This window comes from Rhodococcoides kyotonense (genome assembly GCF_001645385.1).
Lineage (GTDB): Bacteria > Actinomycetota > Actinomycetes > Mycobacteriales > Mycobacteriaceae > Rhodococcoides > Rhodococcoides kyotonensis_B.
In genome coordinates this window covers 1-114,352 of the sequence record NZ_LVHI01000006.1, presented here as the reverse complement: position 1 = coordinate 114,352, position 114,352 = coordinate 1, and the positions used below count along the sequence as shown (strand labels likewise).

The 114,352-nt window shown below is 65.0% G+C and carries 114 protein-coding genes and 1 tRNA gene (1 of these 115 cut by a window edge); 70 read left to right on the top strand and 45 right to left on the bottom strand.

Going from position 1 to position 114,352, the window contains the following annotated elements; genetic code table 11:
• On the bottom strand, positions 1 to 123 hold the 5' portion of the coding sequence (locus A3K89_RS05365; protein WP_068422953.1) for a hypothetical protein. 354 nt of this gene lie to the left of the window's left edge; the window shows 123 of its 477 coding nt (coding positions 1–123); the start codon lies at positions 121 to 123; its stop codon lies beyond the left edge, outside the window.
• 113 nt (positions 124 to 236) lie between these two features.
• Between A3K89_RS05365 and A3K89_RS05360 the strand changes: the two genes are divergently transcribed.
• The 5 genes from A3K89_RS05360 (at position 237) to A3K89_RS05340 (ending at position 4,346) form a co-directional block, all read left to right on the top strand.
• Positions 237 to 524 carry a type II toxin-antitoxin system Phd/YefM family antitoxin gene (locus tag A3K89_RS05360; protein WP_240931003.1) on the top strand — a complete coding sequence of 96 codons (288 nt, stop codon included), beginning with the start codon at positions 237 to 239 and terminating at the stop codon, positions 522 to 524.
• Positions 521 to 799, top strand: coding sequence for a type II toxin-antitoxin system RelE family toxin (locus tag A3K89_RS05355; RefSeq protein WP_068422943.1), 279 nt, complete (start codon positions 521 to 523; stop codon positions 797 to 799). The genes A3K89_RS05360 and A3K89_RS05355 overlap by 4 nt, the downstream gene beginning before the upstream one ends.
• Before the next feature lie 587 nt (positions 800 to 1,386).
• Positions 1,387 to 3,540, top strand: a complete 2,154-nt coding sequence (locus A3K89_RS05350; protein WP_084423597.1) for an MMPL family transporter — start codon at positions 1,387 to 1,389, stop codon at positions 3,538 to 3,540.
• A 62-nt stretch (positions 3,541 to 3,602) separates the two neighbouring features.
• Complete coding sequence (locus tag A3K89_RS05345) at positions 3,603 to 4,004, top strand: DUF302 domain-containing protein (protein ID WP_068423011.1); 402 nt, start codon at positions 3,603 to 3,605, stop codon at positions 4,002 to 4,004.
• Positions 4,005 to 4,076: 72 nt separating this feature from the next.
• Complete coding sequence (locus tag A3K89_RS05340) at positions 4,077 to 4,346, top strand: metal-sensitive transcriptional regulator (RefSeq protein ID WP_068422936.1); 270 nt, start codon at positions 4,077 to 4,079, stop codon at positions 4,344 to 4,346.
• A 48-nt stretch (positions 4,347 to 4,394) separates the two neighbouring features.
• On the opposite strand, the gene A3K89_RS05335 is transcribed toward A3K89_RS05340, so the two are convergent.
• Complete coding sequence (locus A3K89_RS05335; RefSeq protein WP_254303435.1) at positions 4,395 to 4,670, bottom strand: hypothetical protein; 276 nt, start codon at positions 4,668 to 4,670, stop codon at positions 4,395 to 4,397.
• 176 nt (positions 4,671 to 4,846) lie between these two features.
• Here A3K89_RS05335 and A3K89_RS05330 point away from each other — a divergent pair, with 176 nt between their 5' ends.
• The 3 genes from A3K89_RS05330 to A3K89_RS05320 all read left to right on the top strand — a co-directional run bounded on the left by A3K89_RS05330 (position 4,847) and on the right by A3K89_RS05320 (position 6,812).
• Positions 4,847 to 5,266 (top strand): hypothetical protein, encoded by a 420-nt coding sequence (locus tag A3K89_RS05330; protein WP_068422933.1) that lies wholly within the window; start codon positions 4,847 to 4,849, stop codon positions 5,264 to 5,266.
• A 67-nt stretch (positions 5,267 to 5,333) separates the two neighbouring features.
• Complete coding sequence (locus A3K89_RS05325) at positions 5,334 to 6,383, top strand: zinc-dependent alcohol dehydrogenase (RefSeq protein WP_068422930.1); 1,050 nt, start codon at positions 5,334 to 5,336, stop codon at positions 6,381 to 6,383.
• A gap of 18 nt (positions 6,384 to 6,401) precedes the next feature.
• A complete protein-coding gene (locus A3K89_RS05320) occupies positions 6,402 to 6,812 on the top strand; it encodes a hypothetical protein (protein WP_254303434.1) in 411 nt (136 codons plus the stop codon).
• Here the strand turns inward: A3K89_RS05320 and A3K89_RS05315 are convergent.
• Positions 6,794 to 7,249, bottom strand: a complete 456-nt coding sequence (locus A3K89_RS05315) for a hypothetical protein (protein ID WP_068422925.1) — start codon at positions 7,247 to 7,249, stop codon at positions 6,794 to 6,796. The genes A3K89_RS05320 and A3K89_RS05315 overlap by 19 nt on opposite strands.
• A gap of 315 nt (positions 7,250 to 7,564) precedes the next feature.
• On the opposite strand from A3K89_RS05315, the gene A3K89_RS05310 reads away from it, so the two are divergent.
• Positions 7,565 to 8,053 carry a DUF2975 domain-containing protein gene (locus A3K89_RS05310; protein ID WP_068422921.1) on the top strand — a complete coding sequence of 163 codons (489 nt, stop codon included), beginning with the start codon at positions 7,565 to 7,567 and terminating at the stop codon, positions 8,051 to 8,053.
• Entirely contained in the window at positions 8,053 to 8,283 is a 231-nt protein-coding gene (locus tag A3K89_RS05305; protein ID WP_068422918.1) for a helix-turn-helix domain-containing protein, read from the top strand. The genes A3K89_RS05310 and A3K89_RS05305 overlap by 1 nt, the downstream gene beginning before the upstream one ends.
• Here the strand turns inward: A3K89_RS05305 and A3K89_RS05300 are convergent.
• Positions 8,263 to 8,865 carry a hypothetical protein gene (locus tag A3K89_RS05300; protein WP_068422915.1) on the bottom strand — a complete coding sequence of 201 codons (603 nt, stop codon included), beginning with the start codon at positions 8,863 to 8,865 and terminating at the stop codon, positions 8,263 to 8,265. The genes A3K89_RS05305 and A3K89_RS05300 overlap by 21 nt on opposite strands.
• Positions 8,866 to 8,980: 115 nt before the next feature.
• Here A3K89_RS05300 and A3K89_RS05295 point away from each other — a divergent pair, with 115 nt between their 5' ends.
• The 6 genes from A3K89_RS05295 (at position 8,981) to A3K89_RS26775 (ending at position 13,014) form a co-directional block, all read left to right on the top strand.
• Positions 8,981 to 9,565 (top strand): isochorismatase family protein, encoded by a 585-nt coding sequence (locus A3K89_RS05295; protein WP_068422912.1) that lies wholly within the window; start codon positions 8,981 to 8,983, stop codon positions 9,563 to 9,565.
• Positions 9,566 to 9,614: 49 nt separating this feature from the next.
• Positions 9,615 to 9,938 (top strand): CHY zinc finger protein, encoded by a 324-nt coding sequence (locus A3K89_RS05290; protein WP_068422909.1) that lies wholly within the window; start codon positions 9,615 to 9,617, stop codon positions 9,936 to 9,938.
• A 12-nt stretch (positions 9,939 to 9,950) separates the two neighbouring features.
• Complete coding sequence (locus A3K89_RS05285; protein ID WP_068422906.1) at positions 9,951 to 10,664, top strand: M24 family metallopeptidase; 714 nt, start codon at positions 9,951 to 9,953, stop codon at positions 10,662 to 10,664.
• Positions 10,665 to 10,870: 206 nt separating this feature from the next.
• A complete protein-coding gene (locus A3K89_RS05280) occupies positions 10,871 to 11,206 on the top strand; it encodes a hypothetical protein (protein WP_254303433.1) in 336 nt (111 codons plus the stop codon).
• Between the two features lie 45 nt (positions 11,207 to 11,251).
• Positions 11,252 to 12,601 (top strand): HNH endonuclease signature motif containing protein, encoded by a 1,350-nt coding sequence (locus A3K89_RS05275; RefSeq protein WP_068422901.1) that lies wholly within the window; start codon positions 11,252 to 11,254, stop codon positions 12,599 to 12,601.
• 101 nt (positions 12,602 to 12,702) lie between these two features.
• Positions 12,703 to 13,014, top strand: a complete 312-nt coding sequence (locus A3K89_RS26775) for a hypothetical protein (protein ID WP_157105243.1) — start codon at positions 12,703 to 12,705, stop codon at positions 13,012 to 13,014.
• 22 nt (positions 13,015 to 13,036) lie between these two features.
• Here the strand turns inward: A3K89_RS26775 and A3K89_RS05265 are convergent, their stop codons facing one another.
• The 5 genes from A3K89_RS05265 to A3K89_RS05245 form a co-directional block, all read right to left on the bottom strand.
• Complete coding sequence (locus A3K89_RS05265; RefSeq protein ID WP_068422897.1) at positions 13,037 to 13,285, bottom strand: hypothetical protein; 249 nt, start codon at positions 13,283 to 13,285, stop codon at positions 13,037 to 13,039.
• Positions 13,286 to 13,344: 59 nt separating this feature from the next.
• Positions 13,345 to 13,866, bottom strand: coding sequence for a hypothetical protein (locus A3K89_RS05260; protein ID WP_068422893.1), 522 nt, complete (start codon positions 13,864 to 13,866; stop codon positions 13,345 to 13,347).
• A 120-nt stretch (positions 13,867 to 13,986) separates the two neighbouring features.
• The gene (locus A3K89_RS05255) at positions 13,987 to 15,282 is read right to left on the bottom strand and encodes an MFS transporter (protein WP_068422890.1); all 1,296 of its coding nucleotides are present in this window, start codon (positions 15,280 to 15,282) and stop codon (positions 13,987 to 13,989) included.
• Positions 15,279 to 16,874 (bottom strand): class I adenylate-forming enzyme family protein, encoded by a 1,596-nt coding sequence (locus tag A3K89_RS05250; protein WP_068422887.1) that lies wholly within the window; start codon positions 16,872 to 16,874, stop codon positions 15,279 to 15,281. Before A3K89_RS05250 ends, A3K89_RS05255 begins: the two co-directional genes overlap by 4 nt.
• A gap of 96 nt (positions 16,875 to 16,970) precedes the next feature.
• A complete protein-coding gene (locus tag A3K89_RS05245) occupies positions 16,971 to 17,543 on the bottom strand; it encodes a TetR/AcrR family transcriptional regulator (protein WP_068422884.1) in 573 nt (190 codons plus the stop codon).
• A 78-nt stretch (positions 17,544 to 17,621) separates the two neighbouring features.
• On the opposite strand from A3K89_RS05245, the gene A3K89_RS05240 reads away from it, so the two are divergent.
• Positions 17,622 to 18,347, top strand: a complete 726-nt coding sequence (locus A3K89_RS05240; RefSeq protein WP_068422881.1) for an SDR family oxidoreductase — start codon at positions 17,622 to 17,624, stop codon at positions 18,345 to 18,347.
• A 188-nt stretch (positions 18,348 to 18,535) separates the two neighbouring features.
• Here the strand turns inward: A3K89_RS05240 and A3K89_RS05235 are convergent, their stop codons facing one another.
• The gene (locus A3K89_RS05235; protein WP_174551367.1) at positions 18,536 to 19,327 is read right to left on the bottom strand and encodes an SDR family NAD(P)-dependent oxidoreductase; all 792 of its coding nucleotides are present in this window, start codon (positions 19,325 to 19,327) and stop codon (positions 18,536 to 18,538) included.
• Between the two features lie 113 nt (positions 19,328 to 19,440).
• Here A3K89_RS05235 and A3K89_RS05230 point away from each other — a divergent pair, with 113 nt between their 5' ends.
• Positions 19,441 to 20,394: an arsenic resistance protein gene (locus A3K89_RS05230; RefSeq protein ID WP_068422878.1), complete on the top strand. Its 954-nt coding sequence runs from the start codon at positions 19,441 to 19,443 to the stop codon at positions 20,392 to 20,394.
• Between the two features lie 13 nt (positions 20,395 to 20,407).
• Positions 20,408 to 21,817 carry an FAD-dependent monooxygenase gene (locus tag A3K89_RS05225; protein WP_068422875.1) on the top strand — a complete coding sequence of 470 codons (1,410 nt, stop codon included), beginning with the start codon at positions 20,408 to 20,410 and terminating at the stop codon, positions 21,815 to 21,817.
• Positions 21,818 to 21,911: 94 nt separating this feature from the next.
• On the opposite strand, the gene A3K89_RS05220 is transcribed toward A3K89_RS05225, so the two are convergent.
• Positions 21,912 to 22,838, bottom strand: coding sequence for a LysR family transcriptional regulator (locus A3K89_RS05220; protein WP_068422873.1), 927 nt, complete (start codon positions 22,836 to 22,838; stop codon positions 21,912 to 21,914).
• Between the two features lie 142 nt (positions 22,839 to 22,980).
• Between A3K89_RS05220 and A3K89_RS05215 the strand changes: the two genes are divergently transcribed.
• The 3 genes from A3K89_RS05215 to A3K89_RS05205 all read left to right on the top strand — a co-directional run bounded on the left by A3K89_RS05215 (position 22,981) and on the right by A3K89_RS05205 (position 27,264).
• The gene (locus A3K89_RS05215) at positions 22,981 to 24,354 is read left to right on the top strand and encodes an SLC13 family permease (RefSeq protein ID WP_068422870.1); all 1,374 of its coding nucleotides are present in this window, start codon (positions 22,981 to 22,983) and stop codon (positions 24,352 to 24,354) included.
• 104 nt (positions 24,355 to 24,458) lie between these two features.
• Positions 24,459 to 25,577: a PrpF domain-containing protein gene (locus A3K89_RS05210; RefSeq protein ID WP_068422867.1), complete on the top strand. Its 1,119-nt coding sequence runs from the start codon at positions 24,459 to 24,461 to the stop codon at positions 25,575 to 25,577.
• Between the two features lie 73 nt (positions 25,578 to 25,650).
• Entirely contained in the window at positions 25,651 to 27,264 is a 1,614-nt protein-coding gene (locus tag A3K89_RS05205; protein ID WP_068422856.1) for a Na+/H+ antiporter, read from the top strand.
• Here A3K89_RS05205 and A3K89_RS05200 read toward each other — a convergent pair whose 3' ends face one another.
• Positions 27,265 to 29,163: a flavin-containing monooxygenase gene (locus tag A3K89_RS05200; protein WP_068422853.1), complete on the bottom strand. Its 1,899-nt coding sequence runs from the start codon at positions 29,161 to 29,163 to the stop codon at positions 27,265 to 27,267.
• A gap of 158 nt (positions 29,164 to 29,321) precedes the next feature.
• On the opposite strand from A3K89_RS05200, the gene A3K89_RS05195 reads away from it, so the two are divergent.
• Genes A3K89_RS05195 through A3K89_RS05180 form a run of 4 tightly spaced genes read left to right on the top strand, consistent with a single transcriptional unit; the run spans position 29,322 to position 33,293 of the window.
• A complete protein-coding gene (locus A3K89_RS05195) occupies positions 29,322 to 29,975 on the top strand; it encodes a nitroreductase family protein (RefSeq protein ID WP_068422850.1) in 654 nt (217 codons plus the stop codon).
• A 17-nt stretch (positions 29,976 to 29,992) separates the two neighbouring features.
• The gene (locus A3K89_RS05190; RefSeq protein WP_068422847.1) at positions 29,993 to 31,564 is read left to right on the top strand and encodes a class I adenylate-forming enzyme family protein; all 1,572 of its coding nucleotides are present in this window, start codon (positions 29,993 to 29,995) and stop codon (positions 31,562 to 31,564) included.
• Positions 31,561 to 32,181: a TetR/AcrR family transcriptional regulator gene (locus A3K89_RS05185; RefSeq protein ID WP_068422845.1), complete on the top strand. Its 621-nt coding sequence runs from the start codon at positions 31,561 to 31,563 to the stop codon at positions 32,179 to 32,181. The genes A3K89_RS05190 and A3K89_RS05185 overlap by 4 nt, the downstream gene beginning before the upstream one ends.
• Entirely contained in the window at positions 32,178 to 33,293 is a 1,116-nt protein-coding gene (locus A3K89_RS05180; protein ID WP_068422842.1) for a serine hydrolase domain-containing protein, read from the top strand. Before A3K89_RS05185 ends, A3K89_RS05180 begins: the two co-directional genes overlap by 4 nt.
• A 39-nt stretch (positions 33,294 to 33,332) precedes the next feature.
• On the opposite strand, the gene A3K89_RS05175 is transcribed toward A3K89_RS05180, so the two are convergent.
• Positions 33,333 to 34,754 carry a protein adenylyltransferase SelO gene (locus A3K89_RS05175; RefSeq protein ID WP_068422839.1) on the bottom strand — a complete coding sequence of 474 codons (1,422 nt, stop codon included), beginning with the start codon at positions 34,752 to 34,754 and terminating at the stop codon, positions 33,333 to 33,335.
• 47 nt (positions 34,755 to 34,801) lie between these two features.
• Between A3K89_RS05175 and A3K89_RS26100 the strand changes: the two genes are divergently transcribed.
• Genes A3K89_RS26100 through A3K89_RS05160 form a run of 3 tightly spaced genes read left to right on the top strand, consistent with a single transcriptional unit; the run spans position 34,802 to position 36,549 of the window.
• The gene (locus tag A3K89_RS26100) at positions 34,802 to 35,812 is read left to right on the top strand and encodes an MSMEG_6728 family protein (protein WP_254303432.1); all 1,011 of its coding nucleotides are present in this window, start codon (positions 34,802 to 34,804) and stop codon (positions 35,810 to 35,812) included.
• Between the two features lie 10 nt (positions 35,813 to 35,822).
• Positions 35,823 to 36,368 carry a DUF2231 domain-containing protein gene (locus A3K89_RS05165; protein WP_068422832.1) on the top strand — a complete coding sequence of 182 codons (546 nt, stop codon included), beginning with the start codon at positions 35,823 to 35,825 and terminating at the stop codon, positions 36,366 to 36,368.
• Between the two features lies 1 nt (position 36,369).
• Positions 36,370 to 36,549: a hypothetical protein gene (locus A3K89_RS05160; protein WP_068422829.1), complete on the top strand. Its 180-nt coding sequence runs from the start codon at positions 36,370 to 36,372 to the stop codon at positions 36,547 to 36,549.
• 12 nt (positions 36,550 to 36,561) lie between these two features.
• On the opposite strand, the gene A3K89_RS26570 is transcribed toward A3K89_RS05160, so the two are convergent.
• Both A3K89_RS26570 and A3K89_RS05155 read right to left on the bottom strand, forming a co-directional pair.
• Positions 36,562 to 36,693: a hypothetical protein gene (locus A3K89_RS26570; RefSeq protein WP_261768936.1), complete on the bottom strand. Its 132-nt coding sequence runs from the start codon at positions 36,691 to 36,693 to the stop codon at positions 36,562 to 36,564.
• A gap of 97 nt (positions 36,694 to 36,790) precedes the next feature.
• Entirely contained in the window at positions 36,791 to 37,165 is a 375-nt protein-coding gene (locus A3K89_RS05155) for a histone-like nucleoid-structuring protein Lsr2 (RefSeq protein WP_068422826.1), read from the bottom strand.
• A gap of 251 nt (positions 37,166 to 37,416) precedes the next feature.
• Here A3K89_RS05155 and A3K89_RS05150 point away from each other — a divergent pair, with 251 nt between their 5' ends.
• Positions 37,417 to 38,136 (top strand): GAF and ANTAR domain-containing protein, encoded by a 720-nt coding sequence (locus A3K89_RS05150; RefSeq protein WP_068422823.1) that lies wholly within the window; start codon positions 37,417 to 37,419, stop codon positions 38,134 to 38,136.
• A 3-nt stretch (positions 38,137 to 38,139) separates the two neighbouring features.
• Here the strand turns inward: A3K89_RS05150 and A3K89_RS05145 are convergent, their stop codons facing one another.
• Entirely contained in the window at positions 38,140 to 38,556 is a 417-nt protein-coding gene (locus A3K89_RS05145) for a hypothetical protein (protein WP_157105242.1), read from the bottom strand.
• A 199-nt stretch (positions 38,557 to 38,755) separates the two neighbouring features.
• On the opposite strand from A3K89_RS05145, the gene A3K89_RS05140 reads away from it, so the two are divergent.
• A complete protein-coding gene (locus A3K89_RS05140) occupies positions 38,756 to 39,526 on the top strand; it encodes a hypothetical protein (RefSeq protein ID WP_068422817.1) in 771 nt (256 codons plus the stop codon).
• On the opposite strand, the gene A3K89_RS05135 is transcribed toward A3K89_RS05140, so the two are convergent.
• On the bottom strand, positions 39,523 to 41,382 hold the full coding sequence (locus A3K89_RS05135) for a CheR family methyltransferase (RefSeq protein ID WP_068422811.1): 1,860 nt from the start codon (positions 41,380 to 41,382) through the stop codon (positions 39,523 to 39,525). The genes A3K89_RS05140 and A3K89_RS05135 overlap by 4 nt on opposite strands.
• Before the next feature lie 135 nt (positions 41,383 to 41,517).
• On the opposite strand from A3K89_RS05135, the gene A3K89_RS05130 reads away from it, so the two are divergent.
• Positions 41,518 to 42,537, top strand: coding sequence for a chemotaxis protein CheB (locus tag A3K89_RS05130; protein ID WP_068422809.1), 1,020 nt, complete (start codon positions 41,518 to 41,520; stop codon positions 42,535 to 42,537).
• A 28-nt stretch (positions 42,538 to 42,565) separates the two neighbouring features.
• Here A3K89_RS05130 and A3K89_RS05125 read toward each other — a convergent pair whose 3' ends face one another.
• The 9 genes from A3K89_RS05125 to A3K89_RS05090 are packed head-to-tail and all read right to left on the bottom strand — an operon-like array spanning position 42,566 to position 51,922.
• Positions 42,566 to 43,384, bottom strand: coding sequence for a sialate O-acetylesterase (locus A3K89_RS05125; protein ID WP_068423007.1), 819 nt, complete (start codon positions 43,382 to 43,384; stop codon positions 42,566 to 42,568).
• 11 nt (positions 43,385 to 43,395) lie between these two features.
• On the bottom strand, positions 43,396 to 44,589 hold the full coding sequence (locus tag A3K89_RS05120; RefSeq protein WP_157105241.1) for a lipase family protein: 1,194 nt from the start codon (positions 44,587 to 44,589) through the stop codon (positions 43,396 to 43,398).
• On the bottom strand, positions 44,586 to 44,963 hold the full coding sequence (locus tag A3K89_RS26245; protein ID WP_254303439.1) for an LGFP repeat-containing protein: 378 nt from the start codon (positions 44,961 to 44,963) through the stop codon (positions 44,586 to 44,588). The genes A3K89_RS05120 and A3K89_RS26245 overlap by 4 nt, the downstream gene beginning before the upstream one ends.
• A 24-nt stretch (positions 44,964 to 44,987) precedes the next feature.
• A complete protein-coding gene (locus A3K89_RS05115; protein ID WP_254303431.1) occupies positions 44,988 to 46,130 on the bottom strand; it encodes a cellulase family glycosylhydrolase in 1,143 nt (380 codons plus the stop codon).
• The gene (locus A3K89_RS05110; RefSeq protein WP_068422802.1) at positions 46,127 to 47,383 is read right to left on the bottom strand and encodes an acyltransferase family protein; all 1,257 of its coding nucleotides are present in this window, start codon (positions 47,381 to 47,383) and stop codon (positions 46,127 to 46,129) included. Before A3K89_RS05110 ends, A3K89_RS05115 begins: the two co-directional genes overlap by 4 nt.
• Before the next feature lie 10 nt (positions 47,384 to 47,393).
• The gene (locus A3K89_RS05105; protein ID WP_068422798.1) at positions 47,394 to 48,611 is read right to left on the bottom strand and encodes a lipase family protein; all 1,218 of its coding nucleotides are present in this window, start codon (positions 48,609 to 48,611) and stop codon (positions 47,394 to 47,396) included.
• On the bottom strand, positions 48,608 to 49,294 hold the full coding sequence (locus tag A3K89_RS05100) for a YveK family protein (RefSeq protein WP_254303430.1): 687 nt from the start codon (positions 49,292 to 49,294) through the stop codon (positions 48,608 to 48,610). Before A3K89_RS05100 ends, A3K89_RS05105 begins: the two co-directional genes overlap by 4 nt.
• Positions 49,276 to 50,526 (bottom strand): lipase family protein, encoded by a 1,251-nt coding sequence (locus A3K89_RS05095; RefSeq protein ID WP_254303429.1) that lies wholly within the window; start codon positions 50,524 to 50,526, stop codon positions 49,276 to 49,278. The genes A3K89_RS05100 and A3K89_RS05095 overlap by 19 nt, the downstream gene beginning before the upstream one ends.
• Positions 50,527 to 50,530: 4 nt before the next feature.
• Positions 50,531 to 51,922, bottom strand: coding sequence for a polysaccharide biosynthesis tyrosine autokinase (locus tag A3K89_RS05090; RefSeq protein WP_254303438.1), 1,392 nt, complete (start codon positions 51,920 to 51,922; stop codon positions 50,531 to 50,533).
• Between the two features lie 116 nt (positions 51,923 to 52,038).
• On the opposite strand from A3K89_RS05090, the gene A3K89_RS05085 reads away from it, so the two are divergent.
• From A3K89_RS05085 to A3K89_RS05040, 10 genes are all read left to right on the top strand, one after another.
• Positions 52,039 to 53,442, top strand: a complete 1,404-nt coding sequence (locus tag A3K89_RS05085; protein ID WP_068422790.1) for an O-antigen ligase family protein — start codon at positions 52,039 to 52,041, stop codon at positions 53,440 to 53,442.
• Positions 53,443 to 53,554: 112 nt separating this feature from the next.
• Positions 53,555 to 55,066, top strand: coding sequence for a cellulase family glycosylhydrolase (locus tag A3K89_RS05080; protein ID WP_068423004.1), 1,512 nt, complete (start codon positions 53,555 to 53,557; stop codon positions 55,064 to 55,066).
• 529 nt (positions 55,067 to 55,595) lie between these two features.
• A complete protein-coding gene (locus tag A3K89_RS05075; RefSeq protein ID WP_068422787.1) occupies positions 55,596 to 56,741 on the top strand; it encodes a glycosyltransferase in 1,146 nt (381 codons plus the stop codon).
• The gene (locus tag A3K89_RS05070; protein WP_068422784.1) at positions 56,738 to 57,733 is read left to right on the top strand and encodes a GDP-mannose 4,6-dehydratase; all 996 of its coding nucleotides are present in this window, start codon (positions 56,738 to 56,740) and stop codon (positions 57,731 to 57,733) included. Before A3K89_RS05075 ends, A3K89_RS05070 begins: the two co-directional genes overlap by 4 nt.
• Positions 57,730 to 58,701 carry a GDP-mannose 4,6-dehydratase gene (locus A3K89_RS05065; RefSeq protein ID WP_068422782.1) on the top strand — a complete coding sequence of 324 codons (972 nt, stop codon included), beginning with the start codon at positions 57,730 to 57,732 and terminating at the stop codon, positions 58,699 to 58,701. The genes A3K89_RS05070 and A3K89_RS05065 overlap by 4 nt, the downstream gene beginning before the upstream one ends.
• Complete coding sequence (locus A3K89_RS05060) at positions 58,698 to 59,309, top strand: acyltransferase (RefSeq protein ID WP_068422779.1); 612 nt, start codon at positions 58,698 to 58,700, stop codon at positions 59,307 to 59,309. The genes A3K89_RS05065 and A3K89_RS05060 overlap by 4 nt, the downstream gene beginning before the upstream one ends.
• Positions 59,310 to 59,379: 70 nt before the next feature.
• Positions 59,380 to 60,441 (top strand): glycosyltransferase, encoded by a 1,062-nt coding sequence (locus tag A3K89_RS05055; RefSeq protein WP_254303428.1) that lies wholly within the window; start codon positions 59,380 to 59,382, stop codon positions 60,439 to 60,441.
• On the top strand, positions 60,438 to 61,583 hold the full coding sequence (locus A3K89_RS05050) for a lipopolysaccharide biosynthesis protein (protein WP_068422999.1): 1,146 nt from the start codon (positions 60,438 to 60,440) through the stop codon (positions 61,581 to 61,583). The genes A3K89_RS05055 and A3K89_RS05050 overlap by 4 nt, the downstream gene beginning before the upstream one ends.
• Positions 61,580 to 62,689: a glycosyltransferase gene (locus A3K89_RS05045; RefSeq protein ID WP_068422775.1), complete on the top strand. Its 1,110-nt coding sequence runs from the start codon at positions 61,580 to 61,582 to the stop codon at positions 62,687 to 62,689. Before A3K89_RS05050 ends, A3K89_RS05045 begins: the two co-directional genes overlap by 4 nt.
• A gap of 16 nt (positions 62,690 to 62,705) precedes the next feature.
• Positions 62,706 to 63,731, top strand: a complete 1,026-nt coding sequence (locus A3K89_RS05040; RefSeq protein ID WP_068422773.1) for a beta-galactosidase — start codon at positions 62,706 to 62,708, stop codon at positions 63,729 to 63,731.
• Positions 63,732 to 63,841: 110 nt separating this feature from the next.
• Here the strand turns inward: A3K89_RS05040 and A3K89_RS05035 are convergent, their stop codons facing one another.
• The 6 genes from A3K89_RS05035 to dcd all read right to left on the bottom strand — a co-directional run bounded on the left by A3K89_RS05035 (position 63,842) and on the right by dcd (position 70,226).
• Positions 63,842 to 64,894 carry a fused (3R)-hydroxyacyl-ACP dehydratase subunits HadA/HadB gene (locus tag A3K89_RS05035; protein WP_068422770.1) on the bottom strand — a complete coding sequence of 351 codons (1,053 nt, stop codon included), beginning with the start codon at positions 64,892 to 64,894 and terminating at the stop codon, positions 63,842 to 63,844.
• 102 nt (positions 64,895 to 64,996) lie between these two features.
• The gene (locus tag A3K89_RS05030) at positions 64,997 to 65,935 is read right to left on the bottom strand and encodes an Hsp70 family protein (protein WP_157105240.1); all 939 of its coding nucleotides are present in this window, start codon (positions 65,933 to 65,935) and stop codon (positions 64,997 to 64,999) included.
• 111 nt (positions 65,936 to 66,046) lie between these two features.
• Positions 66,047 to 66,904, bottom strand: coding sequence for a hypothetical protein (locus A3K89_RS05025; RefSeq protein WP_254303427.1), 858 nt, complete (start codon positions 66,902 to 66,904; stop codon positions 66,047 to 66,049).
• A gap of 84 nt (positions 66,905 to 66,988) precedes the next feature.
• The gene (locus tag A3K89_RS05020) at positions 66,989 to 68,437 is read right to left on the bottom strand and encodes a CYTH and CHAD domain-containing protein (RefSeq protein WP_068422765.1); all 1,449 of its coding nucleotides are present in this window, start codon (positions 68,435 to 68,437) and stop codon (positions 66,989 to 66,991) included.
• A gap of 38 nt (positions 68,438 to 68,475) precedes the next feature.
• On the bottom strand, positions 68,476 to 69,537 hold the full coding sequence (locus A3K89_RS05015; RefSeq protein ID WP_167674235.1) for an Hsp70 family protein: 1,062 nt from the start codon (positions 69,535 to 69,537) through the stop codon (positions 68,476 to 68,478).
• A 110-nt stretch (positions 69,538 to 69,647) separates the two neighbouring features.
• Positions 69,648 to 70,226: a dCTP deaminase gene (dcd, locus tag A3K89_RS05010; RefSeq protein ID WP_068422760.1), complete on the bottom strand. Its 579-nt coding sequence runs from the start codon at positions 70,224 to 70,226 to the stop codon at positions 69,648 to 69,650.
• A gap of 226 nt (positions 70,227 to 70,452) precedes the next feature.
• Here dcd and A3K89_RS05005 point away from each other — a divergent pair, with 226 nt between their 5' ends.
• The 6 genes from A3K89_RS05005 (at position 70,453) to A3K89_RS04980 (ending at position 78,309) form a co-directional block, all read left to right on the top strand.
• On the top strand, positions 70,453 to 71,208 hold the full coding sequence (locus A3K89_RS05005; protein WP_157105238.1) for a hypothetical protein: 756 nt from the start codon (positions 70,453 to 70,455) through the stop codon (positions 71,206 to 71,208).
• Entirely contained in the window at positions 71,205 to 73,355 is a 2,151-nt protein-coding gene (locus A3K89_RS05000) for an Rv1355c family protein (protein ID WP_068422754.1), read from the top strand. The genes A3K89_RS05005 and A3K89_RS05000 overlap by 4 nt, the downstream gene beginning before the upstream one ends.
• A gap of 43 nt (positions 73,356 to 73,398) precedes the next feature.
• Positions 73,399 to 75,243 carry a putative bifunctional diguanylate cyclase/phosphodiesterase gene (locus A3K89_RS04995; RefSeq protein WP_068422751.1) on the top strand — a complete coding sequence of 615 codons (1,845 nt, stop codon included), beginning with the start codon at positions 73,399 to 73,401 and terminating at the stop codon, positions 75,241 to 75,243.
• 59 nt (positions 75,244 to 75,302) lie between these two features.
• Positions 75,303 to 77,102, top strand: coding sequence for a putative bifunctional diguanylate cyclase/phosphodiesterase (locus A3K89_RS04990; RefSeq protein WP_254303426.1), 1,800 nt, complete (start codon positions 75,303 to 75,305; stop codon positions 77,100 to 77,102).
• A 51-nt stretch (positions 77,103 to 77,153) separates the two neighbouring features.
• Positions 77,154 to 77,224, top strand: a tRNA-Gly gene (locus tag A3K89_RS04985).
• 137 nt (positions 77,225 to 77,361) lie between these two features.
• The gene (locus tag A3K89_RS04980; protein ID WP_068422749.1) at positions 77,362 to 78,309 is read left to right on the top strand and encodes an esterase/lipase family protein; all 948 of its coding nucleotides are present in this window, start codon (positions 77,362 to 77,364) and stop codon (positions 78,307 to 78,309) included.
• Here A3K89_RS04980 and aac(3) read toward each other — a convergent pair.
• Both aac(3) and A3K89_RS04970 read right to left on the bottom strand, forming a co-directional pair.
• Positions 78,249 to 79,100, bottom strand: coding sequence for an aminoglycoside 3-N-acetyltransferase (aac(3), locus tag A3K89_RS04975; RefSeq protein ID WP_068422746.1), 852 nt, complete (start codon positions 79,098 to 79,100; stop codon positions 78,249 to 78,251). The two genes, A3K89_RS04980 and aac(3), sit on opposite strands and share 61 nt — an antisense overlap.
• Positions 79,097 to 80,257, bottom strand: coding sequence for a PucR family transcriptional regulator (locus A3K89_RS04970; protein ID WP_068422743.1), 1,161 nt, complete (start codon positions 80,255 to 80,257; stop codon positions 79,097 to 79,099). The genes aac(3) and A3K89_RS04970 overlap by 4 nt, the downstream gene beginning before the upstream one ends.
• Positions 80,258 to 80,434: 177 nt before the next feature.
• Between A3K89_RS04970 and A3K89_RS04965 the strand changes: the two genes are divergently transcribed.
• The 6 genes from A3K89_RS04965 (at position 80,435) to A3K89_RS04940 (ending at position 87,081) form a co-directional block, all read left to right on the top strand.
• On the top strand, positions 80,435 to 82,153 hold the full coding sequence (locus A3K89_RS04965; protein WP_068422994.1) for an aldehyde dehydrogenase family protein: 1,719 nt from the start codon (positions 80,435 to 80,437) through the stop codon (positions 82,151 to 82,153).
• Between the two features lie 9 nt (positions 82,154 to 82,162).
• Positions 82,163 to 83,746, top strand: coding sequence for a GMC family oxidoreductase (locus tag A3K89_RS04960; RefSeq protein ID WP_068422740.1), 1,584 nt, complete (start codon positions 82,163 to 82,165; stop codon positions 83,744 to 83,746).
• A gap of 273 nt (positions 83,747 to 84,019) precedes the next feature.
• Complete coding sequence (locus A3K89_RS04955; RefSeq protein WP_068422737.1) at positions 84,020 to 84,709, top strand: hypothetical protein; 690 nt, start codon at positions 84,020 to 84,022, stop codon at positions 84,707 to 84,709.
• A 7-nt stretch (positions 84,710 to 84,716) separates the two neighbouring features.
• Positions 84,717 to 85,925 carry a molybdopterin-dependent oxidoreductase gene (locus tag A3K89_RS04950; protein ID WP_068422734.1) on the top strand — a complete coding sequence of 403 codons (1,209 nt, stop codon included), beginning with the start codon at positions 84,717 to 84,719 and terminating at the stop codon, positions 85,923 to 85,925.
• A complete protein-coding gene (locus tag A3K89_RS04945) occupies positions 85,889 to 86,416 on the top strand; it encodes a hypothetical protein (protein ID WP_068422731.1) in 528 nt (175 codons plus the stop codon). The genes A3K89_RS04950 and A3K89_RS04945 overlap by 37 nt, the downstream gene beginning before the upstream one ends.
• Positions 86,413 to 87,081: a methyltransferase domain-containing protein gene (locus tag A3K89_RS04940; RefSeq protein WP_068422728.1), complete on the top strand. Its 669-nt coding sequence runs from the start codon at positions 86,413 to 86,415 to the stop codon at positions 87,079 to 87,081. The genes A3K89_RS04945 and A3K89_RS04940 overlap by 4 nt, the downstream gene beginning before the upstream one ends.
• 44 nt (positions 87,082 to 87,125) lie before the next feature.
• Here A3K89_RS04940 and A3K89_RS04935 read toward each other — a convergent pair whose 3' ends face one another.
• Positions 87,126 to 88,445, bottom strand: coding sequence for a hypothetical protein (locus A3K89_RS04935; protein WP_157105248.1), 1,320 nt, complete (start codon positions 88,443 to 88,445; stop codon positions 87,126 to 87,128).
• 65 nt (positions 88,446 to 88,510) lie between these two features.
• Between A3K89_RS04935 and A3K89_RS04930 the strand changes: the two genes are divergently transcribed.
• The 7 genes from A3K89_RS04930 to A3K89_RS25940 are packed head-to-tail and all read left to right on the top strand — an operon-like array spanning position 88,511 to position 92,641.
• Positions 88,511 to 89,302 carry an S-methyl-5'-thioadenosine phosphorylase gene (locus tag A3K89_RS04930; protein ID WP_068422986.1) on the top strand — a complete coding sequence of 264 codons (792 nt, stop codon included), beginning with the start codon at positions 88,511 to 88,513 and terminating at the stop codon, positions 89,300 to 89,302.
• A complete protein-coding gene (locus tag A3K89_RS04925) occupies positions 89,299 to 90,354 on the top strand; it encodes an NAD-dependent epimerase/dehydratase family protein (protein WP_068422722.1) in 1,056 nt (351 codons plus the stop codon). The genes A3K89_RS04930 and A3K89_RS04925 overlap by 4 nt, the downstream gene beginning before the upstream one ends.
• Positions 90,347 to 90,988 carry a glycosyltransferase family 2 protein gene (locus A3K89_RS04920; RefSeq protein WP_217266251.1) on the top strand — a complete coding sequence of 214 codons (642 nt, stop codon included), beginning with the start codon at positions 90,347 to 90,349 and terminating at the stop codon, positions 90,986 to 90,988. Before A3K89_RS04925 ends, A3K89_RS04920 begins: the two co-directional genes overlap by 8 nt.
• On the top strand, positions 90,985 to 91,632 hold the full coding sequence (locus tag A3K89_RS04915; RefSeq protein WP_068422719.1) for a TIGR04282 family arsenosugar biosynthesis glycosyltransferase: 648 nt from the start codon (positions 90,985 to 90,987) through the stop codon (positions 91,630 to 91,632). The genes A3K89_RS04920 and A3K89_RS04915 overlap by 4 nt, the downstream gene beginning before the upstream one ends.
• Positions 91,633 to 91,682: 50 nt before the next feature.
• A complete protein-coding gene (locus A3K89_RS04910; RefSeq protein ID WP_068422716.1) occupies positions 91,683 to 92,099 on the top strand; it encodes a helix-turn-helix domain-containing protein in 417 nt (138 codons plus the stop codon).
• Positions 92,096 to 92,437 carry a DUF4180 domain-containing protein gene (locus tag A3K89_RS04905; RefSeq protein ID WP_068422714.1) on the top strand — a complete coding sequence of 114 codons (342 nt, stop codon included), beginning with the start codon at positions 92,096 to 92,098 and terminating at the stop codon, positions 92,435 to 92,437. Before A3K89_RS04910 ends, A3K89_RS04905 begins: the two co-directional genes overlap by 4 nt.
• A 45-nt stretch (positions 92,438 to 92,482) precedes the next feature.
• Positions 92,483 to 92,641 carry a hypothetical protein gene (locus tag A3K89_RS25940; RefSeq protein WP_165839641.1) on the top strand — a complete coding sequence of 53 codons (159 nt, stop codon included), beginning with the start codon at positions 92,483 to 92,485 and terminating at the stop codon, positions 92,639 to 92,641.
• A gap of 3 nt (positions 92,642 to 92,644) precedes the next feature.
• On the opposite strand, the gene A3K89_RS04900 is transcribed toward A3K89_RS25940, so the two are convergent.
• Positions 92,645 to 93,073 carry a MarR family winged helix-turn-helix transcriptional regulator gene (locus A3K89_RS04900; protein ID WP_254303425.1) on the bottom strand — a complete coding sequence of 143 codons (429 nt, stop codon included), beginning with the start codon at positions 93,071 to 93,073 and terminating at the stop codon, positions 92,645 to 92,647.
• Between the two features lie 118 nt (positions 93,074 to 93,191).
• On the opposite strand from A3K89_RS04900, the gene A3K89_RS04895 reads away from it, so the two are divergent.
• The 3 genes from A3K89_RS04895 to A3K89_RS04885 all read left to right on the top strand — a co-directional run bounded on the left by A3K89_RS04895 (position 93,192) and on the right by A3K89_RS04885 (position 96,879).
• Positions 93,192 to 94,286 carry a DUF4185 domain-containing protein gene (locus tag A3K89_RS04895; RefSeq protein WP_068422712.1) on the top strand — a complete coding sequence of 365 codons (1,095 nt, stop codon included), beginning with the start codon at positions 93,192 to 93,194 and terminating at the stop codon, positions 94,284 to 94,286.
• A 56-nt stretch (positions 94,287 to 94,342) separates the two neighbouring features.
• Positions 94,343 to 94,966, top strand: coding sequence for a class I SAM-dependent methyltransferase (locus A3K89_RS04890; protein WP_068422709.1), 624 nt, complete (start codon positions 94,343 to 94,345; stop codon positions 94,964 to 94,966).
• Between the two features lie 77 nt (positions 94,967 to 95,043).
• Positions 95,044 to 96,879 carry an acyl-CoA dehydrogenase gene (locus A3K89_RS04885; protein ID WP_068422706.1) on the top strand — a complete coding sequence of 612 codons (1,836 nt, stop codon included), beginning with the start codon at positions 95,044 to 95,046 and terminating at the stop codon, positions 96,877 to 96,879.
• Positions 96,880 to 97,019: 140 nt separating this feature from the next.
• On the opposite strand, the gene A3K89_RS04880 is transcribed toward A3K89_RS04885, so the two are convergent.
• The 3 genes from A3K89_RS04880 to A3K89_RS04870 all read right to left on the bottom strand — a co-directional run bounded on the left by A3K89_RS04880 (position 97,020) and on the right by A3K89_RS04870 (position 99,203).
• Positions 97,020 to 97,976 carry a hypothetical protein gene (locus tag A3K89_RS04880; RefSeq protein ID WP_068422703.1) on the bottom strand — a complete coding sequence of 319 codons (957 nt, stop codon included), beginning with the start codon at positions 97,974 to 97,976 and terminating at the stop codon, positions 97,020 to 97,022.
• A 226-nt stretch (positions 97,977 to 98,202) separates the two neighbouring features.
• Complete coding sequence (locus A3K89_RS04875) at positions 98,203 to 98,694, bottom strand: flavin reductase family protein (protein WP_068422701.1); 492 nt, start codon at positions 98,692 to 98,694, stop codon at positions 98,203 to 98,205.
• On the bottom strand, positions 98,691 to 99,203 hold the full coding sequence (locus tag A3K89_RS04870) for an NADPH-dependent FMN reductase (RefSeq protein WP_068422698.1): 513 nt from the start codon (positions 99,201 to 99,203) through the stop codon (positions 98,691 to 98,693). Before A3K89_RS04870 ends, A3K89_RS04875 begins: the two co-directional genes overlap by 4 nt.
• A gap of 165 nt (positions 99,204 to 99,368) precedes the next feature.
• Between A3K89_RS04870 and A3K89_RS04865 the strand changes: the two genes are divergently transcribed.
• Entirely contained in the window at positions 99,369 to 100,130 is a 762-nt protein-coding gene (locus tag A3K89_RS04865) for an SGNH/GDSL hydrolase family protein (RefSeq protein WP_068422695.1), read from the top strand.
• On the opposite strand, the gene A3K89_RS04860 is transcribed toward A3K89_RS04865, so the two are convergent.
• From A3K89_RS04860 to A3K89_RS04850, 3 genes are all read right to left on the bottom strand, one after another.
• Entirely contained in the window at positions 100,131 to 102,437 is a 2,307-nt protein-coding gene (locus A3K89_RS04860; RefSeq protein WP_084423592.1) for a VanW family protein, read from the bottom strand. It lies immediately after the preceding gene.
• 216 nt (positions 102,438 to 102,653) lie between these two features.
• Entirely contained in the window at positions 102,654 to 103,133 is a 480-nt protein-coding gene (locus A3K89_RS04855; RefSeq protein ID WP_068422689.1) for a hypothetical protein, read from the bottom strand.
• 86 nt (positions 103,134 to 103,219) lie between these two features.
• A complete protein-coding gene (locus tag A3K89_RS04850; protein ID WP_068422686.1) occupies positions 103,220 to 104,533 on the bottom strand; it encodes an acetyl-CoA C-acetyltransferase in 1,314 nt (437 codons plus the stop codon).
• Between the two features lie 97 nt (positions 104,534 to 104,630).
• Here A3K89_RS04850 and A3K89_RS04845 point away from each other — a divergent pair, with 97 nt between their 5' ends.
• Both A3K89_RS04845 and A3K89_RS04840 read left to right on the top strand, forming a co-directional pair.
• Entirely contained in the window at positions 104,631 to 105,977 is a 1,347-nt protein-coding gene (locus A3K89_RS04845) for a 3-oxoacyl-ACP reductase (protein ID WP_068422682.1), read from the top strand.
• On the top strand, positions 105,974 to 106,831 hold the full coding sequence (locus A3K89_RS04840) for a MaoC/PaaZ C-terminal domain-containing protein (protein ID WP_068422678.1): 858 nt from the start codon (positions 105,974 to 105,976) through the stop codon (positions 106,829 to 106,831). Before A3K89_RS04845 ends, A3K89_RS04840 begins: the two co-directional genes overlap by 4 nt.
• A gap of 213 nt (positions 106,832 to 107,044) precedes the next feature.
• On the opposite strand, the gene A3K89_RS04835 is transcribed toward A3K89_RS04840, so the two are convergent.
• Together A3K89_RS04835 and A3K89_RS04830 are read right to left on the bottom strand one after the other, a co-directional pair.
• A complete protein-coding gene (locus A3K89_RS04835; RefSeq protein ID WP_068422675.1) occupies positions 107,045 to 107,650 on the bottom strand; it encodes a TetR/AcrR family transcriptional regulator in 606 nt (201 codons plus the stop codon).
• Positions 107,651 to 107,738: 88 nt separating this feature from the next.
• Complete coding sequence (locus A3K89_RS04830) at positions 107,739 to 108,908, bottom strand: glycoside hydrolase family 3 N-terminal domain-containing protein (protein WP_068422982.1); 1,170 nt, start codon at positions 108,906 to 108,908, stop codon at positions 107,739 to 107,741.
• 93 nt (positions 108,909 to 109,001) lie between these two features.
• Between A3K89_RS04830 and A3K89_RS04825 the strand changes: the two genes are divergently transcribed.
• From A3K89_RS04825 to A3K89_RS04820, 3 genes are all read left to right on the top strand, one after another.
• Positions 109,002 to 109,469: a universal stress protein gene (locus A3K89_RS04825; RefSeq protein WP_068422672.1), complete on the top strand. Its 468-nt coding sequence runs from the start codon at positions 109,002 to 109,004 to the stop codon at positions 109,467 to 109,469.
• A gap of 119 nt (positions 109,470 to 109,588) precedes the next feature.
• On the top strand, positions 109,589 to 109,759 hold the full coding sequence (locus A3K89_RS25295; RefSeq protein ID WP_084423591.1) for a DUF2613 domain-containing protein: 171 nt from the start codon (positions 109,589 to 109,591) through the stop codon (positions 109,757 to 109,759).
• Positions 109,740 to 114,062: an alpha-(1->3)-arabinofuranosyltransferase gene (locus tag A3K89_RS04820; protein WP_084423590.1), complete on the top strand. Its 4,323-nt coding sequence runs from the start codon at positions 109,740 to 109,742 to the stop codon at positions 114,060 to 114,062. The genes A3K89_RS25295 and A3K89_RS04820 overlap by 20 nt, the downstream gene beginning before the upstream one ends.
• Before the next feature lie 124 nt (positions 114,063 to 114,186).
• Here the strand turns inward: A3K89_RS04820 and A3K89_RS25290 are convergent.
• Positions 114,187 to 114,352, bottom strand: a 166-nt coding sequence (locus A3K89_RS25290; RefSeq protein ID WP_174551365.1) for a transposase, incomplete at its 5' end; no start/stop codon positions are given.

The window sequence follows — 114,352 nt, the reverse complement described above, 5'->3', positions numbered from 1 at the left end:
GTACGCCACCGGAAGCGGAGTCACGTCCTGGTGATGCGCGTGCGCCAATGCAGGCGCACCGATAGCCGACACCACCACTGCACCGGCAATTGCCGCCAACCTCGCCACCGCTGTCTTGATCATGGGAACGGACCTTACAGACCAGGCAAATCGGGCATTCCGCTCGTCAAGTGTCGTCGTTCCCCAGAAGGCGGCGTTCTAGCACACCTTACGGAAGTTGCGCTTTAATTATGTACATGACTACATTGCCGGTCGCAGATGCACGGGCTCGTCTGTCCAATATCGTCGACGACGCGGAACGTACCCACGCCCGCTACGAGATCACCCGCAACGGCCACCGCGTCGCAGTGCTGCTCGGAGCCGACGATTTCGACGCGCTGCAAGAGACCATTGCCGTCCTGTCGGACCAGGAACTGCTGGCCTCGCACGTCCAGGGACAGACCGAGCTGACCAAGGGTGACAGTCTCGACGCTGAACAGTTGGCAGCGGCCATGAAGGCTGCTGGCCGGTCCGGTCGAGCGTGAGCGAACCCGGCGAACCGTACCGGCTTGTTATCGCGCGGTCCGCGTCCCGCGCCCTCGGGCATAGTCTTCCAGAAAAGGTCGCCGCAGCTGTCTACGAGTTCATCACCGGCGCGCTGCTGGACAATCCCCAGCGGGTGGGCAAACCCCTCGCCCCGCCGCTCGCCCCTGCCTACAGTGCTCGGAGGGGCACCTACCGCGTTCTCTACCTGATCGACACAGAGCAACGCACAGTGCAGGTCACCGCAATTTGGCACCGATCGGATGCCTACCGCTGAAGTGAGTTCGTCCGTCGCTGTGGGCTCCGGATCTGATCGTGTGACGAGATGGACTTCGGCTCTCCGATTGCTGCCGAGAAGCACGAAATACCCGCGGCAGGTCCTCTCGACGCGGAAAACAGACCGCTTTACAGGATCGCGGCTGCGTCGACACAGACCGACCACCCGGTTACGGAGTCGTTCTTGGAACCGAAACAACGAATGTTTGCCGAATCGGGGTCCGGGTAGCCCCGACTCAACTCTTCGGTTGAGACAACAGCTGGGAGCCAGCACCGGCTAGCTCCTGGCTGTCGGCGCGGATGCCCGCAGTACTGTTCGCTGTTGCCTCGCTTACAGTACTGCTGGTGTTCGAGCGTAGTTGCGCCACAACACTTTCGATGCGTGTACACCCAAGTGCACTGCGACACGTGATCACCAGCCTGCCGAATACTTCCAGACCTCCCGTTCTGAGCCTTCAACCGTCCAAACCCTTGTATACCCCCCAGGGTACTTGCATACCCCCCTAGGTATATGGCACAGTCGGCACAGACCTACTTCCACCACCCGACTAGAGCCAGACAGATACCCCCACCCGTATAATGATCCTTATGCCTCAGCCAGAGATCGCGCCGCCCCACGACACCGAAACGAACGGCGGCCCTACGCCCGGACCCCTCGGCCGAATGGGGTACGCGATGGTCACCCTCCGCAGGTGGGTGTTCGGTTTCTGGCTGATCGCACTCGTCGCTCTGGGATCCGCCGCGCCCTCGGTGTTCGGGTCTCTCGCGGGCGCGGGTTGGCAGGCCAACGGGTCCGAGTCCGTCCAGGTTCGTGAGCTGGCCCAACAACACTTCGGCGGGAACTCGTCGGCCGCAGTACAGGTCGTCATGCACTCCGACAACTCGTCGATCGACTCCCCTGCGATGCAACAGACCCTCACCGAGGTAAGTGACGTTTTTGCCGGCGACAGCCGATTCGGCGAGGTCGTCCCACCACAACCCGGCATGACGATCAGCCCCGACGGGCACACCGGGATAGTCGTCGCAGGCGCGAACGCGAGCACCGACGACATGGTCAAAGCCGTGGACGACGTCAAAGGCGACCTCACCGCACTGTCCGGTGACGGCATCGAGGTGTATCCCACCGGGTCGTCCGCGTTGTGGTCGGACTTCAACAAGGCCAATCACGACGCGATGATCAAAGCCGAATTGTTCTCGTGGCCAGTCACATTGGCGATCATGGTGCTCGCGTTCGGTTCGCTCGTAGCAGCAGGCCTTCCTCTCCTACTGACCGTTGCCGGGCTCGTCGCATCGGCGGGCGGATTGGTCCTACTCAATCAGGTGACACCGATTTCGGTGTGGGCGATGAACTTCGCGATGATGTTCGCGCTCGCGCTGGGCATCGATTACGCCCTGTTCATCGTCTCGCGCTTCCGCGACGCCCTTCGACAGGGCGATCCGCGGGCTGCAGTTGCCGAAACCATGGATACCGCAGGCAAAGCCGTCGTCCTGTCCGGCCTGACCGTCTTGGTCAGCCTGTCCGCGGTCCTGCTCGTTCCGGCGCCTGCGGTGCGGACGATGGCCGTCGGCATCATGCTGGCTGTCGCATTCGTGTTGATCGCCACCATGACGTTGCTTCCTGCAACGCTGGGCGCACTCGGCCCGAAGGTCAACGCCGCGTCACTTCCCTACGCCAAGCGTCAACAGCACCGCTCGCCCAAATTCGCTGCGTGGGGAAACCTCCTGCACAAGCATCCGTGGCCGTTCGCGATCGTCTCCGTCGGCGTTCTCGTCGCGCTGGCGCTGCCGGTTCTCGGACTGAAAGTGGCGATGCCGTCGATCGCCGTCGTCCCGCAGGACGCACCGGTACGCCAGGGCTATGAGCTGGTTCAGGCACAATTGGGCGACGGCGCACCCGGCGCCCTGCAGATAGTCGTCCCGACGTCCGATGCCGGCGTGACCGCGTCGTCGGCCGCCTCGGTCGACGGGATCGCCATGGTCACGCCTCCGCAACCGGCCTCCGATGGGTCCGATTATGCTCTGCTGCAAGCACTTCCGACCGTCGGCCCGTCGGATGCTTCCATGTCCACGATTCTCGCCGATCTACGTGGAGAACTTCCAGAGTCTGCCCTCGTCGGCGGCGCCCCGGCGGAGAATGTAGACCTGCAGCAGGCATTGAACGATTACCTCCCGCTGGTCGTCGGCATCATCCTTGCTCTCGGCTTCGTTCTACTGCTCGTCGCTTTGCAGGCGCCCGTCATCGCGATTCTAGGAACCGTGGTCAGCCTGCTGTCGACGGCTGCAGCGTTCGGTACCGCGAAACTGATCTTCCAGGACGGCCACGGCGCGTCGCTCCTGGGCTTCACACCCCAGGGATTTCTCGACGGCTGGGGCCCGGTCTTCTTCTTCGCGATGATCTTCGCCATCGCCATGGACTACACCGTCTTCTTGCTTGCTACGGCGAAAGAGCATTACGAACGATCCGGCGATCCGAAAACCGCCCAGGTCGACGGCCTCGCGCATTCCGGGCGGGTCATCTTCGCAGCCGCAGCGGTCATGGTGGCGGTGTTCTTCACGTTCGCCTTGTCGGATCCGCTCCCACCCAAGGAAATGGGGATTATTCTCGGTGTCGCCGTCCTGCTCGACGCAGTCCTCATCCGACTGATCCTGCTTCCGGTCCTTCTACGGGTGACCGGCCACGGAGCGTGGTGGTCGCCGCGCTGGCTCCGCAGGATTCTGCCGTCCATACGGTTCTCGCACTGACAAAAGCTCCATCAGACAACGAGTTTCAGTTTTCCGAATCGAACGACGAAAGGACGATGACCATGAACATTGCACTCTCCACCACCGTGACCGACACCGACTTCGACGCCGCCGTCGAGAAGACCAAAGCGGCACTGGCCGAGCAGGGATTCGGAATCCTTACCGAAATCGACATGCAGGCGACGCTGAAAGCCAAACTCGGCGAGGACATGGAGCCGTATCTGATCCTCGGAGCATGCAACCCTCCCCTAGCGCACCGTGCCGTCGGCGTGATGCGACAGATCGGACTACTGCTGCCGTGCAATGTCGTCGTTCGAGCCGACACGTCCACACCCGGATCGGTGATCGTCGAGGCCATGAATCCGGCAGTCATGGTCGAGGTGACGAGCGAGCCAGGTCTGTCCGACGTCGCCGACGAGGCCACCACGAGACTGAAGGCCGCTATCGCCGCCCTGACGGACTAGACGGCCGGGCGATGTTCCTCTATGCCCCCGGGGGTACCCTGGAGCTCATCAACACCCCCTGAGGAGACGGACATGATCGGCGACGAAGACAGCATCGCTTTGGTACTCAACCGCTTGCGACGAGCGCACGGCCAACTCGCCGGAGTCATCGGAATGATCGAGAACGGGCGGGACTGCAAAGACGTCGTCACCCAACTTGCCGCCGTATCCCGAGCCCTGGATCGGGCGGGGTTCAAGATCGTCGCCACCGGTCTGCGCGAATGCATGACCGGCGACACGGCGGACAACAAGGAGCCCATGACCGAAGCGGAGCTGGAGAAACTGTTCCTCGCCCTGGCCTGATCGTCACGGTGCTACACCGGCGACTGAGTCAGCTCCGCGGAACGGCAGTCAGGCGACCGTGAACCTGACCGTGTTCGCCAACGGATCCAAGTACGTCGTGCTCACCCCGTTGGTCGTCACAGTCATCGATCCCCCGCCCGATGCCATGGGGAACGTGATCTGCCCGGTCAGCGGCTGGAAAGCCCGCGACTCGAACGGCAGCAGGATCAGGCGCGTTCCACTACCCTCGCCGTTTTCGCCCACTGCGGACCAGTAGTTCACGAATATCGCGTTGTGGCTGCTCCAGCTCTCCGCAACGAAATGTCCCGACGCGCCCACCTCCACGCCGGGATGCGCCTTGGGTGATTGTGCGGGAGCGACGGAGCCGGACCAGGCTCGGTGTCGCGGTAGCTCTGCTTTCGATCTACGCCCGAGAACACGATCCGATCACTTCGATCCCACGGAGGACGCGCGCGGGTCAGACTGAGGCTTCGTGACCGTAGCCGACGATCGGAGACCGGATGAAGCCTCTCGCCAGGTCCGCGTCTGCGATTGCGGCGGCCGTGATTGCGATCCTGGTCGGTTTCGGCCTCGGCTCGGTCGCGCACGCGAACCCAGCCGTCGACCCGGTCAGCGCCCTGCAGGAAGCCGGCGTCCCCACTGAAGTCGCCGTGTTGGCAGCGCAGCCGACGCTCGTGGCGGGCGGCGTCGACACCGTGAGCTTCGAGTCTCGAGGCGACGCGGTCGTCGATCACGCGGCCCAGCGCGTGACGGTGACGCTCGGCGGGCCGTCCGTACACATCGGTTGGGCCAACCTGCGTACGGGAGATGCGGGGATCAGCGATCGGGCAGGTGTGCTGCCCACCGGCGCCGGGCCGGTGGTGATCGTGGTCTACGGGGACGGCGGTCCTGGTCCGACGGCTGCACTGATTCGGGTGTAATTCACTTACTTGACAAACTGAAGAGTAAGCTGGCCTCGCCGAACCCCGTCGAGAAAGTGGCCACGTCATGCCCGAAACGAACGCCAATCGCTACGTCCACATCGTCGCTCCGAAGCAAGCCGAGACCGTCGAAGAGACGCGCATGCCGGAGCCGTCCGAATTCGGCGTCGTCGTCGCGATCACCTACTGCGGAATCTGCGCGACGGATACACACGGCTACTCGTCGGCTGCGCTGCCGCCGGCGGTGTTCGGGCACGAGTGGACCGGAAAGGTGCTGGCCATCGGATCGGGCGTGACGACGGTGACGGTCGGGCAGCGGGTCGTGGCAGGCGTCGGGCCTGCGTGCGGCAAGTGCGCCATGTGCACCGCCGGTCATGCGGCGCACTGCGATCTCGCCTTCGCCGAGGCCAACGGAATCACCGACGACGCACCCGTCCACGGCGGCTTCGGCACGGTCCTCGCGGTCTCCGAGCGTCGTGTCGTCCCCGTCCCCGACGCGCTGTCCGACGAAGAGGCAGCCCTCGTCGAACCCGCCACAGTCACGTTCCACGCCGTCAAGCGCACGGCGATGAAGGTGGGATCGACGGTGGTCGTGCAGGGCGCAGGCCCGATCGGACTCCTCACGGCACAGCACGCACGCAACAGCGGCGCGGGACGTGTCATCGTGTCGGAGCCGTCGCAGGCGCGTCGTGACGCGGCCGTGAAGCTGGGGTTCCGCGATGTGGTCGAGCCGTCGGAACTCGCGGATGTCTTGAAGGCCGCCACCAACGGGCTCGGTGCCGACGTGCTGTTCGAATGCACCGGCGTCGCACAGCTTTTCCAGCCGTCGGCCGAGTTGGTGCGCCGCGGCGGAATCCTGTCGCTGCTCGGCTACCCGGGCACGGACTCGCAGGTCAGCTACGGCGACTGGCAGAGTCGCGAACTGACGGTCATCGGATCGCTGGCCTATTCGCACGAGGACTTCGTCGGATCGATGACGGCGATCGCCGAGGGCCGCGTCGACGTGCTGTCACTGCACACCGGAACCATCGGCTTGGGTGAGTTGACCGCAATGTTCGACGAGTTGGATTCGGGACAGAGCGTGCACGCGAAGGTTCTGGTGGATCCGCGGCGGTAGGTCGTTCACACTGTGGTCGTGAGGAAACTGTCGACCGCAGCGATCTTGGCCGTGCTCGGCGCCGCAGGACTGTTCAACGGAGTGTCCTTGGTGACCGATTCCTCGGGCCGTTCGCTGGGATTGCGCGTCGACATGCTCCCGTCGTGGCACACGTGGGACTACCGCTACTCGGGCCTGTTCGTGCTGGTGTTCCTCGGGATGTTGCCGCTCCTCTGCGCGACGGCGTTGCTCGTCGACATCACCGGGGCATCCACTGCGGCAGGACTGATCGGGGCTTTGGCCATCGGGTGGGTGCTGTGGCAGATCGTCGTGCTCGACCTGTGGGTCCCGAGGGCGCACCTCGCGTTGATCGTCGCCGGTGCGGCATTGGTTCTGCTGTCGGGAATCTCGTTGCGCCGCAGGCGCTCAGCTCAGGAGACGTTCAAGTAGGGCGTCCACGCCACGAACGAGCGGCCCATGGATGTGCACGTGAGTTGACCCTTGACGCCGACTTCGCACGTCGCACCGCCGTAGCTGAGTGTGCCCTGCAGCGGCGTGCTTCCGGCCCGGCCGCGAGGACCACCGATGCCGAACGTCGGGTGCGCAGGGAACCACGGAACATCGATCTGTACGTCGTAGACGCGAGGTGTGAACGGGACCTGGCTCATGATCATGCCGTTCGGAAGATCGCAGCCCACGATTCCGCCCGGATACATCGCGCAGTTCGCAGCTGGCCCGTACGAGAAGTACGCGGTATCGCCCTGCAGATAGTTGGCTGGGTTCTGCGGCGCGGGAGCATATTCGTCCGCGGACGCGGTGCCTGCGGAAAGAACCATGGCTGCAGCGCCGGCGGCTGCCACAGCGACGAGCTTCTTGATCGAGAGCATCTGACGTCTCCTTGCCGTTGATTCCCGGACACGGGGTGTGTCGACGGTCGGGTGGGGGGTGTTACGTGGTCGCCTGCTGCGGAATCCTCACGCCGATTCCTGATTCTCATCCAATGCATCGCGTGAGGATTGGAGGTGCGGGTGAGGATTTTTACGGCCGGCGCCGCGGTGGTCCCCGCACATCCCGAGCCGCGGACAGTTCACCGCGTCCTGACCGAGGCCCCTGAACCACCCACTTCCCTTTCCGCCGCACCGATGGCATTATCTATCGATATTCGATAGCTTTGTATCGGATCTCGATAGAAAGGACTCGTCATGGGACGGATCGTCGTCGCAGCTCTTCGAGTCGTCATCGCGCTCGCGCTTGCGGGTTCGGTGTTCGTACAAGCCGTCATGGTGCCGTTGACGTGGATCGATCTCGACGACGCGCCCGCCTCGGTGCGTGTACCGCTGGTCGTGATCGTCGTGCTCGGGATCGTCACCCTCCAAATAGTCGCGATCTGCGTGTGGAGGCTACTGACGCTGGTCCGCAAGGGAACCGTGTTCTCCACCAGATCTTTTCGGTTCGTCGACGTCATCATCGGCGCCGTGACGGCAGCTGCCGTTCTCGCGTTCGCCCTCGCGGTGGTGTTGGCTCCGGGAGAAGCGGTGCCGCCGGGAATCGTTGGGTTGATCTGCGGCGCATCGTTGGTGATCGGAGGAGTGGCTCTACTGGTCCTCGTACTGAGAATGCTTTTGTCACAAGCGGTTGCGCGCGATACCGAAGCCACCAAGCTGCAGTCCGAACTCGACGAAGTCATCTGATGCCCATCGTCATCGACATCGACGTCATGCTCGCGCGTCGGAAAATGTCCGTCGGCACTCTCGCCGAACTCGTCGGCGTGACGCCTGCCAACATCGCCGTGCTGAAGAACGGGCGCGCGAAGGCCGTTCGCTTCACGACACTCGAAGCGCTCTGCGAAGCACTGGACTGCCAGCCCGGCGACCTACTTCGGTGGGAGCCCGCTTCCGACCTACGAATCGCCGACGCGTAAGCCCGGATCTGTTGCGACGGTGATCATCTGGTCTCGTGTGAGGACATCACTCGACACATCGATCTTGCTGCCGTCCGGCACGTAAGCGATAACGCGGCGATCGGAGATGTCCAGAACGATTCCATCGTCGTCGGTACGTCGTTCGTCGACGGTTCCGGCGAAACAAGGGCCGGGCCCGTCGTCGGAGTGCAGCACCCGCACGGCCAGCTGTCCGGCGCGGCCGTCGACGGACACCTTTCCGATCGCGGTTACTTCCTCCCCGCCGGTCGTTGACTCGAAAGCGAACGGAGGCCACGACGGATCCGGTTCGACGACGACGTCCTCCGGCACCGACTGCACCAACGCGTCGGACAGTGCTTTCATCTCTGGTTCGGACAGCCAGGAAGCGTCGCCGCCACCAACAATCGCAAAATTGATGCGCTCCATCTCCTCCGGTTGGATGACCTCGTCGCATCCGGGGATCGAGATTGCGTCGGACTGCGGCTCGTTCGACAGACCCGCGACGACGGTGCCCGCCGCGACGATTCCGACGATCACTGCCGCCGTCGACCATGCAGATCCGCGTGCGCTTTCGGTGCTCATGGAGGTAATCGTATGGGTGCCGCTGTAGCTGCAACTCGCATGCAACCAAAGCCTGGATACGCTCGAGCCGGGCGAGAGTGGAGCCTGCAGGAACGAACCAATTCAGGAGGCAGACATGACCGAACCCGTGACCCTGCGCCAGCTCACCGGCCTACCCGATGCTCCGGCTGCGCTGAGCGACTCCACCCTTGTGATGATCGACTGCCAGAACACGTACACCGAGGGTGTGCTCGAACTCGAGAACGTTCAGCCCGCTTTGGATGCTGCGGCAGCGCTGCTCGATCGTGCGCGACGCGCAGGCACCCCGATCGTGCACATCATGCACGACGCGGGCGTCGGAACCCCGTACGACGTCACGGCCGACATCGGCCGAATCGTCGACCGCGTCGCACCCCAGGGCGACGAGAAGGTCATCGTCAAGAACTTCCCGAATTCGTTCGTCGGCACCGACCTCGACGACACGTTGAAGGCGCTCGGCCACGAGAAATTGTTGTTGGCGGGCTTCATGACTCACATGTGCATCAACTCCAGCGCGCGTGGGGCGTTCAGTCTCGGATATCAGCCGACCGTCGTCGCAAGTGCAACCGCAACACGACGCCTTCCCGACGCGGCCGCCTCGGCTCTGCAGGTAGCCAGCCTCGCCGCGATTTCCGATCTGTTCGGCGTCGTGGCTCCCGACGTCGCGTCCATACCCGACTGATCTGTAAGGTGCGTCGAGACCCGCGCACACCCGATGGGAGGGCACCGACATGGTCACCGTGCACGGACCCACCGTCGACGATCAGACGAGATGCATCCATTACGCGACGGCCCTCGACATCGTCGCGATGGAGTTCCACTGCTGCGGCAAGTTCTATCCGTGCTACCTGTGCCATGACGAGACCGAGGATCATGCGCGGACCGTCTGGCCTGCGTATACCTTCGACTCCCCCGCGATTCTGTGCGGCGTTTGTCGTACTCGCATCAGCATCGAGAGCTACCTGAACGTTACCGAATGCCCGCACTGCTCTTCGGCATTCAATCCGGGGTGCAGGCTCCACAGTCACCTCTACTTCGACGCGCAGACCGGTTGATAGATTCGGGGCATGGCCGCCCCCGTCGAGGACGAACAGACCCGAGTCGCGAAGCTGATCGACGCCCAGGCAAAAGCCGTCGCACTGTTCGACGCCATCACCGACCGCGGCTTGATCCGCGCCGGCGCGCAGGAGAAGCAGGTCAGCGACCAGATCCGCGACCTCGCGTCGGACATGTTCGGAACGACCAAGTTCTGGCACAAGCGCATCGTCCGCAGCGGCGTCAACACGCTCGAGCCCTATCGCCAGAACCCGCCGAACAGGACGATCGCCGACGACGACATCGTCTTCTGCGACTTCGGCCCGATCTTCGAGCAGTGGGAAGCCGACTTCGGCCGCACCTACGTCTTGGGTGACGACCCGATCAAACACCGATTGCGCGACGCCCTCCCAACGGTGTTCGATGCCGGCCGCGCCCACTTCGAGGCCCATCCCGACATCACCGGAGAGCAGCTGTATGCCCGAGTCGTCGAACTCGCCGAAGAGTCCGGGTGGGAGTTCGGAGGCTCCATCGCAGGGCATCTCGTCGGTGAGTTCCCCCACGAGAAGATCGCCGGCGAGGAGATCGGTTCCTACATCGCGCCCGGGAGCGATCGGCCGATGCGCCGCGACGACCGATCCGGGCGCCGATGCCACTGGATCCTCGAGATTCACCTCGTCGACCGCGAGCGCGGAATCGGCGGGTTCTACGAGGAGCTGCTCGACCTGGGGCATGGGTCGGTTTGATCGGAGGGAGTCGGCACCGGTCCCGACTCACGAAAGCCGTTGTGGCCTTGGCACTTGACCTCGAGTCCGCTTCAGGTTCTACCGTTGCGTGCATGAATTCGACGCGCCCGATGCAACCACCCGAACGTCAGCCTCTCGGATTTTGGACCGTCCGCGCAGGCGAGGCTATTCGTCGACGCACGCAGGGCGCATTACGCGACATTGGTATGACACAACCCGAATGGTGGCTGCTACACCAGATTTCGCTCCATCCCGGCGGTGTCGCCCGCAACGCGACGGTCGAGAAGATCGGACACAACGACACACCCCGGGCGATCGTCGACGCCATCGAATCGGCCATGTCGAAAGGGTGGATTTCCGCATCGACTTCGATGTTGACGTTCACCATTGCTGGTGCGGAGCAGTTCACTCGCGCGGAAACGTTGCAGCGCGAACTGCAGACCGAGCGCATGCAGGGCATCACCGAAGACGAATTCGCAACGACAATTCTGGTCCTGCAGCGCACGATCGAGAACGTCGGAGGCGACGCCTGGCACTGGTGATGCCGTCGGCCGTACTTGTCGGAGGGTCGTTGTATCTTCCCCGCCATGCACGAGTTGGGGGACTTGTACGGTGCCGCGGAGGCGTTGTCCGACCAGGAGATCATCGACAGCGTCGTTGCGATCCATGCTGCAGAAAACCTCCTCGCAGCACGCAAACTCGCGGCACTTGCAGAGTTTTCGAAGCGGGGTCTGAGCGAGATGGTCGGGCACACGAAACCCGGACCGTGGCTCGCTCTGGCGACACGCGTCGCACTGGGGAACGCATACCGGCAATTCGACACCGCGGTCTGGCTCGGTTCATTCCCGACGGTCACCGCTGCCCTCGCAGCCAGCGACATCCACGCCGGCCATTTCAAAGCAATCTACGACGGCCACAACCACATCAAGACAGCCGATCCCACCCTGACAGCAGAGAAGTTGGCCGACGTGGTTGCCGACCTTCTCACGTCCGCGACAGCCGGCACTCCAGAGGACGTCAAGGTCCGTGCACAGGAACTCGCTCACGCCGCCGCGGAGGATGCGCGCGCCCGATACGAGGAGAAGAAGCGCGAGCAGGACGAGAGGCGTGACGCCGAACCACCTGTCGACGACGAGGACCCTATCGGACCTCCACCGCCCGCTGTCTCGGAGAATACGGACCTCAACAAGCTCGACCTGTACGAGCAGGCCAACGGCCGCACCACCATTCAGGGAGACGTCGACAAAATTCTCGGGGAGAAACTGCGATCGGCCATCGCCGAGCATTCGCGGCCTGAACCTGGGCCCGACGGCACCCGCGACCCGCGAAGTGCGTCGAAACGGCAGGCCGACGGCCTTTCCCGCATCCTTGAACTCCAGGCTGGCCGTGGCGACGCAAGCGGACCTGCCACACGTGTCAACGCGACGGTCAAGCTTCGCGACCTGCTTGCCCCCGGCGCCGATTGCACTCCGTCGCCTTCGTCGAACAGAAGGGCCGAGTATCCGGGCTGGCCTTTTCACCTGGACTGGACCGGCCCGATCAGCCACAGCCTCGCCCGCATGCTCACGTGCGACGCCGAGTTCAACCCGATCATCGTCGACGACAACGGCGCCGTCCTCGCCATGGGACAGTCTGTCCGACTCGCCACACGCGAACAGCGCATAGCAGTCACCGTGCGCGACCGTTGCTGCATCAAATGCGGTTCGGTTGCCGATTGGTGCCAGGTGCACCACATCGTCTTCTGGCGCGACGACGGTAACACCGACATCACCAACCTGACGCTGCTCTGCACGAACTGCCACAACGACATTCACCACCGGGGCTGGGACGTCGTGATGGGCGACGACGGCCACCCGTTCCTCGTACCCCCGATATCGGTCGATCCGGAGCGAAAACCGATTCCCAGTTATCATCGGCGGCGAAAACCTGCTGCGTAGAAGCCACTGCGAAGTGACTTCCTCCCACCTCGCCGACGCCACCCGTCGGCGAGGCAGTGGCCGTTGCGGGGAGAACTCCAGTTCGCACATACTCTGAGTCAGTGCGCCCACTCGTGCTACTACTCATGGTTGTCGGACTCGCAGTCGGACTGCTGCCCATGGTCTTCGACTACGTGCAGCAGACGTTCTTCGAACCCGAGGTCATGTACAACGGCGTGTACGAACCACTACGAGGTGTCGAGATGAGCCGCGCCTACGAGACGTCGATGAACCACGACTTCGACGTCCGATCTGGGCTGTTCCTCCGTCGTTGGTTCGTAGCGCTGCCTGTCATCGGATCGATCATCGGTGCGGCGCTCGGAATCCTGTTGCATCGACGGGGTTTCCGCCTTACAAAGCAGACCGACGGATGATGGCCTGAGTGCGGCTACGCCCTCAAGCCCCGAGTTTCGCCGCGATGTCGTCGACCACCGGCGCGTAGTTCTCGAGATCCTGCACCGACGGGTGCTCGGTACCCAACTCCGCGAGTCGGTCGAGCAACCCGGCGCGGGTGATCACCTCGACGACATCGTTGTCGACATGCTGTTCGGGTACGTCGAGCACGAGTCGACCCTCTTCGAGAATCAGCCGCGCATTGGGTGCGCTGTCGTACAGGGCCTGCAAGCTCTCTGCGGTCTGCGACATGGTTCCTCCTCCGGTGACTGGACCTGAGTTCGAACTACCCAGATGCGCGGCCGTCAATCTCAGAAGGCGCTACCGCTGGGAAGAAGCGAACCCAGGTCCGGGATGAGGCTCGGCGGCCCGACCGTGACGACCGTCGATGCCTGCTGCACCGTGAACACCGTCCACGGGAACGTTCCCAGCTGATCCTGGATGCCGGGGTAGTCCGAGATCCAGGCGTACGCCGGGTCGCTGTCCTGCGTACCGCACGTCGCGAGCACGACGTAGTCACCCGCGGGGACGTCGGAGACCGTCTGCGTACTCACTCCTGGCTGTCCGGCAGGGTCGGTCGAGTACAGAGTTTGACCGTTGGCGAGCACCTCGGCCACCGGTGGGAGTACCCCGCCGGGCGCAGGGGCAAGCGACGTACCGCACTGCAACTGCACACCCGAATTGTTGGTGATGGTGTTGGTCACCGACGAACCGTTCACCGCGTACGAGTAGGTCACGTCGCCGGGCTCGGCGGCCGCCGCGGTGGAGGGCAGGGCCAGCATCAGCGGCGCACACGCGGCCGCTCCGGTCAGAACTCGTGCAAGTGGGCGCATAGGAATCCTTTTCGGTGAGTAGGACGTCGAAAATGTAGTGTGCACCACACCGAAGCACTCGAAACCCCAACCGACCGGGCGGCCGCATGGCCTGTCGCTACCGGGCGGAGGACCCAGGAATCATGCGTCCTCCAAGCGAATTCCCTTGGTCTCGCGCATGAAGACACAGGCCAGGCCGGTCAGGACGCACAGCACCATGATGTAGACCCCGAACGCCCAACCGATCTCGAGGTTGATCAACAGCTGGTTCAGGTACGGCGCGGTACCACCGAAGATGGCCACCGACAGCGAGTACGCGAACCCGATCGACTGCGTCCGCAACGCGGTCGGGAAGCTCTCCGACAGCGTCGCCGACAACACCGACGCGGGAATCGACACGATGAGAAGCGCGACCGTCGTCGACACCAACAAGGTCCAGCCGGCGTCGGTGATCATCATCGTCAGCGGCACCTGCAGCGCGAACAACAACACCGCGAACGTGAACAACATCGGACGACGGCCGATGTTGTCGGACAGTCTGCCCCAGAACGGAAGCGACACAAGCGCGATCAACTGCGCGATGACGAGCATCCAGTACGCGACGTCCGGGTCCATGCCCTTCTGCGTGATCGCGAAGGTCGAGATGTACGACGTCCACGTGTAGTGCGCGGCAGTGATTCCCGACGTCATGCAGATCATCAGCAGGACGGCACGAACGATGGTGCGACGCGGAATCTTCACCCGCTCGGGCGCGTCGGCCTGACCGTCGAACACCTCGCTCTCTTCCATGCTGCGTCGCAGGTAGAGCGCAACGAGCGCCAGCACCGCACCGATCAGGAACGGAATACGCCAACCCCATTGACCGACAGCGCTTTCCGACAGCGTCGAGGTGATCGCCCCACCGATCGTGTACGCGAGCACGGATCCGCCGAAGATCGCGATGAACGCAACACTGCCCCACATGCCGCGACGGTTCGGCGGCGCGATCTCGCTGACGTACGAGTACGCCGTCGCCGATTCACCGCCGTGCGCGAAGCCCTGCACCATCCGGGCACCGAGCAGGATGATCGACGCCCACACCCCGACCGCGTCGTACGTCGGCATGACGCCGATGACGAGGCTGCCGCCTGCCATCATCAGCATCGTGCAGATCAGGACGAACTTTCGGCCGCGCCGGTCGGCGATGCGTCCGACCACGATGCCGCCCAGTGGACGCATCAGGAAGCCGACCGCGAACACGGCCAGCGTCGACAGCAGCGCCGAGACCGGGTTGTCGCTGTTGAACACGACCGCTGCGATGAACGGCGCGAACACGGCGTAGACGCTCCACTCGTACCACTCGAGTACGTTGCCGACCGCACTTGCGAAGAGCGACTTACGTTTTGCACGCATCGTCAACGCAGGCGTTCCGTTCTGCTGGGTGACGTCTTGACTCATCGGGTGACCTTCGCTTCTGTGTTGCGCAGCTCCGTGCGGCGGATCTTGCCGGTCTGCGTCTTGGGTAGTTCGTCGACGATGTGAATGTGTTTGGGGCGCTTGTATGCTGCGAGCCTGTCGCCGACGAACGCTCGCAGCTCCTGTTCGGTGACCTCGGCGTCGCGGACGAGCGAGACGAAGGCGACGACGGATTCTCCTTGATAGTCGTCGGGCTGTCCGACGACGCCCGCCTCGCCCACAGCCGGGTGCGCGACCAACGCGTCCTCGACCTCGCGTGGCCACACCTTGTAGCCGGACACGTTGATCTGGTCCTTCAGGCGGTCGACGAGGTAGATCCAACCGTCGGCGTCGCGGATGGCGACGTCGCCGGTGCGGAGTCGGCCGTCGGGAAACGTCTTCGCGGTGGCTTCAGGCTTCTGCCAGTACCCGGAAACGACCTGCGGCCCAGCGATTTCGAGCTCGCCCTGCGTGCCGTCGGGCAGCGGCGTCCCGTCGAAGTCGACGACGCGAATTTCCACCTGCGGCAACGCCATACCGATGGACAACGCTCCGCTGGCGGGGTCGACGGGTGCGCGACGGTCCGGCGGGACGGCGATGACGCCCGACGACGTCTCGGTCATCCCGTAGGCGTTGTGGATGTAGTGGCCGAACTTGTTCTCGAACTTCTCGACAGCAGCCGGCGGTATGGGCGCACCACCGGAATACAGCGTCTTGATGGACGCGAAGTGAGCCGCCGTCGCTGCCGGTGAGTTGTAGAGCGCGTTGAAGACGGTGATGGAGCCGATCGTGTACGTGACCTCGTGCTCGGCGAATGCGTCGAGCGTGACGTCGGCGGCGAAGCGGTTCGCGAACACCAGGGTGCAGTCCTTCATCAACGCGATCGTGGCGTTGATGACCGCGCCGGTGATGTGGAACAGCGGCGCGACGGCGAGCACGACGTCGCCGTCGTCGACGCGGGCGAGCTCGGCGAACGTCGTCGCCACCGCGAGAATATTTGCGTGAGAGTTCAACGCGCCCTTGGGCGGTCCGGTGGTTCCCGACGTGTAGGCGAGGATGGCGGTGTCGGTAGGACTCACCTCTGCCGCCTCAGGCGTCGCGCCGCGGAAGCGCTCGACGAGCTCGACCAGATCGTCGACACCGTCGTGGCGCTCCCGAGTCCGGTCACCGAACACTCGTGGGTCGTTGCGCGTCTGGAAGTCGAAATCGCTGGTGCCGACTATCCACCGAACAGTGCTGTCCTTCATCGTTTCTGCATTCTCGGCGACGGCGGTGTCGGCGCAGATGATGCCGACGGCACCCGCGTCGTCGACGAGGTGGCGCAGTTCCGCCCTGCGGTACATGGGATTCAGCACCAGCGCCGCGGCACCGAGCTTCCACAGCGCAAGAAAGGCGATCGCGTACTGCGGAATGTTCTGCAGGTGGATGCCGACCCTGTCACCGTGTCCGACGCCTTTCTCGACGAGCGCGACGGCGAAGGCGTCGGACATCTCGTCGACCTCGCGTGCACTCAGGATGCCGTCGAAATACGCGATCGCAGGATGTTCGGGGTTCGCCGCCACCCGCGCTTTCCAGACGTCCACGAGCGTCGCCATGTAGATCCTCTCCGTCGCACCGACCGACCGATCGCTCGGTCACGGAGAGTGTTGCGCGTCACAGACGCGCGTGTCAACTCGGCCTTGCTCCCGCCGTCAGCCGCGGCGGGTGAAGACGCCCGCCGACGCCAATGCGACGCGTCGGCGCGCTCTCTGCTCGTCGTCCCCCAGACGGTCGACGCCCCACGACAGGGTCATGGCGAGCTCGTACACGTCGTCGGGACTGACGTCGTCGACGGCATCTCCCGACTGCTTGGCCGCGTCCAACAGCGTCGCAGTCTGCTGCACCAGCGGAGCGCACGCTTCGTAGACCGACGAGTCCGCATCGACGTAGGTCGCGGCGACGCGATCCGGTAGATCGTGCCAGATGCGCAACTGCCACGTCAGATGAAAGGTCCACTCCGCCAGCGCATCCCGAGGCGATCGCGCACTTCGAAGCTCCTCCGCCGCCTCGATCGCCTTCTCGATAGCGAGCTGGATGACTGCGGCCAACAGGTCGTCGCGCGTCGGAAAGTTTCGGTACAGGGTCGCATTACCGACCCCGGCACGGACAGCAATGGCATCCAGAGAGCACAGGACGCCGTCGGCCTCGAACACGTCACGCGCAGCGGACAGGATGGCGTCGCGGTTGCGTTGCGCGTCGGCACGCAACGGGCGGGCAGCGCTCATGAATCCTCCTTGACTAAGTGGGGGATGTCCCCACATACTTGCAATCGGGGACAGTCCCCACTTGAAACAGGAGTTTAGATGAACAACACCCTCGACGGTCGGACAGTTCTCGTGACCGGCGCCAACGGCGGCCTAGGCGGCGAATTCGTACGCCAGGCCCTGGAGCGCGGCGCCCGCAAGGTGTACGCCGCGGCCCGCTCTCCGAAGCACTGGGACGACCCGAGAGTCGACGCGCTGACACTCGACATCACCGACGCGGCCAGCGTTGCTCGTGCCGTCGAGGCCGCACCGGATGTCGACCTCGTCGTCAACAACGCGGGCATAGCACCTGCGGGAGACTTCATTTCGGGCCCCGAGGATCAACTGCGCCTCATCTTCGAGACCAACTTCTTCGGAAATCTCCGTGTCGCGAACGGATTTGCACCGGTGCTCGGCAAGAACGGCGGCGGCTCGCTGCTGAACGTGCTCTCGGTGGCAAGCTGGAGCAACATGCCGACCGGCTACGCCGTCTCCAAGGGCGCGATGTGGTCCGCCACCAACGCACTTCGATTCGCCCTGGGAAGCCAGAACACGCAGGTCACCGGTTTGCTCGTCGGCATGATCGACACGCAGATGACCGCAGACATCGACGCACCCAAGAGCAGTCCCGCCACAGTCGCCGCGCTGGCGTACGACGGGATCGCCGCCGGGCAGCTCGAAATCTTGGCCGACGACTTCACGCGCGCCGTGAAAGCGCAACTGTCCACTCCCGGCGACGAGCTGTACCCCTGGATGGACTCGCTGCTCGCCGGTATGAGCCTCTGAGTCGACGCCGATGACGAGCGCACCGTAGCGCTCATCCTGAGTGCCATGAGGCTCGACATCGACGAACAGCGGGTCACCGCAGCTCTGACGCTCCAGCCACCCGACCTTCACGTGGTGCTCACCGGCGCAGACAGCGTGGCATTCGCGTCGTCGATTCTTGCACGCGATCCGCGCAGTCCGATCTTCGACTACCTCGAGCCCGGTCGTGCCTGTTCGGCCATCTTCGCCGCCTTTTCGGGCTCAGGCGTCGTACGGTTGTCGACGGCTTCTTGTTTGGTCGCGTCGTCGCCACCGACCACATGGTCGACGCCGGAGATCAATGCGTCGTACCCCTGCTGTGCGACAACTGCTTTGTCGTTCTTCCAACTGTTGTCGCCGAATTTCGTATCACCCATACCTGCGTTGGCGTGAAAGTCGCTGTCGGTGGCGCCCGGCAGCAAGGCGGTAACACTGACACCACTGTCCCGCAGTTCTTCTCGCAACGATTCGGCGAACGAGAAGCCGAACGCCTTCGACGGTCCGTACACGGTTTCGTAGGGAGTCGGGGTAGTCGCCGACACCGACGACACGATCAGAATCTTCCCGCGACGGTTCGGAACCATGTGTTGCACAACCCTTTTTGCCATGTGCACAGTCCCGGCGACATTGATGGCGATGAGCCTGAGCTCGTCGTCGAGGTCGTTGTCGACGAACGCACCTCCGAGCCCGATCCCGACATTCAACGCCGCCGCCTCGACGGGTCTACCGAGATCGGCAACGAAAGTCCAAAAACTTTCGACTCCGTCGTACGTGGCAGCATCGGCGCGGTGCGGATACGCCTCGACACCCAGTCCACGTAACGCGTCGGCCGATGCGTAGACACGTTCACTCTGCCCTGAGATCGCGACGTCGTACCCGTGCTGTGCGAATTGTTTGGCGAGTTCGAATCCAATCCCCGATGATCCGCCGGTGACCAGCGCGAGGGGGCGGCTGTCTGACATGGTGATACTTCCTTCCGTAGACGCGGGGGTCTTACGACCGCATAACCCGCTCACCCATGCGGTAATCGGAAGGCGCCTATCCTGAGTGTCATGCCTGCGCCGAAGAGCACCACGTGAAGGTCGAGTGGCTCGAGAAGCATCAAATTCCGCTCTACCTGTCGGCGCTGCTCGCGGGTGCGGTCATCGGGCTGCTCGCGCCGAGCACGGCCCCTGCGTTCGGGCACGCGATCAATCCGGTTCTGCTCGTCCTGCTGTACGCCACGTTCCTCGCGGTCCCGTTCTCGGACATCGGTACTGCGTTGCGCGACAGCAGCTTTCTGACCAGCTCCGTCGTCCTCAACTTCCTTCTGGTACCGATCGTCGTCTTCGGTTTGACGCGGTTCGTCGCCGGCGATCATGCTCTGCTCGTCGGCATCCTGCTGGTTCTGCTCGCCCCCTGCATCGACTACGTCATCGTGTTCAGCGGCCTGGCAGGTGCGGCGTCGGAACGACTGCTCGCCGCCGCTCCGATCCTGATGCTGCTACAGATGGCGTTTCTCCCGCTGTACCTGTGGATCTTCGTCGGATCGGATCTGGTGTCGATCATCGACATCGCCCCGTTCGTCGAGGCTTTCGTCGTACTCATCGCCATCCCGTTGTCGCTGGCCGCGGTGACGCAGAAGGTTGCGCGACGCCACCGCGTCGGCGCGCGGGTGATGGATGCGATGGCGTCGGCGATGGTTCCGATCATGATGGCCACACTGTTGGTCGTCGTCGCGTCGCAGATCGAGGAGGTTCGGGCACACGGCACCGAACTGCTCTCGGCAGTACCGATTTTCGTGGCATTCCTGGTGATCATGGCGTTCGCTGGCCTCGCGGTGAGTCGCGTATCGCGTCAAGACGTCCGAGCGACAAGGGCTTTAGTGTTCTCGGGCGCGACGCGGAACTCACTGGTCGTCCTACCGTTGGCCCTGGCGCTTCCGGAGGAACTGTCGTTGGCAGCAGTCGTGGTGGTAACGCAGACACTCGTCGAACTTGTCGGTATGGTCGCGTACGTTCGCCTCGTTCCACTGCTCGTTCGCGACTGAGTGAGGAGAAGATATGCATGATGTGGTCGTCGTCGGCAGCGGTCCGACAGGATTGATGCTCGCCGCTGAATTACGGCTCGCCGGAGTGGATGTCGTCGTACTCGAACGGCGCGGGTCGCAGACTCCGGTCGGGTCACGCGGCGGCGGAATACACGCGCGCACGATCGAATTGCTCGATCAGCGCGGCATCGTCGATCGGTTTCTCACGGAGGGCACTACCATTCCTGCCGCGACGTTCGGCAGCACTCGGATCGACCTGAGCGCCCTGCCGACGCGCCACCCGTACACACTTGCGTTGTTCCAGAACCACATCGAACGCATCCTGCTCGGCTGGGCCGAGGAATCGGGCGTCACGATCCGCCGCGGTATCGAGGTCACCGGTATCTCGCAAGACCCTGACGGCGTCGCCGTCGAGACCTTGTCCGGCTCGGTGCGGGCACAGTATGTCGTAGGCGCCGACGGCGGTCGCAGCACCGTGCGCCGCGACGCAGGAATCGACTTCGTCGGTCCCGACGCGTCCCGCAGCAGTCTCATCGCCGAAGTGCAGGTCACGGAGAAGCTGCCGGACGCAGGCAAGGTCGACGAACGCGGCGTACACGGACTGCACCCGATGGGCGACGGCGTAGTTCGGGTGGTGGTCACCGAGTCGGACATTCGAAGGGCCGAGCCCACTCTCGACGATCTACGGGATGCATTGACCGACGTGTTCGGCACCGATTTCGGAGTGCACAGCCCAACCTGGTTGTCGCGCTTCACCGATGCGACGAAACAGGCGGCGTCGTATCGCGTCGGTCGTGTCCTCCTGGCGGGCGACGCTGCCCACGTGCACTCGCCCACCGGCGGCCAAGGCATCGGACTCGGGGTTCAGGACGCCGTCAACCTGGGCTGGAAGCTCGGGCAGGTCGTGCGGGGCGAATCAGACGAGTCTCTGCTCGACACCTATCACACCGAGCGGCACCCCGCCGGCGCTCGAGCGTTGAAATACACGATGGCGCAATCACTTTTTCAGAAAGCCGACCCGCGGCAGGAAGCGTTACGTGACCTGCTCGACGACGTTCTCCGCGTCGACGACGCTTCCCACCGCATCGCTTCACTGATCACCGGACTCGACGTCGCCTACGACCTCGGTCCTGGTCACCCACTGCTGGGTCGCCGGATGCCGGATCTCGACATCACTACGCCCGACGGGCCGACACGCGTGTTCGAGTTGTTGCGTGACGCCAGGCCGGTACTGCTGAGTTTCGACGGTTCCGGCCTCGGCATCTCTGCCACCGTCGCGGGCCGGTGGACTCTGCCGGTGGTCGGAGACGTCCCAGCGCCGTCAGCCGTCTTGATCCGCCCCGACGGTCACGTCGCCTGGGTCGGAGAGGGCACGTCCGACGGACTCGACGACGCGCTGCACCGCTGGGGCTTCACACGTTGACATCGAACCCCAGATCGACGTCTCACGCCGCCTGCCCCCGTCGCGCGAATTACCCGTCGTGAGTGCGAATGTAGAGCCTGCTCTACATTCGCACTCACGACCGGTGCCCGGCGATCCGATCTGCCGCCCCACGCAGCGCACTCGATACCGCATACATCGCAGGCGTGTACTGACGACGTGCCAGGGAGGCGATGTAGATGACGCGGGTGGGAACCCGGTCTGCCGAACGAAATGCGAGCGGCTGAACATCGGGCCGGTGATGTACCACTGCCAGACCCGGCACCATTGCTATGCCGACCCCCGCAGCAACCATCGCCTCGATCTCCTGATAATCGTGTGCCTCGTAGACCACCTCTGGCTCGAAGCCGACTGCTCGGCAACTGCGGTACAGAACCTCAGCGGCCGGATGGTCGTTGCTTCGCATGATCCACCGCGCCCCCTTCAGGTCCGGGAGCGCCATCTCGTCGGACGCACGGTGGTCGTCGACAGGCAGGAGCAGCATCGTCTCGTCTTCCATCAACGATTCGAGTGACAGCGATCTTTCCGCTTCTTCCGTCCACGCGTAGCTCCACAGCAACGCCAGATCGACCTCGCTGGAATGCAGCATCTCCAGCAGCTGCGGACGTACCGCAGAGCGAACGCGAACGTCGACGCCGGGCCACCGCGCGTGGTACTCCTTCAACGCATCCGACAGCAGCGACGAACTCACCGTCGGAAACGAGCCGAGCCGCACCGCACCCCGCTCCAGCCCACGTATTGCTTCGAGATCACCACTCGCGGCTCGCATTTCGCGCCTGAACAGCCGCGCGCGACTTGTCAGAATTTCACCGGCCTCGGTCAGCTGCACTCCCCGGGGCAGCCGCGTCAGCACGGGCTGTTTGATGCTGTTCTCGAGCTTGGCAATGCGCTGCGACGCGGCCGACGCGGTCATGTTGGCCCTTTCGGCGCCGGCCGTCAGCGACCCTGCTTCTGCGATGTCGAGAAGCAGGAAGAGCGTCACGACGTCGAACGAGTGCTGCATTCACTACCTGCCTTCAGTTGTACTAAACGAGACGGTAGCAAAACCGTATTGTTCTGAATCCGCGCGGTCAATAGTGTGACCTGTACGACGTTCAAGCGCTGAATGTGACCGCCCACGTTTCCCAGCCACCGAAAGACCCGCCATGACCTCCATCGAGATGCTCCCGCTCATCGCGCTCGTTGCGATGTTCGTGATCGCGACATTCTTCCCCATCAATATCGGCATCCTGGGCTTTGTCGGCGCCTTCGCAGTCGGCTACTTCGCACTCGGCTACGACGACAAAGAGATTCTCCAAGCCTTCCCGAGTTCGATCGTGCTCACCATTGTCGGGGTCACCTACTTCTTCGGTATGGCCAAACGCAACGGCACCATCGACCTGCTGGTCAATTCGTGTATCCGAGCTGTGCACGGGCGCGTGACAATCGTGCCGTGGGTGTTCTTCTTCTCTGCATCGGTGCTCACCGCGTTGGGAACCTTCAGCCCTGCTGCCGTCGCTCTGATCACCCCGGCCGCGATGGCGTTCGCCGCTCGCACCCGTATGAGTCCACTGGTCATGGGCATCATGACTATCAACGGAGCCCACGCGGGTGCGTTCTCACCCATCAGTGTCTCCGGCGTTCTGGTCCGCGACATCGTCGAAAACAACGGGCTGACCATCAGCCCATGGACGCTCTTCCTCGCCAGCTATGGAATCAACCTGTTGCTGTCGGTGCTCACCGTCGTCGGATACGGGGCTCTGGCGAAGATGCGCGGTCTCGAATTCACCGCAACCGGCACGAACAAGCCTGTCCCGACCAGCGGTTCGCGTGACGACGCACCGTCGTCGCTGGGAACACCGAGCACAGGCGGCGCCGCCGGAAGCACCCAAGTTCTGGCGCGACCGACGTCGACGACCCTGGTCGACGCTCCTGCCCCCGTCACCCGGGTCCAGAAACTCACGCTGTTCCTCATCGGCGCCCTGCTGGTGCTGGTTCTCGTACTGCACCTGCCCATCAGCTTCATCGCCATTGCAGCAGGCGCCGTCCTTGCCTTCACCGACCTGAAGAAACAGAACGAAGCTATCGCCGGGATCAGTTGGTCCACGGTTCTGCTCGTCGCCGGCATGGTCACCTACATCTCGATTCTCGAGGAGGTCGGCACCATCGACACGCTCGCGCACTTTGCAATCACGCTCGGTGCGCCGCTGCTCGTGGCCCTCGTGCTCTGCTACGTCATCGGACTCACGTCTGCGTTCGCGTCGTCGACGGCACTGCTGGCAGCCGTGATCCCGATGGCGATGCCCTTGCTCGGCAGCAGCACCCTGCCCGTGATCGGCGTGGTCGCAGCCCTCGCGATCTCCGCGACCGTCGTCGATGTGTCTCCGTTCTCGACCAACGGCGCCTTGGTGCTGGCAAACGCACAGAACATCGAACGGCCCCGCTTCTACCGTCAGCTGATAGTCAATGCCGGAATCGTCGTCGCCGTTGCGCCTGCGCTGTGCTGGTTGATCTTGGTTGTCGTACCAGGCTTCATCTGATGACTTAAGCGTTACTGAAGGACGACAACATTATTCGTAATTGTGCTTGAGCTCCGGCCCACCCAGGCTGGAACGGTACGACAATCTACGGCGGAAGGCACACCATGTTCACGCTTCGAGGCACGTGGATGCGAGGCGGCACCAGCAAATGTTGGCTGTTCAACGCCGTCGACATCGATCCATATATCGGCGACGCAGGCGGACTCGACAACATACTGACCTCGGCATTCGGTTCGGGCGATCCCCGTCAGCTCGACGGCGTGGGCGGCGGGAGTTCGACGACGTCAAAGGCAGCGATCGTTCGACGCTCCACCGCCCCAGGCATCGACGTCGACTACTTGTTCGCGCAGGTCGCCGTGGACAACCGCACCGTCGAGTGGGGCAGCAACTGCGGCAACTGCGCAACAGCAATCGGCCTCTACGCGCTACAGGCCGGTCTGGTTGCCGTCGACGACCGAGTGACGGTCGTCCGCATGCGCAATCAGAACACCGGCGCGGTGCTGTCCGCCGAGATCGCCACCCCTGGCGGACACGTACCCACTGACGGTGATGCCACGGTTCCCGGCACGACGGCCCGAGGCGTTCCGGTGGGTCTGACATTCACCGATCTCGCCACCGACCGCGTGTCTCTGTTGCCGACCGGCCAACCCGTCGACGAAATCACCCTGTGCGACAGATCCTTTCGTGGAACCTTCGTCACTGCGGGAGCACCTGCCGCCCTGTACGACGCGTCCGATCTCGGACTCACAGGAGCAGAGCCGAATGACGCTCTCTCCGAACATCTTTCCACTCTGTTCGCGCTTCGGCGCCAGGCGGCTCTCCGAATGGGACTCAGCACGCCCGACGAACCCATCACCCACGCGATCCCGAAAGTGGGAATCGTGGGGCCACCCCGGGACTACCGAAGTTCGGACGGTGCCCTTATCGGTGCGTCGGACTACGACATCTCGGTTCGAATGCTGTCCATGATGGCACCGCATCCTGCGATCGGCCTGACTTCCGCGGTGGCGGTGGCCGCCGCCGCAACGGTGTCCGGAGGAGTCGTCGCAGCCAACGCACGAATCGGGTGGCCCGGTTCGCTTCGGATCGGCACCGCGGCAGGCATTCTCGATGTCGACGTCGCCATCGATTCCCACGGGCTCCTGCAGTCGGTGACGCTGCACCGCGCGGTCCGCCGCATCGCCACCGCTGAACTGTTCGTCGCGGTTCCCGTTCTCACCTGAGCCGGATTCGTCACCAGGTTTGACGCCTCCACCTCGTGGAACCCATCTTCGTGAACTTCTGTTGTGACGAATCATGTTGAGCGGCCTCGGTCTGGTCCTGGCGGCGGTGGCGCTGATCGTCGCGGCCCAGGTGCTGTCCAAGAAGACCACCATCCCGTCCGCCGCGCTGCTGACGCTGGCCGGTCTCGGTGTGTCGGCGACGCCTCTGCCCGACATCGTCCTCGACCCCGACGTCGTCCTCACGCTGGTGATCCCGCCCCTGCTGTACAGCGCGGCGCTCAACTCGTCGCTTGTCGCCATTCGCAAGAACGCGTTGACGATTCTCAGCCTCTCGGTCGGTTTGGTGATCGCCACCGCGAGCGTCGTCGGAGTGGGTTTGTACCTGTTGATACCGACCGTCACGCTCGCCGCGGGCACGGCGCTGGGAGCGGCCGTCGCACCACCCGATCCCGTTGCCGCCCTGGCGGTGGGTCGACGCGCAGGCATCCCGCCGAGGCTGGTGACGCTGATCGAGGGCGAAGGACTGCTCAACGACGCGACGGCACTGACCATGCTGACGGTCGCGACGACGGCCATCGCCCTGCACGACATGTCGCCACCGGAAGCCGGGGGCCTGTTTCTCCTCGCCGCGGGCGGCGGCGTCGCAGTCGGTGTCGCCATCGCGTTCGTGATCCGGCTGGTTCAACGCGTCATCGACGATCCGCTGCTGCTGAACATCGTCTCGCTGGTGACACCGTTCATCGCCTACCTCGCGGCCGAGCACGTCCACGCGTCGGGAGTGCTGGCCGTCGTGGTGACGGCATTGATCGTCGGGCACGACACCCGCCATGCCGCGTCGAGCGCAAGCCGCCTGCAGACCGGCGCGGTGTGGCGCCTGATCGACGTCCTGCTGGAAGGTTTCGTCTTCCTGCTGATCGGCGAGCAGCTACCCACCGTCGTCGCAGGGCTGTCGGCCTATTCGCTACCCACGGTGGCGACGGCCGTCGGCGTCACCCTGGCAGGAGTTCTGCTTCTGCGCCCCGTGTGGCTGTACGTCACCGAGCGGCTACCGCGTCGCAAGAACCGCGAGGGCGCCGACATTCCACGTCTGAGCGGCCGTGAGATCGTCGTCATGAGCTGGGCAGGAACACGCGGCGTCATCACCGTCGCCGCTGCGTTCTCGCTGCCGTTGACGCTCGACAACGGGGATCCCTTCGTCGCGCGAGACCTGTTGCTGTTCTGCGCTTTTGTCGTCGTGCTGGTCACCGTGGTCGGCCAGGGCACGACGTTCGCACCACTCGTGCGTCGCCTGAACGTACGCGCCGACGCCGCGACCACGTCCCGGGTCCGCAACGAGGCGAGACAGGGAGCCGCGAAAGCAGCGCTCGCACAACTCGATCGAATCGCCAAGGACGAGAAGCTGAAGCCCGAGGCCACCACGGCCTTTCGAGAGGAACTGGAACACCGGATCGAGCGTTATCGCCGTCGACTCGATCACCTCGACAACGCCGACGAGACTTCCCTGGTCTCCCCGGCACAGCAGGCCTCGCTCGGCACCAGGCGCAAACTGATCGCGACGCAGCGCGACGAACTGCTGCGCTGGCGAGACGCAGGCCGACTACCCGACGAGGACATGCGAGTCCTCGAACACGAACTCGACCACGAGGAACACGCCATGCATCTGCCCGGCTCGGGTCCGGCCTCGTAGCTATCGACGCGCGGGTTCGACGACGAAATCGTCCAGATCGGCGTGGCGGGTCATCTCCCAGTAGTCGACGATCCGCCACGGAAGCGTCGACACCACTCGTCCGGCGTCGTTGCGGTACCAGTTGTTCATGCCCTCGTGCGTCCAGATCATCCGCGCATGCGCCTCGTCGTGGCGGCGCACGTAGTCCTCTTCGACGTCGGGCCTGCATTCGACGGCGCCGATTCCATTGTCCGCCATGGTCGTCAGCAGATCGACGATGTACCGGACCTGGAATTCGGCGATCGTGATGTAGCTGCCGCCGTGGCCGAGAACAGTGCCCGGCCCGCACGTGATGAACAGGTTGGGATAGTCCGGCACGGTGATGCCCAGATACGCGTGCGCGTCCTCCGGACCCCAGAAATCCTTGATGGACTTGCCTGATCGACCGCGAATGTCGATGGGGCTGAGCAGCTTGTGCGTCTCGAATCCGGTGGCGAGGATGACGACGTCGACCTCGGCTTCGGTACCTTCCGATCCCACAACGGAATTCGGTCCGATCGACGCGACTCTTTCCGCCACCAACGTCACGTTGTCTCGTTTGAGCGCGGCGAACCACCCGTTGTCGAGGAGCATCCGCTTGCCGAAGGGCGGGTAATCGGGCAACGACTTCTCGATCAGATCCGGCCTACCCTCCAATTCGCGCTCGAGGTACCGCGTGAACACCCGGCGATGCGCGTCGTTGATCGCGTTGATCGACCGCTCGGGCGTCTCCCACTCGGGATCGACCTGAAGCGACGGATGCACACGATCGTTGAAGTTCCACGCCAATCGCGTTCGGTACCACAGCCGATACAGCGGAACGACGTCCATCAGGTAACTGACGTCGTCGTGGATAGGCGCGAAATACACGTCACTCGACGTCACCCACTGTGGCGAGCGCTGGAACACCGTCGCATGTCCGACGGTCGACGCGATGGCGGGCAACACCTGCATCGCACTCGCACCCGTTCCGACGATAGCGACGCGTTTGCCGCTCAGATCGAGATCGGCCGGCCACTCGGCGGTGTGGAAGATCGGACCGGTGAACGTGTCGAGACCCGGAATGGACGGCACTTTCGGACGGTTCAACTGTCCGGTCGCGGTGATCACGGCGTCGGCCGTCAGCACGTCACCGGCGGTGGTGGTCACCGTCCACGACTGCCCGTCGGCGTCGTAGACCGCGTTCGCCACCTCGGTGTCGAACTGGATGCGTCGTCGTAGATCGTGTTGTGCCGCAACGTCACGGAGGTACTGCCACACCTCGTCACGCTTGCCGAAATGCGTGCTCCACGCGCGCGGCTGGAACGAATACGAGTACAGGTGACTGGGCGTGTCGACGCCCGCGCCCGGGTACGTGTTCTCGAACCACCCACCGCCGACGTCGGAATTCTTCTCCAGCACAACGTGTTCGATACCGGCCTCGCCGAGCTTGATCGACGCCAGCATGCCGGAGACCCCGGCGCCGATGACGATGACCGACAGGTCGCTTTTCACGGGCGTCCGCGCGGGTTCGTCGACGAAGCCCATGTCCTCGGCGACCATCGACGCGAACTCCGCAGGCACGTCTTCGCCGACTGCGGCGCTGATCATGTCGACCAGATGGGCGCCGCTCGGGGACGGCACCGCCATCGGGACGCCGTTCGCCCAGTCGGCGATGGCGTCGAGCGCGGCCACCCGGATGCGCGACGCCACCTCCGGTGCGAACCCGCCGCTGTCGTTGTCGTCCATGCCGCGGCTGCGGGTGGGCCGGTAGGGATCCTGCAGCCACGCGTCGTCGCCGGTCAACTGATAGAGGACAGCGACGAGGCTGGGCATGTTGGCCGCGTCGAGAGCACGTTCCAGCCGCGCTCGGTCGATCGCGGTCGCAGCAGTGACGGACACCGGACACCTCCTGGTAGCGGAACTGTTCCAAAACTAACCACAGTTAGGTATCTCGGCACAAGGGTGGTCTCGAAGTGCCGTTTTGGGTATTGACAATGTGTCGCGGACCACACAATGCTGTTGCACATACCTAACGATGGTCAGGCGAAGGGATCGACATGGAACTCACCGAAGCAATGCGCACCACCGGTACGTGCCGGCGCTACGCGGACACACCGGTCCCCGACGAGGTCTTTCGCAACGCCTTCGACGTCGCTCGCTTCGGCCCGCAGGGCGGCAATCGTCAGCCGGTCCGCTGGATCGTCGTCCGCGACGCCGCCCGCAAGCAGGCACTCGCCGACCTCTACCTGCCGATGTGGGACGCCTACTTCGCCGGTATCACCGGAGGCACCGTCGCCGTCGGCGCCCTGCCCAAGACGGTGCAGGACGCGGACTACTTCGCCCGCCACCTCGCGGAAGTACCGGCCATCGTCGTCGTGTGCGCCGCGCTCGACGGTCTGCACCCGACGGACCACGAACTCGGTCGCCTGTCCGTCGTCGGCGGCGCGTCGATCTACCCGACCGTGCAGAACCTCTGCCTCGCGCTGCGCGACCAGGGCGTCGCCACCGCGGTGACCACGCTGCTGTGCCATGAGGAACCGGCCATCCGCGAGTTGCTCGAGATTCCCGACGAGTACATCACCGCCGCGCACATCGCCGTCGGCTATCCCGAGAAGTCGTTCCCGAAGAAGCTGACGCGTAGCCCGGTGGAGGACATCGTCGCCCTCGAATCCTTCGGCCAGCCCATGTTCGCGCCCGCCGCAGCACTCTGATCTCCAGGAGACCACCGATGCCCGAGCTTGCCAGTCAGTTCAGAAACCGAATCGGTCGCGCCACGATCGGCGATCAACTCCGCCGCCACGCGCGCACCAACCCGGACAAGACCGCGTTCATCAGCTACAGCGCCGACGGCACCCGCCAGGTCACCACCTACGGTCAACTCGACACTCGCGCAAACCAATTCGCCAACCTGTTGATCGACCTCGGGGTCGGCCGCGGCGACCGCGTCGCATCGATGGCACGCAACAGCGTCGACGTCGTCGTCGCCTACTACGGCACGCTGAAGGTAGGGGCGGCGTTCACCGGCATCAACGTCATGTACCGCGAACCCGAGGTGCGTCATCAGCTCGAACACGCGGAGCCGACGGTCGTCGTCGCGGATTCCGCATTCGCCGACGTCATCACGGCCGTCAAGCCCGAAAGCACCACGCTCGTGGCCTTCGGCGACAACTACGACGAGCTGACGTCGAACACTCCGACGACCGAGCCCGAGGTCGACCTCGACGAGAACGACGTCGCCATGGTCATCTACACCTCCGGAACCGAAGCGGCGCCCAAGGGCGTCATGATTCCGCACCGCAACTTCCTCGTCTCGACGGCGCCGGCATGGAGCTGGGGGCTGCGCACCGGCCCCGAGGACACGTGGCTGTTCGTCATGCCGTTCCACACCATCGCCGGCCTCGGCTCGATGACCACGCTGACGCTGATGGGCGCAACCCTGGTGTTGCCTGCGACCGTGGATCCGGCACAGTCGCTGCGCATCATCGCCGACGAGAAGGTGTCCGTCATCGCGCAGACGCCGACGTTCTACATGGCGTTGGCGCGAGACCAGAGCTTCGGCCCGGCCGCGGTCGGACAGGTACGCCGGTGCATGACGTACGGCGGCCAGGTCGCGCCCCACACCATCTCGGCATGGGCATCGGCTGCACCCGACGCGATCTGGGGCACCTACTGGGGACAGTCCGAGCTGTCGCAACTCGGCTCGGTCGGCTGGTTCTCCACGCTCGACGACATCCCCGGCGGCGACGCGTCGTGGATCGGCAAGCCGGTCACACACCTCGAGATCAAGGTGGTCGACGCCGACGGCAACGACAGCGAGATCGGCGAATTGCTCTGCCGCACTCCGTCCGTCATGCTCGGCTACTTCAAGAACGAAGCCAAGACCGCCGAGGTGTTCGACGGCGGCTGGGTCCACACCGGCGACATGGTTCGCATCGACTCCGACGGAAATCTGTTCTTCTACGATCGAATGAAGGACATGATCAAGACCGGAGGTATGAACGTGTCGTCGCAGGAAGTGGAGCGGGCCATTCACGCTCATCCCGACGTGCTGCGTGCTGCCGTCGTCGGAATGCCCGATCCGTACTGGTCCGAGGCCGTCACCGCGTTCGTCATTCCCGCCGAGGGCGCCGCGCCCGATCCGCAGGCGATCATCGAACACTGCCGCGGGCAGTTGGCGTCGTACAAGACGCCGAAGGCGGTACATATCGTGACCGAACTGCCTGTCGATCCGCAGGGCAAGATTCTGAAGCGCGAACTGCGCTCGCTGGCGCCGACCGAACCCGTGCAGGAGACCGTGTGACACTGCCCGACGACGCCCAGGAGCTCCCCCGCCAGGTCCGGACGCGTCGACGTCGCGAGGACATCGTCGCCAAGGCAGCGGAGATCTTCGCGCGCGACGGGTACGCGGCCGTCGGCATGAGAGACATCGCCGACGCCGTCGGAATCAAAGGTGCCAGCCTGTACCACCACTTCTCGTCGAAAGAGGAGATCCTGTTCGCGGTGTGCCTTACCGTCACCCAGGAACCGGCGGAACAGACGCTGCCCCTGCTCGACGCACCCGGCACTCCGACCGAACGACTGTCGGCACTGGTGCGTGCCCATCTGATTCACCTGAACAGTCGGCGCGTGGAATACATTGTCGGGCTGCACGAATTGGCGGCGCTGACTCCCGAGCATCGGTCGGTGATCGAGGACTACCGCCGGCAGTACCAGCGACGCGTCCGCGATGTCGTCGCCGCGGGTATGCGCACGGGCGAATTCACCGTCGGGAACGCACGTTTGGCGTCGTTCGCGCTGACCGACATGCTCAACGGCATCAGCGCATGGTTCCACGGGGACGGTGCCATGAGCATCGAGGACGTCGCCGACGAGTACGTCGACCTGGCCGTCCACCGACTTCTCGGTGACCGGCGATGATCGTCGAGCCCGGTTTCGAACGGGTCCACGACGCGTTGACCGCGAATCTCGCTGCGGGAGAGGAGCTCGGCGCCTCGATCGTCGTCGACATCGACGGCAGGCGCGTCGTGGACGTGTGGGGTGGTCACCGCGATCTCGCCCGTTCCGAGCCGTGGGCCGAGGACACCATCGTCAACGTGTGGTCGACGTCGAAGCTGGTGACGAACCTCGCGGCGTTGATGCTCTTCGATCGCGGCCTGCTCGATCCGTATGCGCCGGTGTCGCAGTACTGGCCCGAATTCGCCGCCGCCGGAAAGGAGTCCGTCGAGGTACGGCACATCCTGTCGCACACGTCCGGGGTATCGGGCTGGGACCGGCCGTGCGTCGTCGAGGACCTGTACGACGCGGACAAGGCCGCTGCTCGTCTCGCCGCCCAGGAACCGTGGTGGGATTCGCGGACGACGTCGGGCTATCACGCCGTCAGCCAGGGCACCCTCGTCGGCGAGTTGGTTCGACGCGTGACCGGAAAGACGTTGCGGCACTTCGTCGACGAGGAGATCGCCCGGCCACTGGGCGCGGATTTCCAAATCGGCGCCCGCGAGCAGGACTGGCCACGCATCGCCGACGTCGTTCCGCCTCCGGTTCCGACGGACGTCGTGCCGGACCCGTTGAAGGTTCGTCGTCGCACGTTCCTCGGCCCTGCCGTCCGTGCAGAGTCGGCGAACACGCCCGAGTGGCGTCGAGCCGAGATCGGTGCGGCGAACGGGCACGGCAATGCTCGTTCGGTGGCGCGGATCATGTCGGCGCTCGCGCGTGGCGGAGTGGTCGACGGGGTGCGCCTGCTGAGTGACGATGCGGTCGCCCTTGCGTTCGACGAACAGACGAACGGCGTCGATCTGGCGCTCGGCGTTCCACTGCGCTTCAGCATGGGTTACGCACTGCCGCAGCCGGATACGATTCCGTACATCCCCGACGGCCGCATCTGCTTCTGGGGCGGCTGGGGCGGATCGTTGACCGTCATGCACCCCGATAGCCGAATGACCTTCTCGTACGTGATGAACAAGATGGGGCCGGGGATCGTCGGGTCGGATCGGGCGAAGCAGTATCTGACGGCGGTCTATTCCTCCATGTGAACGGAAATACATAACCGGCTATGTATTTTCGTGCACATGCTATGTGCCGCAGAAAGTCTGAAAACCCTCGGTGAACACCTGCGACGCAGGCTCGGCGTACTCGGACCGGTCGTCACGCCGCTCGAACGGGTGGGTGACGACGTCGAGCAACGTCTCGAACGGGCCGAGGTCGCCCGCCGTCGCCGAGCGCAGCGCCGCGTCGACGAGATGATTACGCGGGATGTAGATCGGATTGACGCGGTCCATGGCGTCGGCGACGGCCGTGACGTCGTCAGGCAGGTAGCCGCGCCAGCGCTCGACCCACGGCGCCAGGACGTCAGGAATCGTTGCAGCACCGCGTAGTTCGTCGGCGAGTGCACGGAAGGTGCCGGTCCAGTCGAGACCGTTGTCGCGCATGATGGTCAACAGATCGTCCGCCACGGCCGGGTCGAGTTGTGTGACACCGAGTTTCGACGCCAGACCGTCGGCGAAGTTGCGGCCGTACCGGTCCGCGTAGCTCTCGAGCACCTCGGTGACGGCGGGCACCGCGTCGTTCGGATCGGCAGCGACGAGCGGCAGCAGCGTCTCGCCGAAGCGCGCCAGATTCCACTGCATCACACCGGGCTGGTTGCCGAAGGCATAGCGCCCGCCGTGATCGATGGAGCTGAACACCGCATAGGGGTCGTACGCGTCGACGAACGCGCACGGGCCGTAATCGATCGTCTGCCCCGAGATGGTCGTGTTGTCGGTGTTCATGACCCCGTGCACGAATCCGGTGAGCATCCACTGCGCGACGAGCCGGGCTTGCGCGTCGACCACCGCCTCGTAGAACTCCAGGTAGCGACCCGTCAGATGCGGGTAATGCCGGGCGATCGCGTAATCGGCGAGCAGCTGCAGCTGACCTTCGCGCCGGGCGGCGAACTCGAAGGTTCCGACGCGCAAGTGGCTGGCCGCGACGCGCGCGAGAACGGCACCGGGCTCCGGCTCACTGCGCATGACGCTGCGGCCGGTGGCGGTGACGGCGAGCGAGCGCGTCGTCGGAATGCCGAGGGCATGCATGGCCTCGCTGACCACGTACTCCCGCAGCATCGGGCCCACGACGGCCAATCCGTCGCCTCGCCGCGCGAACGGCGTGCGGCCCGACCCCTTCAGATGCAGGTCGACGCGGCCGCCAGGGCCGTTCAGCTCGCCCAGCAGCAGCGCCCGTCCGTCACCCAGCATCGGCACGAACCCGCCGAACTGGTGCCCGGCGTACGCCATCGCGACCGTCTTCGCCCCGTCCGGAGGCGTCGCACCGGCAAGGACGTCCGGCGCGCCGCGAAGGGCGTCGGCGTCCAGACCGAGCGACGACGCGAGCGCGTCGTTGAACACCAGGATTCGCGGTTCCGGAGCTTCCGCGCCCTGCCACGGCACGACGAGGTCACTCAGCTCGTCGGCGTAGGTGCTTTCGAGTCCGTGGAGAACTGAGGTCGGTGCAGCCATGAATTCGAGAGTAACCGCGCCTCGTGCTTCCGGCCTCGTGCGTGCGAATGTATAGCGGGCTGTACATTCGCGCGCACGGGTTTGCGGGACCCACCATCCGGGCACGCGCCACCGTGCAGACATTTCTTCCCGATGCCGGCTTCGTCCGCTCGGCGCGGGCGCTCGACGACAAGCGCCTCGGCAAGCAACGCGTCGAAACCTTCCAGATTCTGCGCGCCCTGATCTGGCCGACCTACGGATGGAAACGACACCCCGCGGTGACGATGTGGCGCGGCTTCACGCCTGCGCTCGTTGCCTACGGCGTCGCGACGTGCCGGGAATGGGCAGCGCGCGGTCATGCCGACGCGCTCGAACCACAATTTCTCGACTACGGCACTGCGCGCACCTTCGCTGAATTGAGCCGCGAGGGCCGTCTGCCACCATGGCTCGGGGACGACGCCGTCCACGAGAGCCACCGACGGGCATTGGCGAACAAGGCTCCCGAGCTCTATCCGAAGGAATGGTCCGGCGAGCCGGGATACGTGTGGCCGACACCGCCGTACCCCGTGTGGCCGTTGCCCTTTCGCGTGGGACGCGACCCACTGACCTCGGAGACGCCGACGAAGACCGTCGGCCATCTTCTCGACGTCGGAGCACCCGGTGCCGCCATGCTCGAACCGGGGTATCCCGCGTGGGACGCGTTGCGAGAGTTGAAGAAAGGCGAGTCCGTCGACATCGAGTTCGACGAACCGTCGACGCTCACGATAGCTGCCAGTCGGGTGCGTGCCGGACTGACCGCATGCATTCTCGATCGCGACGAACCGACCGACGATCCGCTACCCGACGCGACGGCCGAGCAGGGAGGGACCGTGTCGACATCGGTCGCCCGTACGCCCGGCGAACTCGACCGCGAGGCGATGGCCGTCGAGAAGACCGATCCAGGACGAATCCGCTGGTTTCGACGCGGCCAGGCCATCGACCCCTCCGACTTCTCCCTCGTCGTGACCACCGGCGCAGAAATACCGCCCGAGCTGTCCGAATTGCCGACGCTGACGATTACGAGCTCCGAGCGCGGGTAACCGACCGGGTATGAACCTGACTCCGCTGTTCCTGCCGTTGGAAAAAGCGTCACTGCTCGACCCCGTCAGCGATACCGTGGCCACGAAGTTGCGGTCCGCATTGGACGGCTCACCCGTGGACGGGCTGCTCCGAGGGACCTTCGTCGGACACCCGATGCATCCGATCCTGGCGTACTCGGCCGTCGGAACGTGGAGCAGCGCTGTGCTTCTCGACCTGACCGGGGGTAACGCCGAAGCCTCGCGCCTGCTGATCGGCGCCGGACTCATCGCCGCCCCGACGGCCATCGCGACCGGCTGGGCGACCTGGTCGACTCTGACTCGCGAGCAGCGACGCGTGGGCCTCATCCACGCGGGCAGCAATGCGGTCGCGGCCGGGCTGTTCGCGGCGTCGTATCGCCGTCGATCGAAAGCAGTGAATTCGACGCCGGACAAGACCGCCAAAGCGTTGGCGCTCGCGGGATTCACCGTCGCCGGGGTCGCCGGAGCGCTCGGCGGACACCTCGGGTTCAACATGGGCGGCGGAGTCGCAGCCCGCGCAGTCGCCGCGGGGGTGTGACATGGCCGTCGACAACCGATTCGCTGCTGTGAAGGCCAGCGGAGTCACCGCCGACGGGGTGCGCCGATTCGCGGACGGCAGTTCGGAAAACCTGAATCCCGACGCGCTCGCAGCTCTGACCGAAGCGAACCTGACGGAGTCCGAACTGCACGACCTCGCCGAATGGCTCGAAACGGCCTAGCTCGAGAATGCTCTAGAAGGTTCCGCCGCCGAGAATGTGGGCGAGACCCAGCCCGATGAACGTGATGACGTAGAGGGGCCCACGAATCGGGTCGCCCGCGCTCGCTCCTTCGTGCAGCCAGGTGAGGAAATCTGCCGATCCCATGGGCCCTCTTCTCGTCGGTGTCCGTCCTGTGATCCGCTCCGATGGTAAGGCGTGAAACCTTCACGTCGGCAGCGAATCGCAGGCAATTGTCGACGCGTCAGTGCGCGTCCTCGTACGCCTCGACAATGTCGGCCGGAATACGGCCACGATCGTTGATTTCGTAGCCACTGTCGGCGGCCCACTGACGGATGGCCCGAGTCTGCGATGCATCGCGCTTCACGGGCGCGGCAGCCTTCGATGCGGCTTTCGTCGTCACTCCGGCCGAAGCGGCTTTTCTCTTGCGTCCGCCGACCCGCGTCGCGTAACCGACGTAGTAGTCGATTTTCTTGCGAAAGTCGTTGGCGTTTTTGTTCTTCAGATCGATCACGTAGTCGACTCCGTCGAGCGAGAACTCGATGGATTCACCTTGGCCCTCATCGATTGCAGTGCCGTCGATGTCGTCGATCAATTCGTAGATCACTTGCTTCGCCACGTTGCGATACCTTCCGAAGTTTCGATGAGTGAGCCTCAGGTTAACTACTGTAGGTCCAGAAACGTGAATCGGAGTGACAGACATCGCCGAAAAACGCGACGGATTCCACATATTTCGGAACTATTCCGACGCGGCGAACCTTTCGGTACGAATGCAGCGCGGTGCCGCGTTTCGTTTCCGAGACGCAATCGCCGACAGGCTCCTGGTGTGACAGGGTAGGAATCGGATCACTACTCGCAGAGGAGGCCCGGATGCAAACGAACACACATTCGGTGCGGCGCGCGATCGCGGATCTGGCACGGACGATGCACGCGTCCAGCGGCTCGGGTTCACACACAGCCGACGACGTCATCGCCGAGGTCACAGCCGGTGCCACGCGATTCGTTCCCGGTGTGGACCATGCTGGAATCAGCTTGCTGCAGCGCCACGGAAAGAAGCACACGTTCGAGGCGAAAGCGCCTACCGGCGCGGTTTCCGAGTTCATCGATCGTGTCCAGAACACCGTCGGCGACGGCCCGTGCCTGGATGCCATTCGCAACAGGTGCACCGTTCTCGTCGACGATTACTCGACCGAGTCCCGATGGCCCGAGCTGACCGCGGCCCTGCTGGACAGCACACCGGTCCGTTCCAGCGTGTCGATCCTGCTGTACACCGACCAGCACTCGATCGGAGCACTCAATCTGTACTCCGAAACGCCACACGCATTCGGGGAGACAGTCGTCGACGAAGCCGAAGCCCTCGCCGCGCACGCCGCAGTCGGTATCTCCGGGGCCCGTCGAGACGAGCAGTTCAGGTCCGCACTCGTGTCACGCGACATCATCGGACAAGCCAAGGGAATAGTCATGGAACGCTTCGGACTGGACGCGCTTCAAGCTTTCCGTCTACTGAGCAAGCTGTCCCAGGACCAGAACGTCCCCGTCGTCCAGCTTGCCGGACAACTCGTCGCCTCGGAACACCCGAAACGGCGATAGGGATCAGCGACCGCCCGAAAGCCGTTGTCGTGCACTACGTTCGGACGCGAAATCCGATTCGGCCTCCCGCTGACTGACCGCACCGGCGATGTTGTTCTCCCAGGCCGCCTTGCGGTGCTGGGCAGCAGCCTTCCGATGCTCGTCCGCGTCTCCGAAGCCCAGTTCGATGGCGCGCTCGTGCACTTCTGCTGCGCGCACGTGCGCCATCGACGCCCGGTAGTGACCATCGGAGGCGGCGAGATGCGCTCGCGCAGCACGTTCGTACGCCATGTCCGCGCGGGTCTGCGCAGACCGCGCGGTCTCGGGCGTGCACGGTTTACCGGACTTCAAGTCCAGACGCCGCTGCTGCAGCTCCCGCGCTCGGGCGGCTGCTGCATTCCCTCGTTCCACCGGACCGACCGGCGCTCTTTCGGCAGTCACGGAGCCACCCATCCAGACATCCGTTCCACCCAATTTCGTCGACGTCGGTGCCCCTACTGTATGCCTATCTCGGGCGCAATCGTATTGCGTGGAAGAGGAGTAGACTCACCCCTGACCGCGTTCAGTCGAGCACGAGCTGTCCCGCGTCCGAATCGATGCCAATTGTCATGGCTCAGAGGCACTTCCGTTAGGCAGACCGTTGTCCGAAGAAGTAGCAATCACGACCGAGTGGGTCAGCCAGATCCCTGTCGTGCATTTTTGCGGCGTTCTCGACGCGCGAAGTTACTTGCCCGTCCGAAATGCACTCGTCAAAAATGCGACCGATTCGCCCGCAGCGGTCATCGCCGAAGTGGACCAGCTTGCGGCCACAACGGAATCCGCATGGACCGTTCTCACGAGCGCCAGCTGGTTGCTCCGCCGCTGGCCGGGGATTCCGCTGGCCGTCGTCGCCAGTTCCGATCGGCGTCGCCGCGAGCTCACCCGCAACGCCATCACTCGCTACGTGTCCGTCCACAGCAGCGTCGCCGCAGCGATCGAGGCCGTCCATTCCGGGCCGTCCGCACCATCCTCTCGACTACGCGCCCGGTTCGAGCGGCCGCGTACCCCCTCGGTGTTGATTCAGATGCGAGATCTGGTGACGGAGACGTTGACAGAATGGGACCGGGCCGACTGCATCCCAGCCGCGCGATGCGTCATCTCCGTGCTGGTCGGCAACGTACTGCAGCACACCGACAGCGACCTGGACCTGCGCATCGAGCTACGCGGTGATCATCTCACCCTCGCGATGCGCGACGGCAACCCTGCTCCAGCACTTCTGCGCGAATCGGCGGCGACGTCGAACGTCTACGTCTCGGGGCTGGCGATCCTGTCGTCGCTTTCCCACTCGTGGGGTACCGCGCCTGCCGACGACGGGAAGACGGTGTGGGCAGTGCTGGGCCCGGAGCAGTACCGGGCCCTGACCACCGACTAGCTCGAACCGCCCGCGGCGCCATCGGACTGCATCAGCAACATCGCGCCCCTGATCTCGCGTTCGTGGACCTTGAACGGGCTGCATCTGACCGTCACCTGCACCGGCCGGCCGCGGCGATTGATCGCGTCGAGCTGGATACTGCCCGAATAGCTCTCGTCGACCAATGCGTTGCCGATCAACGGACGCAGCTCGGCCGTCGGCAGCCCGATGTCCAGGTTCAACAGCTGTCGACTCCGCGCTTCCTGCTCGGTGACGCCCCACAACTCGGTCGACGCCCGGTTCCACACCGTCACCCGCATGTCGCGGTCGACGACGATGATGCCGACGTCGGCAGAGTCCAGGATCGAATCGAAGAACTCCTGCGCCTGCGTCAACTCGACGGTCTTGTCACCGAGAGTCCCGTTGATCTCGTGCAACTCGTCGTTGGTCGACTGCAGCTCCTCGTTCATCGTCTCGAGCTCTTCGTTGGTCGACTGCAGCTCTTCGTTGGTGGTCTCGAGCTCCTCGACCGTCGACTGCAATTCCTCGTTGGTGGTCTCGAGTTCCTCGTTGGTCGACTGCAGTTCTTCGTACGCGTTCTCGAGCTGCTTGTTGGTCTCCTCGACCTTGTCGAGCAGCGCACGGGTGGTACTGACGTCGAAGAACGCGATGGACACCCCGACGAGACCGTTGCCCGCGTCGATCAGCGGATTGACGTGGATCTCCAGCCAGATCGGCTGATTTCCGTGTTGCAGCCATTCGACGTCGCGAATTCTCGACGACCGTCGCTCGACCTTGGCCTGCTCGACGTACCCGCGCAGCTCGACGGGCCGATACGACAGCTCGAGATCACGCAGCAGCCGTCCGACGTCGCGAGCGGACAATCCGAACAACGACTCGGCCTGCTGGTTGATGAGCGCGACGGTCTCGTCGCCGGTCAGCACGACCTGCGCGACCGGCGTGAACCGAAAAGCCAGATCGCGCAGGTTGGAGACGCCGGGCACGTCGTCGTGTCCGCCGTTGGTCAGCATGTCGCCGGAGGGCCTCATCGACAGTCCGCGCTGATCGATCGCCTTACGGAACAGCCGGTTCTTCAGATCGAACGGCGCGAAACGATCACTGTGGCTCAGCAGCATCTCGGCGTGGCCGAGGAAAAGAATGCCGTGCGGCGCCAGCGCGAAATGAAGTCGGCCCAGTACCCGACGCTGCGTCTCGGCGTTCAGGTACATCAGCGTGTTCCGGCACACCAGCAGGTCGATCCGCGAGATCGGCGCATCCTGCACCAGATCGTTGCGTCCGAAGATGACCGCCCGACGCAGATCCTTGCTGAAGACGTACCGGGTGCCGTCCTGATCGAAGTAGCGCTCGAGATGCTCGGGCGGGATGTTCTCGACGGCTTTGGCGGGATACGACGCCTGACGGGCCTCGGCGAGCGCGTCCTCGTCGACGTCGGTCGCGTAGATCTTGACGCGTTGACGGAAGCTTTCCGGGCCGACGGCGTCGGCGATCAGCATCGCCAACGAATACGCTTCCTCACCGGTCGCGCATCCGGCGCTCCAGACTCGAATCGGGTCATCGGGGCCACGCTGCGCGAGCAGCTGCGGGATGACGATCGTCTTGAGAATGTCCCACGCTTCCGGATCACGGTAGAACGCCGTCACGTTGATCAAAATGGTGTTGAACAGGGCACTGAACTCGTCCGAACTCGCCTGCAAATGATCGAGGTAGTCGGCGAAATTCTCGAATCCGATCTGGTCCATGCGATGGCGCACACGACGCATCAACGAGGTTCGCTTGTACCCCGTGAAGTCGAAACCGCGCGAATCTCGCAGAAACCGCAGCAGCGCCTCGAAATCGTCGTCGAGTTCCTCGGCCACACCAAGTCCTTTCACACCGCAGCTGACTGCCGTCGCGCGGCAATGACAGGGTTCATTCTCGCTTATCGGACCCGCCCCGTGGGTTCGGGCCGAAGTATTCCGGTGAGAACCACTGCAGCCGGGTAGGTTGAGGAAGTGGTTACGAACGGTCCAGCCGTCATCGCCCTCGGCGCCTCCGCCGGCGGCGTCGAGGCCCTGACTGCCCTCGTCGCGCACCTGCCGAGCGACTTCCCGCACGCCGTAGTGGTGGCGCTGCACATGCCTGCGCACGGAAACAGCGCACTCCCCTCGATTCTCGATCGTTCCGGTCTGCTCCCTGCGGTCACGGCAGAAACCGGCACGACGCTGAAGCCCGGAGTCATCTACGCCGCCCAGCCCGACCGACACCTGCTCGTCGAGAACGGCACGATCCACCTCAGCGAGGGACCGACCGAGAGCGGACATCGGCCGTCGATCAACACTCTCTTTCGATCCGTCGCACTGCATTCAGGTTCGCGCGGCGTCGGTGTCCTGCTGTCCGGAGTCGGCGACGACGGTGTCGACGGCCTCGCCGCGATCGCGGAACGAGGCGGCGTCACCATTGCCCAGGACCCCGACGACGCCCTCTACTCGACGCTGCCGTGCCACGCCATCGAGACGATCGGCGTCGACCATGTCCTTCCTGTCGCGAAGATCGGACCGTTCGTGGCCGCCCTCGATCTCCCGAAGGAGGTCGAGACCGAGGACGTTCGACGGGGAATGGAGCCTGCCGGAGCGTCCGTGCCAGGACTGCTCGAGTTCGAGGAAGACATCGCCCGTAGCAATCGTTTCGAAACTCACCCGACCGCCGACGACCTCGGGCCTCCGTCCGGCTACGTCTGTCCCGACTGCGGCGGTGCGCTACTCGCGATCGACGACAAGAACAACTATCGCTGCCGGATAGGACACGCCTGGTCCGGCCCGGCGCTCCTCGACGCGCAGAGTGAACAAGTCGACCAGGCGCTCTCCATCGCGTTGCGCAGCCTGCACGAGCGCGCCAATCTCGCGACCGCACTCGCCAAGCGCACGAAACCCGGTGCACTGCAAGACAAGTACCGCCGGAACGCCGACGAGGCCCGAGAGGCCGCGGACACCCTGAGCGCAGCCCTGTCCAAGCAACCGTTCACGGGGCAGTAGGTTTCAGTCCGCCACGAGCCGAGCGCAACTACATGTTCGCGAAGCTGTCCCACATTCGCCGACCGAGTTCGCGCTGCCCGGCGGCGTTGTAGTGAATCTTCTCGGTCTCGCTGTTGTAGAGCCCGCGCGGCCCCGGCACGTAGACGACGCTGCCTCGACGACGCGGGGTGTCGCGATGGACCGCGTCGATCACCGGATAGTCCGGATGCGCGGATTCGATCTCGTCGGGCACCATCTGACCGATCACGAACGGCACTTCCCCGAACCGACCACGAACGGTGTCGATGACCGAATCCAGTTTCTGCGCATATACCGGGCCGGGGGTCAGCGGCACGTCGCTCTCCCCCTGATGCCACAGCACCGCAGCCAGACTGTTGCCTGGAACGAGCGCGAGCCCGGATTCGATGCGCGCCAGCGCATTCCAGAAGAGATTGACACGGGCTGCCCTGTCCGCCGGGTCCCAGGAAATTCCGTTCACGCGCGCGAAGGCCGAATCGCCGCGCGCGTAGGGAACCAGCAGGACAGGCCGACCGGTGTCGTCGGCGAGGCTTCGTGCGAACGTCGTCGCGAATCCGACTGCCTTGGAGGGTACTTCGTGGAAGAGCGGGTCACAGCCCGCGACGATCGTGTTCTTCGACCGACCCGACGACGCCCACTGATGCACCCGCGGGTGCGGCTTGTCCAGGCCGTCGCGATCCAGTCCGACGCCCGCGCCGTGCGCGTTCGATTGCCCCATCACCGCGACGACGAGGTACGGCTCGGTGAACGGTTCCACCGGCAGGCCCGTACCCAGCCGCCGCTTGACGACGTCCTTCGCACGAACTTCCAGGTTCCTTCGCAGACTCACGGCCCTGTCCTTCACTTGCAATCGTCGACGGCGGGTTCGTCGGCGAATCGTTCACCGATCCAGTGGTTCACCGCAGTGCCGTCGACGTCGCCGTGTCCCTTTCCCGGCTGTCGATCGATCGCGACGGTATCTCCCAGCGCACACGCCCTTCTCACGGCTTCGTCCGTCCAAACCGCATCGATGTACGTATCCGCGTCGCCGTACACCACGAGCATCGGAGCAGTGGCACCCTGCTGCGGGACGGACATCTCGTCGAGGAAGTAGCGCAACAGTCCGGCCGCATCCTCGGTCTTCGGCGCCAGGTCCGTCGGACCGATCCGCTTCGCCGCCTCACTGCGCGCCGACGCCCCGTCCGGGGTGCACGCGCTCAGTGCGTCCCAGTCCGCGGCGACGTTGCCACTGCGGTAGAGGTCCAGGTCCAGGCCCGGTAGCTTTCTCGACAGTGACTCCAGAACCCACTGCAGAAGCGGAGCCTGATCAGCGGTCAGAGTTCCTCGTTGCGCCTTGTCGACCAACCCTGCCATGTTGGCTCCTGGAGCGAGGCTCACCGATCCGAGCATCTCCAATTCCGGTGCGTACCCGGCCTGTTCGTTGGCCGCCCACGCTGCACCGCCGCCCTGTGAGCCACCGAAGGCGACCCACCGGCTGGACACGTTCGGAAACACGTGCCCGAGCGCACGAACCGCGTCGATCATGTTGTAGCCCGCTGCGATGTTGTCCAGGTACGGGTGCACACCGGGATGCCCTAGACCCTCGTAATCGGTGATGGCGACGGCGAATCCGGCCGCGGTGTATCCCGCGACGAGCGGCGCCACGCCGAGCAGGTCGGACGACAGCGACGGACCGCACGCCTCGTCGATCCCCGTCGTGCCGTGGCCGAACGAGATGACGGGCCAGCCTCCGTCGGGGGCGTCCCCGGTAGGGGTGAACATGCTGCCGGAGACCTCGACATCGCCGACACTTCGGTAGACCACCCGCGCCGCGTTCAGTCCGGACCGAGTGACGCTCCACGGAAGATTCGGCATCGTCTCGGCGCTGACGATCGAGCCCGGGCCCGTGCCGTTCTCCGCGATCTCGATCGGCTCCGACGGTCTGTCCCGGAGCGCGAACGCGGCGATCCCCGGGACGGCGAACAGCGACGGGGTGGCGGCGCAGCCCGCCAACAGGAGCGACAGGGACAGCGCAGCAACAAGTTTGAGTCTCATCGCGCCAGCACCTGCGCTCCCGAGTCGACTTCCCACCGGATGCGGCCGAATTCGAAGTCGGTCACCCGACCGGTACCGTCCTGGTACTCCTCCGACGTGGGATAACCGATCTCCGGCGTCCACGCGTCGAGAATCGCACCGCGCACCACGTGCACACCCGTTCGCTCCGAATGGAACACGCGGGCACCGCCGTCGGCGTCCAACTGCTGCATGCCCTGCACGTACGGCCCTGCCGGCAGAAAACCGGACGCCAGAACAGCCGACGCCACCTGATTCGGAGACATCGCGAAACCGTTCGCCGAGCGGAACAACACACCACCGGCGAATTCCTGCGCCACGTAAGGCCTGCCGATGCGATCGTGCCCCGGATACACCGGAGTCAACGACTCACCGAGTGACTAAATGCTCTGCGCCACAGCGTTCATGGCCAGATAGTCCGGATCGTCGAGCATGCCCGACTCGATGGCCGAGGTCAGTGCGGTGTACGCCGGCTTCGGAGTGAAATCACGGTGCAGAACCCCGAAGTTGTCCTCCGGATTGTCCGAGCCGGCCAGCCGATCGCGAATCTCGTGCACGTACATCGGTCCAGCGAACGACAGCTGACTCCATTCGTGGATGAACGACGTCATCAACTCGCCCTGACGGTCCTCGGTGATTCCGGCACCCACATCCGTGGGTGAGCCGAACTCGGTAGCCCAGATCTGCCTCTGGTCGTCACCGTGCGTGAGCATGTGGCGACGGATGTCGGCGATCATCCGCAACGCGCCGTCGGGAATCGATTCGGTCCCGACCAGCGTTCCCGGGTACGAGTACGGATGCACGGACAGGGCGTCGAAATAGCCTTGTGCCCCAGCTGCGTACATCCGTTTCAGGAATGTCAGGCCGTTCATCGTGTTCTCGTTGTCACCGACGGCCCCGATCGCACCGCCGATGACCATCGCGTCCGGGTCGACGGCTTTGATCTGCGTGTACGCTTCCCGCAGCATGTCGGCATACAGTTCGGGGTCGGCCCAGGGCGCGAAGAACACCTTGCCGTTCGGCTCGTTCCAGATCTCGTAGTGGTGGACGCGACCCGAGAAGTGCTGTGCCACTTGACCCGCGTAGTGACCGTACTCCTGCGCCGACGCCGGCTTGCTCGTGAGTCCGAGCGACGGATCGGCAGCAGCCCATGCGGGTGTGTAATCGAGAATGGCGAGCACTTCGATACCGCGGGCGAGGGCCGCATCGACGACGCGGTCCGTCGGCCCCCAGACCTGCACTCCCGGTTGGGGTTCGAGCAGAGGCCACGCCATGTCGAGGCGTAGGCGCGTCGATCCGGATGCCGCCACCGCGTCGAGACTGCGGTCGAGCTCGTCCTCACTCGCCCACAACAGGGGTGCGCCGCCGGTGAACCCGATGGGCTTCAACGGAACCGGAGCGGAGGGGCCGGGGTCCGGGATGCTCGGTCCGTCGAGCACGAGCGGGTTCTGCTGCACGGCGGGTGCCGACCCGCATCCGGCCAGCAGCATACCGGCGAGCGCCACGAGAAGCAGTCGCCTCACGTGGACTTGTATCGACGGGCCAACGTCAGCGCCGGCTTCTCCACGAGCCGGTAGGTGACGGTGCCGAAGACGATGCTGACGACCGTCACCACCGCGAAGTTCCACAGCATGCCTGCCGGACTGTCGCCTGCCATCCAGCCGAACCGTCCGACCATGATCAGAATCGGGAAGTGCCACAGGTAGACACTGAGCGAGATGGTGCCGATGTAGCTCAGCGGAGCCCAATCCGCGAGTTCGGCGAACTTCGACCTCTGACCGCGTGCCAGCGGCACGATGATGAACAGGATCAGCAGGGCGGACCCGATGGCGACGAACGTGCTCTGCCAGCGAGAGTTGTCGTCGATCAGCTTCAGCGACAGGGCAGCCGCGGGGATCATCCCCACGAAAGCCCACCACCGCATTCGAGTGACGAAGCGGCCCTTCATGACTCCGCGCTCGATGGCCACGAACACGACGGCGACGAGCATGCCGTACGTGAAGTTGTCGGCGAGCGACCAGAAGCTACGGCTCAGGACGGCGATCTCGTTGGGGCCCCAGTCCAGCAGCAACGGATCCGTGATTCCCGACGCCTCCACCCGGCTCTGCGTGTACAGCTTGCCGGTGAGGCCGATGACGAACATCGCCCCCACCGGGATGAGGGCGAGTACGGGTGCAGGGATGTTCGTGCGCCCCCGTAGGTAGAACGAGATCGCAGCGAGGAGCGGCAACGCGATGTAGAACGCGAACTCGAGGGACAGCGACCACGACGGGTTGATACCGGTCTGCAGGTACTGCGGAATGTAGGAGTGCACGAGCGTCAGGTTCGCCAGCAGTGCGAGCGGATCGGTCAGCATGCCGAGCCCCGCGTCGGTGAAGTGCCGTTCGGCGACGGCAGCGTTCTCGACGAAGACCGCACGGAGCACGACACTGCACAGCAGGAAGATCACGATGTACGCCGGGAACACACGCAGGATGCGATGTACCGCGTAGCTCTTGGTGTCGGGCATCGGCTTTCCGGCGAACAGCCGTCGCACCATCGGCAGGAAGATCAGGAAGCCCGACAGTGCGAAGAAGAACACGAGACCCTGACCGAGCAGACCCAGTTTGAACGTCGCGACCGTCTGCGGGCTGTTGTGTCCGCCCACGTGCACCGCGAGCACCATCAGGCATGCGATACCGCGCGGCCCGTCGAGTCCGAGGATGCGGGCCGGGCGCTTGTCGGTGGACGCCGGCTCGGTAGCGGCAGCGGCCGTCCTGTCGGGAGTTGCGGTCATCGTCTTCGCCTTACGGTTGTGGCGGTGCTGGGCAGGTACTGACGGCCGGTGTGCCCGCGAAGCGTGCGGTGATCCACGGGAACGCAGCAGCTCCGTCGATGTCTGCGTGGCCTGCATTCGGTTGGAGAAGCGATTCGACGGTGTCCCCCGCCGCACATGCTGCGGCGATGGCACCGTCCGTCCACGACTGCGTGATGAGCGAGTCCTGTCCGCCGTAGATCACCAACATCGGTGCCGCCGAACGGGTTCTGGGGAGACTCATCTCGCGTAGATAGCCTTCGAGGGCTCGTTCCGCTTCGGGGGTGGCCGGCCTCAGGTCGTCGTCGTCGATCTGCGCGGCCAGCTCCGTCCGGTCTGCGGCGAGAGGTCCACCGCACGCGGACAATTCGTCCCACCGTTCGGCGACGATGCCGCGGCGATAGTCGTCGAGATCGATCTCGGGGTGCGACTCGGCCAGACCGACGAGCACCCACTGCAGCAGCGGTTTCTGGTCCGCGGTCAACGTGCCGTCGGCCGCGGCCCGTGCGAGGCCGGTGATGTCCGCCGCGGGAACCAAGCTGACCGAACCCACCATTTCGAGACCGTCGCCGTAAGTGCCTGCGAGTTCGTTTGCAGCCCAAGTAGCTTGGCCGCCCTGCGAGCCGCCGAACGACGCCCACCGATCCGACGCGTCCGGGACCAGCTTCTGCGCGGCGCGTACCGAGTCGATCAGGTTGTTCGCGGCGGTCGTGGCATCCAGATACGGGTGATACGACGAGTCGAGCCCGAGACCCTGGTAGTCCGAGACCGCGACGACGTAGCCGGACCGCACGAGTGCGGTGACGATCGGCGAGCTGCCCAGCAGTTCCGGATCGGTCGACGGCGCGCAGTCCGGTTGCACACCCGTCGTGCCGTGGCCGTACGCGATGATCGGCCACCCGCCGTCGGGGGCGTCCCCCTCCGGCGCGAAGATCGTGCCCGACACTTCCGTGGCCGAACCGTCGACACCCGACGTCGATCGGTACACCACGCGCGCCACGGTCGACGAGATTCCGCTGAGCCGGCGATCGACGGTCAGGAGATCGTCGGCGCTGACGAGCGAACCCGGTCCGTCGCCGGAGTAGTCGGCCGTCAGCGTTCCACCCAGCGCAGCCGAATCGGGTTGCGCTGGAGACTCATCGGAACATGCGCCCGCCACCAGGACAGCGGACAGTGCGCACGCCCCGCCGACGCGTCGTAGATGCCTCATCGTCTCGGTACCCCCACCTCTTCGAAGATGTGCTCCACTTCGTCACGGTGATCGACGGCATCACGCCACACCCCCGACGCGATCACCAGGACACAGCTGACGACGAATCCCATTCCCCCGCCGACGATCAGATTGCCGACGAGAGTCTCCTCCTCCTCGGGCACGGCAGCCGCGTCGATCAGCGTCACGTTCGACACCGGTCCGTTCGCACCCAGGTCGATCTCCTCGACCAGTTGAATCAGATTCGTGGCCAACGCATTCGCGATGTCTCGGGCTTGCTCTCCGGACTCGGCGACCGCCGTGATGTCGAACAGCGCGGACGCCGGCACAGGGCTGACGACGACGTCCTGCTTCAGCTCGTCCGGCCCCATCGCCAGACCCAGTTCGACGATGACGCGCCTCAGCACCTGCTCGCTGGCCGTCAACTGCACGTAGCTTTCGACGCGCATCATCGAACTTCGGTTGCCTTCTTGCGCGGCTCGCGTCGTCGTCGGACCCGGCGCGGTGACGAACACACGCGTCGACGCCGTGTAGGACGGTGCGACAAGCGAAGTGGCGAGCCATGCACCTGCCAGACTCAGTACCGTCGCGGCGAGGATCAGCGACCACGAGGCACGTAGCATCCGGCCGTAATCCTTCAGCCGTGGCACCCCGGTCGGCGCGATCATCGATCCAGCTCGCACGTGTCGACGACGTCCTGACCGGCGAATCGTGCCTTGACCCACGGCAGCGATCGGGTGCTGTCGAGGTTGCCGTGGCCTTCGCCGCGGTGCAGTTCGTACTCGACCACATCGCCCGACGCGCAGGCCTGCTCGAGCGCCTTCTCGGTCCACGGCTCGAGGATGAGGTCGTCCTCGGATCCGTACATGACGAGAAGCGGGGACGTCGACTTCGCCTGCGGCACAGCCATACCGGCCAACCAGCCGCGTAGTCGATCCGTCGCCTCCCGGCTGACGGGACGCAGGTCCGACGGCTGCAGCGCCGCAACGAGTTCCGGGACCAGGTCGGAGCCGGGCGGAACGCACTGCATGAAGTCGTTCCACCGCTCCCTGGCCAGACCGGATCGGTAGTCGTCGAGGTTCATCTCGGGATGCGAGATCGACAGGCCCTGCAGCGCGTACATGAGGAGGGGGTACTGCGCGCGCGTCAACGTTCCGTTCGCGGCCGCGTCGGCAAGCCCGGTCATGTCCGAGACCGGAACGATGGCCGCGGTGCCCACGAGTTCAAGCCCACCGCCGTACTCGCCGTTACGGTCGCTGGCGGCCCACGCCGCCATGCCTCCGAGCGACACCCCGTACGCGGCCCACCGGTTGCTCAGCGTCGGAACCAAGTTCCGCGCCGCGCGGACGGCGTCGATCATGTTGTAGCCCAGCGTCTTCGAATCGAGGTACGGGTGATAGTCACCGCCCAGTCCGAGGCCCTGGTAGTCCGACATCGTCACTGCATACCCGTTGAGGACGAGTGCGGCGACGATCGGCGCGCTGCCCAAGAGGTTCGCGTACTCCGACGGGCCACAGTTGTTCAGCACACCCGTCGTGCCGTGGCCGAACGAGATGATCGGCCAACCTCCCTCGGGCGCAGCGCCTCCCGGAATCAGCACGGTGCCGGACACGTCGGTGACCCTGCCGTCGATACCCGACGTCGATCGGTAGACGACGCGAGTTGCCGTCGCACCGAGTTCGGTCACGTCGTCGGCGATGTCGTCCATCGGCTCGAACGAGCGCAACGAACCGGGTCCGGTATCAGCCAGGTTCGGCGGTGGTAGAGGCTCGGGAGCCGACGTCGTCGCGGTGACGGGCGTCGTGGCCGCGTCGGGCGATAGAACTACCTGGTCGTCCCAGGCACACCCCGCCACCAACGACAGGGCCGCGCACATCCCCGCCGCGATTCGGGCAGGCCTCGTGGACCGCAGCATGCGTCTAGCCCCTACTGGACGAGGAAGCAGGTTCCTCCCAGGTAGCGTCGGCTGCCTGCGGCTTGGTCTGTGCCGCAGCACCTCTCGCGTGCGTCGCGGCACGACGACGGGTGGGCTCGAACGTCGTCACCACTCCGAGGACGTTGGCGCCCACACCGCCGAGAACCTTGACGGTCCGGCGCAGCGTGTCACGCGTCGTGCTGCCGACGCGTGCGAGCACCAATGCGCCGTCGGCGAGCGCGGTGAGAACTGCACCGTCGGTGACGTCGAGCAGCGGAGGCGTGTCGACGATGACGTAGCGATAGTCGCCGCGCAGCGTCTCGAAGAGAACCTGAGCGCGGTCCGAGCCGAGCAGCTCGCTCGGGTTCGGTGGCACCGGGCCCGCAGGCAGCACGGAGACACCGCTGACGACATCGCGGTGAATGGCGTCGTCCGGACGGTGCTCGCCGGACAGTACGGTGCTGAGGCCGCGGGTCTGCGCGATCCCGAGGCGATCGGCGAGCTCGGGCGTACGCATGTCGCCGCCGACGAGCAGAACCTTGTAGCCGGCCTCGGCCATCACGGCGGCGAGGTCGATCGCGGTCGAGGTACGTCCCTCGCCCGCACTGCCACTCGTGACGGTGATGACCCGTGGCGGCGAACCGGCACCGAGGAAACGAATGTTGGTTCGCAGGGCTCGCAGCGGCTCACCCATACGACTGAATGTGGCGACGGCGGTGGACGGTCGTTCCGGGTCGATCGGAAGACCGCCGATGACCGTGCGGCCCGAAATGTCCTCTGCACGAGGACGATCGCGAATCGATCGGTCCATCAACCCGCGGGCGAGCGCAGCGAGGACGCCGACGACGAAACCTGCGACTGCGCCGAGGACCAGCAAGGTGACCAGTCCCGTGCCGGCTGGGCTCGACGGTACGTCTGCCTGATCGACGATGGTGGCTCCGGCAGCCGGGTTTCCGCCGCGCTGCGACGTCTCGAGTTCCTGGACGACCTGAGTCAGCTGACCCGCGACGGCGTTGGTCAGTGCGCGGGCGACGGCCGGATCCGAATCGGTGGCACAGAGGTCGAGCAACACGGTCTTCTCGAGCGGCGTCGCAGTCAGCTTGTCGCGCAACTCGTTCGCCGTCATCGGTTGCTGCAACTGATCCACTGCGCGCTGCGCGACCTGAGTGCTGGTGGCCAGACCGGCGTACGAGTTGACGCGCTCCTGAGAGAACAGGTTGTTCTGATAGGCCTCGCCGACCGAGCTACCACCCTCGGTCGTGACGAACAGACGAGCACACGCCTGATACTGCGACGCCGAGACGAACGAGTACACGAGTCCGCCGACGATGCCGAGCACCGTCGCGATCGCGACGATCCACCATCCTGCACGGAGAATCCGCCCGTACTCTCGCATCTCCACGAAATGCTCCTCTTCGATTGCCCGGTTCGCCAGAAAGAATAAAGTGCAGAGATCAATTCAGCAGTACATACATGTTGCGACCGGATGAAAGCGTGACAACATCAGTGCCCATGAACATCTCGAAACGTGTTGACGCGGCTGTGATCGTCGTCGTCCCGTTGTTCGTTACATTCTTGATGATCGTCGGTGGAACGCCAGGAAAACTGGGTGCTTTCGCCCTCGTCGGGCTTGCGGTGGGAGCTTACATCGGACTCAGGCACCCCACATATCTGACTCGCGCTCTTGCATTTTCGCTGGGCGCGCTTCCGTTCGGCTACGTCCCCGGCGTTCATGCTCCGTTGGTATTCACGCTGGGATTCGGCGTCGTACTCGCGTCGGTGATCCACCGCACAGGAGTGAGTCGCGTCACATACGGCGAGATGGCCGTCATCGCATTGATCGTCACGTCGGCGCTGTCGGTCGTCGCAACCGGCAGCGCGACAGTGGATTACGCGGAATTCGGGAAATGGCTCGTTTCGACTCTCGTAGCGGTATCGCTGCTCCGGTTGCCGCGGACGGAACTCGAGTTGTTCGGAAGGATCTACGTCTACGCGGCCTCCCTCGCAGCGGCATTCGCGGTCGTCGTTCTGATGGGCGACCCGGCGGGCAAGTTGATCGGCTACCTTTCCCCGTTCGGATACGGCACCGAAGAGGAAAGCACGCGCTTCGTCTATTCCGGCGGCGCGGCGACGGTTCGACTCGCCGGCACGTACATCGATCCCAACGCCGCGGGCATCGGCCTCTTCGTCGCACTCATGCTCTGCGTACTGCTCCTCCGCGACAGGATGCGATTGGCGCTGTCGGCGTTGCTGTTCGGCGCACTGGTGCTGACCTTGTCGCGCGCTGCCCTGTTCTCGGTGGTGTTCGGCGTCGTGCTGATGCTGCTGTTTCAATCCATGCGGACGCGCGACCGCGTCGTCATCATCGGCGGATTCTTCGCCGCGTTCGTGGCTGCACTGTCGGTCCCGACCGTGCGTAGCCGGGTTTTCTCGTCCTTCGGCAGCGGCGATGCCGGGTCGAGCGCGAGAGGTGACGCACTGGCCGACTTCCCCGGGCACATGGCCGGCCACTGGCTGTTCGGGCTCGGCTGGGGGCGCACCGAATTCAAGGATCCCGGCTCGGCGTTCGAGGTCAACTACGTGGCCAACGCCCCGCTGCTGTCCGTCTATCGCGGCGGGATTCTGGCAGGCCTCGCCTTTTCCGCAGTGATCGTCGTCGGCGCGATCATCGGCTACCGATGCCTCCGGTCGAAGCACTGGGAACACGGATTCATCGGGGGCGGATTCATCGGGTTCTGCGTCGTCGCGCTGCAGTTGGATTTCCCCGTCGTCACCATTCCGGCCACGACGATGGCCTTTTCGGTCTTGATCGTCTTCCTCGTCGTCGCGTGGGAAAAGGCCACCGATAACGTGCCCGACGACCGAACCCGAAGGCCATTCGCGTCGCAAAGCCCGGTAGCGACAAACATGGCTTGACCAGCAGTTCGATACGAAAAGACAAAGTGATTGCGGCTTGTAACACTTTCGATTTTCCTGCAATGATTTCTCGATGGGCTCGCGAAAAGAGCCCCCTTCCGGAGAGATCATCATGAGCCGTATTCGACTTCGATCAGTGGTGTCCGCACTGTCGGTAGCCGTGATGACCGCGAGCCTGTCGCTCGGGGTCACGTCCTACGTAGTACCGACCGAGCACACACTCGCCCAGGCCGACGCGGCCGTGACACCGACGACGGTCGGCGTCTCCGACAACGGTGCGCTGCTGTGGTCGAGCGACGCCGAACTGAACACGACGCTGTCGATACTCGACGCCGCGGGCATCAAGTCGATGCGCGTGTCGATCCCGTGGGCCAACGTCGAGCCCGCACAGAACCAGCTCGTCTGGACCGCCGTCGACCGCGTCGTGAATGCAGTGAACGCGCGCGGTATCTCGATGCTCGGCATCATCGCCTACACACCGACCTGGGCGACGTCACCACCCGGACAGGCACTCAACTACCGGCCCGCGTCGCCCGCCCTGTTCGGCCAGTTCGCCGGCAAGGTCGCCGACCGATACAAGGGCAAGATCGAGGCCTACGAGATCTGGAACGAGCCCAACGGAGCGATGTTCTACGGTCCGTCCCCCGACGCCGCCGGGTACACCGACCTGCTGAAAGCCGCCTACCCGGCCATCAAGGGCGCCGACCCGTCGGCCACCGTCGTCGGCGGGGTACTGGGAGCCGTCGTCGACAATCACGGGATGCAGAACCCCGTCACGTTCACGCAGCAGATGTACGCCGCGGGCGCAGCCGGGAAGTTCGACGCGCTGTCGTTCCACCCGTACCAGTACACGATGAAGTTCGCCGACGGCACGTACGTCGACGACTCTCCCGTCCGTCAGGTCATGGACATTCGCGCACTCATGGTCGCGAACGGCGACGGGGGAAAGAAGATCTGGGCCACCGAGTACGGCGTACCCACCGCGGTCGCGTCGGAAGAGCAGCAGAGCGACATGATCACCCACTTCATCACGAAGTGGCAGGAGCTGCCGTACACCGGCCCGATCTACCTGTACCAGCTGAAAGACCAGCAGACCGGTAGTCAGGACACAGAGATGACGTTCGGCCTGCTGCGCTCGGATTGGAGCGGCAAGCCCGCGCTCTGGGGCGTCATGTCGCAACTGATGAACGGCATTCCGCGCTCGGCCGAGTACAACCGGTTCCAGATGGTGCCGTCCGAGCTCGGAGCAGCCGTCAGCCCGGTCTTCCCGATCCGCGACACGTGGGCGCAGATCCGCGACTACGCGACGGTCTTCCAGACGCCGACCGGGTTCATCGCGTCGCCGAACGTGGTTGCCGACGCGGTCCGCCGCACCGGCTTGTTGCCCACCACCGGCTTCGCGAACGGCTACCAGGACTTCGACAGCCCGTACGGCCTGCGCGTGTTCTCGACGGACCTCGGCGGGACCCGGCTGATCGGCGGCGGAATCATCTCCGCGTGGGACCCGACGCTCGGTCCTGCGACCAGCGACGAGACGCCCATCGACGGCGGCGGTGTGCGCGTGACCTTCCAGTACGGATCGATCACCTGGACGCCCACGGCGGGTGCGCGGGCGCAACGGTAGGCGGCTTCACGTGCGCGCGAATGTATAGCGGGCTATACATTCGCGCGCACGTGGGGACCGAAACAAACTGAAAACCGAATTACTGACAGATTCACCGACCGGTCGATTACAGACCGGTCGGTGTTTTTATTTCGAACCGAGTTTCACGTTCATTTCTCGCGATATCGCCCGCCGACTCGGAGAATTCATTTCCGTAGTGTTAAATCGCGAGGAATACCGAGTATCCATACTCTCCCGCGTCCGATTCGTCATTGTGAAGCACATCACTTAGTGCTACCAATTCAGGCGCATGTCGGATACTTGTTTACTGTGAACGACTGACACAGTGGGACACCAGTGTGTTCGGAGTTCTCGTCCCAGTCGGGGGACGCACATAAGCCCGGAAGTACATCGCACAACGACGTCGCGAAATCCATGCTTTCCGCGGTCGGGAATTCAAGTCAAAGTCTCTTTGTGCACGGTTCGACACGATTGGTACAAGAATGAATGCAAACGCCGCTGTGCAACGGAAACATCTGCGGGTCGCCGCATGACGGAGCAACTCACCCGCCCGATACGCGTCGCCATCGCCCACGACTACCTGACACAGCGCGGCGGCGCCGAGAAGGTCGTGCTCGCCATGACCCGCGCTTTCCCCGGCAGTCCCGTCTACACGACGCTGTTCGAGCCGTCGACCACGTTCCCCGACTTCGCAGGTATCGACGTTCGCACCTCGACGTTGAACCGAATCGGGTTCCTGCGCAAGAACCATCGCCTCGCGCTCCCTCTTCTGCCGTTCGCGTCGAGCTCGATAGCGATCGACGCCGACGTCGTACTCACCAGCACGAGCGGCTGGGCACACGGATTCCGCACATCTGGACGCAAACTCGTCTACTGCTATTCACCTGCACGTTGGTTGTACGAATCGCAAATGTATCTCGGCGAATCCAGTAGCTCACTGAAACGTGTTGCACTGAAGGCACTCTCCTGGCCGTTACGCCGGTGGGACCGTCGCGCTGCAGGTTCCGCAGACCGCTACCTGGCCATCTCCACGATCATCAACAAACGCATCACCGATGCGTACGGCATCGCATCCACCGTGCTTCCCGCGCCGTTCACCGTCGAGACCTCACCGGCCGAACCGATCACCGACGTCGAGAACTGGAGCGGCGGAGAGCCGTTCCACCTGTGCATCTCGCGCCTGCTCCCCTACAAGAACGTCGACAAGGTCATCGCAGCGTTCGCCGGGACCGACCACAAGCTCGTCGTCGTCGGACGCGGCCCCGAAGCCGAGCGTCTGCGAAAAGTCAAGTCGGACAACGTTCTCATGCTCAGCGACCTCAGCGCGGGCGAAATGACCTGGCTGTACACGATGTGTAACGCGGTCGTCGCCGCGAGCTATGAAGACTACGGATTGACCCCCATCGAAGCCGGCTATCACGGGAAACCGACCGTCGTTCTCCGGTGGGGCGGGTTCCTGGACACCGTCGTCGAAGGCGTCACCGGTGTCTATTTCGACGAACCGACGCCCGAAGCAATCCGGGCAGCGGTCGAGAAGCTCGAACGAACATCATGGGAGCCGCTGAAGATTCAGGCTCACGTGGAGCAGTTCAGTGAAGAACGCTTCGCAGCAGAACTGATTGCGGCAGTCACGGAAATTCACGAAGAGAACATCGAGAGGAAGCTGTCGCAATGACCAAGAGGGCATTGATCACGGGAATCACCGGTCAAGACGGCCTTTACCTTGCCGAGCTTCTACTGAGCAAAGGGTACGAGGTCTTCGGATTGCTTCGGGGACAGAACAATCCGAAGGCGGCAATGCTCGAGCGCATCCTTCCGCAGGTCGAGGTGCTGACGGGCGATCTGCTCGATCTGTCCAGCCTCATGCGCGCGTTCGCCTACGCAGATCCGGACGAGGTCTACAACCTCGGCGCCGTCTCCTTCGTCGCCTACTCGTGGGAGAACGCACGTCTGACCACCGACGTCACCGGCGGCGGGGTGCTGAACATGCTCGAAGCCACGCGTGGCTACCAGGACATGGCGGGCAAGCAGGTTCGCTTCTACCAGGCGTCGAGCTCCGAGATGTTCGGCAAGGTGCAGGACGTCCCGCAGCGCGAATCGACGCTGCTGTGGCCGCGTTCGCCGTACGGAGTCGCCAAGGTCTACGGCCACTACATGACGATCAACTACCGCGAGTCGTACGACATGCATGCCAGCTCGGGCATTCTGTTCAACCACGAATCACCGCGTCGCGGAATCGAATTCGTGACGCGCAAGGTCACCCGCTCCGTTGCTCGCATCGCACTCGGCCTGCAGAGCGAGATCTCGCTGGGCAATCTCGACGCCAAGCGCGACTGGGGCTTCGCCGGTGACTACGTCGAGGCGATGTACCTCATGCTGCAGCAGGAGCAGGCCGACGACTACGTCATCTCCACCGGAGAGACGCACTCCATCCGCGAACTGCTCGACCACGCATTCGCCGCCGTCGACATCACCGACTGGTCCGAGTACGTCAAGATCGACCCCCGCTTCTTCCGCCCCGCCGAGGTGGACCTGCTCGTCGGTGACTCGTCGAAGGCTCAGGAGAAGCTCGGCTGGAAGCCGAAAGTCACCTTCCCCGAACTGGTTTCGATGATGGTGCAGAGCGACTTGGCCGAGCAGTCGGCCGACGTGGTCAAGATCGCGTGACTGCCAGGCGGAAGCCGCCTAGCGCCCTCGTGACGGGGGTTGCCGGGCAGGACGGCAGCTACTTGTCCGAAGCGCTCGTCGATCTCGGATGGACGGTCCACGGTGTGGCTCGGCCGGGCTCGATGAGCGTCGTCGACGACGTCACGATGCATCAGGTCGATCTCGGTGAGCCGGGAGCCGCGTCGGATCTCGTCGGCGCCACCGACCCCGACTACGTCTTCCATCTCGCCGGCATCTCGTCGGTGTGGCGGTCGTGGAAGGACCCGGTGTTGACCACCCGAGTCAACGGAGTCTCGGCCGCATCGCTGCTCGACGCGTGCCACACGCATCAGGAGGCGTCGGGCAAGCGGGTCATGGTGATCAACGCGTCGAGTGCCGAGATCTTCGCCGGATCCTCGGACCCGGTGCAGAACGAGAACTCGCGTATCGCGCCGACGTCTCCCTACGGTGCATCGAAGGCACTGAGTCACAACATGGTTCAGGTGTACCGATCTCGCGGTCTCGAAGCCACGAACGCAATTCTGTTCAACCACGAGTCGCCGCGACGGCCCGATACGTTCGTCACCCGCAAGATCACGAAGGCGGCCGCCGCGATCGCTCGTGGCACGCAGAGCAAGCTCGAGCTCGGCAGCATGTCCGCGCAACGCGATTGGGGTTGGGCACCCGACTATGTCGCCGCGATGGTCGCGATGGCGTTGCACGGCAAGGGTGACGACTTCGTAGTCGCGACCGGGCAGTCGCACAGCGTCGCCGATTTCGTTGCCTCCGCGATGGCAGCCGTCGGGATCGACGACTGGCGCAGCTACGTGGATGCAGATCCCGAGATGCTGCGTCCCGCCGATTCGGCCAGAATGATCGGCGACGCGTCCAAGGCACGCGACGTGCTCAGGTGGGCGCCCACCAAGAACTTCGAGGAGATCGTCACCGCGATGGTCGAATTCGACATGACCGAGGAGATGGCAGCATGACAGCGGTGGAAGAACCCACGACGGACGCGAAGATCCACCACGTGTCGGACTACAAGATGCAGGACATCTCGTTGGCCCGCAAGATCCGAAACCGGATCGGCACACTGGGTTTCAACATGGTGGTCACCTACATCCCGTCGCACGTCGTACGGCAGAACTTCCTACGCGCGTTCGGGGCGACGATCGGCAAGGACACGTCGATCTTCCGCGGCACAACGATCCTCGACATCGAGAATCTCGTGATCGGTGAGGCATGCTCCATCGGCTTTCGGTGCATGTTCGACGCGCGTGGCGGAATCACCATCGGCGACAACGTCGTCATCGCGAGCGACACGCACATCATCGGTGGGTACCACGACCACAACGATCCGACGTTCAAGCCGATTCTCGAACCCACGTTCATCGGTGACTACGTCTGGATCGCCAGCCGGTGCACAGTGCTCAGCGGTGCCACGATCGGCCGTGGCGCCGTCGTCGGCGGCTGCTCGATGGTGCGTGGCACGGTGAACGAGCTCGAGGTCGTCGCAGGCACGCCCGCCAAGGTGCGCAGCATGCGTGATCCGAATGCGCTGCAGTACCGCCCGAAGTATCGTCCACTGTTCTACTGATCCCCATGTGCACGGAAATACATAGTCCGCTACGTATTTTCGTGCACGTGCTCCGAAGGAGCCCGCCCCGTTGATCCTCCGCGACCAGAGACTCGTCTACGTCGCCCCGCGCTCCGGCGTGGGCGGCGTCGGTGACTACTCCGACGACTTCGCGGCCGCCGTGCGTCCGCACTTCGGCGAGGTCGTCGAGTACCGCCACGACGGGCCGGGCAGCGATTCGGTGCGTGACATTCTCGCCCACCGCAAGGCCGTCGCCGCGCTCGTCGACCCCGGCCGCACCATCGTGCACTGTGAGCTCAGCGGCGGGTCCGTCGTCCCGTTCTGGGCGACGCATCGGCTCGCCGGGGCACCACCGGTGACCGCGACGGTCCACGACCCGCCCGGGCTCGTCTGGTGGCCTGCACGCACCAAGCTCCTGGCCGGCCGGAAGGTCCTCAATCACGGTCTGCACTACCCGTTTCGCTCGCTGTGGCGCACGCTCGAACGCCGTGTCGCGGCTGACCGCACCCTGTTCGCGCTGACCAAGGCAGGCGCCGACTCCCTGAACGCCGAATACCCACGGGCCACGGCCAGAGCGAGCACGATCTTCGTGCCGGACCGTCCGGATCTTCCACCGGCGGAGGATCGCCCTCTCGCGGTCGGACTGTTCGGACTCGTGTACCGCGGCAAGGGTTTCGAACAGATCCAGAGCCTCCGTGACCGGTTGCCGCGTGAGATCGCGATTCGCGTCGCAGGCCGCGGCACCGACCAGCTTCCAGCCGTCGACGGCGTCGAGATCGTCGGCGAAGTCAACGACGCGGACGAGGACGCGTTCTTCGCATCCATTCGTGCACTCGTCGTCCCGTACGGCAAACGCACCATCTACGGCGACGCGTTCCCCGCGTCGTCCGTCGTCACGCGGGCCATCGCGTACCAGACCCCGATCGTCTGCCTGAAATACGGTGCCTTGTCCGAATCCGACGGCGGCGCAGTGGTCGTCGACGGAGGAATCGCCGACGTCGCCGACGCAGCGCGTGATCTGGTCACCGACCCCGTCGCGCTCCGCACGCTCCGGCTCGAGGTCGAGACGCTGCGCCGAGCCAACACCGCTGAACTCGTCGTGCAGGACTTCCTGGCGGAGTGGTCCAGGTGAACGCGAACCTGATCAAAGCCGGTGTCGCCGCACTCTGGACGTACGGCGGGCGCGGCATCGGACTGCTGTGGACCGTCGCACTGATCGCGCAGCTCGGTATCGCCGACTACGGCCACTACGCCATGGCGTTCGCGCTCGCCGCGATAATCGCTGCGCCACTGGATCATCCGTTCGGCGTTCGGTCCATCCGCGTCGACGAAACCGACTACCTCGGCGAGCGCACCACCCGTGCACTGATCGGTGTCGCGCTGATCGCCGTCGGACTGTGCCTGATCGACGTGAACTACGTCGCGTGGTTCGCCCTCGTCGTCGCGGGCGGCGAAATGACCTTCAATGCATACAAATCGAGAGCTCTACGCGACGGCCACCCCGACGTCACCCAGCGGATGGACACCGTGCGTCAGGCGTCGAGCATCTCCTTGGCGACGGCATACCTGTTCGCCGTGTCCGAGCCGACCCTGCTCGTCGCGAGTCTGCTCTACGTCGCACCGTATTTCGTCATCGCCTTCGTCGCACTCGTCCAGACACGTGTCGCACGGCCACTCCTGCCCGGGTCGTGGCGCGAAATCTCGATGTTGTTCTCCGAGAACCTCGCCAACGCCGTCTACATCCAGGGCGACGTGCTGCTGCTCGGCTACCTCACCGACAGCACCATCGCCGGCTACTACTCGGTCGCCTCGGTGACGGCATGGGCCGTCGCGTTCGTCGGCCAGTCGTTCGGCCACACGTTCCACGAGAAACTGCGCCTCGCCGACGGCCGCGTCACGGCAGGCCCCGCGTTGAAGCACACCGTCGTACTCGGCTGCGTCGCAGGTTCTTTGCTGCTGATCGCCGGTGTCGTCCTGTTCTTCACGCCCGCGCCGTCGCAGGTCGCCGGAGCATTGGTCGTCATGTCGTTCTTCGTCGTCATGCGCGTGATGAACTACGTGTTCACGACGGTGCTCTGTCTGCAGCATCGCGACCGCACCCGCGTTCTGGCCGCGGCGGTACTCGCGCCGCTGAAGATGGTGCTGATTCTGTGCCTGTTCCCGCTCGGTGCCGTCGGCGCCGCTCTTGCATCGGTCGTCACCGATGCAGTTCTGCTCGTGTGGTTCACGCGGGCTCTCTACCGTGAACCCGCCAAGGAAGAGGTGGCCTCGTGAGGCGTGCGACGTTCCTGCTGTCGAAGGACCCGATCACCGAGCACGGCGGTGATATCGCGTTGTCGCGCTTGATGATGCAGCTCGCCCGTGAAGCGTTCGAGGTGCGGTCGCTGTGCTTGTCCAAAGAGACCGAACCGTCGCCCGATCCCGACGTCACCCGAGTCCTCAAGCCACGTGTCGACGCGAAGCTGCTGCTGAAATCGGTGCGTCCCACGCGCAGTGTCGTGCACGGCCGCTACGACGTCGACGCCTTCGTGCACGCAATCGAGGCGTCCCGCTCGGATGTGTATGTGGCCGAACACAGTTACATGGCCGAGCCGTTCATCCGCTCCGCCAAATTCGGTTCGCCGTTCGTCATCAACACGGTCAACACCGAGTCCCAGGTGTGGAAGGTGACGCGTGGGCTCACCGGACGAATCGAGGCGCCGCGCATCCTGCGCGACGAGATTCGCGTCGCTCGTGCAGCCGATGCCGTCGGAACCTACGACGCCGACGAGGCAGACATGTACCGCAGCAACGGCGTCCGAGACGCTCGGTGGATCGATCTGACGCTGGAGCCGACGCCCAAGCTCGACCTCACCGAAACCGCGAACCGTCTCGTCTTCATGGGCACGCGCGACTGGCCACCGAACCAGGAAGCGTTCAAGATCGCGCTCGAGTACTGGCCCCGAATCTCGGACGGCATCGACGACGCCGAACTGTGCATCATCGGCGCAAAGGCAACGGGCGCAGTCGATCCCGTGTATCCTCCCGGCGTCCGTGACCTCGGCTTCGTGGACGACCTGCAGGAGTTCCTCGGTACGTGCCGCGCACTGATCGCACCCGTCGCCACGGGCGGCGGAGTGCGTGTGAAGATTCTCGACGCGGCCAGCAAAGGACTCCCCGTCGTCGGAACCTCGGCTGCCGTCGGATCGCTCGGCCCGGTGTTCGAACTGCCCACGTTCGACGACCCCGAGCACTTCGTCGCCGAATGCCGTCGCTACCTCCTCGACCGCAACGCCGCCGTCAAAGCAGGAGAGCGGATCTACGAACTCAACGCGGCCCGCTGGGAAGAACGCATCCCGCACACGACCGTCGCATCGTTGATCGGCGCACCGCTCCGATAACACCTAGGATCACGCCATGCTGACACGACGCCTGCTCACCGTCGCTGCTGCCGCAGCTGTTGCGCTCGGACTGTCCATGCCCACTGCGCAGGCTGCCCCGCCGTCGGGACTCGGTTTCAGCAGCGGTGCACCGTTCGTGCTTCTCGACGACGCGACCCTGAACAACGAGCTCGTCGCCGGCCGGGAGGTCGGTGCATCGTGGGTGCGTATCGTCGTCAACTGGGCTGCGGTCGAGACCGCGCCCGGCGTGTTCGACTGGAGCAACACCGACCGCGTCGTCGATGCGGCTCGGGCACAGGGATATTCGGTGCTGGCGGTGCTGGCGGGAACACCGGCGTGGGCGCAGGGTCCGATCCCGAGCATTCTGCCGGGTGCCGTTCCCGTCGATCCGAACACCTTCGGTGCATTCTCCGGCGCTGCGGCGACGCATCTGGGCGATCGCGTCGACACCTACGAGGTATGGAACGAGCCGAACATCCCGTCGTTCTTCGCACCCGTGGACGCGTCGCGCTACGTCGGTCTGCTGCGTGCCGCCTACCCGGCGATCCACGCGGGCGATCCCGGCGCGACCGTGATCGGTGGTGGGCTCGCTACGACGATCGACACCGGCGGCTGGACCGTGGCTCCGGTGACGTTCCTGCAGCAGATGTACGCGGCAGGCGCCGCAGGGTTCATGGACGCACTTGCCATGCATCCCTACACTTTTCCGTTCACCGTCGAGAACGACCCCAACGGCCAGTGGGCGCAGGTCGACCAGGCCCACGGCATCATGAAAGCCAACGGCGACGGTGGCAAGAAGATCTGGATCACCGAGCTCGGTGCGCCGACCGGGAACGGTCCGATGGCGGTGACCGAGGACGCGCAAGCCGCGATCATCGGAAGCAGCCTGGCACGGGCGTCGACCCTTCCGTACGTGGGGCCGGTGTTCGTTCACTCGCTGCGCGACTCAGGAACCGACGCGTTCGATGCGGAGCAGAACTACGGTCTGCTGCGGAGCGACTTCAGCCGGAAACCGTCGTTCGCTGTGGTGCAGGGCTCCTGACGACGGCGAGTCGGTCCGTTTCGCCGCGTCCTTGCGCAGGTTTCAGCCGGTGCGCAGGTTGCACCGTGCGCGTTCGCTGCAACCTGCGCGGCACCGCCGTCGACGACGGGCTAACCGAGCTGAACCGTGGCAGTGGCGCGGTGCCCGAAGATTCGCTTCCCCTCGAACGTCGCACCGAGCGCGACGACGGCAGTGCGGCTGTCGGCGTCGAGTGATTTGATCTTGCCGCTGAACTCGATCTCGGCGGCCTTGTGCGGGCCGACGGGAATCGGTGCGGTGAACCTGACGGTGTAGTCCTTGACCGCACCCGGGTCACCGATCCACGAGGTGATGTATCCGCCGCCCAGTCCCATCGTCAACATTCCGTGTGCGAGAACGTCGTCGAGGTCGATGAGCTTGGCGAACTGTTCGCTCCAGTGGATCGGGTTGGCGTCTCCGGCAACGCCCGCGTAGTTGACGAGGTCACCGCGAGTCAACAGGACGGTACGGCCGGGCAGCGTGTCCCCGACGGCGACGTCGTCGAACTTCACCCCAGGCTGGGCATGGTGCTCGACGATCTCGAGCGGCGGGTGCTCGACCTGTTCCTCGGCATGGTCGGCCGCTTTGGCCCGAGCGGCCGACGTCGTCGCGCCGTGCATGACGAGGTTCTCGGCCGCCTCGACGATGCCGCTGTCGACGTCACCCTCACGGCCGATGAGCAGCGTAGTGTACGTGGTCTGGACGAGCTCGTTGCGTTGATTGGACACGATGTTCTTGGTGACCATCATGTCCTTGCCCATGACTTCCTTGTAGGAGTCGAGCGAGACGTCGCAGTACAGCTGATCACCGGCGACGATCGGCTGATGGAATTGCAGAACCTGATCGGTCTGCAGCATCTGACTCAGATCGAATCCGACGGCGATCTTCTCGAGCAGCCGACGCTGCGCGAGAGTGCCGACCAACGAGATGAACGTGAGAGGTGCGACGACCCCGGTGTGCCCGAGCGCCTTGGCTGCGTCACCGTCCCAGTGGGCCGGATTGAAATCCTGCACTGCGCGCGCGTATTCGCGAACTTTCTCGCGTCCGACCTCGTAGTAGTCGTCGGTTCTGTAGTGCTGGCCCACCATTGCCCGCGCGTGCTCAGCCGGATCGACCCCTGCCACTGTTGACTCGCTGTCGCTCATTCCAGAAAACCTACCGGTCTCTCCGCGACGGGTTCCACAGGGGACGGAGAGCTTGTGGAACGTCATAGGAACGGTGGGAGCGCATGATTGCTCCCCACAGTTCTACGCCGATCGATCGCGCGCCATCGGGTCGAATCGCGGCGGCGAAATCGTGGTCACGGCGGCGAACGGCTGCGGCGGCCGACGTCGCACTGCATCGGCGGCAAGCAGCGCAGCCCCGTGCGCCGTCAACGATTCGGGGAGCGACGGCGCGAGAACGGGCAGCTTGAGATCCCGACGAAGAACGCGCCGCAGCGACGGAATATGTGCGCACCCCCCGACGAGGGCGAGCGCGCCGACGGCCCTCGGCGCGTCGACGATGATGCTCGCCGTCCAGTCCTCGATCGAACGGATGGATCGGTCGATGATGTCGTCGAAAGAGTTGCGCCACAACCGAACCGGACCACCGACGAACGGACCCGACACCTCCGCCACCCGCAAGCTCGACAGCTGTTCGCGCGCATAGCGGACCGCAGTCGTGAGAGCGTCGAGAGCTGCGGTCGACACGAGTTCGTCGGCGCCGTAGGTCTCGAGCAGATAGTCGCGCACCGCGTCGTCACACACGGCGCCACCGAACAGCGAAGTCCGTGCCGAACCGAACACCTGTCCCGACGACGGGTCCACGACCGACACCGTCGTACCGGACGCACCGATATCGCAGATCGCGACGGTACGAAGACCGTCGAGCTCGCCGGTCCCGCGAAGAAAACGCAACTGCGCGCCGAGCTCCGACACCACCATGCAGCGCTCGGACCGGTGCATCGAATACGCCGACGTACGCATCCGCGACGCGGGATCGTCCGGAACGGCGAGCACGACGTCCTCCCCGTCGACGCGCTGCGACAAGGCCATCGAGTCGAGAAGGTCAAGGGCGGCGCTGACGTAATCGGCCGGCTCGAACGAGCGCGCGACACTGGCCGACGTCACCGAATCGTCGGCGACGTCGAGTGCAGTTGCGCGTGCCGTCGACGTTCCCACCGAGACACCCAGCACCGCATTCATGACTACCTCGACTTCAGGTCACCCCAATCCGACCAGCAGATACTAGCGGCAAACAAGTCTCGAGGTAGGTCGAACTACAGTTTTGCGATCTTTCGGTTTGTTTTTCGCAGTTCACCCATTGCCGCTCGTCGACGGCTCCGCAGTGGTGGTGCTGATATCCGGCGGCGTGGTCGTCGTGACCGGCGGCGGCGTGGTCGTCGTCAGCTCGGGAGCCTGAGTCGTCCGCGAGGTCGTCGAGGCAACCGGCCCCGGCTGCTGCGTCTGCGTCGACACCGGGCGAGGAGGGACGACGGGCGCAGGGGCGACAGCGTCCCTCGTAACGGAAATCGTTGTGGCCGTGCCGATTTCGACAGGTACGGGCGGACCAGGGATCACGGCCTCGGGCTCGACGGGCTCGAGGGGTTCGACCGTCATCGTCACCGCGTTCGTGGGATGCACCATCTCGACGGGAACGGGCGCGTGATGGGGCGTCGGCGACGACGTCATCGCCCATGCGGTGACACCGCCGAGCGCAGCCAGCACGCACGCGGCGGCGGCCGCGACCGGCCAGGCAGTCCGGCGAGCCCCAGGCAGGGCACCGGGCCTGGGCGCGACGACGTCGACTTCACCGACGAGCAACGCCGCGGCGACGTCGGACGAGAAGGCATCGGTCAGTCGCTCGTCAAAGATGTCGACGACGAGCACCGGATCGGGCTCGGTCTCGGCCAACGCGTCGGCGACGATCTCACGTTGCAGCGAGTTCTCGCACACGACGGCAGCGCCGACGAGGGCCACGTCGTGCTGCCGCGCCTGAACCGACATGAAGCCGAGCGCAGTCGACACCGCACCGGCGATCCCACCCGGCGCTGCAGCAACCGGAACCGTTCGCGTGGCGATCGGGCCCTGCTCCGGCGTGCCGGTCTCGACGAGCGACGCGGTGACCTCGTAGGTGCTCACGTGTACGCCCAGCGCAATACGCACTTCTGTCACGGCTCCCTACGCTCGACGGCCGACCGGGGATTCCGGTCGGTTTCTCGTGCGTCAGGTTACCGCTGTGCCCGGTTCGAGGGACAGTCAGAGGGACAAATCCGACACCTCGGCCCGGGCCGCCTCGGCTGCCTGCATTTCCCGGGCATAGAGCAACCCGAAGGTGAATCCGTTCTCACCCGGCGTGACACCGGCGACGCGGCCGAGTTTCTGCAGTGTCTGCGCAGCGACGACCGAATCCTGATGCTCGCCCAGCACCTCCTGGACGTGCTTGAACTTCTTGATCTCGGCCTTGGCGTCCTTCTTGCCGAGGATCGGCTGCATGAGCTCGGCGGCGTACCGGGCGCGCTTCGCCGCTTTGCGCGCCTTGTGCAGCGCTTCGTCGTCACCCAGTTCGATGGCCTGATCGATACGCCTGCCGACCTTCTTGGACGCTTTCCGCGCCAACTTGGTCAGAGACTTCTCGCCGACGTCCTCGGCTCCGTCGACCAACGGAAGCTTCTGCGACCATGCCGTCAGGGTAGTGAGCAGGTCGCGGTAGCGGTCGCCGTCGAGCTCGGTGGTCACGATCGCACGAGAACGAATCTGCTCGGCCAGCAGGTCGTTCTCGATGCGCGACGCGACCGGGCCCAGCACCAGTTCTTCGGGGAGCGCGTGCACCGCGGCGGAGAATCGGGCTCGTTGAACCTGCCGGTCACGAACCTCACCGAGAAGCCCTGCATACCAGGACAGTTCCTCGTCGAAACGTTCGGCTTGCTCGTCGTCGAACAGATCCGCGAACACACGGAGCGTGCTGCGGTAACGCCGGATCGCCACACGCGTCGAATGAATGGGGTCGAGACCGCGTCGCAGATAGACGTCGCCGGCGAAGATGGCCTGCGCCTGCTCGTCGAGGTAGGCCGCGACCACGCCGATCGGTGTCGACGACGGCCGGGCCGGCCGAGTCGTCAACGCGCGGTGCAGTTTCGACGAACTGGCCGATCGCGTGGCGCCTGCGGACTTCAGGACCTTCGCGGCCTTGTCGAGAGTTTTCTCCGACCCGGCAGGCCCCAGTTCGACTTCGAGCTCACGCCAGACGCTCCCCGGCGCTCCTGGGACGTCGGCGCTGACCGAATCGTCGGCGACCTCGGCGAGTACCGCCCCACCGGCACCGGTGACGACATGAACGCGGCGCAACGACGTGAGCGTCGCGACGGGTACCAGCGGCTTGCCGAGGGCGGCGCCGACGAGAAGGTCTGCGAGCTCGTCAGGAACCACCGCGTCCTCACCGGTTCCGAGCGGGAGCCGAATCTCGGTGCGGGCCTTGTCCGCCGGGACCTTCGCGTGCCACCCGGTATCGGCATCTCCCCGGCGACGACGAAGCGTGATGCCTCGCCGCAGAAGATCCAGGTCGGCAGTGTCGTAGTAACTACTGACCAACTGCACTTCCGATACGTCGATCGAACCGCCCTTCGGGGCCAGATCGGTCAAGGAGGGAAAAACGAAGTCCGCATCCGCGTCGAACTTGTCTTCACGTTCGGTCTGAATCGAAGCCATACCAACCAGTGTGCCCGATTCGGATGAACATCGATCGATCATCCGGCCGGAACGTGCGTCGGAGAGGTGAACACGGCACGGGACGGGTTGCCGTCGCCGCCAGCCTGATCCGCATCCCTCGACACTGCACCGGCGGACGCGGCCACTCCGCCTGCGACCACGAGCGCGACCACACCACCGAGATAGCGGGACTTCTTCAGCCTGCCCCGATGCCTCGACGACGAGTCGCTGTGCCGCGGGCGTCCGGCCGACGTCCCGCTACCACCGACGACGAGCCTGCCCGCGGCGCCTGCGGCACCTCGTGCAGCGAGCAGCTGTGGATCGACGGGCACGAACACGGGCACCGACACCGCGTCGAACAGCGATTGACGGACGATCTGCATGCCGGCGCCGCCGCCGACCGCGAAGAGTGCGTCGACGCGAGCATTCGCGGCGATCATCGCTTCGGCGAGCGTGACGGCGTCGTAGACGTCGTCACGGATGAGGTCGTCCAACTCTCTGCGATGCACCGTGACCGCGCCGCCCGACAGCGGGCCGTCGATGTCGACCGCGCTGAAACGCGACAGTCGCTCCTTGCCCGCGCACACGCTCTCCACGAACGTTTCCTGCACGTCGGGAGCCAACGGACGGCCGAAGCCGTACCGCTCGAGCAGAAACCGCACGAGGGCCGCGTCGCAGGCATCGCCGGACAACACGGTGGTGCGACGTGAGACGTGTACGTGGCCCGACGCGACGTCGACGATGGACACGGTGACGCCGCCGGCGCCGACGTCGAACAACGCAACGGTCTTCTCGTCGACGAGCAGGCCGGTTTCCTGCAGTGCACCGATCTGCGCACCGAGGTCGGACACGAGTGCAAGACCGTCCACGTACTCGACGCCGTACGCCTCGGTCGGATTCTTGTCGCGCAGCGCCAGTACGGGAGAGGGCGTCTGTCCCGCCATGTCCTTCACCGTCGCGGTGACGGCCTTCCAGTAGTTCTGCGACGCGGCCGGAAGGTCGGCGAACATCTCGGTGCTCGTCGGTGGAGTACTGGTCGATTCCACCGAAAGCCCGTGAATGCCACTCACGCCGAGGGATGCGCCGAATACGGCGGTCATCGAAAAACCTCGCTCCATGTATGCCCCGACCCACACGGTTGCTACGCAAGGCTAGCGGAAAAACCGGCACAACGCAGGTTTCCAACCGATAAACCGACCTCGGGTGCGGTTCAGTCGACCGGGGACTGCACGAAGTTGAGGTAGGCCTTCGACGGCGTCGGACCCCGCTGACCTTGATATTTCGACCCCACGGACGCGCTTCCGTACGGGTTCTCCGCGGGGCTGGACAGCCGGAACAAGCACAGCTGCCCGATCTTCATGCCCGGCCACAACGTGATGGGCAGATTCGCGACGTTCGACAGCTCGAGCGTGATGTGACCGCTGAACCCCGGATCGATGAATCCTGCCGTCGAGTGTGTCAGCAGCCCGAGACGGCCGAGCGAGCTCTTGCCCTCCAGTCGTCCGGCGAGGTAGTCAGGCAGCGTCGTCAGCTCCAGGGTCGAACCGAGCACGAACTCGCCCGGGTGCAGCACGAACGGCTCGCCCTCGGCCGGCTCGACGAGCGTCGTCAACTCGTCCTGCCGCTTCGATGGATCGATGTGGGTGTAGCGAGTGTTGTCGAACACCCTGAACAGCTTGTCGAGCCGCACATCGACACTCGACGGTTGCACCATCGAGGCATCGAACGGCTCGATGCCGAGGTTGCCGGTGGACACTTCGGCACGGATATCGCGGTCGGAAAGCAGCACACCGAAGGCTAACGTGCCGTCCGGGAAGCGCGTAACGCTGCACCACCCGTCTGCGACTGGTTACCGGCGGGTGTCGAGGTCGCCGCCCGCGCGGGCACGCCGAGATCCGTCTTCGCGCCCACCCCTTCGGAAATTTCGCCGGACTCACGTTCGTTCCATTTGCCCCGATAATGAGCAATGTCCACCAATTCTGGCCTCATCACGGGGCTATCACAGAGGGATGACGATGAATTCCACCTTCGTGCTCGATCGGAGAGTCGGAGAACGAATGCGTAATCACGTTCTCGTTCCACCCGAGTCGAGCTATTTCGACCATCAATTGCAGTGCACGGTGCTGGCCACCACGCCGAGCGCACGCCCGGACCTGTGGCGAGAATTCGTCGAGGGCGCGCGAGAGAGTTATTCGCATTTCGGTGTCGAGAAAGCATTGGAGTACGAGCGAATCGCAGACGGGTCGACGACGTCGCTGTTTTTCGCGAAGCTGAGCAGATCGGGAGAATTGTGTGGAGGTCTTCGGGTTCAGGGCCCGTACTCCTACCCCCAGCAGACCCACGCGGATCTGGAGTGGGCGTCGTCGCCGACCGGCCGAACCGCACTGCGGTCGATGGTGGCCGATCGGCTTCCACATGGCGTCGTGGAAATGAAGACCGTGTGGTCGTCGGTCGACGGACCTCGGTGCGGTAGACCCGGATACCTCGGCGCCATCGGTGCATCGCTGGCCGCCGCAGTTCTCGGATGCCGCTTCACTCTCGCGACGAGCGCTGACCACGCTGTGGGCCCTTATCTCGACTCGGGTGCCGTGATGGCGGCCCACATCGACCCAGTGCCGTACCCCGACCACCGTTACAACACTCGACTCCTCTGGTGGGATCATCGCGCGATACATGCGACTGCGAGTGCCGAAACCTATCGCTACATCTCCGACGCGGTCGACGCTCTGTTGGGCCGCGCCCCCATCCCCACGGAGGCTGCTGCATCATGACCACACATTGGCAAGCAATCGTTCTCGACGACACCGACTCGGCGGACCGCGCGGAACTCAGGCGGCTGCGCGACGATCCGACGATCGAGTTTCTCGACACACTGTCGGTACAACGCGAAGGACTCGCGCGGCTGACACCGCCTCCGCCGCAGGAGATTCTCGACGAACCGATGCGGTGGGTGCACTACCCGTGGCGTCGAACCGTCGTCGCGACACTGGGACCCGCCGCCTTCCGCCGACTCCGGCTCGACCGCAATCGCAACAAGATCACCGCCGAGGAACAGGATCGACTCTCGACGCTGAAGATCGGCATCGTCGGCCTGAGCGTCGGACATGCCATTGCCTACGCACTGGCTCTCGACGGAGTCTGCGGCGCACTGCGACTCGCCGACTTCGACGAGATCGAACTGTCCAACCTGAATCGCATTCCCGCCACCCTGCTCGATCTGGGTATCACGAAGCCCATCGTCGCCGCACGCCGAATCGCGGAGATAGACCCGTACCTGCCGATCGAAATCGACGACCGTGGCGTGACCGCCGAATCCGCCGACAGCTTCGTCGACGGCCTGGACCTCGTGATCGAGGAATGCGACTCGCTCGACGTCAAACTCCTCGTCCGTGAGCATGCCCGCGCACACGGCGTGCCCGTCATCATGGAGACCAGTGACCGTGGCTTGCTCGACGTCGAACGCTTCGACCTCGAGCCGGAGCGGGCTCTGTTCCACGGCCTTCTCGGCGACATCGAATCGAGCACGCTGAAGGGACTGTCGACGCACGACAAGGTGCCGTACGTACTGGCGCTCCTGGGGGCCGACGACCTGTCCGCTCGTATGGCGGCGTCGATGATCGAGGTCGACCGTACGACGACGACCTGGCCGCAGCTCGGCAGTGAGGTCGGGTTGGGAGGCGCGTCGGTCGCGGGCGCGGTTCGACGCTTCGGACTCGGGCAGAAGCTCGAGTCCGGTCGCGTCCGCATCCACATCGACGAGCATCTGGACGCACTCGCCGTACCGACCGGCGACGTGCACATCGACGGCGCGGTTTCTCCGCTGTCCGCCGACGAGTCCACGACCGCGACCGCAAGCTCCTTCGACGCGATCGCCGACGCCGCGAACCGGGCGCCCTCGGGAGGGAACGTCCAGCCGTGGCACATCACGGTCTCCGAGGGATCGATCGCACTCGAGGTCGACACGCACCGAACCTCCGGGCTCGACGTCGCGTACCGCGGCAGCCACGTCGCGTTGGGTGCGGCGTTGTTCAACGCTCGCGTCGCTGCAGCGGACCGCGGTCTGGTCGGACAGCCGAAAATCCGAACGAACGGAGACACGGCACAGATCACCCTGTCGCTGACCGACGGCACCGACACCGATCTGGCAGCCAAGTACCCACGTGTGCTGTCCCGTGTCACGAATCGGAATCTCGGAACGCCCCGTCCGTTCGACGACGCGACGAGGTCCGCGTTGTCCGACGCGGCGGACGCCGAGGGTACGCGTCTGGCGCTCGTCACCGACCGCGACGCGATCGAGCGCGTCGCCGACATCATCGCCGAGTCCGATCGCATCCGCTATCTGACGAACTCGCTGCATTCGGAGATGATCTCGGAACTTCGTTGGCCGGGGCAGGCCGATCCGAACACCGGAATCGACGTTCACGCGTTGGCGCTCGATCCGACGGACCTCGTCAAGCTCGACGTGTCGCGTCGCTCGGATGTGATGGCGCTGCTTCATGATTGGGACGCGGGCGTCGCCCTCGGCGAGGACAGTCACGAGCGCATCATGTCCAGTTCGGGTCTTGCGGTCACGATCGTTTCAGGGGACACACCCGCCGATTTCGTGCGCGGCGGATCCGGCACTCAGAACGTGTGGATCACCGCCGAGGAACACGGTCTCGCAGTCCATCCCGCGTCACCGGTGTTCATCTACGCTCACGAGCCCGCGGAATTCGACGAATTGTCGGCGCACTACGCCCAGGCCCTGGCACAGCTGAAAGAGCAGTTCGAGTCGATCGTCGGAATCGACACCGGAGAGTCGATCGCGTTGGTTCTGCGTTTGTCTCACACCGACGAGACGGCTGTGCGCAGCCGTCGTCGAACGCGGTCTCATGTGGCCGAGGAGCCGGTAGAGTCGGGCGCCGTACCGCAGAACTGAGTCAACCGCTGTCGGGCGGGCGTCGAGATGGCCGGGGGTAGCCATGAAACACATCCGTAGTCTCGACGCTCTCGTCACCGACGTTGCATCGGAACTCATGGGAGTCGATGCAGCGTCGGTGATGACCGCGTACACGCGAGTACTGCGCACTCTCGTCGAATACTTCGGTGTGGACGCCGCGTACCTTCGCCACACCGATTACGACAACCGCTCCACGGTCATGGTGGCCGAGTGGCCCGCCCGGCCGGACGCCCCCGATCCGGACCCCCTCGGAGTCGTGTACTTCGCCGACGCCGACCCCGTCTTCGCAGCATGTGAGCATCTGCTGCACCCCAAGGTGTTTCGGCCGCGTCCCGAGGAAGAAGAATATCGACGACGGGTCAAGGCTGCGTCCGGGTACGCGGTCACGTCCATGGCGGTCGTCCCGCTCGTCCAGGGCAGGTCGATCGGATGGGTCGGACTCATCAAGGGCGGCGACCGCGACTGGTCCGAACAGGAGACCAACGCTCTGGTCGCGATCGCGTCCATGTTCACGCAGGTGCACGCTCGAATCGAGGCCGAGGAGTCACTGCGCACGGCGGCCGAGCACGATGCACTGACCGGATTGTCGAATCGGCGTGGCGTGACCGACGATCTGGAACGCCGGCTCGACGCCAAGGCCACCGGCGGGCCGGTCGCGGTCCTGTTCCTCGACCTCGATCGATTGAAGGCACTCAACGACTTCTACGGTCACACCGCAGGGGACGCCTATCTGTGCGCACTGGCCGACACCCTGCGGGGTGTGCTGGATCCCGACGTCAGCATCGCGCGATGGGGCGGAGACGAATTCGTCGTCGTACTCCAGCCCGCGACGATCGACGGCAAGACCGCGTCGCCGTACGACGTGGCATGCCGAGTGCTCGACGCGGTCTCCTCCACCCGGGTTCTCATCGCCGGTGACGCGATCAACCGAACCGCGAGTATCGGTGTGACGACGGCATATCCGGGTGTCGACAGTGTGCACGAGGTGATCGCGAACGCCGACCAGGCCGCGTTGGTGGCGAAGCGAACCGGCGGAAACAGCGTCGCATTGTTCGACTCCACCATCAGAGCCCGCAACGCGCTGAGGAACGACGTCGAACTGCATCTGCATTCGGCGATCGAAAACGGAGAGCTGACACTGCATTACCAACCGGAGATCGACCTGCAGACCGGTCGCATCACCGCCGTCGAAGCGTTGGTTCGGTGGCAGCACCCCTCACGCGGATTACTACCCCCTGCGGACTTCATCGACATCGCCGAATCCTCGGATCTCGCAACCGAACTCGGCCGATGGGTCCTCGAGGATGCGCTACGCACCTACAGTGAGTGGGCCCGAGACATTCCGACGCTGGACATCGTTCTGCGCGTGAACGTCTCGCCTGCCCAGCTCCTGGCGACCGAATTCGTCGACATCGTCGCGCGCGCACTGACCTCGGGCTCGGTGGCCCCCACCCATCTCTGCCTCGAGATCACCGAGAACGCCGTCGTCCAGGACACCGGGCAGACAGCGAAGGTCCTTACGATGCTCCGCGAGCTGGGTGTGAGTATCGCGATCGACGACTTCGGTACCGGGTTCAGCTCTTTGGCGCACCTGAAGATCCTTCCGGTCGACGCGCTCAAGATCGACCGCGAGTTCGTCGAGCATCTCGACTCGGATGCAAGCGACCAGGCCATCGTTCGATCGATCGCCTCGCTCGCGAGAGCATTCGACCTCGACCTGATCGCAGAAGGCGTCGAGACCGAAGCGGCGCAGTCCGAACTACTCGCTGTCGGATGTCATCGCGCACAGGGCTACCTCTTCTCGCGCCCCGTTCCGGAAGAAGACATGCGGAACATGCTGGTCTCGGCTGTAGAGTCAGCTCCGTGACGCGGGGAGTCTCGAGGTAGGAGAGGAAACTGAATCGACGTCGGAGTCTGGATGCTGTGGTGACCGATGTCGCGACCCAGCTCATGGGCGCCGACGCCGCGACCGCCCGCGAGACCTACGAGGCAGTTGTCCGAGGACTCGTCAACAGCTTCGAACTGGACATCGCGTTCCTCCGCCACGTCGATTTCGACACACGGTCGAGTGTGCTGATCGCCGAATGGCCGCCGCGCACCGACGTCAAGCATCCGGACCCGCTGCACATCGTCTCGTTCGTGAACGCCGAACCCGTGTTCGCGTCGACCGAACTGCTGCGCGACATTCGCGTCATCCGCGCCGGCGACGGAGCCGACGGATACCGGAAACTCGTCGAGTCGGCGTCCGGATTCGTCGCCGACACCTTGGCAGTCGTGCCGATGGTCGACAACGGTGTCACGGTGGGTGCCCTCGGGTTCGGAACAGTGTCCGCGCGTGAATGGTCGTACGACGAACTGAACGCCCTCAGGGCCATCGCGGCCCTGATGACACAGGTCCACGCAAGAGTCGACGCCGAGAATCGCGTCCGGTACGCCGCGACGCACGACGAGCTGACGGGCTTGTTCAACCGCCGTGCACTGCTCACGTATCTGCACGAGCGACTCGACGATCATTCGACCGGACCGATCGCGGTACTGGCCCTGTACCTCGATCAATTGAAGGCGCTCAACGATTTTCTCGGCCATCTTGCCGGGGACGAATACATCGTCGCCGTGGCAGAGACCCTGCGCACCGAGATCGGATCGGACGCGGTGATCGCACGTCTGGGCGGCGACGAATTCGTCATCGTGCTGCGCGGACCCGCCAACGCCCACATCGCCACGGTGACCGCGAAGTCCGTCCTCGATGCAGTCGGAGCGCTGAATGCGCCTGGCGTGGACGGAAACCGTCGAGCGAACATCGGGATATCCGTCGCCCACCCGGGACGCATCTCCGCCGAGGCCGCGTTGAAAGGCGCCGACCAGGCCGCGCTGATCGCGCAGGCCGACGGCGGCAGAAACATTGCGCAGTTCAACGAAGAGGTACAGCGGGAGAGCGAACTGCGAAGCGACGTCGAGGTGCATCTGCGGAATGCAATCGAGGACAACGCATTGCTGCTGCACTTCCAGCCGGAGATCGACCTGATCAGCGGCAGGGTCACGGCATTCGAAGCCCTCGTGCGATGGCAGCACCCGATCCGTGGCCTCCTGCCCCCGAATGCCTTCATCCCCGTCGCCGAAGCGACCAACCTCGCACCCCAACTCGGCCGGTGGGTACTCGAGAACGCGTGCCGAACGCTGGCCGACTGGCGCAGCACACTACCCGGACTCGACATCTCGATGCGGGTGAACGTCTCACCCACACAGTTGGTGTCCACCGACTTCGTACGCACCGTCGCGGCGGTGCTGCGGCAGTACGGCATCGCGCCCGCGTCACTGTGTCTCGAGATCACCGAGGTCGCCGTCGTGAAGGATCTGGAACGCACCCGACGAACCCTGCACGGGCTGCGCCGTCACGGTGTCCACGTCGCCATCGACGATTTCGGCACCGGCTACAGCTCTTTGTCGCACCTGAAGGAACTACCGGTCGATGCCTTGAAGATCGACCGGGCATTCGTGGCCAGCCTCGGAACTGCCGATCGAGACGACGTCGCGATCGTCGCTTCGGTCGTCGGACTCGCTGCATCCTTCGATCTCGACGTCATCGCCGAGGGCGTCGAGACGCGTGAGGCCGCCGACGTTCTGGTGGGGCTCGGATGCCGACGCGCCCAGGGCTACCTGATATCCCGACCTGTCCCCGCAGCCGACGCACTCGAGCTGCTACGGGGCGTCACCATCGACATCTGACGCATCCCCGTGCTGCTACAGTGTCTTCTCGCGGGTCGTACGACCCGAAACGCCGGTGTAGTTCATTGGTAGAACGCGACCTTCCCAAGGTTGAGAGGCGGGTTCGATTCCCGTCACCGGCTCTTCACGGAGTTATCGGCGTGTAACGACCGACCTGCCTTTTGTGAACAATCCCGATACATCCCCTCGCTCGCTGCGACAAGTCACCACGACCGGCATATCGTGAAGGCAACGCGGGGGAGAATGCGCGAGGGATTGTGTGAACCGCACACTGACTGTGGCTTTCTGCACGGTAGCGATCGCGCTCGGTGCCGGCATCGCGACGGCACAGCCCGTCGTGCCGTCCGTTCCCGGCCCTGCGCAATCCAGTCATGCCGACGCGATCCGTTACTCGGAAGCGCATCCGAACTCGACACCACCCGGCGTCAACGACACCTCGTGCGTGCCGTCACCGAACCATCCGAACCCCGTGATCCTGGTGCACGGCACCGATGCGACGGCGTATGCCGACTGGGCGGGCCTCGGTCCGGTCCTGCAGACACAGGAGTACTGCGCGTATGCACTGAACTACGGCGCGTCGCCTGACGGAACGACTTACGGATACAGCGACATTCGCGACAGCGCAGCCGAACTGAAGGACTTCACCGAACGCGTTCTCGCGCGAACCGGCGCCGAGAAGGTGGACATCGTCGGATACTCGCAAGGCGCCGCGGTGTCACGGTATTACACCAACGAGTTGGGCGGGGCGGCCGTCGTCGACGAATGGATCGGTATCGCGTCACCGACCTACGGCGGAAACGCGTACGGCTTTTCCCCTGTCGTGCAATCCATTCCGGGTGGAACCACAGCGGTGTCGAGTGAATTCGGGCCCGCGCTCGTGCAACTGCTTCAGGGATCGGAATTTCTGAACCAGTTGAACGCACACGGTGACACCGTGCCCGGCGTCCACTACACGTCCATCGCGACCCGCGTCGACGAGACGATCCAGCCCTACACCAACGCGCTGTTCCACGACCCGGACGTGACGAACATCGTGGTGCAGGACGTATGCCCGATCAACAACGTCGCGCACTTCACGATCACCTACGATCCGACGACGCTGGGACTCGTTCTCGCAGCGCTCGATCCGAGCGCGGGAATCGTCCCCTACTGCGGTCCGGTTCCTCTCGGTGCAGGCATTCTCGACGTCGTCGTCGCGAGCAACTGACTCCGACGCGTCAGCCAGTCGACCGCGAATGCGGTGATCTCCCGCGCGTCGACGAGCACGCTGTCCGCGTCGCCGATCGTGCCTCGACGGCCGGAACCGGTCGCGAGGAAATCCTCGACGACGGACGCGAAGTAGTCGTCGTCCAGGCCGTCGACGATCGGTCTCGACGTGTCGAACTCCTCCACCCACCGCCAGACCGTGCTGCCGTCGTCACCCCGTAGCGGGTATTCGATGCGCACGCGACGTTTGTCCGGTATGTCGGCGGTGGCCTCCGCATGATGCAACACCGTCATCGTGTCGAGAGGCGCCCCGACCATCAGCACCATGCCACCCGACGCGACGATCCGTGCCAACGGTGTCGAGGCGCCGTAGCCGTCGTCCATCGGGTGATCACGTGTCAGTTCGTCGGCGCGACAACCCAACGCGGACATGGCAGCTCCCGGGTTGGCGCTGGTGTGCACACCGGGCCTGGAACGAATGGTCGACGCCAGGATGCCGTGGTCGCGAGCGGGCCGGGACGTCGCGGGGTCGTACGGAGGGACGTGCGCGCGCAGCGGCTCCTGCACACTGCCGTCGTCGTTCCAGATGTCGACACCGACGCCCCAATCCTGGTACGACACAACCGTTCCCGACGGCCCGACGACGTCGAGCACGGCGTCGACGAGCGCATCGGGGCCTCCGAGAACCGGACCGACTCGGCTGAACGCCGCGTGCATCATGACGATGTTCCCGTCGCCGAGACCCAGTGCTGCCGCGTCGGCCGCCAGGCTCGCCCGTGTATGCGGGCTCACTGGATCGAGCCGTCCATGCACAGCTGATAAGCACGTAACCCGATGAACAACTCCGACGCGTGGACCGGGTCGAGGAAGTCCCGCCCCGTCAACTCCTGTATCCGCCGCAAGCGGTACAGCACGGTGTTGCGGTGATAGTGCAGCCGTTCGGCTGCGTCGGTGGTCGACCCCTTGGAGCGGAACCACGCGTCCAACGTGGCCAGCAGGCTCGACCTCTCGGCGTCGGGGAGATCGAGGAGTTTACCGAGGATCTGCCGTCCTGCGGTGCGTCCGGAATCGGGGTTTCCGGCGAGCAGCAGCGGGACCGGAACCGAGTCGAACCGCGTCGACGCGGAATCGTCCACGCGTGCACACGCCCGGGCGAGCCTTGCCTGCTCGACCGCGGCAGGCGTACCGGACGGAGACGAGAACAGTGAGCTGACGCCGATGTTGCCGCTGCCGGCAGGAATGGCGTCGACGACGGCGTCGAGAAGGGCATCGGAACCGGCGAACAACAGTCCGAGCACGCCGTCGACCTCGCTGTCCCAGATCGCATCGACCCCGCGAGTAGCGATGTCGGCGCAGGACGCCTCGGCCGACACGACGACGAAACTGCCACGCTCGGGGATACGGAACGTGCGCAGTGCGTCGGAGACGGCGGCCGGATTCGATCCGTGACCGGCGAACACCGCGCGGACGAGCCGTCGTCGCACATCGGCGTCCTGCTCGGCCCTGGCCTCGGTGCTCAGTCGATAGGCGTCCGCCGCTGCATCGGAGTAGACGTCCACGAGGGCCCACACCTGGGCAGCGATGTCGAGCAGCGCCCGTGGTCGGTCCGCCTCCGAACGCTCCATGAGTTCTTCCCAGATGAGGCGTCCGCCCAATCGAAACGCATGGAGCAGAGCGGCCAGCGGAACGCCCTGTTCGGCCTTCAAGCGACCCGCTGCTCGCGCGGAGTCCAAGTCGATCGGTCGTATGCCCGCGAGGTTCGAGATCAGCGCCGTGACGTTCGCGAAACAAGCCTCGCGAAGTTGCTCCCGCGTCAACGACGTGGACTCGACATACCCGTGCTCGGCGTCGAGGATGCGTCGAACTAGCTCGTCGGTGAGGCTGTCCACCGCATCCATCAGCGGCGCCGCCAGCTCGTAGGACGCGGTGGCGGCCGGTGCAGTCGTCATGATTCGATGCTAGATCACCCGGTGTTAGCCAGGCCACAGTTTCTTTGTGCGACGGCACAAGAAGTCGACAGCGTCCGCCCATAGCGTCCGCGTTCGGTTGCGATGACAATCACAGCGAAGGACCGATGCCGAGCGAGACGGGGGCTGCCCGAAGTGACCGAACGATCCACAACCCATCTGCACGTCGATCGGAACGCGGAGATCGAGGCACGCCATGCCGTCGACACGGCCCTCGCAGAGCTCGGCGAGGGCGAGAAGACATGGGCGTCGCTGTCGCTGTCGAAGCGCGCGGATCTTCTCGGTCGCGTCCGTGACCTCACTGTCGAGCACGGCAACGAATGGGTCGACGCCGCCCGCGTGATCAAGGGCCTGAGCGAGTCGTCGCCGCTGCTCGGTGAGGAGTGGATGTCGGGGCCCTACGCGTTCGCCGGCGGAGCGAGCACGCTCATCCACACGTTGACTGCGCTGGACTCCGGCAACAGCCCGCTCGCGTCGGTCGAGTTCGGTTCGGCCCCGGGCGACCGCACGACCGTTCAGGTCCTACCGATGACCATGTACGATTCGTTGCTGCTCAGCGGTTTTCGCGCCGACGTCTGGCTGAAACCCGGCATCGATGCAGCGACTGCGACCCGCAGCGCCGGGCTGGCCCAACGTGAGCCGACGCGGACCGGCGGCATCGGCGCCGTCCTCGGTGCAGGCAACATCACGTCGATCGCACCGCTGGACACGTTCTACGAGCTGTTCGCGCACAACCGCGTCGTCGCATTGAAGCTCAACCCCATCACCGATCCGATGCTGCCCGTCCTGACGACGGTGTTGGCGCCGCTGATCGAGGTCGGCGCGGTCCGCATTCTGACCGGCGGCCCGGAAGTCGGAACGTACCTCGTGCAGCATCCGTCGGTGGCGCACGTGCACATGACCGGTAGTTCGATCACGCACGACGCCATCGTGTTCGGTCCAGGTGAGACCGGCGCCGAACGAAAAGCAGCCAACGACCCGATCCTGACGAAACCCATGACGAGCGAACTCGGTGGCGTGTCACCGACCATCGTGCTTCCCGGCAAGTGGAGCCGCGCGGACATCGAGTTCCAGGCCGAACACATCGCCACACAACGACTGCACAACAACGGCTACAACTGCGTCGCAGCGCAGGCGGTGATCATCTCGTCGGCATGGGACCAGCGCGACGAATTCCTCGCCGCCCTGCGTGACGCCCTCGACCGCGCGCCCGGTCGCCGCGCCTACTACCCCGGCAGCGACGCGCGGGTGACCGGCGCGCTCGACAGCTATCCCCGGTCGGAACGGTTGAGCAACGGACGCGTGCTGATCGGCGACATCGATCCGGGCGACGAAACGGCCCTGCTGACCACCGAGTACTTCGCACCGGTCCTCGGTGTCGTCGAACTACCCTGCACCGGAAACTCATTCGCCGAGAAGGCAGTGCAGACCGCGAACGACGACTTCGTCGGAACGCTCGGGATCAACATCATCGCGCATCCCTCGACGATCGCCGAGATGGGCGATCGCTTCGAATCCCTTCTCGCCGAACTGCGCTATGGAACGGTTGCCGTCAATACGTGGACGGGCCTCGGATTCCTCTCCGCCGCAGCCACGTGGGGCGCATTTCCCGGACACACCATCGACGACGTCCAGAGTGGAATCGGCATCGTGCACAACGCTTTGCTGATCGACGGCGCAGAACGGACGGTGGTGCGCGGCCCGTTCCGGCCGGCGCCGCGCTCGCTGCTGGCCCGGGAATGGGCGCTCACCCCCAAACCTCCGTGGTTCCTTTCCAACCGAACGGCCGCCACGACAGGTAGGTTGCTGACAGCATTCGCCGGTAAGCCGTCGTGGGCGAAACTTCCCGCGATCTTCGCCTCGGCGTTGCGCGGATAAGGGGGAAACATGGACCACCCATCGATCGCCGACTACGTCGTCGTCGGCGCAGGATCCTCGGGGGCTGTGCTGGCGAACCGGCTGAGCGCCGACCCACGCAACAGCGTCGTCCTCCTCGAAGCGGGGCCGGAGGACAAGAACAAGTTCGCGCACATTCCGGCGGCGTTCTCGAAACTGTTCCGGAGCGACGTCGACTGGGACTACGACTCCGAGCCCCAGCCCGAACTGAAGGGCCGCAGCATCTTCTGGCCGCGAGGCAAGATGCTCGGCGGGTCGTCGTCGATGAACGCCATGATGTGGGTGCGCGGATTCGCGGCCGACTACGACGAATGGGCGTCACTGGCCGATTCGTCGTGGTCGTTCGACAAGATCGTCCCCTACTTCCGCAAGATAGAAAGCATCGAGAACGCAACAGCTCTCGACGCCGGCAACTCCGGCCCGTTGATCGTGTCGAACCAACGCAGCCCGCGTGCACTGACGTCGTCGTTCCTCGAGGCCGTGCGCGAAGCCGGCTACCCCGTCGAACCCGCGAATCTGCCGGAGCCGAAAGGCTTTTCGCAGACCATGGTCACGCAGAAGCGTGGGGCGCGGTGGAGCACGGCGGACGCGTACCTGAAGCCGATCCGCAAGCGCTCCAACCTGACCGTTCTCACCGAGTCGCAGGCGCAGCGAGTGGTGTTCGACGGGACCGCGGCGGTAGGCGTCGAATACGTCTCGGGTGGTGTCGTCCGTACCGTGCGTGCCGCGCGCGAAGTCGTTCTCGCCGGCGGGGCGGTCAATTCACCGCAGCTTCTCATGCTGTCCGGCATCGGAGACAAGGCACAGCTCGACGCACACGGCATCGAGGTCCTGCACCATTCGCCTCACGTCGGCAAGAACCTCACCGACCACCTCGCCGCGTTGATCGGCTGGAGCGTCGAGAAGGATTCGCTGTTCTTCGCCGAGAAGATCCCCGAACTGGTCAACTACCTCGTCCGACGACGCGGAATGCTCACGTCCAACGTGGCCGAGGCGTACGGGTTCATCAGGAGTCGTGACAGCGTCTCGCTGCCCGACGTCGAGCTGATCTACGCGCCCGCGCCGTTCTTCGACGAAGGCCTCATCGCGCCCGACGCGCATGCGGCCGTCATCGGGTCCGTCCTGCTCCGGCCCGAAAGCCGCGGCGAGATCACGTTGCGCTCCGCCGACCCGCTCGCCAAGCCCATCATCGAACCCCGCTACCTCAGCGATCCCGACGGGGTGGACCGGCAGGCGATGATCGAGGGACTGCGCGTGTGTACGCAGATCGCGTCGCAGCCGGCGCTCAAGGGGTTGCTCGGCGACATCGTGCGGCCGAGGGTCGGTGCCGACGCCTCCGCCGACGACCTCCTCACCGAGGCGCTCGAACAGAACGCGCACACGCTGTACCACCCCGTCAGCACCTGCCGCATGGGTAGCGACGCGTCGAGCGTCGTCACGCCGGACCTGCGGGTGCGCGGTGTCGACAAGCTGCGCGTCGCGGACGCGTCGATCATGCCGACGATCATCCGCGGGCACACCCACGCGCCGAGTGTCGTGATCGGCGAGAAGGCCGCGGATCTGATTCTGGGCTGAGCGCCCAGGCGAAATTCAAACATCACGGTACGGTAACGAATCGTACCGTGATGTGTCACGGGCCGTAACGATCGTGCTGAACGAGTGACCCTGCCCCCTTGCCGATGTAGCGTCGAATATGCCACCGCCACAACATGTATGGCGGCGTCGCTGGAAGACGAACGAGCGCCGGGTGAACCGGCCATCGACTTTCGACCCATCCGGATTCGAGGCTGCGGCGAATCCCCCACAACGCTCGGGTAAGACGAGCCAACGCAAGGGAGAAAAATCATCATGATCTCGATCCGTAAAGTCATGGCCGCCACCGCAATCGGTGCGATGACGCTCGTACCGCTCGCGGCGTGCTCCAGCGACGATTCGTCCAGCTCCAGCTCCAGCGACACCACGTCGGCAGCAGCCACCTCGGCCGAAGCTACCCCGGAGCCTGTTGCCGAGGTCGACGACCTGTCCAACGGCGTCAGCACCGCGGTGGCCCTCGACCCCGGATTCACCGGCGCGCTCACGACCCTGGGCCTCACCCCAGGAACCATCGGAACCGCCACTCTCGCAGACGGTTCCATCTCCTTCCCGATCACCGGCGGCGAGGTCAAGTACTGGGAGCCGGGCACCGTCGACCCGTACGTGCAGGGCGAGATCATGCACGACGGCAGCGGACTCTCGCTGACCGCAGGTGACACCGTCGTCGAGCTGACGGACTTCGACATCGATCCGGGAACGTCTCTGCTGACCGGCACGGTCACGGTGAACGGCGACGTCGCCGCAGAAGATGCCGTCATCTTCGATCTCGACGGCCGCACCCTGAACCCGCTGGCCACCGGCCCCGACAACACCGCGATCCTGCAGGGCACCCAGGTCAAGATCTCGGAGACCGCAGCCGGCCTGCTGAACGATACGTTCAAGACCGACGCCGTCACCCCGGGCCTGCTCGTGGGCGTCGCAACCATCACCATCGCCACTGCGTAAAACACCGATGGGTTTTCGCAGCCCGCTCCGCGGACCGTGGTTCACCTCGGTTCTCGGAGCGGTTCTGCTCGTCGGCCTGCCGATCGTCATCGTCACCGGGCTGCTGTCCTACATCGCGTATGGACCGCAGTTCGGGCAGGCGATGCCCGGCGACGTCGGCTGGCTGCGGTTGCCGCAGTTCGATTGGCCCACCGATCCCGTCTGGCTGTATCGCCTCACGCAAGGCTTGCACGTCGGACTCGGACTGGTGCTCGTTCCGATCGTGTTGGCCAAACTGTGGTCGGTCATTCCGAAGCTCTTCACGACACCACCCGTACGGTCGATTGCCCAAGCGCTCGAACGTCTTTCGCTCCTCGCGCTCGTCGGGGGCATCCTGTTCGAGATCGTCACCGGTGTTCTGAACATCCAGTACGACTACATCTTCGGCTTCAGCTTCTACACGGCCCACTACTGGGGCGCGTGGATCTTCATCGCCGGATTCGTCAGTCACGCGATTCTCAAGACACCGTTGATGATTCGTACGCTCCGCGGACGCTCGCTGATGCAGACTCTTCGTGACGGGCAGGAGCACGGCGACTCCGATCTGATCGCCGCCGACCCGTCGGAGCCCACTATCAGCCGACGCGGTGCGCTTGCCCTCGTCGGTGGCGGTGCGGCATTCGTCGCAGTACTCACCGTCGGGCAGACGACGGGCGGATTCCTTCGAAACGCAGCGATTCTCCTTCCCCGTGGCCGTTCCTACGGCGACGGACCCAACGACTTCCAGGTCAACCGGACCGCCGCTGCTGCCCGGATTCCCGAAGACCATGCGGGGTGGACTCTCACCCTGACAGGAGGGACGTCGCCGGTGACCTTCACGCGCGAAGCGTTGCTGACGATGCCTCAACACACTGCCCGGTTGCCTATCGCCTGCGTCGAGGGCTGGTCGACGGTACAGACATGGACGGGAGTGCGGCTACGCGACCTGGCCGCCGCTGCCGGAACACCCGAACCGGGATCCGCGCAGGTCACGTCACTCGAGAAGGACGGGCCGTTCCGTCAGGCGATGCTGCAGTCCAATCAGGTGCTGCACCCGGACTCGCTGCTGGCGCTGCGAGTCAATGGAGTCGACCTGTCGCCGGACCACGGTTACCCGGCTCGCATCATCGTCCCGGCCATGCCCGGGGTGCACAACACCAAATGGGTCGAGACCATCGAATTCAGGACTGTCTCGTGAGGTACTTCGTCCGCTTCTACGGGGCGCACCCATTGCATGTGCTGGCAATGGGTTTCGCCTTCGCCCTCATGGGCTATGTGGTCTGGATGGCAGGCATACAGACATTCTGGAATCGTGATGTCTGGTGGCAGTCCATCGCAGTGTGGTTCGCAGGGGCCGTCGTCGTGCACGATCTGGTGCTGTTCCCGCTCTACGCAGTCGTCGACCGGTCTCTCTCGAGCGGTATCGCCGCTGTCCGCGGCCGCGCCCCTCACGTCCGCTGGCGTGTATCGCCGCTCAACTACATACGAATCCCGTTGATGGGGACGGCATTGACATTCGTGCTGTTCCTGCCCGGGATCATCTCGCAGGGCTCGCAAACCTATGTCGCCGCAACGGGTCTGACTCAGGACCCGTTCCTCGGACGGTGGCTCGCGCTCACCGCAGCATTGTTCGGGATCAGCGCCATCACCTATGCACTTCGCACCGCACTCACCAGGAGGCCTGCATGACTGTCACAGCCGACGAGCTGTTTCGACGGGCCTCTTCGGGCCTTCCCTGTTGGATGGGAGATTCCGACGGCACACGCGTCTCGTTGCCGATCGCTCGATGGATGGGTGGCGACGCGTCGACGGCCGAAGACCGTATCGCCGACAATCGCATGATCGGCCATTGCAGCGGTCCCACACTCGATCTCGGCTGCGGGCCCGGCCGTCTCACCGAAGGTCTTGCGCGACGCGGCATCTCGGCTCTGGGCGTCGACACCTCCCGTGAGGCCGTTCAGTTGACCGTCGGGCGTGGAGGCCGTGCGGTGCTGCGAGATCTGTTCGAACCCCTACCGAACGCCGGCGAGTGGGCCTGCGTCCTGCTGGCGGACGGAAACATCGGCATCGGCGGAGATCCGGTCCGGCTGTTGCGTCGTGCCGCCGAACTGATCCGCCCCGATGGCACGATCATCGCCGAGGTCGATCCCCCGGGCGACGGCGCCGTACGTCGACGGACCGTGCGGTGGGAGACCGACACGATGGTCGGCGACTGGTTTGCGTGGGCCAGCGTCAGCGCCGACGCGACGGCCGATCTGGCACGCTCGGCCGGCTTACGCGTCGTCGACATCGGGCAGATTCACGGGCGATACTTCGCGCGCATCAGTGCGCCTTCGGCACCCGTGCGCGGATAGTCGGTGCCTGGGCCAACTATGCACGCACGGGCGGCGCAGCCGCACTACCAGTTCGTGAACAGCAGATGATTGATCAGCAGCGCTGCCAATACCTGCAGGGCGAGCCAGAACTTGTGCGTCCGCGCGGGAAGTACCGCGGGGGCCAACAACATCCACATCGCGAACGGCAGCCAGATGCGTTCGGTCTCGGCCTTGCTGAGTTGACTCAGGTCGGCCATGACGACGGCGGCGAGCCCCGCGAGCACGAGCAGATTCACCGGATGCAGCCTCGTGAAGATGCGCGGCAGTGCGGCCGGTACGGCAACACCCAACGCGCAGAACAGCGCTGCGAAGTTGGCCCAGCCCCAGTACGCGAACGGCCGGTCCGTGGCGATGCCCTGGTAGTAGCGTTCCTGGACCAGCTCGTACCCGTCGAACCACCAGAAGCCGTACGCCGTGAAGATCGCCGTGACGACCAGCGCACCGGCGACCGCGCCGATCAACGGCCACGCCGTGCGCGCCGCGATCAGCACCGCGATCGCAGGCAGCCCCATCAGCACGAGACCGTAGTTGAGGTAGATGCCGAACCCGAGCAGCACACCGGCCGCGATGGACGCCGGCCACCGGTGATGCTTCGTCGAAATGGCCAGCAGCGCAATGCCCCACGCGACGACACCCGTGTAGAACGCGTCGGCGGACACGGCAATCCAGATCGCGGCAGGTGCGATCGCGACGAACGGCGCTGCCCGACGCGCCATCGTCTCGTCACCGAGAGCCCGCAGCGCCACCATGACCGCCATCGCCGCGCTGGTTCCGACGACAACGCACAGCCCTGCGGCCCACGCGCCGCCGCTCAGCCCGAGACGGTCGAGCCACACGAACGTCAGCAACGCACCCGGCGGGTGGCCGGAGACGTGCGTCGTCCACGAGTCGGGTTGGTAGTCGAGGATGCGTTCGGAGAAGCCGCGCAACGTCTCCGGGATGTCGGTGATGCCGGGGACCTCGTGCAGATACTCGTCGGTCGACGCGAGCCGGTCGACGAATCCCCGTCGCCACCCGTCGATCATCGCGAGCGACATGGTCCACGCACCCGACGCGGCCCACGTCGACAGCAGGAGCCGTCGCCACGGCAGCCGTCGAGCGATCTCGGGACCCCACAGCACGGCGGCGACACCGAGCAGGATCGCGAACGGTGTGCCCCAGCCGAAGTGGATCTCACGGAACCCGAAAAGCGGTGCTGCGTCGGCGAAATCGCGGACCTGCTGCGGAGTTCTGTTGATGATCGGCGTGACGAGCTCGTTGCCCAGGTAGGGGACGACGAACGCCACCGCGACGAGTGCAACGGCAAGAACGGCCGCGACGGATTCTCTCCAATACCGGATGATGTTCACCTAACGTTCGTGCGAGTCACTCGTTGCGCTCAGCATAGAAGAGGATGGAAGAGGGAACCATGACAACCAGTCTCCGCCCCGATGTAGCCGTCATCGGCGGTAGCGGCTTCTACTCGTTCTTCGACGACGACGCCGAGTCCGTCGTGGTCGACACCCCGTACGGGGCTACGAGTGGGCCCATCACCGTGGGCGATGTCGACGGGCGCAGCGTTGCGTTCCTGCCTCGACACGGCGCGAAGCACGAGTACTCCCCGCACACTCTTCCGTACCGGGCGAACATGTGGGCGCTGCGGTCGCTCGGCGTACAGCGCGTCTTCGCCCCGTGTGCCGTCGGCAGTCTGGTGGCCCGGTACGGGCCGGGAACCTTCGTCGTACCCGACCAGCTCGTCGACCGTACGTCCGGGCGCGCGCAGACGTACTTCGACGAGGGTGGGGTGCACGTCGAGTTCGCCGATCCGTACTGCGGGGATCTGCGTGCTGCGGCACTGCAGGACGGAGTCGTCGACGGCGGCACGATGGTGGTCGTCGAAGGACCGCGGTTCTCGACGCGGGCCGAGAGTCAGTGGTTCGCGCAGCAGGGTTGGACGCTGGTCAACATGACGGGCCACCCGGAAGCAGTCCTCGCCCGGGAACTCGAGCTCTGCTACGCGCCGATCGCCCTCGTCACCGATCTCGATGCAGGAATCGAAGCGGGACAGGGCGTTCGCGCGGTCGACGTGTTCGCCGAATTCGCGCGAAACATCGCGCCGTTGAAGACGTTGGTGCGCGGCGCCATCGGCGCAGCTCCGACCGGCCCGTGTTCGTCCTGCCGAATCCACGACGGCGCCGACCTCCCGATCGAGTTGCCATGACACGCGTATTGCTCACCGGTGCAGCCGGTTTCATAGGCGGCCACATTCTCGAGGCGCTGCGTCCCCAGCACGACGTAGTGGCCGTCGACGCGTATCTGGCGTCGGCTCACGGTGATTCGGGGCGCTCCGACGGCATTGCCGCAGTCGACGTGCGGGACCGAGAGGCGTTGGCGGCCTCACTGAAAGGCGTCGACGTCGTCTGTCATCAGGCTGCCGTCGTCGGCGCCGGTGTGAATGCCGGTGACGCCCCGGCATACGCAAGCCACAACGACTTCGGCACCGCCGTGTTGCTCGCGGCGATGGCCGACGCCGGCTGCACGCGGCTGGTGTTGGCGTCGTCGATGGTCGTCTACGGCGAGGGACGGTATCGGACCGCGGACGGCAGGATCGTCGTTCCTGGCCCGCGGACCCGCGCAGATCTGGATTCGGGCCGCTTCGACAACACCGACCCGGACACCGGCGACGTGCTGGTGTGGACTCCAGTACCCGAGGACGCGCCGCTGCAACCTCGAAGCACCTATGCCGCAAGCAAGCTCGCCCAGGAGAACTACGCACTCGCCTGGTCGCTCGCGACGGGCGGATCCGTGACAGCGCTGCGCTACCACAATGTCTACGGTCCGCACATGCCGCGGAACACGCCGTATTCCGGTGTCGCAGCGATGTTTCGGTCGTCGCTCGAGGCCGGTCGCGCGCCGCAGGTATACGAAGACGGGGCGCAGGCCCGCGATTTCGTCCATGTCCACGACATCGCGTCGGCCAATGTTCTGTCGATCGACGCCGCGTTGCCGGGGTTCACGGCGCTGAACGTGTCGTCCGGACAGCCGATCACCATCGGCGAGGTCGCCACCGCACTGTCCGACGCGTGCAACGGCCCAGCCCCCGAGGTGACGGGCCAGTATCGATCGGGCGACGTCCGGCACATCGTCGCGAGCCCGGAGCGGGCGCGACAGCTGATCGGGTTCGAGGCAACCGTAGGGCCACAGGACGGACTGCGCGAGTTCGCAACAGCTCCCCTGCGCGACGCCCAGAGCACAGGAGCGCCGAGTGTCTGACGTGACCGTGATCATCCCGTGTATGAACGAGTCCGGTTCTCTCCCCGGCGTTCTCGCGCGCGTCCCGATCGGGTACCGCGTCGTCGTGGTCGACAACAACTCGACCGACGGTACCGCCGACGTCGCTCGCGCGCACGGGGCGTCGGTCGTCCACGAGACCCGGCCCGGGTACGGGTCGGCCGTGCACGCCGGGGTTCTGGCCGCCGAGACCGACATCGTGTGCGTTCTCGACGGCGACGGCTCGATGGATCCCGCCGAGCTACCGATGCTCGTCGCGGAGTTGGACCGCGCCGACCTCGTGGTGGGGCGCCGCAGATCGAGACACTCGCCGATACATGCACGCGTCGGCAATTACGTTCTGGCCCTGCGTCTTCGCACGAAATACGGCCTACCCGTGCACGATCTCGGTGCGATCCGCGCGGTGCGTCGCGCAGCGCTCCTCGACCTGAACGTCACCGATCGCCGCTCCGGCTACCCGCTGCAATTGCTGGTGCTCGCGTCGAAGGCGGGATGGCGCGTCGTCGAACGAGACGTCACCTACAGCCCACGCACCGCGGGCGCATCGAAGGTGTCCGGTTCGATCAAGGGCACCGTCGTCGCGGTGCGCGATTTCTGGAAGGTGCTGTCGGAGTGAACGTCACCGCGCTCGTCGTCGCCAAGGCCCCGGTCCCCGGTCTCGCCAAGACGCGGCTGGCCGCCACCGTCGGTGCCGACGCGGCCGCCGACATCGCCGCCGCCGCGCTGCTCGACACGCTCGACGCGGTCGCGGACGCCGACTTCGCGACCCGCGTCGTCGCACTGACAGGCGACCTCGACGCCGCCGCCCGAGGGACCGAGATCGCCGCCAGGTTGGCGTCGTACACCGTGGTTCGACAGCGCGGCGACGGATTCGCCGAGCGACTCGTGAATGCACACATGGACGCCTTCCACGGGCTACCTGTGTTCCAGATCGGCATGGACACGCCTCAGGTGACGCCCGAGCTGCTGAACGTGTCGGCGTCGCGGTTGACCGACGGGCAATCAGTGCTGGGCATGGCCGAGGACGGCGGGTGGTGGGCGCTGGGAATCCCCGACCCGTCGTTGGCGCGGGCGCTGCTCGACGTGCCGATGTCCACGCCCGAGACGGGTGCCGAGACGCTGGCGGCCCTGACGGCCCGGGGCGCGGAGGTCACGATGCTCGACGTGCTGCGGGACGTGGATCATGCGTCCGATCTGGCGATCGTCGCGGCGGATTGTCCGCCGGGTGGGCGCTTCGCCCTCGTGAGTGCGAATGTATAGAGCGCTGTACATTACCGATCACGGGTGTCGATAGCGTAGGATAGGGAAGTATGGGGAACGACTTCTACACCGCCGAGCAGGTCGCCGAGCTTCTCGGCCTGCACGTGCGGACCGTACGCAACTACATCCAGGACGGCCGGCTGCCCGCGGTGCGGATCGGCAAGCAGTACCGCATCACGCCTGCCGGACTCGCGTCGCTCACCGGAGGCGACGCTCCCGCCGATCGTCCCGACGTGCACGTCACCAGCATCGTCACCGTCGACACGATCGACCGGCAGACCGCGTCGCGCCTGGCCACGTCGCTTCAGGCTTCCGCCATGGGCCGCGGCAACGCCGGAACACGCCTGCGGATCGACACCGCGTACGACGACACCGCGTCGACCTGCAAGATCGTCGTGATCGGCGACGCCCTCGACACCGCGGAAGTGCTGCGTCTCGTCGACGCCTTCGTCGAGGGGACGCGATGACCATCCTGTTCGTCGACGCCGAAGGACCGAAGCTCGGTTCGGAATCCGATGCCGTCGACCTGGTCGGTGACGCATTCGGACTTGAAGCAACAATGATCGCCATTCCTGCCGAACGATTTCGTCCCGAATTCTTCGAGCTCCGAACTCGGCTGATGGGGGAATTCACGCAGAAATTGGTGAACTATCGAATTCGGCTGGCCATCGTGGGTGACATCAGCAGATTCACGCAGGTCAGCGAGTCGCTGCGCGCATTCGTCGCCGAGTCCAATCGTGGCCGACACATCTGGTTCGTTGCCGACCGAAGATCTCTACAAGATCGCATCGCAACAATCGACTAGCTGGTTTCTACGGTTTTTCTCAGAGGCGAGTGCTAGAAACATCATGTGGTCGGGTTACTCATCGGCATTGCGATCTGGTTGGCGTTGGCATTGATTGTCGCCGTCGTACTGGGCCGTGTCGCGAAGCGAGCCGACAACGAAGAACTCGGCTCGACGCTGAACTGGAACACCTCGGAGATCGACGACAGCGTGCATCACGACTGAGCGCTAATCGGCCCGTTCCACTATTCCGTTCAGGATGTCCGCAGCGGTGGCCAGCGTGTCACGCTGCTCGTCCGTCAACTCGGCCAACTGCTCCGCGAGAACTCTCTCGCGTGACGCGACATCCTGCGACGCCACTCGACGGCCCTCGTCGGTGAGCGTCAGCAGCACCTGGCGACCGTCCGTCGGGTGCGGAACACGCTCGATCAAGCCCATCTCGAGCAGCGCGGACGACGACCGTGAGATCGACGGTGGCTTGATCCGCTCTCGCACGGCGAGCTCACCCGTCGTCGTCGGCCCCTCGCGAAACAGCGTCGCCAGAATCGACAGATGTGCGACGGGAATCTTGTCGCTGGAATGCCGCAACCTGAGCTGCCGGTTCAGACGCATGGCCATGACCGACAGATCCCTCGCGAGGTGCGGGTCGGTGCTCACACGGTCAGGTTAGCGCGGCGAATCAGTGCAGTTCGAGAACCGATTTCCCGTTTCTGTCGGTTTCTTGGGCTAAACTACCGGGCGCTCGTTCGAAACAGGGTGGTAGCCGGGGGGCTTGGTGAAACGATCTCTTGCCGTAGGTATTGCTGCGCTCGTGCTGTCGCTGGTCTCTGCAGGACCAGCTGGCGCGAACCCCAATGCCGTCAATCCCATTCCAGGCCTCAACGGGGTGTTCGGCCTTCCGCCCCTGACGGGACGCACTGTCGCGGTCGCGCAGGCGACAGGCCTCGCCAGCGCCAACATGACCCAGAACTACAACATGCTCGGCACCGACCTCGGCATCATGTGGGACAACGGCAACGGCGAAATCCTCACCGCCTTCGGCGACACCGCAGGACTCGGCCTGCCCAATCTGTTGCAGGGCAGCGTCTGGTCCTGGAAGAGCAACTCCCTCGTGCGCAGCCGCGACGGCAATCTCGCCGACGGCATGAACTTCGACAGCATCGTTCGCGACCCACTTGGCCAAGCCAAGGAACTCGTTCCCAGCCCGAAGATCCCGTTCGTCGAGATCAGCCGCATTCCGACGGCCGGGGTCGCCCTCGGCCCCAACCAGTTCATGAGCTTGATGTCGGTCAAGAACTGGGGCCAGCCCGGCAAGTGGGAGACCAACTACTCCGGCCTCGCCGTTTCGGGCGACAACGGCGAGAACTGGGCGGTCGTCCCCGAGACGCAGCGCAACTGCGACGGCGGGAACCGCAACTTCCAGCAGAACGCGTTCCTGAAGGACGGCGGTTTCGTGTACGTCTACGGAACCCCTCCGGGACGAGGCAACTTCGGTCACGTCGCACGGGTGCCCGAGAAGGACATCCTGAATCTCGGCGAGTACGAGTACTGGAACGGCAGCGAGTGGAAGAAGAACGACCCGGCAGCAGCTGTCCCGATCGTCGACAACGTCGGTGAGCTGTCCGTCGCGTACAACGAGTACCTGGGTCAGTACCTGATGCTCACCACCGACCCCTTCAACTCCATCGTGATGCGGCGTGCCTCGTCCCCCACCGGTCCGTGGAGTCCGCCCGAGGTCGTCGTCGACACGCGACAACTCCCGAGCGCATACGCGCCGTTCATTCACCCGTGGTCGTCGGGCCGGGATCTCTACTTCCTCGCCACCGTGCATCAGAACTACAACGTCCTGATGCTGCGTACGACGCTGTAGGACAGCCTGTTTCAGCCGGGCTGCTGGCTGCGGTGTCACGCCGATAGGCTCGTGACATGGACGCCGCAGACTGGGACCGCAAGTATTCGAGCCGGGATCTGGTCTACGGAGCGCCGCCCAATCAGACGCTCGTCGAGATCGCCACGTCGCTGCCGCGCGGTCGTGCGCTGGATCTGGCGTCGGGCGAGGGGCGCAACGCGCTCTGGCTCGCTACGCGCGGCTGGGAGGTGACGGCCGTCGACTTCTCTGCGGTCGGACTGACGAAGGGGCACGAGATCGCGTCGCGGTCGCCGAAGTCGGTCCGCGACCGGCTGACGTGGGTTCATGCGGACGTGACGCAGATCGCTCCCAAGCCGACGTATGACTTGGTTCTCGTGCTGTATCTACATCTGCCCCACGAGCAACGCCGCAAAGCAATCCGCAACGCGCTCGACGCGCTGAAACCTGACGGAATCCTCATGATTCTCGGGCATCATTCCGACAACATCTCCGCTGGGGTGGGCGGACCCCAGAATCCCGAACTAACTTATACGGCAGAGGAATTGGCGATCGATGTCGGGGATCGAGCCGTCGTTTCTCGATGCGACAGAAGGCTCAGAACAACTGACAGTGGTACCGCCATCGATGCTTTGCTACTCGCCGGTAAGTCCGGTCTTGGCAGCCGGAACGAACGGGGGTAACATGCCTCTATGTTACCGACGAGTAGCTAACTTGGGCGGTACTCACGAGACCGCACCACCGACTGGAGAGCGACGCAATGGGCCATTACAAGAGCAACCTTCGGGATCTCGAGTTCAACCTCTTCGAGCTGTTCGGGCTCGACGAGTCCCTCTCGGGTGACAACTTCGGCGACCTCGACGGCGAGGCGGCCCGCGACATGCTTCGCGAGGTAGTACGCCTGTCCGAGGGCCCGCTGGCCGAATCCTTCGCGGACGCGGACCGCAACCCACCCGTGTTCGACCCCGAGACCCACACCCTGAAGCTGCCCGACTCGTTCAAGAAGTCGTTCAAGGCGCTCTACGACGGTGAATGGTGGCGCGTCGGCCTCGACGAGGAGATCGGCGGCATCGCTGCACCTCGCAACCTGGGCTGGGCCATCAACGAGATGCTCCTCGGTTCTCAGCCCGCTGCATTCATGTACTCCGCCGGACCTTCCTTCGCCAACGTGCTGTTCCACAACGGAACCGACGAGCAGAAGGGATGGGCCAAGGTCATCGCAGAGCGCCAGTGGGGCGCCACGATGGTTCTCACCGAGCCGGACGCCGGATCCGACGTCGGCGCAGGCCGCACCAAGGCGATCAAGCAGGAAGACGGCTCCTGGCACATCGAGGGCGTCAAGCGCTTCATCACCTCGGCCGTCTCCGACGACCTGTTCGAGAACATCTTCCACCTCGTGCTGGCCCGCCCCGAGGGCGCAGGACCCGGCACCAAGGGACTCAGCCTCTTCTTCGTCCCGAACACGCACTTCGACTTCGAGAAGGGCGAGCTGGGCGAGCGCAACGGCGTCTTCGTCACCGGCGTCGAGCACAAGATGGGCCTGAAGGCGTCGGCCACGTGTGAACTGACGTTCGGCGGCCACGGCATTCCCGCACAGGGATGGCTCGTCGGCGAGGTCCACAAGGGCATCGCGCAGATGTTCGACGTCATCGAGCATGCACGAATGATGGTCGGCACCAAGGCAATTGCCACGCTGTCCACCGGCTACCTCAACGCACTCGACTACGCCAAGGAGCGTGTCCAGGGCGCCGACCTGACGCAGATGACGGACAAGTCCGCGCCGCGCGTCACCATCACGCACCACCCCGACGTTCGACGCAGCCTGATGACGCAGAAGGCGTACGCCGAGGGCCTCCGCGCGGTCTACCTGTTCACGGCCGCCCACCAGGATCCGATCACCGCGAAGCAGGTGTCCGGCGCCGACGAGGACCTCGCCTTCCGCGTCAACGACCTGCTGTTGCCCATCGTCAAGGGTGTCGGTTCGGAGATCGCGTACCACCAGCTGGCAGAGTCGCTGCAGACTCTCGGTGGTTCCGGCTTCCTGCAGGACTACCCCATCGAGCAGTACATCCGTGACTCGAAGATCGACTCGCTGTACGAGGGCACCACGGCCATCCAGGCGCAGGACTTCTTCTTCCGCAAGATCGCCCGTGACCGCGGCGTAGCGCTGGCTCACGTTGCAGGACAGATCAAGTCGTTCATCGACAGCGAAGCGGGCAACGGCCGCCTCAAGGCAGAGCGCGCACTGCTGAACACCGCGCTCGAAGACGTGCAGGCCATCGTCACCTCGATGACCCAGCAGCTCATGGGCGCTCAGGAACACCCGACCGAGCTGTACAAGGTCGGACTCGCATCCGTGCGCTTCCTCATGGCCTTCGGTGACCTGCTCATCGGCTGGCTGCTGCAGCGTCAGGCCGAGATCGCCATCACGGCACTCGACAACGGTGCCGAGGGCGCAGACAAGGCCTTCTACGAGGGCAAGGTCGCTGTGGCATCGTTCTTCGCCAAGAACGTGCTCCCGCAGCTCACGGCAACTCGCACCATCCTGACGAACCTCGACCTCGACGTCATGGAGCTCGACGAAGCCGCGTTCTGATATTCGGCTTCTCGACGGCCGCACCCGACTCGGGTGCGGCCGTTCGCGTTTCGGGGTTCTGCGTGCAGGCGCTCACCATTTCGCTAGGCGCACGCGTAATCGTTGGCCATTTGCCGTGCACCTGGCAAAACGGTGAGCCACTAACGGAGCTTTCCCGGCCGCACGCTGGCCGTCGGCTTCGGGGAGTTCTCGGCCCTCACGATCGCTCGACGGATGCGGTCCACTACGACGTCGAACGTGAAGATCTCGCTCCACGTCCACCTGACGACCTGCAGTCCGGTGTCGCGGATCGAGTCCTCTCGCTTCTTCTCCTCGAAGACAGCGTCCCCGGGATCCTGTCCAGGGCGAAGGAATTTCCCGTACTTCACCTTGCCGTCGCACTCACCCATGACCGCGGGCGTCACACCGAAATCACTTCGTCCGAGGAACCTGCCCCTCGGATCGCGAACCTCAACCTGTAGCTCGACGTCCCGAAAACCGTGCTGATGCAGCCGAATTCGACTCAACGACTCGGCGACGCTTTCGCTCCGCGCGTCCACCATGTCCGCGACACGCCGGGCAGAGGCGATGCCCTGCCATCGACGTGCACGTTCCAATTCCTCTGCGACTTCGTCGAGCGATGCGCCGTGCCTCATCGCGACATCACCGAGCACCACCGCGGTATCCAGTGACATGGTCCGAGCGATGTCGACGAGTGTGCGTGCGAGTGTCGTGGTTCGAAAGCCGTCGACGATCACAACTTCGCCGAGGGGCGAACAGTGCGTCACCACCCCTTTCGATGTCCGGCCACCACCACGCCGATCACGTGTCACGTGGACCCGTGACAAATCGACCCCGTAGAGGGGAAGTCCATGAAGTATCGCAGCCGATTCATGACTCACCACTGCCTTGTCCGACAACGTGGGCAGGACCGCGTCGATGAGTAGTCGATGCGTGGACCTGGCGTCGAGAGCGTCCGAGTGGTCTGCACCGATGTAGTTGCCGTGGTGCAGCGTCCTCCAGCCGCCGCTCGTGCGCAGCGCGCGAATTTCGTGGTCGGCCAGGCCCATCGACAACGCGTCGCGACGACTGAGCAGCCGGGTGGGATCGAGTTCCATGCCGCCAAGACTGCACGCTGCCAACGCTCCCGAACGGGCTCCGCCGCAATCTGTGCACAAGTTCAGGGCCTGTGGATGAATTCCGGCACGGACGTACCGTAAAGAGGTCCGTCGACACATGCTCACCAGTTCGCCAGACGCGCGCGTAATCGTTGGCCATTTGCCGTGCACCTGGCGAAACGGTGAGCGGCTTTCTCTCGATCAGCCGTACGAGGGCGTATGGACGCTACGCCTGCAGGCGGCGGAACTTGCTGCCGTGGAAGATGATCGGACTGATTTCGCTCTGCACCTCGAGCGAATGGATACGCAGCAGCACGATGACGTGGTCGCCGGCGGGAACCTGCTGGTCGATGCTGGTCTCCAGCCAGGCGGTGGCACCCTCGATGAACACTGCGCCCTGGTCGGTGGTCAACAGCTCGAGACCTGCGAACCGGTCACCGGTCTTCGCCGCGAGGGTGCGGGCGGCGTCGTTGTGCGCTTCCCCGAGGACGCTGACGCCGATGCTGCTCAGACCCTCGAGCTTCGGCCACGTCGTCGACGTGTTCTGGATGCAGACGGCGACGAGTGGAGGTTCGATCGACACCGCGACGAAGCTGCTCGCAGCAAGTCCGACCGGGGTCCCGTCGATCTCGGCGGCGATGGCGACGACACCACTGGGGAACTGAGCGTAGGCCTGACGGAGCGTCGTCTGGTCGAGGTCGGTGTGCGTGAGCGTCATGCCGATGCTCCCTTTCGTGCGTCTGCTGCGGCCGTGATGGTGGGTCCCCATCGCCGCGCATAGTCCACGATACGAGTATCTGTGGTGTAGCTGCTGTCCAACAGGTAGAGACCAGGTGCAGGGGTGATCGCACCGAGCTCGACGAGCACCGGCTTCAGCAGCAGATCGGGTGCCAACGCATGCGCGGGCCCTGCGCCCAGCATCAGCGGAACGGCGACGACGTCACGCAAACCCTCGTCGGTGGCGAACTGGTCCAGAAACAGTTTGAGAAGACCGGTGTACGTCGCCTTGAACGTCGGGCTCGCGAAAACCACGATGACGCTGGACGCAACCGTGTCCACGGCTGCCTTCACCGCGTCGTCACCCCACCCGAGCAGGCCCGCGCCCAAGGTGACGACGTCGATCTCCTGGTCCGCCTGCCCACCGGTGAGCTGCGATGCGAGCAGTCCCGCCGCCTCGAGGGTTCGCGAACCCGGCTTCGGATTGCCTGCCACCACCGTGACTGTCATGCGCCTACTTTCGATCGGAGAACACGTGCACGTCCAGCCAACCCGGTCGAGATTCGCGTGTCCACGGTCAGAATCATCGTGATTCTTTCGAGGGGGAATGAAATGGCGACGCGCGACGCTGGACTCTCTGGAATAAATAGTTAGCAAGAGTACGGAGGCCGGAACGTGCCAAGGATCGACAGCTACATCGCGCTCGGAGATTCGTTCACCGAGGGCGTCGGAGACACCGACCCCGCCAGCCCGAACGGCGTCAAGGGCTGGGCAGATCGCGTCGCCGAGCAGTTGGCCGTCGGCAATCTAGAGTTCCGCTACGCGAACCTCGCCGTCCGCGGCAAGCTTCTGGACCAGGTGATCGAGGACCAGGTCGGCATCGCGATCGAGGCGGCCCCGGATCTCGTCACCATCTACGCGGGCGGAAACGACATGATGCGGCCGAAGGTCGATATCGACGGCATCGTCGCCCGCTACGACGCGGCCCTCGCCGATCTGAAGGCCACGGGAGCGCGCGTCGTTGCCTTCACCGCCTACGACGCCGGCTGGTCACCGATCTTCCGCATGCTCCGCGGTCGCACCGCGATCTACAACGAGCTGCTCCGCGGCGTCGCCGAACGCCGTGGCGTCGAGCTCGTCGACTACTGGCGTTTCGACGGCTACGACGACCCACGTATGTGGGACTGGGACCGACTGCACATGTCGACCCTCGGTCACACACGGATGGCAGCGGAAGTACTCGACTTCCTGGGCGTCCCCCACTCGATCGAGGTCGACGCCCTCGATCCCCTGCCTCCTCTCGCGGCCGCCGAGAGGCGTCGGGAGAACACGGAGTGGGTCAGGTCGTTCGCAGGACCGTGGGTGTCGAGACGATTGCGCGGCACGTCGTCGGGTGACGGTGTGGCGCCGAAACATTCGTCGTTGCAGTCGCTGTAGCTACTCGCCGTCCGGCGGTGGGGTCGCCGCAGGCGGTTCGGCGGGCGCGGGCCGATTCGCCGGGGTCTCCTCGGACGGCGAATCGGCAGGCGCCTCCGGCTCCGGCTCAGGCTCGGCTGAGACGCACCTGACTATCGGGATCGGGTCGTACTTGACCGTCCGCGTGTTGCGCGAGATCTCGTTGCCCGACGCCACATCCGTGATCACCCTGGTGTCGCTTGCCGTGAATCCCGGTCCACCGCTCGACGGTACGCACGCGCTGCCCGCGGGCAACGTGATCGTGTTCGGGCTCGTCGGGTTGGTGCGCGGTCCGGTGATCGACTCGACGTCGACCGTCTTGGTGCCCCAAAGGCGCACCGTGACATTGGAACTCGTACCGAACGACTCGATCAGCACACCAGTCTTGGTCGGGTTGGTGAACTTCAGGTCGATCGCGCCCTCGAACACCGTCGCCTCACGCGCTTCCGGGTAGCGGCTGATGTAGTAGCTGTGTTCGGTGTGCCCGGCGTCTTCCATGCCACCGAAGTACGACGCGTTGTACAGCGTCGTCGCGAACTGACTGATGCCGCCGCCGACGGCACGATCGGGTCGGCCGTTGTCGATGATGCCGGACTCGACGAATCCCTGCGCCGACCCACGGGGCCCGGTGTACTCGTTGAGCGAGAACGTTTCTCCCGGCTTCACGAGAGCGCCGTTGACGATGTCGGCGGTCAGACGAATGTTGACACCTGACGCGTACTCGAACCCGCCTGTCGTGAACTCGCCGATGACCTCGTTGATTCCGAGCGCCTGCGCGCCTTCCGTCGTCAACGCGGGTTGCGCCTGGTCGTAGACGGCCTCGGTCGACCGCGAGTCGGAGGATCCGAGCAGAGTCGGCAACTGCTCCAACGTCTTCGGCCACTGGACGAGTTCGCCGACGACACCGGGCACCACCGTCGGCGCACCGCCTCCGAGCGCGAACGACGCATCCTTGGGCTGGGTTTCCGTCGACGCCAACTGCGGGGCGAGAATCGCGGTGGCGGCCTGCGCGTCGTATCTCTCTGCGAGAGCACCGTTTCCGTCCGGCTCGAACGAGACGACGCTCGCGATGGCGTCCGGCGCGAGGACGGCGGTGGCATCACCTCGACCGGTGAACACGACCGGCGCGGAGACGGCCGGCGTCGCGACATCTCGAAGAACGCGGTCGACCTCGTCCTGGTGCACCGTCACATCCACCGTCTCGACCGGAAGCTCGACAGTGCCGAAAGCCCAGTTCGATTCGATCTCGTCGCGCGCCGCCGTCACGTCGACGGACTGACCCGGTGCAGGCGTCACCGCGACGGGCGTGGAGCCCTCGAAGACGACGTCGCCTTCGGTCGGCTGCCGATCCGTCTGTGCGCGAATCGATTCCACGGCCGCGTCGAGCGCGGGTTCGTCGACCGTCGACTGCACACCGATCTCGCGGTCGGTGAAGAACGACGCCAGTCGCGTGAAGGGGTTGATCGGCTGTGACCCGGCCCGATCGAGCGTCGACGCCCAGTCGACGTCGAGACCTGCTGCAGCAGGGACCAATTCGAGATCTTGGTCGCCGGCGATCACACGCACCGGCTGGTCGACGCGTGCGCCGAGCTCGGACTGCAGACGTTCCTCGGCGTCGTCGTGACTCAGACCGCCGACCGAGATACCGGCAACCGTGACACCGCGGGGCACCGACCCGCTCGTCGACAGCATGTCGGCCGTGTAGAACACCCCGAGAATCGCGACGGCGGCTCCCGCGACGACCGCGATCTTCACTCGCTTCGACGGACCGTCGGCCTCGGACTGCTGGGCCGGGGCGGCGGGCGCGAGTGTTTCGGGCTCGGGTGTTGCGGGCGCGGGTGTTGCGGGCTCGGGTGTTGCGGGCTCGGGTGTTTCGGGCCGGAGCGTTTCGGGCTCGGATGTTCCGGGCTCTAGTTTTTCGGGCTGCAGTGTTTCGGTCTGCGTGGTTTCGGGCCCTGGTGTTTCCGGCTGCTGCGCGTCGGACTGCGGCACCGCCGGCTGAGCTACCGTGGGCGCGGCCGAGTCGACGTCGTCCGGTGTTGCGGCGTCGGAGGGCGCGAGCGCCGAATAGGCCTCGGTCGGCGGGTCGACGGGCGCCTCGTGCTGACCGGCTACGGGCTTTTCGGGAGCGGTCTCGGGGGCCGGTTCGTTCGGATCGATCGCGCGGAGAACCTCGGTGGGAGCGTCGTACGGGGGGACGTCGGGTGCGGCATCCTGGCCGGCGGAAGTACCTTCGTCGGGATCCGGCTGGTCTCCACGCCTGTCCCTACCGTCTCCACCGACGCTCACGTTCTCGGCCCTCCCGAACCCCCAGCAATCCAATCGACATCCGCCACGAAGCTTACGCGGGCGCAACCGAACCTTCGCTTCGGAGGATTGGGTCGACAATACGAAGGTGGCCCCGCACCGCTGCCGGGTCGGGGGTCAGGCAGCAGTGCGGAGCCACTCCCAGTATCGCCGGTCTTTGTGATGCGTTACAACGGACGTTGGACTGTCTCTCGAGATTCATTCGTTCGAATGAGTAACTGTCCAGATCTCCGCGCTGAGCCTGCCGACATTCGCATCATTTGTCTGCTGAAAGTTGCGGCCGCCACGGGCGAAAGTGCGCACAGTGGCCGCCGGAACGCGATGTTCGGGCACAGTCACCCAACGGCACGGCCGCACATTCACCAAATCCACGTCCGAGGCCGAGGCGTCGTACCGCCAGGGCCCGTCGATCTGCCCGAGGAAATAGTCTCCGTCAGCGGAGCGAGTCCAGACGAACGACAGGTCGGGAACAGCGGCGAACCGCTCCAGCCGACGCGCCGTGCGCTCGTCGTACAGCCGATCCGTCCGCGCGACCGCGTCGGCGAAATCGACGGGAACCGCATCCAATCGACCACCGACTCCGACCACGCCCAGCTCGAGTGCACGATCGACGGCACCCCGCATCGGGGCGCGATAGACGTACCTGTCGGCGTCCGATCTCACGGTCGGCAGATCCATAAACCCCTCGTTTGACGGATCTGCCGACCGGATCGCTCCGCCGGCTCCACTCCTGCCGACCGTCGACCCCGTGTAGGTGCGCTGACTCAGCGCTCGATGATGGCGGTCACACCCTGACCACCGGCTGCGCAGATCGAGATCAGGCCACGGCCCGACCCCTTCTCGGCGAGCATCTTGGCCAGCGATGCGACGATGCGACCACCGGTCGCGGCGAACGGGTGGCCCGCCGCGAGCGAGGATCCGTTGACATTGAGCTTGCTGCGGTCGATCGACCCGAGCGCCGAATCGAGGCCCAAGCGCTCCTTGCAGTACTCGTCGCTCTCGAACGCCTGCAACGTGGCGAGCACGACCGACGCGAACGCTTCATGGATCTCGTAGTAGTCGAAGTCCTGCAGCGTCAGACCGTTACGAGCGAGCAGACGCGGAATAGCGTAGGTCGGCGCCATCAACAGGCCGTCCTTGAACGAGCTGTTGCCGTGGATGTAATCGACGGCTGCGGTCTCGGAATCGACGAGGTGCGCGAGCACGGGCAGGTTCCGCTCGGCCGCCCACTCGTCGGTCGACAGCAACGCGGCCGACGCACCATCGGTGAGAGGCGTCGAGTTACCGGCCGTCATGGTGGCGTCGCCGAGCTTGTTTCCGAACACGGGCTTGAGCGTCGACAGTTTCTCGACGGTCGATCCGGGGCGCAGGTTGTCGTCGCGGGTGAGGCCTAGGAAAGGCGTCACCAAGTCGTCGAAGAAACCGCGGTCGTACGCGGCGGCCATGTTCTTGTGGCTGGCGGCGGCGAGTTCGTCCTGGTCCTCGCGTCGAACACCGAATTCTTTGGCGGTGATCGCGGCGTGCTCACCCATGGACAGGCCGGTCCGCGGCTCGCCGTTGCGCGGAATCTCGATGCCGAGCATCGACGGGCGGACGTTGCCGAGCAGCTTGATGCGATCGGTCGTCGACTTCGCGCGGTTGAGCGACAGCAGAAATTCGCGGAGCTCGTCGTTGACGCCGATCGGTGCGTCCGACGTGGTGTCGACGCCACCGCCGATGCCCGCATCGATGCGGCCCGAGGCGATGGCGTCGCCGACCGCGATGACCGACTGCAGACCGGTGCCGCACGCCTGCTGCAGGTCGTAGGCCGGGGTGTACGGGCTCAGAGCGCTTCCGAGAACGGACTCACGAGTGAGGTTGAAGTCGCGGCTGTGCTTCAACACCGCGCCTGCGACGACGAGTCCGAGACGCTCCCCTTGCAGGCCGAATCGGCTGACGAGCCCATCGAGCGTGGCGGTGAGCATATCCTGGTTCGAGGCCTGTGCGTACTTCTTGTCCGAGCGCGCGAACGGGATGCGGTTGCCACCGACAATTGCGACCGGTCGTAGCTGCTTGCTTGTCACTGCGTCTCCCAACATCGCTGAAATAGCCCTGGTGGAGTTTCATCTTACTGACGAGTAAGTTGGTTGTCGACACCCGGTCGAGCGCTTCGCGGCGCCGAATGAAAGGTAGGACATGGCAGCCACCAAGGGAGCCCCAGACCTTTACTCCACGTTCCTGGCGTCCGCGCCGGGCGCGTTCATCGCCAAGCAGGCAGGACTGCCGCAGCCCGAGAAGCTGCGGCGCTACAAGGCAGGCGAACCGCCGCTGGCAGGACCCGTACTGATCGGCGGAAACGGCCGACTCGTGGAACCGCTGCGCACCCTGCTGTCCGACTACCCCCAGGCCCAGCCGCACGACGAGAAGTACGGCGCACTCGTGTTCGACGCCACCGGCATCGGTCAGGTCTCCGAACTCGAGCAGCTGTTCCAGTTCTTCCAGCCGGTCATCCGCAATCTCGCGCCGTCGGCGCGCGTCGTCGTCATCGGTACGACGCCCGAGAAGACAGCCAGCGTCGACGAGCACATCGCGCAGCGCGCCCTCGAAGGCTTCACCCGAAGCGTCGGCAAAGAGGTCAAGCGGGGTGCGACGGCGCAGCTCGTCTACATCTCCCCGAAGGCGTCGACCGGGCTGTCCGGACTCGAATCGACGCTGCGGTTCCTGCTGTCGGCCAAGTCGGCGTTCGTCGACGGCCAGGTCATCGCCGTCGGCGATCAGGACTCCGAAGCTCCCGCATCGTGGGACAAGCCGCTCGCAGGCAAGGTCGCCGTCGTGACCGGCGCTGCCCGCGGCATCGGCGCAACGATCGCCGAAGTACTCGCACGCGACGGCGCCACCGTCGTCGCCGCAGACATCCCGGCTGCAGGTGAAGCACTGTCCGAGACCGCCAACAAGGTCGGCGGCACGTCGCTCGCGCTGGACGTCACTGCGGACGACGCGGGCGAGGTGCTGTCGAAGCACCTGCTCGAGCGTCACGGCGGCGCCGACATCATCGTCCACAACGCAGGCATCACCCGCGACAAGACACTCGCCAACATGGACGAGAGTCGCTGGAACTCCGTCATCGGCGTCAATCTGCTTGCCCCACAACGCATCACCGACCACCTGGTCAAAACCGGGGCGCTGAAGGAAGGCGGCCGCGTCGTCGACGTCTCCTCTATTGCAGGTATCGCGGGCAACCGCGGCCAGACCAACTACGGAACGTCGAAAGCGGGTGTCATCGGCCTCGTGCACGCGTCGGCGCCGGTTCTCGCGCAGAAGAACATCACCATCAACGCCGTCGCCCCGGGCTTCATCGAAACCGCGATGACGGCCGCCATTCCGTTCGCGACGCGCGAAGCAGGCCGACGCATGAGCTCGCTGCTGCAGGGCGGCCAGACCGTCGACGTCGCAGAAACGGTGGCGTACTTCGCCTCTCCCGCGTCCAACGCCGTCACCGGACAGATCGTCCGCGTCTGCGGCCAGAGCCTCCTCGGCGCATGAGCGTCGTCAAGCTCGACGAGCAGCCGAAGACGTCCGACATCTACGCATCGGCGGCACTGGGTGCTCTGCCGTTCCTCGGATCGAAGTCGAACTCGGTGCCCGACACCACCTTCGAACTGAACGGCCTGCGCGTCGATCCGGACAATCTCGCGGGATACTGCCGTGCGACGGGTCTGCGATTCGGCGACACCCTGCCGATCACCTACCCGTTCACGCTGGTCTTCCCGACGGTCATGAAACTGATGGTGTCGAAGGCGTTTCCGTTCGCGGCCATCGGATCGGTACACGCCGAGAACGTCATCGAACAGTTCCGAGACATCTCGTCGTCGGAGCCGCTGGACGTGCGTGTGCACGCCGAGAACCTGCGCGAACACCGCAAGGGCTTGTTGGTCGATCTCGTCAGCGAAGTCAGCGTCGGGCGCGAACTGGTCTGGAAGCAGACCTCCAGCTTCCTCAGCCTGCAGAAGACCTCGCTGTCGGGTGGTCCACGTGAAGCACCGCCCGCCGACGAAGTACCACCGCCGCCGACCCGCACCCTGCGAGTCGACCAGAAGACGATCAGCAAGTACGCGTCGATCTCCGGCGATCGGAACCCGATCCACGTGTCGACGTTGGGGGCCAAGGCTTTCGGCTTCCCGCGCACCATCGCGCACGGAATGTGGAGTGCCGCAGCGGTACTGGGCGTCGTCGAGGGTCGCGTGCCCTCGCGCGTCACGTACAACGTCCGCTTCGGCAAGCCGATCATCCTGCCCGCGACGGTCAACCTCTATGCCGAACCCGTCGAGTCCGGCTGGGATCTGTCCCTCAAGCACCCGAAAAAGGGTTACCCGCACCTGACCGCCACATTGAGGTAGGTGCCCGGCCCGGGTTCGGTGGTCTGGGTCCGGTGTTCTGGGTCCCCGCAGTGACCGAATGTCACATTCGGTCACTTCGGGGCGGGGCCACCGGAGCGAGGGCGCCCCTCGGTCACTCAGAGTGACCGGAAAGCCACATTCGGTCCGAACCCCGGGCGCAAGTCCGAACCCCCGGGGCGAGACCGAACCCCCGGCCGGGCCCATCAAAGCCCACTACCCCAGGTGCGCAGTTTTCTTACCCGCCAGACCACGCCAGGCGAGGTTTTCGAGCAGGTCCGCGGCCGCGTCGACCTCGATTTCGCCACCGGCGACGCGGTCCGCGACGGCTTCACCCGCCCCGACGAGGGCGACGGCCATGAGGCCGAAATTCTGGCCCGGCTCCGGGTCCTTCGTGCTCATCTCGAGCAGTCCGGCGGTCAGTTCGATGAGCCGATCACGACTGCTCTGCACCTGCGACGCGAAGGCCGACTGTCCGATGGCCTGCCGGTACAGCACCATCCAGGACTTTCGGTGTTCGCCGACGAAGCCGAGGAAGCCGAGGAGTGCGCGTCGTAGCTGCTCGCGCGGAGTGAGCGTCGGGTCGGCGGCAGGGGTGAGTGCCTCGACGAACTTGACGCCCTCCCGGTTGATGCACGCGGCGAACAGTTCGTCCTTGGATCCGTAGTACAGGTACAGCATCGGCTTGGAAATCGACGCCTTCTTGGCGATCGCATCCATCGAGGTCTCGTGAAAACCGTTGTCGGAGAACACATCGACCGCCGCGTCGAGCATCTGCTGCTCCCGGACGGCACGGGGCAATCGCTTGGAGCCGCCAGCCATGTGTCCTCCCAAACAACGTCGAACACATAACCTTACTCCACGGTAAGGAGGCCTACGTCACTACGAGCGTTCGAAGAGCCCGTGAAATCTAGCAGGCACCCTTGAACTGGGCCACAGTGGCAGCCGACCGATCGACCTGCGCGGCAGGCAGACGCCCCGTCGCGACGGCTTCCTCGAGGTTGTCGAGCACTGCGGGCACGTCGTCGGTCGTCAGCCACAACGCCACGTCGGCGCCCGCGACCAAGGCGGACTCGACGGCTGCGACGATGCCCAGCCGATCCGTGATCGCGGCCATGCCGCTGAGGTCGTCGGTGAAGATCGGCCCGGTGAACGGTGCAGCGCCGTATCCGACGCCGTCGCGCAGCAACTTCATCGCGGCGGGGCTGATGCTGGCCGGGTATCCGGGATCGGTCAGACCGGGAACGTCGAGGTGCCCGACCATGATTCCGACACCTGTCTGGGAGAGAGCCTGATAGGGAAGCAGATCGGACTGACGCAGCTGTTCGAGCGGAGGCGTCGTCACAGCACCGGTGTGCGAATCGCCGGAGCCGGAGCCGTGGCCGGGAAAGTGCTTGATGACGGGCTGAACTCCCGCGTCGCGCAATCCCTGGGCGTACGCCCCGGCGTAGGCGATGACCTCCTGGGGATCCTCGGAGTACGAACGGTCACCGATGACCGAATCGTCGGGCTGGCCACTGACGTCGACGACGGGAGCGAAATCGACGGTGATGCCGAGCTCTTTCAGCTCGGTGCCGCGTTCGAGGGCCATCTGATATGTCTGATCCGGCGTCATCGTCCGGGCTGTTTCGCGCGCCGACGGATCGGGACCCAACAGATCTTCGACGCGTGAGACCCTGCCGCCCTCTTCGTCGATCGTCACCATCGGGGGAACCGCGGCCGCCGCGTCGATCTCGGGTACTTGGCCGTAGGCGAGCGTCGACGAATCGGTCCAACTGCCGATGAAGATTCCGCCGACCTGCTCACGGGACATGATGTCGACGGCGTCGGCAGTTCCGGTGACGCCGACCGTCAACAGCTGCGCGAGACGCTGGCGTTCGGTGAGGGTTCCGACGAACGTCGCACACGCGTCGACCGGCGGCGGAACGACTTCGCTTGTCGTACCGGTCGGTTCGGCGACGGGGACGGGCGAGGACGTGGCAATCGGCGCCGACTCGGAGCTCTGACTACTGCATCCGGTGACGACACCGACCCCGAGCACCACGGCGAGGACGGGCACGGGCGAACGGAACTTCCTCATGACATTCGACCGTAGCGGAGCGGACCGTACCCACGCGATCCCGCGTCCGAACGAGATAACCTTGGACAAAAGCGACATCAGAAGGGAAATTCGATGCCTTCGGACCTGATCCTCATCGCCTACGACGGCTCCGACAACGCCAAACGCGCCATCGAGTACGCAGGCCGCTTTCTGACGACGCGGCGGGCTGTCGTCGTCACCGCATGGGAGCCGATGGTGCGCCAAGCCGCGCGCATGTCGGGACTCTCGGGCGTCATGCAGCCCGAATGGGTTCCCGACGACCAGGCCGAGGACGTCGCGCTGACCGACGCGAAGGTGACCAACAACGAAGGCGTCGCACTCGCAGAACGAGCGGGTCTGGAAGTCGAGGGCAGCTGCGCCGAATGCACGACGGCGATCTGGAGCGCCATCGTCGAGAAGGCCGACGACGTCGACGCCGACATCATCGTCACCGGCACTCGCGGCACGACGGGGCTCCGTTCGTTGCTCCAGAGTTCCGTCGCCGATCATGTGCTGCGCCACAGTCATCGACCGGTGTTGATCGTCCCTCCGGGCAAGTAACGCAGGTTCGCGGTCGCCTGAACCGCGCGTGCACCCGGGCGTCCACGCGTTCGGGTGATACCGTGAGCCGCGCGCGATCGTTTGTCCCCGGCGCCTGTCGACGAAAGTGGAGAACCGAGATGAAGTTCGCTGTCCCGGGAGTTGTTGCTGCGGTGGTCGGCGCGGTGCTGGGCGCCGGTGTCGTGTTCGGAGTGACTGCGGCGGCGTCGGACAACACCCGTCCCGACATCGATCGTTCCGGAAATGCCGACTCCTCGCTGCTGAACCAGGTTGAGTACGGCAGCCGCTGACGCTCCTGCTTCGATCTCTTCCGAACCACTCGGTCGACGGTGGCTGCTCGGCGTCTCCGCCCTCGCTTTCCTTCTCACCTTTCTCCAGGTTCCCGGCTTCACCGTTGCGGACACCAAATACGACCTGACCCAGAACCCGCTGGGCTTCCTCGCGCGCGCTGCGCATCAATGGACGTCGCAGGCGCCGCTCGGTCAGGTTCAGAATCAGGCGTACGGCTACTTCTTTCCGCACGGAGCGTTCTTCGCGCTCGGTGATGTTCTGTCGATTCCGCCGTGGGTCACACAGCGCATCTGGTGGGCACTGCTGCTGATCGCGGGTTTCTGGGGAATCGTTCGACTTGCCGAGGCGATCGGTGTCGGAAGCCGCAGCTCGCGCATCGTCGCGGCGTTCGCATTCGTTCTGTCGCCGCGCGTGATCACGACTCTGGCGTCGATCTCGTCGGAGACGATGCCGATGATGCTCGCGCCGTGGGTGCTTGTTCCGATCGTGTGGGCGTTCCGTCCGGGTTCCGACAGGTCGCCTGCACTCCGCAAGCTCGCCGCGCAGTCGGCCGTCGCCGTCGCGCTCATGGGTGCCGTCAATGCCGTTGCGACGGCGGCCGCGTGCCTCGTCGGCGTCGTCTGGGTACTGTGCCACCGACCGAACAGTCGCTGGATCCGGTTCTGCGCGTGGTGGGCAGGCTTCCTCGTCTTCGCGACACTGTGGTGGATCGTCCCGCTGCTGCTACTGGGCAGCGTCAGCCCGCCGTTCCTCGACTACATCGAATCATCCGGCACCACGACGCAATGGGCGTCGCTCGCCGAAATTCTGCGCGGCACGAGCAGTTGGACGCCGTTCGTCTCCCCCGAGCGCGTGGCCGGCGCAGTGCTGGTCACTCAGCCGGCGGCCGTCGTCGCGACGGGTGTCGTCGCAGCGGCAGGCGTCATCGGCCTCGCGATGCGGTCCATGCCTGCCCGGGGACGCCTCACCGTTCTGCTGTTCGTCGGTATCGTCGGACTGACCGCGGGCTACGTCGGTGACCTGAGCTCGCCGATCGCGGACTCCGTCCGACTCTTCCTCGACACGGCAGGCGCTCCCCTGCGCAACGTGCACAAGCTCGAGCCGGTCGTTCGAATCCCGTTGGTACTCGGGCTCGCTCACCTCCTGGCACGTGTTCCGCTGCCCGGCTCCGCGCCGTTCCGGACGTGGACCACAGCGATCGCACACCCCGAACGCGACAAGATGGTCGCCGTCGCCGGGCTCGTCCTCGTCGCTCTGACGTTCTCGACGTCACTCGCCTGGACCGGCAAGCTCGCCCCTCGCGGTGCCTATCAATCCATTCCGCAGTACTGGCACGATGCGGCCGACTGGCTCACCGAGAACGCGTCGGGAACGAGTCCCGACGGCTCCGACGCCGACCGCGCCCTCGTCGTCCCCGGCGCACCCTTCGCCCTGCAGACGTGGGGCCTGACCCGCGACGAACCGCTTCAAGCATTGGCGACGACGCCCTGGGCCGTGCGTGATTCGGTGCCGCTCACCCCTCCCGGCGCGATTCGCGCGCTCGACTCCGTCCAACGCCTCATCGCCGACGGTTCCCCGTCGGCGGGTCTCGCGGACACGTTGCGCGGCCAGGGAATTCGCTACGTCGTCGTGCGGAACGATCTGGAACCGGAGACCTCTCGTTCCACCCGTCCCGTGCAGGTGCATGCGGCACTCGACGGATCCCCGGGACTGACGCGCGTCGCCGAGTTCGGTGACGAGATCGCCCCCGGCACGGTGGAGGGCGTCACCGTCGACGGCGATCTACGGCCCCCGTACCCGGCAATCGAGATCTACGAAGTCGAGTCGACGGCAGGGGTGTCCGGCCCCTACGCCGTCGACCTGGATCGCGTGCCGTTCGTGCAGGGTGGCCCGGAATCGGTGCAGCGCTTGAACACTCGGCGTAACTCCGGCGCTCCGGACGCGGTCCCTGCCGGTCCCGTCATCCTCGCATCCGACGCGGCCGCCGCGGGCATGGACGTCGACACGGTCACCGTGACGGACACCCCGATGAATCGGGAAACGGATTTCGGCCAGGTCGACGACCACAGTTCCGCGCTGCGTTCGATCGACGAACCGCGACGGTCGCTCAACGAAGTGCCCGACTATCCGGTCGACGGCGCCGACACGGTGAACGCGGAATGGGAGGGCGCGACCATCACCGCGTCGAGCTCCGCCTCGGATTCGACGCAGATCGGTGGCACGAAGCCCGGCAGTGGCGTCGCGGCAGTCGTCGACGGCGACCTCGCGACGGCCTGGGTGTCCAACGGCATCGAAAGCGCTGTGGGACAGTGGCTTCAGGTCGACTTCGACACTCCGATACGCGGTGGACTGCTCCATCTGCGCACGAGTCCCGGCACCATCGGCGACCCCGTGAAGTGGCTCGAAATCACCACACCGAACGGCAGCACCGCGGCCCGCGTCGACAGGCCGGGTGACCCGTTGACGGTGTCGCTTCCCGGTGGCTCCACGCCCTGGGTGCGAATCACTGCGAAATCGACAGTCGACGGCACCCGAGGAAGCCAGTTCGGCATCAGCGAGCTGTCCGTCGACGACTACTCCGATCGCGATGCGCCGCAACAGGTGTCGATCGTTCACCGTGCGGTACTCCCTCCCGTGACCGACGGTGCGCGCGTGAAGGAGTGGGACCTCGGCCAGGAATTCCCCGGTCGCCCTGGATGCCTCGACACCGCCGATCGCATCCGCTGCAGCAGCGGCCTGTCGCAGCAACCCGAGGAACTGGGCAGGTTCTCGCGAACGTTGTCGGTTCCCATCGGAACTGCGGTGTTGCCGGAACTGACGCTGCGCACTCGACAGAGCCCCGAGCTGGAAGCGCTTCTGTCTCAACCCGATCGGCCTACGACGAGTGGCGCGTCGGACGTCGGCGATCTGCACGGCTCGGCGTTCGCGGCCACCGACGGCGACGACCGCACGTCGTGGACGGCACCGCAGAAGAGCGTCGAGAAGCGAGCGGGAACTCAACCGACCCTGACGATAGATCTGCCCGAGCCGACCCTCGTCGACGGTCTCACCCTGACGCCGAGCGTCGGCACCCTACCCGCGCACCCGACGCGCGTGGCCGTGAATCTCGGTGCCGGACCGCAGGTTCGGGACGTGGACACGGACGGGACCACGACCGTCGACCTCCAGCCACGGGTGACCGACCGTATCGTGCTGTCGATCGTCGACTGGGACGACGTGTTGGACCGGAACTCACTCGGCTTCATCGTCCCGCAGCCGCCGGGTCTCGCCGAGGTGACGGTCCTGTCCGGTGGACAGGAAGTCGGCACAGCTGCCGATGAGTTCGCTCCCGCGAACGAGGACCGCGAGATCACCGTCGGATGCGACGTCGGACCGATCGTGTCGATTGCCGGGCAGACCACCCGCGCGTCGGTGACCGCGACGGCAGAACAATTCCGTTCCGGTGCACCGCTGCAGGCGACGATGTGCGAGGGTGTGTTCCCGGTCCCGAACGACAGGCTCAACCCGACCCCGCTGCCGGAAGGTCGACAGGACGTCGTCGTCGATCCGGGTGCGGCGTTCGTCGTCGACGGAATGCGCCTGCGCACCATGCCCGTTCCTGCATCTGCAACCGATCGTTCCGCAGGCTCCACTGCTGCCGAGACCACGCAGGCGAACACCCCCCGCCAGGTGGCGACGTCGGCGTGGGAAGAGAACCACCGTGAGATCCAGCTGAGCGACTCGACGACCGATCAGCTCCTCGTCGTCCCCGAGAGCAGCAACATCGGTTGGCGCGCAACGACTCCCGACGGCACCGTACTCGAACCCGTCGTCGTGAACGGGTGGCAGCAGGGCTGGACCGTTCCCGCAGGAGTCACTGCGGTGACGCTCGATTACCCGTCGGACACGTGGTACCGCCTCGGCATCTTCGGCGGCCTGTTGCTGCTGATCCCGTTGACGTTCTTCGCTTTCCTTCGGAGCCGAGAGACCGACGCACCCGCCCCGGCGCCCTGGCGCAGTCCGATACTCGCCTGGACGTTCCTACTCGTCGCAGCAGCGGTCGTCGCGGGTATCGCCGGGGTCGTCACGACGGCGGCTGTCGGTGCACTCGGCTGGTGGCTGGGCCGACGCTACGGACCGGACATCGCCGCGACGACGCTCGTCGCCACTGCAGGCGTCGGCACCCTGCTCTCGATGGGTCTGCTGTCCAAGGGGCCGTGGCGCGACGCGGACGGCTACGTCGGGCATTCGTATCTCGTGCAGTTCTCCGCACTCGTCGGCATCGCGGCTTTGGCGGTGAGTGCGCTTCGCACCCGTGCGTGAAAAGTTGCTCCATGGAGCTTGTTGCTTAATCGGTGTGCGGGCGGGCGGCTGGTGGCTGGTGTTTTCTGGTGGCCGGTGGCCGGTGGCTGGTGGTGGATGTTGTCGGCCACCGGCCCCTGCCGTGTCAGGCGGCCAGTGCGCCTCGGGTGATTGGCTGGCTGGTGAACAGTCGGAGCAGGTTGGTTGTCGCGGCGGCGAGTTTGAGTTCGGCGTTCACAGCCGCTAAACCGCGGCGCGCGAATCGACGCAACCCGCGGCGGTCTTTGAGGTGAGCGTTGACCGGCTCGACC

Coding starts and splice junctions, on each gene's coding strand:
- A3K89_RS04960 (WP_068422740.1), top strand. CDS start 82,163: ATGGACCACCCATCGATCGCCGACTACGTCGTCGTCGGCGCAGGATCC.
- A3K89_RS05085 (WP_068422790.1), top strand. CDS start 52,039: ATGAACATCTCGAAACGTGTTGACGCGGCTGTGATCGTCGTCGTCCCG.
- A3K89_RS05120 (WP_157105241.1), bottom strand. CDS start 44,589: ATGAGACTCAAACTTGTTGCTGCGCTGTCCCTGTCGCTCCTGTTGGCG.
- A3K89_RS04855 (WP_068422689.1), bottom strand. CDS start 103,133: ATGGATCTGCCGACCGTGAGATCGGACGCCGACAGGTACGTCTATCGC.
- A3K89_RS05255 (WP_068422890.1), bottom strand. CDS start 15,282: ATGAGTCAAGACGTCACCCAGCAGAACGGAACGCCTGCGTTGACGATG.
- A3K89_RS05315 (WP_068422925.1), bottom strand. CDS start 7,249: ATGCTCTCGATCAAGAAGCTCGTCGCTGTGGCAGCCGCCGGCGCTGCA.
- A3K89_RS04945 (WP_068422731.1), top strand. CDS start 85,889: ATGGGTCGAGACCATCGAATTCAGGACTGTCTCGTGAGGTACTTCGTC.
- A3K89_RS05220 (WP_068422873.1), bottom strand. CDS start 22,838: ATGCAGCACTCGTTCGACGTCGTGACGCTCTTCCTGCTTCTCGACATC.
- A3K89_RS05090 (WP_254303438.1), bottom strand. CDS start 51,922: ATGCGAGAGTACGGGCGGATTCTCCGTGCAGGATGGTGGATCGTCGCG.
- A3K89_RS05350 (WP_084423597.1), top strand. CDS start 1,387: ATGCCTCAGCCAGAGATCGCGCCGCCCCACGACACCGAAACGAACGGC.
- A3K89_RS04880 (WP_068422703.1), bottom strand. CDS start 97,976: ATGGAACTCGATCCCACCCGGCTGCTCAGTCGTCGCGACGCGTTGTCG.
- A3K89_RS05060 (WP_068422779.1), top strand. CDS start 58,698: ATGACAGCGGTGGAAGAACCCACGACGGACGCGAAGATCCACCACGTG.
- A3K89_RS05345 (WP_068423011.1), top strand. CDS start 3,603: ATGAACATTGCACTCTCCACCACCGTGACCGACACCGACTTCGACGCC.
- A3K89_RS05310 (WP_068422921.1), top strand. CDS start 7,565: ATGGGACGGATCGTCGTCGCAGCTCTTCGAGTCGTCATCGCGCTCGCG.
- A3K89_RS05095 (WP_254303429.1), bottom strand. CDS start 50,526: ATGCTGCGGTCCACGAGGCCTGCCCGAATCGCGGCGGGGATGTGCGCG.
- A3K89_RS05165 (WP_068422832.1), top strand. CDS start 35,823: ATGAACCTGACTCCGCTGTTCCTGCCGTTGGAAAAAGCGTCACTGCTC.
- A3K89_RS05240 (WP_068422881.1), top strand. CDS start 17,622: ATGAACAACACCCTCGACGGTCGGACAGTTCTCGTGACCGGCGCCAAC.
- A3K89_RS04870 (WP_068422698.1), bottom strand. CDS start 99,203: ATGACAGTCACGGTGGTGGCAGGCAATCCGAAGCCGGGTTCGCGAACC.
- A3K89_RS05040 (WP_068422773.1), top strand. CDS start 62,706: ATGCTGACACGACGCCTGCTCACCGTCGCTGCTGCCGCAGCTGTTGCG.
- A3K89_RS04940 (WP_068422728.1), top strand. CDS start 86,413: ATGACTGTCACAGCCGACGAGCTGTTTCGACGGGCCTCTTCGGGCCTT.
- A3K89_RS05260 (WP_068422893.1), bottom strand. CDS start 13,866: ATGCGCCCACTTGCACGAGTTCTGACCGGAGCGGCCGCGTGTGCGCCG.
- A3K89_RS05180 (WP_068422842.1), top strand. CDS start 32,178: ATGATCGTCGAGCCCGGTTTCGAACGGGTCCACGACGCGTTGACCGCG.
- A3K89_RS05035 (WP_068422770.1), bottom strand. CDS start 64,894: ATGAGCGACAGCGAGTCAACAGTGGCAGGGGTCGATCCGGCTGAGCAC.
- A3K89_RS05175 (WP_068422839.1), bottom strand. CDS start 34,754: ATGGCTGCACCGACCTCAGTTCTCCACGGACTCGAAAGCACCTACGCC.
- A3K89_RS05000 (WP_068422754.1), top strand. CDS start 71,205: ATGACCACACATTGGCAAGCAATCGTTCTCGACGACACCGACTCGGCG.
- A3K89_RS04925 (WP_068422722.1), top strand. CDS start 89,299: ATGACACGCGTATTGCTCACCGGTGCAGCCGGTTTCATAGGCGGCCAC.
- A3K89_RS05250 (WP_068422887.1), bottom strand. CDS start 16,874: ATGGCGACGCTCGTGGACGTCTGGAAAGCGCGGGTGGCGGCGAACCCC.
- A3K89_RS05215 (WP_068422870.1), top strand. CDS start 22,981: ATGACCTCCATCGAGATGCTCCCGCTCATCGCGCTCGTTGCGATGTTC.
- A3K89_RS05075 (WP_068422787.1), top strand. CDS start 55,596: ATGACGGAGCAACTCACCCGCCCGATACGCGTCGCCATCGCCCACGAC.
- A3K89_RS04845 (WP_068422682.1), top strand. CDS start 104,631: ATGGCAGCCACCAAGGGAGCCCCAGACCTTTACTCCACGTTCCTGGCG.
- A3K89_RS05150 (WP_068422823.1), top strand. CDS start 37,417: ATGCAAACGAACACACATTCGGTGCGGCGCGCGATCGCGGATCTGGCA.
- A3K89_RS05105 (WP_068422798.1), bottom strand. CDS start 48,611: ATGAGGCATCTACGACGCGTCGGCGGGGCGTGCGCACTGTCCGCTGTC.
- A3K89_RS05295 (WP_068422912.1), top strand. CDS start 8,981: ATGACCGAACCCGTGACCCTGCGCCAGCTCACCGGCCTACCCGATGCT.
- A3K89_RS26570 (WP_261768936.1), bottom strand. CDS start 36,693: ATGGGATCGGCAGATTTCCTCACCTGGCTGCACGAAGGAGCGAGCGCG.
- A3K89_RS05280 (WP_254303433.1), top strand. CDS start 10,871: ATGACACAACCCGAATGGTGGCTGCTACACCAGATTTCGCTCCATCCC.
- A3K89_RS05265 (WP_068422897.1), bottom strand. CDS start 13,285: ATGTCGCAGACCGCAGAGAGCTTGCAGGCCCTGTACGACAGCGCACCC.
- A3K89_RS04890 (WP_068422709.1), top strand. CDS start 94,343: ATGGACGCCGCAGACTGGGACCGCAAGTATTCGAGCCGGGATCTGGTC.
- A3K89_RS05020 (WP_068422765.1), bottom strand. CDS start 68,437: ATGGCTTCGATTCAGACCGAACGTGAAGACAAGTTCGACGCGGATGCG.
- A3K89_RS05110 (WP_068422802.1), bottom strand. CDS start 47,383: ATGACCGCAACTCCCGACAGGACGGCCGCTGCCGCTACCGAGCCGGCG.
- A3K89_RS05235 (WP_174551367.1), bottom strand. CDS start 19,327: ATGTCAGACAGCCGCCCCCTCGCGCTGGTCACCGGCGGATCATCGGGG.
- A3K89_RS04875 (WP_068422701.1), bottom strand. CDS start 98,694: ATGACGCTCACGCACACCGACCTCGACCAGACGACGCTCCGTCAGGCC.
- A3K89_RS05300 (WP_068422915.1), bottom strand. CDS start 8,865: ATGAGCACCGAAAGCGCACGCGGATCTGCATGGTCGACGGCGGCAGTG.
- A3K89_RS04995 (WP_068422751.1), top strand. CDS start 73,399: ATGAAACACATCCGTAGTCTCGACGCTCTCGTCACCGACGTTGCATCG.
- A3K89_RS25295 (WP_084423591.1), top strand. CDS start 109,589: ATGAAGTTCGCTGTCCCGGGAGTTGTTGCTGCGGTGGTCGGCGCGGTG.
- A3K89_RS04825 (WP_068422672.1), top strand. CDS start 109,002: ATGCCTTCGGACCTGATCCTCATCGCCTACGACGGCTCCGACAACGCC.
- A3K89_RS04950 (WP_068422734.1), top strand. CDS start 84,717: ATGGGTTTTCGCAGCCCGCTCCGCGGACCGTGGTTCACCTCGGTTCTC.
- A3K89_RS05160 (WP_068422829.1), top strand. CDS start 36,370: ATGGCCGTCGACAACCGATTCGCTGCTGTGAAGGCCAGCGGAGTCACC.
- A3K89_RS05285 (WP_068422906.1), top strand. CDS start 9,951: ATGGCCGCCCCCGTCGAGGACGAACAGACCCGAGTCGCGAAGCTGATC.
- A3K89_RS05195 (WP_068422850.1), top strand. CDS start 29,322: ATGGAACTCACCGAAGCAATGCGCACCACCGGTACGTGCCGGCGCTAC.
- A3K89_RS04905 (WP_068422714.1), top strand. CDS start 92,096: ATGACCATCCTGTTCGTCGACGCCGAAGGACCGAAGCTCGGTTCGGAA.
- A3K89_RS05290 (WP_068422909.1), top strand. CDS start 9,615: ATGGTCACCGTGCACGGACCCACCGTCGACGATCAGACGAGATGCATC.
- A3K89_RS04835 (WP_068422675.1), bottom strand. CDS start 107,650: ATGGCTGGCGGCTCCAAGCGATTGCCCCGTGCCGTCCGGGAGCAGCAG.
- A3K89_RS04970 (WP_068422743.1), bottom strand. CDS start 80,257: ATGACGACTGCACCGGCCGCCACCGCGTCCTACGAGCTGGCGGCGCCG.
- A3K89_RS05080 (WP_068423004.1), top strand. CDS start 53,555: ATGAGCCGTATTCGACTTCGATCAGTGGTGTCCGCACTGTCGGTAGCC.
- A3K89_RS05360 (WP_240931003.1), top strand. CDS start 237: ATGACTACATTGCCGGTCGCAGATGCACGGGCTCGTCTGTCCAATATC.
- A3K89_RS05205 (WP_068422856.1), top strand. CDS start 25,651: ATGTTGAGCGGCCTCGGTCTGGTCCTGGCGGCGGTGGCGCTGATCGTC.
- A3K89_RS04850 (WP_068422686.1), bottom strand. CDS start 104,533: ATGTTGGGAGACGCAGTGACAAGCAAGCAGCTACGACCGGTCGCAATT.
- A3K89_RS05190 (WP_068422847.1), top strand. CDS start 29,993: ATGCCCGAGCTTGCCAGTCAGTTCAGAAACCGAATCGGTCGCGCCACG.
- A3K89_RS05275 (WP_068422901.1), top strand. CDS start 11,252: ATGCACGAGTTGGGGGACTTGTACGGTGCCGCGGAGGCGTTGTCCGAC.
- A3K89_RS05030 (WP_157105240.1), bottom strand. CDS start 65,935: ATGAATGCGGTGCTGGGTGTCTCGGTGGGAACGTCGACGGCACGCGCA.
- A3K89_RS04830 (WP_068422982.1), bottom strand. CDS start 108,908: ATGAGGAAGTTCCGTTCGCCCGTGCCCGTCCTCGCCGTGGTGCTCGGG.
- A3K89_RS05225 (WP_068422875.1), top strand. CDS start 20,408: ATGCATGATGTGGTCGTCGTCGGCAGCGGTCCGACAGGATTGATGCTC.
- A3K89_RS05245 (WP_068422884.1), bottom strand. CDS start 17,543: ATGAGCGCTGCCCGCCCGTTGCGTGCCGACGCGCAACGCAACCGCGAC.
- A3K89_RS05330 (WP_068422933.1), top strand. CDS start 4,847: ATGAAGCCTCTCGCCAGGTCCGCGTCTGCGATTGCGGCGGCCGTGATT.
- A3K89_RS04930 (WP_068422986.1), top strand. CDS start 88,511: ATGACAACCAGTCTCCGCCCCGATGTAGCCGTCATCGGCGGTAGCGGC.
- A3K89_RS05340 (WP_068422936.1), top strand. CDS start 4,077: ATGATCGGCGACGAAGACAGCATCGCTTTGGTACTCAACCGCTTGCGA.
- A3K89_RS05305 (WP_068422918.1), top strand. CDS start 8,053: ATGCCCATCGTCATCGACATCGACGTCATGCTCGCGCGTCGGAAAATG.
- A3K89_RS05210 (WP_068422867.1), top strand. CDS start 24,459: ATGTTCACGCTTCGAGGCACGTGGATGCGAGGCGGCACCAGCAAATGT.
- A3K89_RS26100 (WP_254303432.1), top strand. CDS start 34,802: ATGTATAGCGGGCTGTACATTCGCGCGCACGGGTTTGCGGGACCCACC.
- A3K89_RS04910 (WP_068422716.1), top strand. CDS start 91,683: ATGGGGAACGACTTCTACACCGCCGAGCAGGTCGCCGAGCTTCTCGGC.
- A3K89_RS05015 (WP_167674235.1), bottom strand. CDS start 69,537: ATGACCGCCGTATTCGGCGCATCCCTCGGCGTGAGTGGCATTCACGGG.
- A3K89_RS05005 (WP_157105238.1), top strand. CDS start 70,453: ATGAATTCCACCTTCGTGCTCGATCGGAGAGTCGGAGAACGAATGCGT.
- A3K89_RS04885 (WP_068422706.1), top strand. CDS start 95,044: ATGGGCCATTACAAGAGCAACCTTCGGGATCTCGAGTTCAACCTCTTC.
- A3K89_RS05325 (WP_068422930.1), top strand. CDS start 5,334: ATGCCCGAAACGAACGCCAATCGCTACGTCCACATCGTCGCTCCGAAG.
- A3K89_RS05070 (WP_068422784.1), top strand. CDS start 56,738: ATGACCAAGAGGGCATTGATCACGGGAATCACCGGTCAAGACGGCCTT.
- A3K89_RS04840 (WP_068422678.1), top strand. CDS start 105,974: ATGAGCGTCGTCAAGCTCGACGAGCAGCCGAAGACGTCCGACATCTAC.
- A3K89_RS04955 (WP_068422737.1), top strand. CDS start 84,020: ATGATCTCGATCCGTAAAGTCATGGCCGCCACCGCAATCGGTGCGATG.